This is a genomic window from Aromatoleum tolulyticum, from assembly GCF_900156155.1.
GTDB lineage: Bacteria > Pseudomonadota > Gammaproteobacteria > Burkholderiales > Rhodocyclaceae > Aromatoleum > Aromatoleum tolulyticum.
This window is the reverse complement of the sequence record NZ_FTMD01000001.1, coordinates 394,851-509,585: the sequence shown is the minus strand read 5'-3', so window position 1 is coordinate 509,585 and position 114,735 is coordinate 394,851. Positions and strand designations below refer to the sequence as shown.

General features: G+C 65.9%; 105 protein-coding genes and 1 pseudogene (2 of these 106 running past the window's edge). 87 read left to right on the top strand and 19 right to left on the bottom strand.

Going from position 1 to position 114,735, the window contains the following annotated elements; genetic code table 11:
- The 7 genes from BW991_RS02335 to gpmI form a co-directional block, all read right to left on the bottom strand.
- On the bottom strand, positions 1–348 hold the 5' end (the start) of the coding sequence (locus BW991_RS02335; RefSeq protein ID WP_076600471.1) for an ABC transporter permease. The gene continues 2,016 nt to the left of window position 1, outside the view; 348 of the gene's 2,364 nt are visible here — the first part of the coding sequence; it begins with the start codon at positions 346–348; the stop codon falls past the left edge of the window.
- Positions 349–350: 2 nt separating this feature from the next.
- A complete protein-coding gene (locus tag BW991_RS02330; RefSeq protein ID WP_076600470.1) occupies positions 351–1,097 on the bottom strand; it encodes an ABC transporter ATP-binding protein in 747 nt (248 codons plus the stop codon).
- A 237-nt stretch (positions 1,098–1,334) separates the two neighbouring features.
- A complete protein-coding gene (locus tag BW991_RS02325) occupies positions 1,335–2,006 on the bottom strand; it encodes a transglutaminase-like domain-containing protein (RefSeq protein WP_076600469.1) in 672 nt (223 codons plus the stop codon).
- Between the two features lie 78 nt (positions 2,007–2,084).
- Positions 2,085–2,684 (bottom strand): lipocalin family protein, encoded by a 600-nt coding sequence (locus tag BW991_RS02320; protein WP_084204921.1) that lies wholly within the window; start codon positions 2,682–2,684, stop codon positions 2,085–2,087.
- Between the two features lie 284 nt (positions 2,685–2,968).
- Positions 2,969–4,597, bottom strand: coding sequence for a methyl-accepting chemotaxis protein (locus tag BW991_RS02315; protein ID WP_076600468.1), 1,629 nt, complete (start codon positions 4,595–4,597; stop codon positions 2,969–2,971).
- A gap of 194 nt (positions 4,598–4,791) precedes the next feature.
- On the bottom strand, positions 4,792–5,190 hold the full coding sequence (gene arfB / locus BW991_RS02310) for an alternative ribosome rescue aminoacyl-tRNA hydrolase ArfB (protein WP_076600467.1): 399 nt from the start codon (positions 5,188–5,190) through the stop codon (positions 4,792–4,794).
- A complete protein-coding gene (gpmI, locus tag BW991_RS02305) occupies positions 5,191–6,834 on the bottom strand; it encodes a 2,3-bisphosphoglycerate-independent phosphoglycerate mutase (RefSeq protein WP_076600536.1) in 1,644 nt (547 codons plus the stop codon).
- A gap of 149 nt (positions 6,835–6,983) precedes the next feature.
- On the opposite strand from gpmI, the gene BW991_RS02300 reads away from it, so the two are divergent.
- The 4 genes from BW991_RS02300 to BW991_RS02285 all read left to right on the top strand — a co-directional run bounded on the left by BW991_RS02300 (position 6,984) and on the right by BW991_RS02285 (position 13,296).
- A complete protein-coding gene (locus tag BW991_RS02300) occupies positions 6,984–7,883 on the top strand; it encodes a LysR substrate-binding domain-containing protein (RefSeq protein WP_076600466.1) in 900 nt (299 codons plus the stop codon).
- Between the two features lie 123 nt (positions 7,884–8,006).
- Positions 8,007–9,806 (top strand): NAD(P)H-dependent oxidoreductase subunit E, encoded by a 1,800-nt coding sequence (locus BW991_RS02295; protein ID WP_076600465.1) that lies wholly within the window; start codon positions 8,007–8,009, stop codon positions 9,804–9,806.
- Positions 9,803–12,643 (top strand): formate dehydrogenase subunit alpha, encoded by a 2,841-nt coding sequence (fdhF, locus tag BW991_RS02290; protein ID WP_076600464.1) that lies wholly within the window; start codon positions 9,803–9,805, stop codon positions 12,641–12,643. The genes BW991_RS02295 and fdhF overlap by 4 nt, the downstream gene beginning before the upstream one ends.
- Positions 12,644–12,816: 173 nt before the next feature.
- Positions 12,817–13,296 (top strand): ProQ/FINO family protein, encoded by a 480-nt coding sequence (locus tag BW991_RS02285; protein ID WP_076600463.1) that lies wholly within the window; start codon positions 12,817–12,819, stop codon positions 13,294–13,296.
- A gap of 44 nt (positions 13,297–13,340) precedes the next feature.
- Here BW991_RS02285 and BW991_RS02280 read toward each other — a convergent pair whose 3' ends face one another.
- The 5 genes from BW991_RS02280 to BW991_RS02260 form a co-directional block, all read right to left on the bottom strand.
- Positions 13,341–15,095 (bottom strand): O-linked N-acetylglucosamine transferase, SPINDLY family protein, encoded by a 1,755-nt coding sequence (locus BW991_RS02280; protein ID WP_076600462.1) that lies wholly within the window; start codon positions 15,093–15,095, stop codon positions 13,341–13,343.
- Between the two features lie 215 nt (positions 15,096–15,310).
- Positions 15,311–16,042 carry a hypothetical protein gene (locus BW991_RS02275; protein WP_076600461.1) on the bottom strand — a complete coding sequence of 244 codons (732 nt, stop codon included), beginning with the start codon at positions 16,040–16,042 and terminating at the stop codon, positions 15,311–15,313.
- A 101-nt stretch (positions 16,043–16,143) separates the two neighbouring features.
- Positions 16,144–16,965: an FTR1 family iron permease gene (locus BW991_RS02270; RefSeq protein WP_076600460.1), complete on the bottom strand. Its 822-nt coding sequence runs from the start codon at positions 16,963–16,965 to the stop codon at positions 16,144–16,146.
- A 4-nt stretch (positions 16,966–16,969) separates the two neighbouring features.
- Positions 16,970–17,290 (bottom strand): cupredoxin domain-containing protein, encoded by a 321-nt coding sequence (locus BW991_RS02265; protein WP_076600459.1) that lies wholly within the window; start codon positions 17,288–17,290, stop codon positions 16,970–16,972.
- A gap of 135 nt (positions 17,291–17,425) precedes the next feature.
- On the bottom strand, positions 17,426–19,066 hold the full coding sequence (locus tag BW991_RS02260) for an ATP-binding domain-containing protein (protein ID WP_076600458.1): 1,641 nt from the start codon (positions 19,064–19,066) through the stop codon (positions 17,426–17,428).
- A gap of 267 nt (positions 19,067–19,333) precedes the next feature.
- Here BW991_RS02260 and BW991_RS02255 point away from each other — a divergent pair, with 267 nt between their 5' ends.
- The 6 genes from BW991_RS02255 to BW991_RS02230 all read left to right on the top strand — a co-directional run bounded on the left by BW991_RS02255 (position 19,334) and on the right by BW991_RS02230 (position 25,075).
- On the top strand, positions 19,334–20,941 hold the full coding sequence (locus BW991_RS02255; protein WP_076600457.1) for a methyl-accepting chemotaxis protein: 1,608 nt from the start codon (positions 19,334–19,336) through the stop codon (positions 20,939–20,941).
- Positions 20,942–21,227: 286 nt separating this feature from the next.
- Entirely contained in the window at positions 21,228–21,596 is a 369-nt protein-coding gene (locus tag BW991_RS02250) for a hypothetical protein (protein WP_244551575.1), read from the top strand.
- Between the two features lie 231 nt (positions 21,597–21,827).
- Positions 21,828–22,583, top strand: coding sequence for a molybdate ABC transporter substrate-binding protein (modA, locus tag BW991_RS02245; protein ID WP_076600455.1), 756 nt, complete (start codon positions 21,828–21,830; stop codon positions 22,581–22,583).
- Positions 22,584–22,596: 13 nt separating this feature from the next.
- Positions 22,597–23,268, top strand: a complete 672-nt coding sequence (gene modB / locus BW991_RS02240) for a molybdate ABC transporter permease subunit (protein ID WP_076600454.1) — start codon at positions 22,597–22,599, stop codon at positions 23,266–23,268.
- A complete protein-coding gene (gene modC, locus BW991_RS02235; RefSeq protein ID WP_076600453.1) occupies positions 23,265–24,374 on the top strand; it encodes a molybdenum ABC transporter ATP-binding protein in 1,110 nt (369 codons plus the stop codon). Before modB ends, modC begins: the two co-directional genes overlap by 4 nt.
- A 59-nt stretch (positions 24,375–24,433) precedes the next feature.
- On the top strand, positions 24,434–25,075 hold the full coding sequence (locus BW991_RS02230) for an MBL fold metallo-hydrolase (protein WP_076600452.1): 642 nt from the start codon (positions 24,434–24,436) through the stop codon (positions 25,073–25,075).
- A gap of 296 nt (positions 25,076–25,371) precedes the next feature.
- On the opposite strand, the gene mscL is transcribed toward BW991_RS02230, so the two are convergent.
- Together mscL and BW991_RS02220 are read right to left on the bottom strand one after the other, a co-directional pair.
- The gene (mscL, locus tag BW991_RS02225) at positions 25,372–25,800 is read right to left on the bottom strand and encodes a large conductance mechanosensitive channel protein MscL (RefSeq protein ID WP_076600451.1); all 429 of its coding nucleotides are present in this window, start codon (positions 25,798–25,800) and stop codon (positions 25,372–25,374) included.
- Positions 25,801–25,963: 163 nt separating this feature from the next.
- Positions 25,964–26,584 carry a trimeric intracellular cation channel family protein gene (locus BW991_RS02220; RefSeq protein WP_076600450.1) on the bottom strand — a complete coding sequence of 207 codons (621 nt, stop codon included), beginning with the start codon at positions 26,582–26,584 and terminating at the stop codon, positions 25,964–25,966.
- A 164-nt stretch (positions 26,585–26,748) separates the two neighbouring features.
- On the opposite strand from BW991_RS02220, the gene BW991_RS02215 reads away from it, so the two are divergent.
- The 6 genes from BW991_RS02215 to BW991_RS02190 all read left to right on the top strand — a co-directional run bounded on the left by BW991_RS02215 (position 26,749) and on the right by BW991_RS02190 (position 34,728).
- On the top strand, positions 26,749–27,630 hold the full coding sequence (locus tag BW991_RS02215; protein ID WP_076600449.1) for a branched-chain amino acid ABC transporter permease: 882 nt from the start codon (positions 26,749–26,751) through the stop codon (positions 27,628–27,630).
- A 17-nt stretch (positions 27,631–27,647) separates the two neighbouring features.
- A complete protein-coding gene (locus BW991_RS02210) occupies positions 27,648–28,607 on the top strand; it encodes a branched-chain amino acid ABC transporter permease (RefSeq protein ID WP_076600448.1) in 960 nt (319 codons plus the stop codon).
- A gap of 296 nt (positions 28,608–28,903) precedes the next feature.
- Complete coding sequence (locus tag BW991_RS02205) at positions 28,904–32,236, top strand: bifunctional diguanylate cyclase/phosphodiesterase (protein ID WP_076600447.1); 3,333 nt, start codon at positions 28,904–28,906, stop codon at positions 32,234–32,236.
- Between the two features lie 40 nt (positions 32,237–32,276).
- Positions 32,277–33,437 (top strand): ABC transporter substrate-binding protein, encoded by a 1,161-nt coding sequence (locus BW991_RS02200; protein WP_076600446.1) that lies wholly within the window; start codon positions 32,277–32,279, stop codon positions 33,435–33,437.
- 26 nt (positions 33,438–33,463) lie between these two features.
- Positions 33,464–34,096 carry a flavin prenyltransferase UbiX gene (locus tag BW991_RS02195; RefSeq protein ID WP_076600445.1) on the top strand — a complete coding sequence of 211 codons (633 nt, stop codon included), beginning with the start codon at positions 33,464–33,466 and terminating at the stop codon, positions 34,094–34,096.
- Complete coding sequence (locus BW991_RS02190; RefSeq protein ID WP_076600444.1) at positions 34,096–34,728, top strand: LON peptidase substrate-binding domain-containing protein; 633 nt, start codon at positions 34,096–34,098, stop codon at positions 34,726–34,728. The genes BW991_RS02195 and BW991_RS02190 overlap by 1 nt, the downstream gene beginning before the upstream one ends.
- Before the next feature lie 117 nt (positions 34,729–34,845).
- On the opposite strand, the gene mutY is transcribed toward BW991_RS02190, so the two are convergent.
- Positions 34,846–35,940, bottom strand: coding sequence for an A/G-specific adenine glycosylase (gene mutY / locus BW991_RS02185; protein ID WP_076600443.1), 1,095 nt, complete (start codon positions 35,938–35,940; stop codon positions 34,846–34,848).
- Between the two features lie 144 nt (positions 35,941–36,084).
- Between mutY and BW991_RS02180 the strand changes: the two genes are divergently transcribed.
- The 13 genes from BW991_RS02180 to BW991_RS02120 all read left to right on the top strand — a co-directional run bounded on the left by BW991_RS02180 (position 36,085) and on the right by BW991_RS02120 (position 47,816).
- Positions 36,085–36,585, top strand: coding sequence for a flavin reductase family protein (locus tag BW991_RS02180; RefSeq protein WP_076600442.1), 501 nt, complete (start codon positions 36,085–36,087; stop codon positions 36,583–36,585).
- Between the two features lie 144 nt (positions 36,586–36,729).
- Positions 36,730–37,254 carry a hypothetical protein gene (locus tag BW991_RS02175; protein WP_076600441.1) on the top strand — a complete coding sequence of 175 codons (525 nt, stop codon included), beginning with the start codon at positions 36,730–36,732 and terminating at the stop codon, positions 37,252–37,254.
- Entirely contained in the window at positions 37,251–38,624 is a 1,374-nt protein-coding gene (locus BW991_RS02170; RefSeq protein WP_076600440.1) for a GAF domain-containing protein, read from the top strand. The genes BW991_RS02175 and BW991_RS02170 overlap by 4 nt, the downstream gene beginning before the upstream one ends.
- Positions 38,625–38,763: 139 nt before the next feature.
- Positions 38,764–39,729 carry a thiamine pyrophosphate-dependent dehydrogenase E1 component subunit alpha gene (locus tag BW991_RS02165; RefSeq protein WP_076600439.1) on the top strand — a complete coding sequence of 322 codons (966 nt, stop codon included), beginning with the start codon at positions 38,764–38,766 and terminating at the stop codon, positions 39,727–39,729.
- 10 nt (positions 39,730–39,739) lie between these two features.
- A complete protein-coding gene (locus tag BW991_RS02160) occupies positions 39,740–40,711 on the top strand; it encodes an alpha-ketoacid dehydrogenase subunit beta (RefSeq protein ID WP_076600438.1) in 972 nt (323 codons plus the stop codon).
- A gap of 167 nt (positions 40,712–40,878) precedes the next feature.
- Positions 40,879–41,409, top strand: coding sequence for a superoxide dismutase family protein (locus BW991_RS02155; protein ID WP_076600437.1), 531 nt, complete (start codon positions 40,879–40,881; stop codon positions 41,407–41,409).
- Positions 41,410–42,144: 735 nt separating this feature from the next.
- A complete protein-coding gene (locus BW991_RS02150; RefSeq protein WP_076600436.1) occupies positions 42,145–42,876 on the top strand; it encodes a hypothetical protein in 732 nt (243 codons plus the stop codon).
- A gap of 121 nt (positions 42,877–42,997) precedes the next feature.
- The gene (locus tag BW991_RS02145; RefSeq protein WP_061959016.1) at positions 42,998–43,213 is read left to right on the top strand and encodes an AlpA family transcriptional regulator; all 216 of its coding nucleotides are present in this window, start codon (positions 42,998–43,000) and stop codon (positions 43,211–43,213) included.
- A 41-nt stretch (positions 43,214–43,254) separates the two neighbouring features.
- Entirely contained in the window at positions 43,255–44,133 is an 879-nt protein-coding gene (locus tag BW991_RS02140; protein WP_076600435.1) for a ParA family protein, read from the top strand.
- Positions 44,117–44,374 carry a hypothetical protein gene (locus tag BW991_RS02135; RefSeq protein ID WP_076600434.1) on the top strand — a complete coding sequence of 86 codons (258 nt, stop codon included), beginning with the start codon at positions 44,117–44,119 and terminating at the stop codon, positions 44,372–44,374. Before BW991_RS02140 ends, BW991_RS02135 begins: the two co-directional genes overlap by 17 nt.
- The gene (locus tag BW991_RS02130) at positions 44,367–46,055 is read left to right on the top strand and encodes a ParB family protein (protein ID WP_076600433.1); all 1,689 of its coding nucleotides are present in this window, start codon (positions 44,367–44,369) and stop codon (positions 46,053–46,055) included. The genes BW991_RS02135 and BW991_RS02130 overlap by 8 nt, the downstream gene beginning before the upstream one ends.
- Positions 46,056–46,070: 15 nt before the next feature.
- Positions 46,071–46,631: a DUF2857 domain-containing protein gene (locus BW991_RS02125; protein WP_076600432.1), complete on the top strand. Its 561-nt coding sequence runs from the start codon at positions 46,071–46,073 to the stop codon at positions 46,629–46,631.
- A 3-nt stretch (positions 46,632–46,634) separates the two neighbouring features.
- Entirely contained in the window at positions 46,635–47,816 is a 1,182-nt protein-coding gene (locus BW991_RS02120; RefSeq protein ID WP_076600431.1) for an STY4528 family pathogenicity island replication protein, read from the top strand.
- A 66-nt stretch (positions 47,817–47,882) separates the two neighbouring features.
- Here the strand turns inward: BW991_RS02120 and BW991_RS02115 are convergent, their stop codons facing one another.
- On the bottom strand, positions 47,883–48,152 hold the full coding sequence (locus BW991_RS02115) for a helix-turn-helix domain-containing protein (RefSeq protein WP_076600535.1): 270 nt from the start codon (positions 48,150–48,152) through the stop codon (positions 47,883–47,885).
- 55 nt (positions 48,153–48,207) lie between these two features.
- On the opposite strand from BW991_RS02115, the gene BW991_RS02110 reads away from it, so the two are divergent.
- The 50 genes from BW991_RS02110 to BW991_RS01865 all read left to right on the top strand — a co-directional run bounded on the left by BW991_RS02110 (position 48,208) and on the right by BW991_RS01865 (position 104,034).
- A complete protein-coding gene (locus tag BW991_RS02110) occupies positions 48,208–49,095 on the top strand; it encodes a sensor histidine kinase (RefSeq protein WP_076600430.1) in 888 nt (295 codons plus the stop codon).
- Complete coding sequence (locus BW991_RS02105; protein ID WP_076600429.1) at positions 49,079–49,372, top strand: hypothetical protein; 294 nt, start codon at positions 49,079–49,081, stop codon at positions 49,370–49,372. Before BW991_RS02110 ends, BW991_RS02105 begins: the two co-directional genes overlap by 17 nt.
- A 121-nt stretch (positions 49,373–49,493) precedes the next feature.
- Positions 49,494–50,258, top strand: coding sequence for a PFL_4669 family integrating conjugative element protein (locus BW991_RS02100; protein ID WP_076600428.1), 765 nt, complete (start codon positions 49,494–49,496; stop codon positions 50,256–50,258).
- Positions 50,255–50,803 carry a DUF3158 family protein gene (locus tag BW991_RS02095; RefSeq protein WP_076600427.1) on the top strand — a complete coding sequence of 183 codons (549 nt, stop codon included), beginning with the start codon at positions 50,255–50,257 and terminating at the stop codon, positions 50,801–50,803. Before BW991_RS02100 ends, BW991_RS02095 begins: the two co-directional genes overlap by 4 nt.
- Positions 50,800–51,183: a single-stranded DNA-binding protein gene (locus BW991_RS02090; protein WP_076600426.1), complete on the top strand. Its 384-nt coding sequence runs from the start codon at positions 50,800–50,802 to the stop codon at positions 51,181–51,183. Before BW991_RS02095 ends, BW991_RS02090 begins: the two co-directional genes overlap by 4 nt.
- Before the next feature lie 263 nt (positions 51,184–51,446).
- Complete coding sequence (locus tag BW991_RS02085) at positions 51,447–53,462, top strand: DNA topoisomerase III (protein ID WP_076600425.1); 2,016 nt, start codon at positions 51,447–51,449, stop codon at positions 53,460–53,462.
- Positions 53,463–54,249: 787 nt separating this feature from the next.
- Entirely contained in the window at positions 54,250–54,501 is a 252-nt protein-coding gene (locus BW991_RS02080) for a hypothetical protein (RefSeq protein WP_076600424.1), read from the top strand.
- Between the two features lie 24 nt (positions 54,502–54,525).
- Positions 54,526–54,918 (top strand): hypothetical protein, encoded by a 393-nt coding sequence (locus BW991_RS02075; protein WP_076600423.1) that lies wholly within the window; start codon positions 54,526–54,528, stop codon positions 54,916–54,918.
- Positions 54,919–55,084: 166 nt separating this feature from the next.
- Positions 55,085–55,801 carry a DUF5983 family protein gene (locus BW991_RS02070; protein WP_076600422.1) on the top strand — a complete coding sequence of 239 codons (717 nt, stop codon included), beginning with the start codon at positions 55,085–55,087 and terminating at the stop codon, positions 55,799–55,801.
- 282 nt (positions 55,802–56,083) lie between these two features.
- A complete protein-coding gene (locus BW991_RS02065; protein WP_076600421.1) occupies positions 56,084–56,881 on the top strand; it encodes a GTPase in 798 nt (265 codons plus the stop codon).
- Between the two features lie 65 nt (positions 56,882–56,946).
- A complete protein-coding gene (locus tag BW991_RS02060; RefSeq protein ID WP_076600420.1) occupies positions 56,947–57,312 on the top strand; it encodes a DUF3085 domain-containing protein in 366 nt (121 codons plus the stop codon).
- A 448-nt stretch (positions 57,313–57,760) separates the two neighbouring features.
- Positions 57,761–58,315 carry an STY4534 family ICE replication protein gene (locus BW991_RS02055; protein WP_076600419.1) on the top strand — a complete coding sequence of 185 codons (555 nt, stop codon included), beginning with the start codon at positions 57,761–57,763 and terminating at the stop codon, positions 58,313–58,315.
- A gap of 56 nt (positions 58,316–58,371) precedes the next feature.
- The gene (locus BW991_RS02050) at positions 58,372–58,980 is read left to right on the top strand and encodes a DUF3275 family protein (RefSeq protein WP_076600418.1); all 609 of its coding nucleotides are present in this window, start codon (positions 58,372–58,374) and stop codon (positions 58,978–58,980) included.
- A gap of 90 nt (positions 58,981–59,070) precedes the next feature.
- Positions 59,071–59,898 (top strand): DUF932 domain-containing protein, encoded by an 828-nt coding sequence (locus BW991_RS02045; RefSeq protein ID WP_076600417.1) that lies wholly within the window; start codon positions 59,071–59,073, stop codon positions 59,896–59,898.
- Positions 59,899–60,218: 320 nt separating this feature from the next.
- Complete coding sequence (locus tag BW991_RS02040; protein ID WP_076600416.1) at positions 60,219–60,875, top strand: hypothetical protein; 657 nt, start codon at positions 60,219–60,221, stop codon at positions 60,873–60,875.
- A 66-nt stretch (positions 60,876–60,941) separates the two neighbouring features.
- The gene (locus tag BW991_RS02035; protein WP_076600415.1) at positions 60,942–62,051 is read left to right on the top strand and encodes a DUF6094 domain-containing protein; all 1,110 of its coding nucleotides are present in this window, start codon (positions 60,942–60,944) and stop codon (positions 62,049–62,051) included.
- Positions 62,052–62,152: 101 nt separating this feature from the next.
- A complete protein-coding gene (locus BW991_RS02030; protein ID WP_076600414.1) occupies positions 62,153–62,458 on the top strand; it encodes a hypothetical protein in 306 nt (101 codons plus the stop codon).
- Positions 62,459–62,557: 99 nt separating this feature from the next.
- Complete coding sequence (locus tag BW991_RS02025; RefSeq protein WP_076600413.1) at positions 62,558–64,828, top strand: helicase-related protein; 2,271 nt, start codon at positions 62,558–62,560, stop codon at positions 64,826–64,828.
- A 258-nt stretch (positions 64,829–65,086) separates the two neighbouring features.
- The gene (pilL2, locus tag BW991_RS02020) at positions 65,087–65,620 is read left to right on the top strand and encodes a PFGI-1 class ICE element type IV pilus protein PilL2 (protein ID WP_244551574.1); all 534 of its coding nucleotides are present in this window, start codon (positions 65,087–65,089) and stop codon (positions 65,618–65,620) included.
- Positions 65,617–66,261, top strand: coding sequence for a hypothetical protein (locus tag BW991_RS02015; protein WP_076600411.1), 645 nt, complete (start codon positions 65,617–65,619; stop codon positions 66,259–66,261). Before pilL2 ends, BW991_RS02015 begins: the two co-directional genes overlap by 4 nt.
- 47 nt (positions 66,262–66,308) lie before the next feature.
- Positions 66,309–67,004, top strand: coding sequence for a TIGR03759 family integrating conjugative element protein (locus tag BW991_RS02010; RefSeq protein ID WP_076600410.1), 696 nt, complete (start codon positions 66,309–66,311; stop codon positions 67,002–67,004).
- On the top strand, positions 66,989–67,597 hold the full coding sequence (locus BW991_RS02005; RefSeq protein ID WP_076600409.1) for a lysozyme family protein: 609 nt from the start codon (positions 66,989–66,991) through the stop codon (positions 67,595–67,597). The genes BW991_RS02010 and BW991_RS02005 overlap by 16 nt, the downstream gene beginning before the upstream one ends.
- Entirely contained in the window at positions 67,594–68,130 is a 537-nt protein-coding gene (locus BW991_RS02000; RefSeq protein WP_076600408.1) for an integrating conjugative element protein, read from the top strand. Before BW991_RS02005 ends, BW991_RS02000 begins: the two co-directional genes overlap by 4 nt.
- A 20-nt stretch (positions 68,131–68,150) precedes the next feature.
- The gene (traD, locus tag BW991_RS01995; RefSeq protein ID WP_076600407.1) at positions 68,151–70,322 is read left to right on the top strand and encodes a type IV conjugative transfer system coupling protein TraD; all 2,172 of its coding nucleotides are present in this window, start codon (positions 68,151–68,153) and stop codon (positions 70,320–70,322) included.
- Complete coding sequence (locus tag BW991_RS01990) at positions 70,319–71,068, top strand: TIGR03747 family integrating conjugative element membrane protein (RefSeq protein WP_076600406.1); 750 nt, start codon at positions 70,319–70,321, stop codon at positions 71,066–71,068. The genes traD and BW991_RS01990 overlap by 4 nt, the downstream gene beginning before the upstream one ends.
- An 82-nt stretch (positions 71,069–71,150) precedes the next feature.
- Positions 71,151–71,369, top strand: a complete 219-nt coding sequence (locus tag BW991_RS01985) for a hypothetical protein (protein ID WP_076600405.1) — start codon at positions 71,151–71,153, stop codon at positions 71,367–71,369.
- On the top strand, positions 71,366–72,271 hold the full coding sequence (locus BW991_RS01980) for a DUF4007 family protein (RefSeq protein WP_076600404.1): 906 nt from the start codon (positions 71,366–71,368) through the stop codon (positions 72,269–72,271). Before BW991_RS01985 ends, BW991_RS01980 begins: the two co-directional genes overlap by 4 nt.
- Complete coding sequence (locus BW991_RS01975) at positions 72,264–75,722, top strand: hypothetical protein (RefSeq protein ID WP_076600403.1); 3,459 nt, start codon at positions 72,264–72,266, stop codon at positions 75,720–75,722. Before BW991_RS01980 ends, BW991_RS01975 begins: the two co-directional genes overlap by 8 nt.
- Positions 75,700–76,527: a phosphoadenosine phosphosulfate reductase domain-containing protein gene (locus BW991_RS01970; protein ID WP_076600402.1), complete on the top strand. Its 828-nt coding sequence runs from the start codon at positions 75,700–75,702 to the stop codon at positions 76,525–76,527. The genes BW991_RS01975 and BW991_RS01970 overlap by 23 nt, the downstream gene beginning before the upstream one ends.
- Before the next feature lie 148 nt (positions 76,528–76,675).
- Positions 76,676–79,012, top strand: a complete 2,337-nt coding sequence (locus BW991_RS01965; protein WP_139335880.1) for an ATP-binding protein — start codon at positions 76,676–76,678, stop codon at positions 79,010–79,012.
- Positions 78,948–80,966 (top strand): hypothetical protein, encoded by a 2,019-nt coding sequence (locus tag BW991_RS01960; RefSeq protein WP_139335879.1) that lies wholly within the window; start codon positions 78,948–78,950, stop codon positions 80,964–80,966. The genes BW991_RS01965 and BW991_RS01960 overlap by 65 nt, the downstream gene beginning before the upstream one ends.
- A gap of 31 nt (positions 80,967–80,997) precedes the next feature.
- Complete coding sequence (locus BW991_RS01955; protein ID WP_076600399.1) at positions 80,998–82,845, top strand: hypothetical protein; 1,848 nt, start codon at positions 80,998–81,000, stop codon at positions 82,843–82,845.
- Positions 82,838–84,364: a hypothetical protein gene (locus BW991_RS01950; RefSeq protein ID WP_076600398.1), complete on the top strand. Its 1,527-nt coding sequence runs from the start codon at positions 82,838–82,840 to the stop codon at positions 84,362–84,364. Before BW991_RS01955 ends, BW991_RS01950 begins: the two co-directional genes overlap by 8 nt.
- The gene (locus tag BW991_RS01945; RefSeq protein WP_076600397.1) at positions 84,361–89,634 is read left to right on the top strand and encodes an FtsK/SpoIIIE domain-containing protein; all 5,274 of its coding nucleotides are present in this window, start codon (positions 84,361–84,363) and stop codon (positions 89,632–89,634) included. The genes BW991_RS01950 and BW991_RS01945 overlap by 4 nt, the downstream gene beginning before the upstream one ends.
- 314 nt (positions 89,635–89,948) lie before the next feature.
- Positions 89,949–90,248 (top strand): integrative conjugative element protein, RAQPRD family, encoded by a 300-nt coding sequence (locus tag BW991_RS01940; RefSeq protein ID WP_425290199.1) that lies wholly within the window; start codon positions 89,949–89,951, stop codon positions 90,246–90,248.
- Positions 90,245–90,484: a TIGR03758 family integrating conjugative element protein gene (locus tag BW991_RS01935; RefSeq protein ID WP_076600395.1), complete on the top strand. Its 240-nt coding sequence runs from the start codon at positions 90,245–90,247 to the stop codon at positions 90,482–90,484. The genes BW991_RS01940 and BW991_RS01935 overlap by 4 nt, the downstream gene beginning before the upstream one ends.
- 23 nt (positions 90,485–90,507) lie before the next feature.
- On the top strand, positions 90,508–90,873 hold the full coding sequence (locus BW991_RS01930; protein WP_076600394.1) for a TIGR03745 family integrating conjugative element membrane protein: 366 nt from the start codon (positions 90,508–90,510) through the stop codon (positions 90,871–90,873).
- A gap of 12 nt (positions 90,874–90,885) precedes the next feature.
- Positions 90,886–91,359, top strand: a complete 474-nt coding sequence (locus tag BW991_RS01925) for a TIGR03750 family conjugal transfer protein (protein ID WP_076600393.1) — start codon at positions 90,886–90,888, stop codon at positions 91,357–91,359.
- Positions 91,356–92,045: a PFL_4703 family integrating conjugative element protein gene (locus BW991_RS01920; protein WP_076600392.1), complete on the top strand. Its 690-nt coding sequence runs from the start codon at positions 91,356–91,358 to the stop codon at positions 92,043–92,045. The genes BW991_RS01925 and BW991_RS01920 overlap by 4 nt, the downstream gene beginning before the upstream one ends.
- Positions 92,042–92,962, top strand: coding sequence for a TIGR03749 family integrating conjugative element protein (locus BW991_RS01915; RefSeq protein WP_076600391.1), 921 nt, complete (start codon positions 92,042–92,044; stop codon positions 92,960–92,962). The genes BW991_RS01920 and BW991_RS01915 overlap by 4 nt, the downstream gene beginning before the upstream one ends.
- Positions 92,952–94,415, top strand: coding sequence for a TIGR03752 family integrating conjugative element protein (locus BW991_RS01910; protein WP_076600390.1), 1,464 nt, complete (start codon positions 92,952–92,954; stop codon positions 94,413–94,415). The genes BW991_RS01915 and BW991_RS01910 overlap by 11 nt, the downstream gene beginning before the upstream one ends.
- A complete protein-coding gene (locus tag BW991_RS01905; protein ID WP_076600389.1) occupies positions 94,396–94,830 on the top strand; it encodes a TIGR03751 family conjugal transfer lipoprotein in 435 nt (144 codons plus the stop codon). Before BW991_RS01910 ends, BW991_RS01905 begins: the two co-directional genes overlap by 20 nt.
- The gene (locus tag BW991_RS01900) at positions 94,830–97,718 is read left to right on the top strand and encodes a conjugative transfer ATPase (protein WP_076600388.1); all 2,889 of its coding nucleotides are present in this window, start codon (positions 94,830–94,832) and stop codon (positions 97,716–97,718) included. Before BW991_RS01905 ends, BW991_RS01900 begins: the two co-directional genes overlap by 1 nt.
- A 13-nt stretch (positions 97,719–97,731) precedes the next feature.
- Entirely contained in the window at positions 97,732–98,484 is a 753-nt protein-coding gene (locus BW991_RS01895; RefSeq protein WP_076600387.1) for a DsbA family protein, read from the top strand.
- A 194-nt stretch (positions 98,485–98,678) separates the two neighbouring features.
- Positions 98,679–99,173: a RadC family protein gene (gene radC, locus BW991_RS01890; protein ID WP_076600386.1), complete on the top strand. Its 495-nt coding sequence runs from the start codon at positions 98,679–98,681 to the stop codon at positions 99,171–99,173.
- Between the two features lie 167 nt (positions 99,174–99,340).
- Complete coding sequence (locus BW991_RS01885; RefSeq protein ID WP_076600385.1) at positions 99,341–99,793, top strand: TIGR03757 family integrating conjugative element protein; 453 nt, start codon at positions 99,341–99,343, stop codon at positions 99,791–99,793.
- Complete coding sequence (locus tag BW991_RS01880; RefSeq protein WP_076600384.1) at positions 99,790–100,740, top strand: TIGR03756 family integrating conjugative element protein; 951 nt, start codon at positions 99,790–99,792, stop codon at positions 100,738–100,740. The genes BW991_RS01885 and BW991_RS01880 overlap by 4 nt, the downstream gene beginning before the upstream one ends.
- A gap of 85 nt (positions 100,741–100,825) precedes the next feature.
- A complete protein-coding gene (locus tag BW991_RS01875; RefSeq protein WP_235943303.1) occupies positions 100,826–102,151 on the top strand; it encodes an integrating conjugative element protein in 1,326 nt (441 codons plus the stop codon).
- Positions 102,148–102,501 carry a hypothetical protein gene (locus BW991_RS01870; RefSeq protein ID WP_076600383.1) on the top strand — a complete coding sequence of 118 codons (354 nt, stop codon included), beginning with the start codon at positions 102,148–102,150 and terminating at the stop codon, positions 102,499–102,501. Before BW991_RS01875 ends, BW991_RS01870 begins: the two co-directional genes overlap by 4 nt.
- Before the next feature lie 15 nt (positions 102,502–102,516).
- Complete coding sequence (locus BW991_RS01865; protein ID WP_076600382.1) at positions 102,517–104,034, top strand: conjugal transfer protein TraG N-terminal domain-containing protein; 1,518 nt, start codon at positions 102,517–102,519, stop codon at positions 104,032–104,034.
- Positions 104,035–104,038: 4 nt separating this feature from the next.
- On the opposite strand, the gene BW991_RS01860 is transcribed toward BW991_RS01865, so the two are convergent.
- From BW991_RS01860 to BW991_RS01850, 3 genes are all read right to left on the bottom strand, one after another.
- Complete coding sequence (locus tag BW991_RS01860; RefSeq protein WP_076600381.1) at positions 104,039–104,410, bottom strand: DUF3742 family protein; 372 nt, start codon at positions 104,408–104,410, stop codon at positions 104,039–104,041.
- A gap of 116 nt (positions 104,411–104,526) precedes the next feature.
- Entirely contained in the window at positions 104,527–104,988 is a 462-nt protein-coding gene (locus BW991_RS01855) for a type II toxin-antitoxin system YhaV family toxin (protein WP_076600380.1), read from the bottom strand.
- Positions 104,988–105,305 (bottom strand): type II toxin-antitoxin system PrlF family antitoxin, encoded by a 318-nt coding sequence (locus BW991_RS01850; protein WP_076600379.1) that lies wholly within the window; start codon positions 105,303–105,305, stop codon positions 104,988–104,990. The genes BW991_RS01855 and BW991_RS01850 overlap by 1 nt, the downstream gene beginning before the upstream one ends.
- A gap of 314 nt (positions 105,306–105,619) precedes the next feature.
- Here BW991_RS01850 and mobH point away from each other — a divergent pair, with 314 nt between their 5' ends.
- The 8 genes and pseudogenes from mobH to BW991_RS01805 all read left to right on the top strand — a co-directional run.
- The gene (gene mobH, locus BW991_RS01845) at positions 105,620–107,431 is read left to right on the top strand and encodes a MobH family relaxase (protein ID WP_076600378.1); all 1,812 of its coding nucleotides are present in this window, start codon (positions 105,620–105,622) and stop codon (positions 107,429–107,431) included.
- A gap of 402 nt (positions 107,432–107,833) precedes the next feature.
- Positions 107,834–108,070, top strand: a pseudogene (locus tag BW991_RS01840) (transposase); the annotation flags it as partial.
- An 89-nt stretch (positions 108,071–108,159) separates the two neighbouring features.
- Positions 108,160–108,786, top strand: coding sequence for a TetR/AcrR family transcriptional regulator (locus BW991_RS01835; protein WP_076600377.1), 627 nt, complete (start codon positions 108,160–108,162; stop codon positions 108,784–108,786).
- Between the two features lie 88 nt (positions 108,787–108,874).
- Entirely contained in the window at positions 108,875–109,741 is an 867-nt protein-coding gene (locus BW991_RS01825; RefSeq protein ID WP_084204919.1) for a DUF2934 domain-containing protein, read from the top strand.
- Entirely contained in the window at positions 109,741–111,411 is a 1,671-nt protein-coding gene (locus tag BW991_RS01820; protein WP_076600376.1) for an ABC1 kinase family protein, read from the top strand. Before BW991_RS01825 ends, BW991_RS01820 begins: the two co-directional genes overlap by 1 nt.
- A 2-nt stretch (positions 111,412–111,413) precedes the next feature.
- Complete coding sequence (locus BW991_RS01815; protein ID WP_076600375.1) at positions 111,414–112,361, top strand: patatin-like phospholipase family protein; 948 nt, start codon at positions 111,414–111,416, stop codon at positions 112,359–112,361.
- Positions 112,354–113,133, top strand: coding sequence for a polyprenyl synthetase family protein (locus tag BW991_RS01810; RefSeq protein ID WP_076600374.1), 780 nt, complete (start codon positions 112,354–112,356; stop codon positions 113,131–113,133). The genes BW991_RS01815 and BW991_RS01810 overlap by 8 nt, the downstream gene beginning before the upstream one ends.
- A gap of 62 nt (positions 113,134–113,195) precedes the next feature.
- A protein-coding gene (locus BW991_RS01805; RefSeq protein ID WP_084204924.1) for an MGDG synthase family glycosyltransferase crosses the window boundary here: on the top strand, positions 113,196–114,735 show its 5' portion. Its footprint extends 929 nt past the window's final position; the window shows 1,540 of its 2,469 coding nt (coding positions 1–1,540); the start codon lies at positions 113,196–113,198; its stop codon lies beyond the right edge, outside the window.

Here is a 114,735-nt window from a genome sequence, read left to right as displayed (position 1 = left end):
GCCGTGCGGCGCGTCGTCGGCGAGCGACACCATCAGCGCGGTGACGGGCTCGACGAAGTCCGGCATGTCGAGCCGCACCTGCTCGACCACGCGCGTCTCCGCGCGCTCCACGCCGGGAAGTGCCGCCAGGCGCGCGCGCAGCGACTCCGGCGCGCGCTTCAAGGTCGCGAACACCTCGGCGAAGCGGTACTCGCGGTAGTAGGCGTCCTGGGTCACGCGCAGCGCCCCGAGCGTGGACAGGAACATCACGTAGGTGCCCACGCCGCACATCACCACCAGCGCGATCGCGATTGCCTGCCCGCGCATGTGCCACAGGTCGCGCCACAGCTTGCGGTCGAGCGCGCGCATCGCTACCAGCTCAACTCGGACGCGGCTTTGCGGCTCGCGTTGCGCTCGATGCGCACGACGTGGCCGTCGCCGAAATGCACGACGCGGTCCGCCATCGCCGCGATCACCGCGTTGTGGGTGATCACCACCGTCGTCGTCCCCAGCTCGCGATTCACGCGTGCGATCACCTCCAGCACCATCACCCCGGTCTGCGCATCCAGCGCGCCGGTCGGCTCGTCGCACAACAGCACCTGCGGCCGCTTCGCCACCGCGCGCGCAATCGCCACGCGCTGCTGCTCGCCGCCCGACATCTGGCTCGGGAAGTGGTCCATGCGCTGCGCGAGCCCCACCAGCGCCAGTGCCTCTTCGGGCGTCATCGGGTGCTGCGAGATCTCCGTCACCAGCGCGACGTTCTCGCGCGCGGTCAGGCTGGGGATCAGGTTGTAGAACTGGAACACGAAACCGACATGCTCGCGCCGGTATTGCGTCATCGCCGCGTCGTCATCGACGGTCAGGTCGTGGTCCGCATAGCGCACGGTGCCGCTCGTCGGCGTGTCCAGCCCGCCGAGGATGTTGAGCAGCGTCGATTTGCCGCTCCCCGACGGCCCCAGCAGCACGACGAGCTCGCCCGCGACGAGGTCGAGATCGACCCCGCGCAGGGCTTCCACGCGCACCTCGCCCATCTGGTAGATCTTGGTGAGGCCGCGCGCCTCGAAGATCGGGCGCGGAGAGGACGCAACGAGCGGGGGAGGGGCGGACTGCTCCGGCATGCGTTGCTCCGGCTGTGGCTACGCCGGAAGCATAGCGCGGAGCCCGGCGCTTGTGACCTCGACCGCGTCACGCGGAGGGTTACGCCTGCACGCGGGCTATTGACCCGGCAAGCAAACACCGTTCGGGCTGAGCTTGTCGAAGCCCTGCCAGTGCCCTTCGACAGGCTCACGGCGAACGGTTGTATTCCGCCTTAACAACCGTTCGATTGCCGGATCACCCGCTGCGCGGCCGCGCGCCTACGCGGGCTGGTTTTCCCGTTCCACGTCCGCGAGGAAATCCGCCGCCCGCAGCTGCTCGGCCTGCTCCAGCCACAGCGGGTAATGCGTGTGGAAATCCGCGGCCATCTGCGACAGCGGCACGTCGGGGAAGTGGCCGCGCTGATGCACGTACTCCATGTGCTTGTTGCCGCTGCGGTCGAACGCGTGATAGATCGAGTCGCTGCGGCCGTCGAATTCCAGCGGCAGCAAGCCGAAACGCTCGCACAGCGCGAGGTTGAACGCCGGCGTGGCCTTGTACCACGCGTCGTCGATGAGGATCTCGGTGTAGCCGTGCCAGCGGTACAGATCCGACCCGATGGTCTGGCGCATGCGTTCGGTGCTGAGGTGGTTGCGCACGTCCGCGTAACCCAGGCGCGCGGGAATGCCCGCCGCGCGGCATACGGCGGCCAGCAGCGTGGCCTTCGGCACGCACCAGCCGGAGCCCGTGGCGATGACGCTGCTCGCCTTCATCCCGGTTTCGGACAGGTCGATGCGATAGGGGTCGTAGCGGAAGCCGTCGCGTACGGCGTAGTACAAGGACACCGCGCGCTCGCGCACGTCGTTGCCGCGGCAGTGTTCGCGCGCGAAGGCGAGGACTTCGGCGTGGTCGCTGTCGATCAGTGCGGTGGGTGAAAGGTATGTATTGGTCATTGAACTGTCCAATGATTGACTATGCAACTATATACCTTCCGACAGAGCCTGTCGAAGCCCCGGCGCCGGGTCCCGCCATCAGTCCTGCTGACGCGTCATCTCCAGCCGCGACAGGTCGAAGCCCCGGGCTGCGAGGCGCGCGCGCAGCGCCTCCAGGGCCTGAGGTTGGACGGTCGGCGTGCGCGACAGGATCCACAGATACTCGCGTTGCGGTTCGCTCACCGCCGCGAGGCGGTAGTCCGCGTCGAGGTCGATCACCCAGTAGTCGCCCCAGACCCAGGGCAGGAAGGACAGCCACGCGGGGGCGAAGCGCACTTCGAGACGCGGCGAATCGGCCGCGCCGATCTGGCGCGCGGTGCCGATCGCCTCGTCGACGCGCCCCTCGGCCGTGCGGCAGCGGTTGGCCACCTGCACCCGTCCGTCCTCCTGCAGGCGGTACTCGGCCAGGGTGAAGCCGACGCAGTGGCGCTGGAAGCGGTTCGGATACTTGGCGATCTCGTACCACGTGCCCATGTAGCGCGGTACGTCCAGCGCGGCGATGGTTGCGAGGGCGGCCGGCGGCGCTTCCGCATGCACCGCCGAAGCCTGCGTGCCCAGCAAGGTCACTGCGAGCAGGGCTCTCAGGATGGCGCGGCAGGTGGAGGTGCGGCTGGCGGTCGAATGTTGTGCGGGCTTCATGATTGCGGCCGGCGAAATGGAACATGTTAGCTCAGGCGTACCTTGCGGCGTGCCACGGCGGCGCTGCGACCAGGGCGATCGCACGAAACCGCGTAGGGCGGGAGGAGCGCAGCGCATCCCGCCAATCCATGCGCAAGAATCTGCCTGAACACCGCGCGCCGGAATACGCTACGCCGGTCCCGCGCTACGATCCTGACCTATTGCCCGACGCAGGCACAGGTCAAATGGCAAGACCGGGCCCGCGCGAGTGAATTCACGGCAACCTGCCTCCTCGCTCCTGTCGATCAGATCCGGAACTTCTCGACCGTCGTGTTGAGCTGGCCGGACACCTTGCGCAGCTCTTCCGCGGCCTCCGCGGTCTGCCCGGCCGCGGCGGTGTTCTCTTCGGCCATCTGGGCGATGCACTCGATGTTCTTGGCGATGTCGGTCGTAACCGCGGTCTGCTCGGACATCGCACTGCTGATCTCGGCGAGTCCGGTGCGCGTTTCGAGCGCCGAAGCCTCCGCGTGGTTAAGCACCGCCGCAACCTTGCTCATCAGAGTCCTTGCGGCGTCCAGTCGTTCGCGGCTCGCGCTCATGGCGCTCTCGACGGCTTCGCCCTGCGTGGCGATGCGCTGCGTGTGTACATTGATCTCGTTGGCCGTATGGCCCGACTTCTCGGCGAGCTTTCGGACTTCATCGGCGACCACCGCAAAACCGCGGCCCTGTTCTCCCGCCCGCGCCGCCTCGATCGCGGCATTGAGCGCGAGCAGGTTGGTCTGGTCGGCAATCTCACGCACTTGCTGGGTGAGGTTGGCGATGAACTGGGTCGCGTCGACGAACTCGTCGAGGGTGCCGTTCGCATCCTCGACGGCACTTTGCACCTTTTCGAGCTCGACGCTCAGGTGATCCGTGTGCACTGCGCCGTCGTGCTCTTCCGCAACGCTGCGCTCGCCAAGCTCCCGCACGCCATGCGTGCTGTCGGCCACGTGCGCGATGCTGACGGTCATCTGTTCGACCGCGGCGCTCATCGACGACGCCGACTCGCTCTGGTGCTCGGTGCTCGAGCGCACCTGCTGCGCCGCAATCGCCAGACGTTCGGACGTTGCCGCGACGGCCTGCGCGTCGCGCTGGATCGCGCCGAGGCTCTCGCGCAACGCCGTCAGCAAGCGTTGAAAGGCCGACGACATGCCGCCGATCTCGTCCTTCGACGCGTAGCTGTAGTTCACCGTCAGGTCGCCGTCGCGGGCGACTTTCTCCATGACAGCGTCGAGCCGGCGGATCGGTCCCGTGACGTAGCGCCGCAGGATCACGGTCGCGAGCAGGAGCGCGAGCGCGAAGATGCCGGCCAGAAGCCCGGCATGCCTGACGAGCCCGCGACGAAACGCCGTCTCGATGTCGTCCGTATAGACGCCCGTGCCGACGATCCAGTCCCAGCGGGCGGCTTGCTTCACGTACGAGATCTTGGGTTGCGGCTCGGTGTAGCCGGGTTTGGGCCACATGTAGTGGAGCTCGCCACCCTGCCGGCCGATCTCGGAAAAACGCACGAAGATGTGCTGGCCGCCGGCGTCCTTGAAGCCGCTCAGGTCCTTGCCGTTCAACTCCGGCTTGATTGGATGCGCAAGCATCCGGGCCTTGCTGTCCTGGATCCAGAAGTAGTCGCCATCGCCGTAACGCATCTTGCCGATGGTCGTTGCGGCGATCTGGCGCGCCTCCTCCTCGGTGAGCGTGCCGGCGTCGGTTAGCACCGCCTGCTCGTTGATGACGGTGACGGCCTGTTCCACCAGCGCCTGAATGGCAGTGAGGCGGTCGCGATACATCCGCTCGCGCTCGCCGTAGATCATGAATGCGACGCCGACGGCAACCAGCAGCATCGTGAGGCCGAGCACCAACCCGATCTTTCGTGCGACGGGAACGTCCTTGAATTGAATCACAATCGACTCTCCTGTTTCAGCGTCCCGCTGTTCGGCCCGAACAACGGGTGTGGAAACATATTGTTACTCAATTCCTAAACCGCATTCCGTCTTTGCGCAAGTCTTATGACGTTGATCAATGTCGTTTCAATGCTCTACATATGCCTCGATGATTGTTTCCGGGAATCCCGGCTGTCTCGGCTTGCGCATCTACTTTAAACACCACGCCGTCCGGCCTTGATCAGCGCGCGGTGCGCCTTTCCTTCGAGGCGTTTCTTGACCGACGCGCGCGTCGGCCGCGTCGGGCGGCGCTCCTTGGGCACCTCGGCCGCCCGATTGACGAGCTCTTCGAGCCGGCGCATGGCTTCGGCGCGGTTCTTCTCCAGGCTGCGGAATTTCTGCGCCTTGATGATCACCACGCCGTCCTGGCTGATGCGCCGGTCGCCCAGCGCCGCGAGCCGTGCGCGCACCGCCTCGGGCAGCGACGAGGCCCCGATGTCGAAGCGCAGGTGCACCGCGTTCGACACCTTGTTGACGTTCTGGCCGCCCGCGCCCTGGGCGCGGATGGCGGTCAGCTCGACCTCGTCGGGTGCGATGACAATGCGCGGTGACACTCAGCGCACGTCCAGCAGGCTGGCGTCCCAGGCGGCGTGCTTGTCGAAGCCGATGAGGTTCGCGACGGTGGCCGCGATGTTCGACAGCCCCGCGCCTTCGACCGCCTTCAGCGCCAGCTTGCCGCCGCTGACGTTGTCGTAGAGGATCAGCGGCACCGGGTTGAGCGTGTGCGCAGTCTTGGCCTTGAACGAGCCGTCGGGGTTCTGCGCCGGCTGCTTGGTCTTCTTGTCGAGCTCGAACATCTCGTCGGCGTTGCCGTGGTCGGCGGTGATCAGCGCGATGCCGCCGGCCGCGTCGATCGCGGGCAGCAGGCGTGACAGCGCGAGGTCGACGGCCTCGACCGCCATCGTCGCGGCGCGGAAGTGGCCGGAGTGGCCAACCATGTCGCCGTTGGCGTAGTTGCAGCGCAGGACCTTGTACTTGCCCGACTGGACCGCGGCGATCATCGCGTCGGTGATCTCGGCGGCCTTCATCCACGGACGCTGCTCGAAGGGCACGACGTCGCTGGGGACTTCCTGCCAGGTCTCGCCGTCGAACTTGTTCGAGCGGTTGCCGTTCCAGAAGTAGGTCACGTGGCCGAACTTCTGCGTCTCGGAGCACGCGAACTGCGCGACGCCGCTCTTGGCGAACCATTCGCTCATGGTGTCGCGGATCGCCGGCGGATCGACAAGGAAGCGCTTGGGCAGCTTCAGGTCGCCGTCGTACTGCAGCATTCCCGCATAGGTCACCTTGGGGGCGCGCACGCGATCGAACTTGTCGAACTCCGCGCCTTCCTCGAAGGCGCGCGTGATCTCGATCGCGCGGTCGCCGCGGAAGTTGTAGAACACCACCGCGTCGCCATCCTCGATCGTGCCGACCGGCTGGCCGTCCTTGCCGATGACGAAGGCAGGCAGGTCCTGGTCGATCGTGCCCGGATGCTTCTCGCGCAGCGCGCGAACGGCCTGCGAGGCGCTGGCGAACTGTTCGCCGCGGCCCAGCACGTGGGTGTGCCAGCCCTGTTCGACCATCTTCCAGTTGGCGTCGTAGCGGTCCATGGTGATCGTCATGCGCCCGCCGCCCGAGGCGATCTGCGCGTCGAAGCCGCCCGCCTGCAGTTCGGCGAGGAAGGCTTCGAAAGGCTCGAGGTATTCGAGCGCGCTGGTCTCGGGCACGTCGCGGCCGTCGAGCAGCGCGTGGATGCGCACTGCCTTGACCCCTTCGTCGCGCGCGCGCAGCACCATCGCCTTGAGGTGGTCGATGTGGCTATGCACGTTGCCGTCGGAGAACAGGCCGATGAAGTGCACCACGCCGCGGCCTGCCTTCGCGCCGGCGACGACCTGCTGCCACGCCTCTCCCTGCCAGATCGCGCCGGAGGCAATCGCATCGGCGACCAGCGCGGCCCCCTGCGCGTAAACCTGGCCCGCGCCGATCGCGTTGTGGCCGACTTCCGAGTTGCCCATGTCCTCGTCCGAGGGCATGCCGACCGCGGAGCCGTGCGCGCGCAGCAGCACGTGCGGGTAGCGGGCGAACAGCGAGTCGAGCGTCGGCTTCTTCGCGGCGGCGATCGCGCTGCCGACGTCGCTCTTGGGAACGCCGTAGCCGTCCATGACGATGACGACGACCGGGCCGGCGATGCCGGGGAAGGACGGGAGCTTTTGCAGCATGCTGGGGATTCCTTCGTTGCGGGGGCGGAAATCCGACATTTTACTGAAGGTGCCGGCGGTGTTTCGTATGAGATCGTTGCGGCGGTCGGATTCGTGCGATTGCCCCGGACGTCTGGCGAGGCGCCGACGGAGCCCGTATCCTGATTCCCGTGATCGCCCGCAAATACCTCTACCTCCTCGCCCTCGCGCGCGAGCGGCATTTCGGCAAGGCCGCCGAGAGCTGCCACGTGTCGCCGTCGACGCTGTCCGCGGCGATCCGCGACCTGGAGGACGAGCTGGGCGTCGCGCTGGTCGTGCGCGGGCAGCGCTTCGCGGGGCTCACCCCCGAGGGCGAATGCGTCGTCGCGCACGCGAAGCGCGTCGCGGCCGGGGCGGAAGACCTGCGCCACGAGCTCGGGATGCTGCGCGACGGGCTGCGCGGGCCGCTGCGCATCGGTGTGATCCCGACCGCGCTGCCGGTTGTCGCGTCGCTCACCGGGGCCTTCGCCGACGCGCACCCCGCGGTCGCGATCGAAGTACGCTCGGCGAGCACGCAGGCGATCCTCAACGCGCTGCGCAACTTCGAACTGGAAGGCGGCGTCGTGTATGCGCATTCCGCCGACGCGGCGGACCTGCAATATTGTGCGCTGTGGCGCGAACAGCTCGTGTTCGTCACGGCCGCGTCCGCGCCGCCGGCCGACGAGGCGATCGCGTGGGAGGTGGCCGCGCGCCAGCCGCTGTGCCTGCTGTCGCGCGACATGCAGAACCGCCAGACCATAGACCGCGTGTTCGAGAGCCTCGAGTGCACGCCGCACGTGGGGCTGGAGACGAACTCGATCCTCAGTCTCCTCGCGCACGTTCGCACCGGACGCTGGTCTACGATCCTGCCGCGCAGCGTGTTGGGCCTCGTCGGCGCGCAATCGGAACTGCGCGCGCTGCCGCTGGTGAAGCCCGCAGTCGCGTGGGAGACGGGCCTCGTGACGCTCCGGCGCGAACCCGCTTCGCCGCTCGTCGATGCCCTGCTTGCGGCCGCCCGCACGCTCGCCAGACCGTTCGGAAAAAGCGAATAGGCCTTCGGCAGAAACCGCTTTCCTCGCCGGCGAAGCTGCACTAATGTTCCGCCGACTTGGCCGGGGCAGGGCTCGGCCCGAACGGCATCAGGTGTCCGTTCAACAACAGAGACGGCGAACAGCATGGCGAACATCGCGGAACAGCAAGGCAGAGCCGGCGGACTGGCAGGGCAGGGCGGTGATCCCGACGCCGTGCGTGAGGTTTCAGGAGGAGGTCGTGGTGGAAAAGTCGGAAAGGGTGGCGGGGAGCGCGGGCGCAAGCGCGAACCGCTGCCCGAATCCGCGCACGCCGCCGCCGCCGCGGCGCTCGTGCCCGACCGTGACGCCGGCATCGTCCCGCGCGCCGACCGCCTGATCGAGTACCTGCACCGGCTGCAGGATACCCACGGCGCGCTTTTCGCCGACCACCTCGCCGCGCTCGCCGAAGCGCTGAAGCTCGCGCGCGCCGAGGTGTATGAGGTCGCCACCTTCTACCATCACTTCGATTTCGTCCCGGCCGGCGGCGAAGCGCCGCCGGCGCTCACGGTGCGCGTGTGCGATTCGCTCGGCTGTGCGATGGCGGGCGGCGCGGAACTCGCCGCGACGCTCGCGAGCAGGCTCGGTGCCGAGGTGCGCGTGCAGCGCGTGCCCTGTGTCGGCCGCTGCGACAGCGCCCCGGTCGCGGTCGTCGGCCAGCGGCCGGTGCTGCAGGCGGATGCCGACAAGGTCGCCGCGACCGTCGCGAGCGGCGAGCGCGACGAGGCTGCACCGGATGCAATCCGCTTCGACGCCTATCGCGCGGCCGGCGGCTACCAGCTGTGGGAGGCGGTGCGCAGCGGTGCACGGGATCCCGAGTCGATCATCATCGCGCTCGACGGCGCCGGCCTGCGCGGCCTCGGCGGCGCCGGCTTCCCCGCCGCGCGCAAGTGGCGCAGTGTCGCGGCCCAGCCCGCGCCGCGCAACATGGCGGTGAACATCGACGAAGGCGAACCCGGCACCTTCAAGGACCGCCACTACCTCGCCACCGACCCGCACCGCTTCATCGAAGGCATGCTGATCGCCGCGCGCGTCGTCGGCATCGCCGGCATCTGGATCTACATCCGCGACGAGTACCCGGCGCTGCGGCGCCTGCTCGCCGAGGAACTCGACCGCGTGCGCGCCGAGTGGCCGGACCTGCCGCCGATCGAACTGCGCCGCGGCGCCGGCGCCTACGTGTGCGGCGAGGAATCGGCGATGATCGAATCGATCGAAGGCAAGCGCGGCATGCCGCGGCTGCGCCCGCCCTATGTCGCGGAGGTCGGCCTGTTCGGTCGGCCGACGCTCGAGCACAACCTCGAGACGCTGTGGTGGGTGCGCGACATTGTCGAGAAGGGCGGCGACTGGTTCGCGGGCTTCGGGCGCAACGGCCGCAAGGGCCTGCGCAGCTTTTCGGTCAGCGGCCGCGTCGCGAAGCCCGGCGTCGTCGTCACCGATGCCGGCATCACGCTGCGCGAGCTCATAGCCGAGCACTGCGGCGGCATGCTCCCCGGTCACGAACTCTACGGCTATTTTCCCGGCGGCGCCTCGGGCGGCATCCTGCCCGCGCGCCTCGCCGACGTGCCGCTCGACTTCGACACGCTGGCGCCCTATGGCTGCTTTATCGGTTCGGCGGCGATCGTCGTGTTCTCGCAGTACGACAAGGCGCGGCTGCTGGCGGAGAACGCGATGGAGTTCTTCGCCCACGAATCCTGCGGCCAATGCACGCCCTGTCGCGTCGGCAGCGCGAAGGCCGCCGAACTGATGAAGGCCCCCGAATGGGACGCAGGGCTGCTCACCGAACTCGGCAGGACGATGATGGACGCCTCGATCTGCGGCCTCGGCCAGGCCGCGCCGAACCCGATGCAATCGGTGCTGCGCTTCTTCCCGCAGGAAGTGGGCGGCAAGAAGGAGGAGGGCGCAGCATGAACGCCACCGACATGATCCGCTTCGAACTCGACGGCCGCGAAATCGATGCCGTCCCCGGCGAATCGATCCTGCAGGCCGCGCGCCGCGCCGGCACCGACATCCCGCACCTGTGCTACACGGACGGCCTGCGTGCCGACGGCAACTGCCGCGCCTGCGTCGTCGAGATCGACGGCGAGCGGGTGCTCGCGCCCTCGTGCTGCCGCGCGCCCAAGCCCGGCATGAAGGTGAAGGCCGAGAGCGAACGCGCCCGCGCGTCGCAGCGCATGGTGCTGGAACTGCTGCGTGCCGACGTGCCGGCCGACGCCGAAAAAGCCGATTCCGAACTCGCGCACTGGTGCGAGGAACTGGGTGTAAAGGAATCCCGCTTCGCCCCACGCGAAAATCCCACGCCCGATCGCAGCCACCCCGGCATCGCCGTGAACCTCGCAGCCTGCATCCAATGCACGCGCTGCCTGCGCGCCTGCCGCGAGGAACAGGTCAACGACGTCATCGGTCTCGCGCGCCGCGGTGCCGACACGGCGATCGTGTTCGACTTCAACGACCCGATGGGCACCTCCTCGTGTGTCGGCTGCGGCGAATGCGTGCAGGCCTGCCCGACCGGCGCGCTGCTGCCGGCCGCGCTCGTCGATGCCCCCGGAGCACCGGTAGCGATGCCGGCGCTCGTCCGCGGCGCCTTTGCGGAAGAAGAAGCCGAAGTGCCTCTCGTAGCCGCCACGCCGATCGCCGCCCCCGAAACCCGCGCGATCGACTCGCTGTGTCCTTACTGCGGCGTCGGCTGTCAGACGACCTACCACGTCGCCGGCGACGGCCCTGAGACGAAGATCGTCCACGTCGTCGGCCGCGACGGCCCGGCGAACGCCGGCCGCCTGTGCGTGAAGGGCCGCTACGGCTTCGGCTACCCGCGCCACGCCCACCGCCTGACCAAACCCCTGATCCGCAAGCCCGGCATCGCGAAATCCGTCGACCTCGACCCCGCCAACCCGCTCGCCGCCTTCCGCGAAGCGAACTGGGAAGAAGCGCTCGACGCCGCCGCGGCCGGCCTCGCCCGCATCAAGGCGCAGCATGGCCCGCACGCGCTCGCCGGCTTCGGCTCCGCGAAAGGCAGCAACGAGGAGGCCTACCTCTTCCAGAAACTCGTCCGCACCGGCTTCGGCACGCACAACGTCGACCACTGCACGCGCCTGTGCCACGCGTCCTCGGTCGCGGCATTGTTGGAGGGCATCGGCTCGGGTGCGGTGTCGAACCCGGTGCGCGACGTCGAATTCGCCGATGTGATCGTCGTGATCGGCGCGAACCCGGCCGCGAACCACCCGGTCGCCGCGTCCTTCATCAAGAACGCCGTCGAGCGTGGCGCGAAGCTGATCCTGATGGATCCGCGCGAAACTCCGCTCGCGCGCCACGCCCACCGCTACCTGCAGTTCCGCCCCGACGCCGACGTCACGCTGCTCTTGTCGCTCGCCTGCGTGATCATCGAGGAAGGGCTCACCGACGACGCCTTCATCGCCGCGCGCACCGAAGGCTTCGACGCCTTCCGCGCCGCCGCGCTCGCTTTCCCGCCCGAACGCGTCGAGGCGATCACCGGCATCCCCGCGGAAACCGCGCGCGAAGTCGCGCGCCTGTATGCGCAAGGCCCCAACAGCATGATCTTCTGGGGCATGGGCATCTCGCAGCACATCCACGGCACCGACAACTCGCGCTGCCTGATCGCGCTCGCGCTGATGACCGGCCAGATCGGCCGCCGCGGCACCGGCCTGCACCCGCTGCGCGGCCAGAACAACGTGCAGGGGGCGTCGGATGCGGGCCTCATCCCGATGATGTTCCCCGACTACCAGCGCGTCAGCGATCCGGCCGTGCGCGCGAAGTTCGAAACGCTGTGGAACACGCCGCTCACCGACAAGCCCGGCCTCACCGTCGTCGAAATCATGGACGCCGCGCTCGCCGGCGAGATCCGCGGCATGTACATCGAAGGCGAAAACCCGGCGATGTCCGACCCCGACCTCGCGCACGCGCGCGCCGCGCTCGGCGGCCTCGAGCACCTCGTCGTGCAGGACCTCTTCCTCACCGAGACCGCGATGCTCGCCGACGTGATCCTGCCCGCCTCCAGCCTGATGGAGAAGACCGGCAGCTTCACCAACACCGACCGCCTCGTGCAGCTCTCGCAACCCGTGCTGCCGTTGCCCGGCGACGCGCGCCCCGACTGGTGGATCATCCAGCAGATCGCGCAGCGCCTCGGCCTCGCGTGGAACTACGCCGGCCCGGCCGAGGTCTTCGAGGAACTTCGCCAGGCGCTCCCTGCTTACGCCGGCATCACCTGGGCGCAGCTCGAAGCGGAAACTGCTGTCGTCGCGCCTAAATTCACCGAGGACGGTCCCTCCTACCCCGTGCTGTTCGAGCAGGACTTCCCCACCGCAACGGGGCGCGCCCGCTTCGTCGCCGTCGCGCCGCTCCCCGCCGCCGAACTCCCCGACGAGGCCTATCCCTTCGTCCTCACGACCGGCCGCGTGCTGGAGCACTGGCACACCGGCTCGATGACCCGCCGCGCCAACGTCCTCGACGCGCTCGAACCGCAGCCGTGGTGCACCGTGCATCCGGACGACCTCGCCGCGCTCGGCATTGAATCCGGCGCGACGATTACCCTCGCAACCCGCCGCGGCGCAATCACGCTCGCCGCGCGCGCCGACCGCGGCATGCAGAAAGGCTCGATCTTCATGCCCTTCTGCTACGTCGAGGCTGCCGCGAATCTGCTCACCCAGCCCGCACTGGATCCGTTCGGCAAGATTCCCGAGTTCAAGTACTGCGCAGCGAGAATCCGAACAGAAGAAACCGTCGAGACCTGACCAGGCTCACCCGTCAGGGCGGGCGCACGTGGCGCGCCGGACGAATGCGCCGGCACAAGCGCCGCGTGCGCCCGCCCTGACGCCCCGAACGCACGGCGCCACCATTACGGCCCCCCAAGCCGTTTTCATGCGATCATGCCGTTTTTCGTCCGCAGTCCCAGCTCCCTCCCGCAATGACTACCGAAACGACTCCCGAAGCCGTGGCCGAACAGCCCGCCGCTCCGGCCGCCGAAGCCAAGACCGCCGGCATCGATGCCCGCGGCCTGCTGCAGAAGCTTCAGGAAATCTCCCCGACCTTCAGCGAAGTGAAGCCGCTCGCGCTACGCATCGACAAGGCCATCGCCGAGCGCTTCCCCGAGATCGACCGCAAGGTCGTCCGCAGCGCGATGCGCATGCACACCGCGACGACGCGCTACCTCAAGGCTGTCGAGAAGGCCACCGCGCGCTTCGACCTCGACGGCAAGGAAAGCGGCGAAGTCACGGAAGAGCAGCGCCAGCACGCCGCGCAGACGCTCAAGGAGCGCTTCGCCGAAGTCGCCAAGCGCAAGAAGGTCGCGGCCGAAGCCGAGCGCGAGCGCCTGCGCGCCGAAGAAACCGAGCGCCGCAAGACCGAGAAGCTTGCCCAGCTCGTGGGCAAGTTCTCCCGGCGCTGAAACTCCGGGCGCCACGAGGCGCCCGACCTGCGCGCTCCGTGCCCTTACGGCGCGGGTTGCAGCGCGGCCTGATGCATCGCCGCGAAAGCCGCTTCCAGCGCGCGGGCGAGTCCGGCGCCGTCCGCCAGGCTCGACCGGCCCAGCCGCTCGCGCAGCGACGCGCGCAGTTCCCCCAGCCCGATCAGGTCGCCGGCGAGTGCCACCGCCCTGGCGACGAACTCGTCCGGCGTGGCGGCGACGAAGTCTGTCAGGCCGAGTTCGCCCATGATCGTCGCCCCCATCCGCGACGCGCGCCGATCGCCCGCGAGCGTCAGGACCGGGACGCCCATCCACAGGCTGTCGAGCGTCGTCATGTGGCCGTTCCACGGGAAGGTGTCGAGGCAGACGTCGGTGCGATTGAACAGCTCCAGATGTTCCGGCAGCGACGTGAAGCCCGCCATCTCGATGCGTTCGGGCGCGACGCCCCGCTCGCGGAACGCTTCGGCTACGCGCAGGCGCGAACCGGGATCGGATAAAGCCCGCGCCTGCATCAGCAGGCGCGCATCGGGCAGGGCGCGCATCGCCGCCGCCCACAAGTCGATCACCGCCGGGCTGATCTTGGCCAGCGCATTGAACGAGCCGAAAGTCAGGGTGCCCGACGTCGCGGCGGCGAGCGCTCCCACCGCGGGAAATTCCTCGTCCGGCCGGAAGGCGAAGCACGGCCGCGGCAACCACCACAGCTTTTCCGCATAGAAGGCCTGGTCGGAATCCGACGGATCCAGCGCGCGGTCGGTGATCACGTAGTCGACGCTCTTCAGCCCCGTCGTCGCCGGATAACCGAGGTAACTCACCTGCACCGGCGCGAGCCGGCGTCCGAGCATGGCGAGCCGGTTGCCGGCCCCGTGGCCCGCCAGTTCCACGAGCACGTCGAGACGCTCGGTCGCGAGGACCGACGCGAGATCGTCGTTGCCCAGGGCGCCGACGTCGCGCCAGCTGTCGACGTGGGTGCGCAGGCGGGCGGTCATCTCATCCGGGCTGCGGTTGTCCGAATAGACGCAGATCTCGAACGCCTCGCGGTCGTGCGCGGCCAGCACCGGTTCCATCAGGTAGCCCACCGGATGCCGGCCCAGGTCCGGCGAGAGGTAGCCGATCCGCAGACGCCCCGTGCGCGATTGCGCCGGGCGTGGCTGGGCCGGCGGGAAGCGGCTGGCCCATTCGTCGTGCGCCCGGCGGATGTCCGCGGGCGAGGATGCCGTCGAATAGTTGAGGGCCATCAGCAGGTTGGAGCGGGCGACGGCGTTGCCCGGCGACAGCTCGGCGGCGCGGCGGAAATGCGGAATGGCCTCGTCGATGCGGCCCTGATCCTTCAGCGCGTTCGCCAGCATCACGTGCGCGGCGACCTGCTCGGGGCGCGCGGCGACGACCTTCTGCGCCAGGCCGATCGCCTCCTCCAGCGCCCCTTTCCGCACCAGCAGGTTGCCGAGGTTCGTCTGCGCCTCGGGCATGTCCGGGGCCACGCGCAGCGCCTTGCGGAAAACCTGTTCGGCGGCCGCGTCTTCCCCGCACAGGAGGTGGACGTTGCCGAGGTTGTTGAGGATGTAGGGCGAGTCGGGCGCGAGCCGCGCGGCGATCTCGAGATGCTGGCGCGCCTGCGGGTAAAGCCCCTGTTCGGCCAGTAGCGTGCCGAGGAAATAGCGCGCATCGAGGTGGCGCGGCTCCTTCTCGAGGATCTTCTCGTAGCAGCGTTGTGCCTGGGCGCGGTGTCCGGCGCTCGCAGCGGCCTGCGCCTGCTGGATCAACTTCTCGGCTTTCTTCGACATGGCGTCTCTTCGGGTGCGTGGCGGGCCTCGGAACGGCGCGAATTCTATCAGCTCGCGTCCGCGGCGCCCGCCGCCCGCCAAGGACAAGTGCATCGGCGGGGCGCCCTGTCCCGTCCGTGCGGAGCAGCGTCCCCGGCGGCCACTGCCGAGTCAGAAACAAGAAGGCCCTGCCGGACTGACCGGCAGGGCCTCTTGCCTGATGCGCGACGCGGGGATCAGAACTCGTATTCGAGCTTCATGCGCAGCGTGTGCTCGGGGGTGTCCTTCGTCATGCCGAAGAGGAAGCCCACGTCGTACTTGAGCGCCTGGTGGCCGCCCATCGGCAGCTTGCCGAAGATCGCCGGACCGGCCATGTGCTCCTGCTCGTCCGACTTCGCCCAGTCGTTCCACTTGCCCACTTCACCCATGCCCTGCAGGCCGTATTCGAAGGTCGGCATCAGGCGGTACTTCAGCTGCCACTGGTAGCCCAGCTCGGTCTCGCTCTTTTCCTCGGCATCGTAGTGACGCTCGGCGAGCACATTGAAGTTCGCCTGCACCTTGCCGAAATCCTTCTGCGTCAGCAGGCCCAGCTTCAGCTCCCAGCCCTCGGCGTGCTCGCGCGGACGCTCGATCTCGACCAGCACGCCGAGGTCGATCGGGTACTTGCCCGTCTCGAGGAGCTGGAACTTGTTCTCCCATTCGAAGGCCTCGTACTTGAAGCGCTCGCCGCGCTCGCGCTCGTACTCCACGTTCAGTTCGGTGAACCACCACGGCGTCACGCCCATGCCGTAGCCGATCATCATTGCGGTTTCGTCTTCCTTGCTGTGATCGCGATGCGAGCCGGCCTTGAACTCGATCTCGTGTTCGCCGTACTCGACAGTCGGCGTGTAGATGTAGGCGGCCGGGCCGGCGTGGGCGATACCCGCGCCGAAACCGGCGAGCGCGAGGGCGATGAGCTGCTTCTTCATGATGGTCCTTTCGATGTCGTGCGTAGAAAACCGGATGCGAGGCATGCGCGAGCCCGGCCGACACCTTGCGGGCCGGGCTCGCGCGACGGAAAAGGGGAAGGTCAGGCCGGTGCGCTGCGGCGGGACGGCGCGCGCGCGAGGTACATGCCCAGCGCAATCGCGAGGATGGTGCCGAGGTAGAACAGCGCCTGCATTGCGCTCGGGCGCGGGTCGTAGCCTGCGAGCACGTGCAGCAGCGTGCCGGCGGGCGAATTCGCCGACAGCCACGCCGAGGTGTCCCACAGCGGGTTGGCGAGCGGCGGCAGGATGTCGCCCTGGATCAGGAAGCGCGCCATCTGGCCGGCCATGCCGGCGGCCAGCAGCAGCACCAGCGCCGCGGTCACGCTGAAGAACCAGCGCACCGGGATGCGCAACAGCCCGGCGAACATGCCGTAGCCGACTGCGGCACCTCCGGCCAGCCCGAGCGCGCCGCCGATGAGCACCTGGCCGGTGGATTCGCCTTCGGACGCGAGGCTGAACAGGAACAGCACGGTCTCCGAGCCTTCGCGCAGCACGGCCATCGCAACCAGCACCATGACTGCCGACAGTTCGCGCCGCCCGTCCGCCACGTCGCGCACGAGCGCGCGCGCGCCGTCGACCATCTCGCGTGCGTGGCGCGCCATCCAGATGTTGTGCCACGCGAGCATCGTCACCGCGAGGCCGAGGATCGCGGCGTTGAGCATCTCCTGCCCCATGCCGTCGGCCATCTCGGCGATCTTCCCGGCCAGCGCCGCGACCATCAGCGCGCCCGCGACGCCGGCGCCGACGCCGCTCCACAGCCAGCGGTTGCGATCGGGCAGGGTGCGCGCGGCCGCGGCGATGATGCCGATCAGCAGCGCCGCCTCCAGGGATTCGCGGAAGACGATGATCGCGGAGCCGAACATGGGCTTACTCTGCGATGACCACGCCGCGCGCGGTGGCCTCGTTGAATTCGCCGAAGAACGGATACTTGCCGGGTTGCAGCGGCCCGATGAAGACCGCCGATTTCGCGCCGCCGGGGATCACCTTCTCGCGATTCAGCTCGTGGCTCTCGAATTCCTCCGGCGTGCTGTCCTGATTGTGGATTACCAGCTTCACCTTCTGGCCTGCGGGCACATGGACCTCGGCCGGTTCGAAACGGTGGTTCTTGATCGCAAGCGGAATTTCCGCGGGATCGGCCGCGAGGGCGGCGAACGGCAGGCACAACAGGGTGAAGGTCAGGCGTTTCATGGGAGGCTCCAATGATCTGCCTGAGATGATAATGATTCTTATTAGTGAGACGGTGGACGGAAGATTAAACGTTCTTAACCAGGACGCGCCGTGCGGGGTCTGCCCGCCGGCCGACCCTTCGGAAGTGCCCCGGCTTCAGTCCTCCAGGCCGGTGACGAGGCGGGCCGCCGCGTGCTCCGACAGCACCATGATCAGCTTCATGCCCGCGCGCGTCGCGCCGACGAAGAGCTTGCGCACCGTCAGCGGGTCGAGCTCCTCGAAGTCGATCTCGGTGAAGATCACGCACGGCGCGGCCTGGCCCTTGAAGCGGTACACGGAGTCGATGAGGAAGTCGCCGTCCGAATACACGGGATTGCCGAGCAGGTCGTAGCTGCCGGTGAAGGCCTTCAGGCGGTGCGCGCCGAGGCGGTCGAAGGGCGTGAACACCGAATGCTCGCGCCCGCGGAAGGTGATCGTCGCGATCATGTCGCGGCGGAAGCCCAGCCCGATGGCGCGCGTCATCGCGCGCTTGGTCGCGTCGATGAGCCCGGCGGAGTCGCTCCAGGTGAGGAACTCGACGTCGGAGCCGGTGAGCGGGCTGCCCGCCTCGAGCGCCTGCGGCAGCGGCAACATGCGGTTCAGCGCCGACAGGATGTCGCCCGGGCTGCGGTAATTGCGTTCGCTGGTGATGCGTACCCAGCCCGGCAGCTCGACCGGGGGACGGTCGTACAGGTTCTGCAGCGGATCCTCCAGCCACCACGCACGTCCGCCCGGCCGCAACAGGCGCAGCAGCGTGTCGAGCCATTCCGCGCGGAAATCCTGCCCCTCGTCGACGATCAGTTCGTCGAAGCGCCACGCCTCGCCCGGATCGAGCTCGCGGAAGCGCGTTTCCAGCTGCGCGAACGCGTCCGGCCGGCGGAAGTCCGGCACCTCGCCGTGGGCGCGCAGCACGCGGTCGCACAGCTGGTGGTAGGTCGCGATCTCGCCGCCGGGCGGCGCGATCAGCGCGATGTGGTCGGCGAGCGGGCGGTTGTAGCACACGTACAGCGGCCGCCGTCCGGCGGCGAGCGCGTCGCGGAACACCGCCATCGCCAGCTGCGTCTTGCCGCTGCCGGCGGTGCCCGTCACGCGCAGGCGGAAGGGCTCCATCTCGATGCGCCGCGCCCATTCCGCAAGCCCCCCGGCGAGCCGGGTGTACAGCGCCTCGGCCTGGCCGACGATCGCGTTCACCTCCGGCACCAGCTCCAGCTCGTCGGTGAGGAAGCGGTGGATGTTGTCGAGCACGACGCGGTCGCGCACGTCGTCGCGCAGCAGGCTCTCCACGATCGCGACGAGGTGCTGGCGGCGGCTGGCGTCGACGATGCGCGCCGGATCGATGCCGGCGCTGCCGGGCTGGCGCACCGCGTAGTCGGGGCAGTAGAGCAGCGCGTCGATGCGCGCCTTGTGGCCCTTCAGGAACACCCCGAGGCGCTCGCGCAGGTGGTCCGCGCTGCGCGCCATCTGCACGCTGACGTTCTTCCTCGCCTTCGCGTAGGTCTTGACCAACCCGTCCTGGGTTTCGTCGAGGAAGCCGGATTTCTGCTCGATCAGCAGCACACGCCCGGTCGGGCCGACGACGACGAAGTCGATCTCGCCGAACAGCGCATGGTCGCGATTCACCCGCGTCCAGTGGATGCCGTGATACACCGCGTGGTCGTCGGGCAGTCCTTCCGCGAGCGTCGCGAGCGTCTCCAGTTCGCGCGCCAGCGCCCCGCTTGCGGGGATGCGTTGCCAGCCTTCGGGGTGGATGCGTGCCATCGTCGAGGTCTCTGCTGGTCGAGGGGAAGCCGTGGTGGAGTGCCAATTATTGCATTGCCGGTGTACTGCGAGTGCGTGTTTGAATGACGAAGGAATAAATGATTCGCGTCGACCCGCCGGCGGGTCGGGCAGGACCAGGGCAAGCGCCGGAAGACAATGAATTTGAAGAAAAATAACCTTAATAAAGTTGTGGTTGCGACGTTAAGATCTGAACCCGGGCTGGTAGTCGACCCTCCCGGAATCGCATAAGAGTCAGGGAGCCGCATCATGAGTGTCAAACACCGCCTGTTGGTCATGGTCGCCATCGCCCTCATCATGCTTGCCACGGTGATGGGGATCGCGCTCTACCGCATGAGTCACCTCGCAAGTTTCCAGGACGACGGCTTTGCGCGCACGCAGACGCAGGCGCGCGCCGCGGAGGCCTCGTGGCTGGGAGCCCAGTTCTACCAGATCTTCGCCGACACGATCATCAACCGCGACATCGACGCGGCGAAGAAGGATTTCGCCGCCCTGCACGCCGAGGCGAACAGCGACCTGCAGCGGCTCGCCGAGGCCGCGGACTCGTCCGAGGAGAAGGCGGCGGTGGCGCAGGCACGCAAGGACGTCGAGGCGATCGTCGCGCTGTTCGAGAAGCGTCTGCTGCCGGCCTTGAACGCCGACAACGAGGTGGATCCTGCGATCCATGCGATCGACGACGAGGCCGACGCGACGGTGAGCCGCATCCGCGAGCAGTTGGCCAAGGTTGCGGAGTCGATGGGGCGCGAGGCGCTCGACGCCGATCGCCACTTTGATGAGGAGCGCAGCCGGACGCTGATCGAGATCGCCATCATCGCCGTGGTGGCGGCGATCGGGTTGGCCGTGTATGCGGGTTTCGTGCTGCGCTCCATTCTCAAGCCGCTGCAGATCGTGCAGGAAGCCGCCGAGCGCATCGCCGGGGGTGACCTGACGCACGCCTTCGAGGTGGACGGCCATGACGAGCTGGGCAAGGTGCTCGCGGCCTGTCGCACGATGCAGGGCAACCTGCGCGAGATCGCCGCGAACCTGCAGGAGCACGCCGAAGGGCTCGCGTCGATGAGCGAGCAGCTCGCGGCGACGACGACGCAGCTGTCGGGTTCGACCGAGCAGCAGTCGCAGGCAGCGTCGTCGATGGCGGCTTCGGTCGAGGAAATGTCGGTCAGCATCGCCCAGGTTTCCGACCATGCCAAGGACGTGCGCGCGGCGGCCACCGAGTCGGGGCGCAAGTCCTCCGAAGGGTACGAGATCGTCACGCGCATGGTCGAAAGCGGCCGCGTCACGGCCACCGCGGTCACCCATACGGCCGGGCAGATCCGCATGCTGGGCGGCTTCTCCGACCAGATCTCGTCGATCGTCGCGGTGATCCGCGACATCGCCGACCAGACCAACCTGCTGGCGCTCAATGCGGCGATCGAGGCGGCGCGCGCGGGCGAGCAGGGCCGCGGCTTCGCGGTCGTCGCCGACGAGGTGCGCAAGCTCGCCGAGCGCACCGGCAAGTCGACGCAGGAGATCACCGAGATGATCTCGCAGGTGCAGAACGTCACCCGCGACGCCGTCGCCAGCATGGAAAAGGTCGTGGCCCACATGGACGACGTCGATTCCCTGTCGCGCGAGGCGGGCGACGCGATCAGCGCGCTCACGGACCAGGCACGCCAGGTCGTCGCGGCCGTGGAGGACATCACGAGCGCGCTGCACGAGCAGTCGACCGCGAGCAACGAGATCGCACGGCGCGTCGAGCAGACCGCCCAGATGAGCGAGGAGAACAGCGCCGCGGTGAAGGAGACCGCGACCGCTGCGCACCAGCTCGAAGGCGTCGCGGCGCGGCTGCAGACCACCGCCGGCCGCTTCCGCCTCGCCTGAGTCCGGTGCCGCACGCGCTTCCCGCGTGCCGCACCCACCCCGCTCCCTGCTCACTTTCCGCCCCCGCGCCGCGGCCATCACGGTCCGCGCCGGGGGCGCCTCTTCGTCAGCCCCGCGACGACAGGCCTGCCCGCAGCGCGGCCGAAGGGGCCGGGGCGAACGGAAGTCTTCGCACGGCGGGTTAGTAAATGCAAACGCCATTCACCCGGCGTCGTCGCGGTATACAATGGCGGGCTGCAGCATCGCCCTCATGTCCGCATGCGGACCCACCAGCAGGAGTCTGTTCGTGAAGAAAGTTCTCGCCCTCGTCATCGCCGGAATGATCGGTTCCGTCGCCCCCGCAGCCTTCGCCGCGGATGCCGCCGTCAAGACCGTCGCCGCCGTGCATCAGGAAAAGGCCGAGCTGTCGGGCAAGGCGATCCAGGTCAGCGGCAAGGTCGTCAAGGTGAACAACGGCATCATGGGGCGCAACTTCGTCCATGTGCGCGACGGTTCGGGCGATCAGGCCACCAACAACCTCATCGTTACGAGCAAGGATACGGCCGTGGTCGGCGACGAGGTCGTCGTGACCGGCAACGTCAAGCTCGACCGCGATTTCGGGTCCGGTTACATGTACCCGCTGCTGGTCGAGGACGCGAGCATCGCGAAGAAGTAAGCGTCCGTTCCCAAGGGCCGGCGACGCAATGCGGCCGGCCTTGCCGTGCCGGCGTCCGTGCGTCGCACGGCACTTTTCCTCCGCTTCGCCGCACGATTGTCGCGAGCGCGACAACAACGCGCCAAACCGTCCGATCCCGAAAGCCGCGCCCCGCGGGGCTTGCGCTCGTGGCATGCTATTCGCTCTCATCCGTCAGGGAGCGCACCCAGCGCACATCGGGAGCCCGTTTCGATGATTTCGGCAATCCGCAGAGTCTTGGCTGCAACAGTCCTCGCGCTGGGCGTTACGCACGCGCTCGCCGCGGAGGTGCAGGTCGCGGTCGCCGCCAACTTCACCGCGCCGATGCACAAGATCGCCGCCGAGTTCGAGCGCGACACCGGCCACAAGGCCCGGCTCGCTTTCGGTGCCACCGGCAAGTTCTACGCGCAGATCCGCAACGGCGCGCCCTTCGAGGTCTTCCTCGCGGCCGACGACACGACGCCGCTGAAGCTCGAACAGGAGGGCGCGACAGTGGCCGGCAGCCGCTTCACCTACGCGATCGGCAAGCTGGTGTTGTGGTCGGCGCAGCCAGGCGTCGTCGACGACAAGGGCGAGGTGCTCAGGCGCGGCGCCTTCGCCCATCTCGCGGTGGCCAGCCCGAAGACCGCACCCTACGGGGTGGCGGCGATGGAGGTGCTGCGCAGGCTGGGCGTCGCCGAGGCGCTCGCCGCGAAGCTCGTCACCGGCGAGAACATCGCGCAGACGCACCAGTTCGTCGCCAGCGGCAACGCCGAGCTCGGTTTCGTCGCGCTGTCGCAGGTGTGGGCCGACGGCCGCCTCGCGGGCGGGTCGGCCTGGCTGGTGCCGGCCGAGCTGCACGCGCCGCTGCGCCAGGACGCGGTGATCCTCGCCGCAGGGCGTGACAAGCCCGCCGCGCGTGCACTCGCGGAATATTTGCGCGGTGCGAAGGCGGCCGCGATCATCAAGTCCTACGGTTACGGACAGTGAGGCGGGCGGGACGATGATGGATGCGGCGGACCTCGCGGCGATCCGGCTGACGCTGGAGCTCGCGGCCGTCACGACGGCGATCCTGCTCGTGATCGGCACGCCCGTCGCGTGGTGGCTCGCACGCACGCGCTCGGTGCTCAAGGGTGCGGTCGGCGCGGTGGTTGCGCTGCCGCTGGTGCTGCCGCCGACGGTGATCGGTTTCTACCTGCTGCTGCTGATGGGGCCGCACGGTCCGGTCGGGCAGCTCACGCAGGCGCTGGGGCTGGGCCTGCTGCCCTTCAGCTTTGCGGGCCTGGTCGTCGGCTCGGTGTTCTATTCGCTGCCCTTCGTCGTGCAACCGCTGCAGCAGGCCTTCGAGGCGATCGGCGAACGGCCGCTGGAGGTCGCCGCGACGCTGCGCGCGGGCGCGCTCGACACCTTCTTCAGCGTCGTGCTGCCGCTCGCGCGGCCGGGTTTTGTCACCGCCGCGGTGCTGGGTTTCGCCCACACGGTCGGCGAGTTCGGCGTGGTGCTGATGATAGGCGGCAACATCCCGGAGAAGACGCGCGTCGTGTCGGTGCAGATCTACGACCACGTCGAGGCGCTCGAATATGCGCAGGCGCACTGGCTCTCGGCGGGGATGGTGGCGTTCAGCTTCCTCGTGCTGTTCCTGCTCTACAGCCGCAAGCGCGGGGGCATGCGATGAGGCCCGCCGCTGCCGCGGTCGAGGGTTCCGGCGCCGGCATCGAGGCGCGCTTCCGGCTGGCGTGGTCCGGTTTTGCGCTGGATGCGGCGCTGCAGCTGCCCGGGCGCGGCGTCAGCGCGCTGTTCGGTCACTCCGGTTCGGGCAAGACGACGCTGTTGCGCTGCCTCGCGGGCCTGGAGCGGGCGACGGACGGCTACCTCGCGGTGCGCGGCGAGGTGTGGCAGGACGATGCGTGCGGCGTGTATGTGCCGACGCACCGCCGCCCGCTCGGCTACGTGTTCCAGGAGGCGAGCCTGTTTCCGCACCTGTCGGTGCGGCGCAACCTCGAATTCGGCCTGAAGCGGGTCGCCGCGGCCGAGCGCCGCGTGTCGCTCGATCACGCGATCGCGCTGCTCGGCATCGAGCCGCTGCTCGAGCGCATGCCGGAGCGGCTCTCGGGCGGCGAGCGCCAGCGCGTCGCGATCGCGCGCGCGCTGGCGACCAGTCCGCGCCTGCTGCTGATGGACGAGCCGCTGGCCGCGCTCGACGCGCGGCGCAAGGCGGAGATCCTGCCCTATCTGGAGCGCCTGCATGGCGAACTGGACATGCCGGTCGTGTACGTGAGCCATGCGCCGGAGGAGGTCGCGCGGCTGGCGGATCACGTCGTGCTGCTGCGCGACGGGCGGGTGCTCGCGTCCGGTGCGATCGACGAGGTGATGCCGCGCCTGGATCTGCCCTTCGCGCACGACGAGGAGGCCTTCGTCGTCGTCGATGCGCTGGTTGCGGGGCGCGACGAGCGTTTCGCGCTGACGCGGCTCGAATTCGCCGGCCTGCCGCTGTGGATCACCGGCCTCGATGCGCCGCTCGGGGCGCAGGTGCGCGCCCGCGTGCTGGCGCGCGACGTGAGCCTGGCGCTCGCGGAGCGCCACGATTCGAGCATCCTCAACGTGCTGCCGGCGCGCGTGGTGTCGCTCGACGACGCGAGCCCCGGGCGCACGCTGGTGCGCCTGGACGTCGCCGGCCGTGCCCTGCTCGCGCGCATCACGACGCGCTCCGCGGTGCAGATGGGCATCGCGCCGGGCATGAGCCTGTTCGCGCAGGTGAAGGGCGTGGCGCTGCTGCGTTAGGGTGCGGCACGCCGGCCGCGCTAAACTGTCGGGCCGTTCAACCCGACTTCCTGCCTGCCATGATCCAGCTGCGTATCGTACCGGTGACCCCTTTCGAGCAGAACTGCAGCATCGTGTGGTGCGACAAGACGATGAGGGGGGCGGTGGTCGATCCGGGCGGCGACCTGGAGCGCATCCGCGCCGCGGCCGACAAGCTCGGCGTGAAGATCGAGAAGCTGCTGATCACGCACGGCCACATCGATCACGCTGGCGGCACGGCGAAGCTCGCGCGCGAGCTGGGCGTGCCCATCGAGGGGCCGCAGGAGGAAGACCGCTTCTGGATCGCCGGGATGCCGCAGCAGAGCAAGATGTTCGGCTTTCCCGACGTCGAGGTTTTCGAACCGGACCGCTGGCTGCACGACGGCGACACCGTGACGGTGGGCGAGGAGAGCTTTCGCGTGATCCATGCCCCCGGCCACACGCCCGGGCATGTCGTGTTCTTCCACGCCGATGCGCGCCTCGCGATCGTCGGCGACGTGCTGTTCGCGGGCTCGATCGGCCGCACGGACTTCCCCAAGGGCGACCACGCGACGCTGATCCATTCGATCCGCGAGAAGCTCTTCCCGCTCGGCGACGACATCACCTTCGTGCCGGGTCACGGCCCGACCTCGACGTTCGGCGACGAGCGCCAGAACAACCCCTACGTCGGCGACTACGCGTAAGGGCCCGGACGACCGGGGCGACTCCGGGCGCCGGCGGTCCTCCGGGGGCGGGGCGAAAGGTGACTGGTGTAGTAGCGGTTCGTTCTTGGAGGGCTCATCTTGCGTTCAGCAGTTTGAGTCTCGGCCGAGTCCTTTCTTCGTGCATCGCTGGTGCAAATTAGCAGGTACCTTCCCCTTCAAGGGGAAGGACAGGATGGGGATGGGTTTCTTACGGGCGCGTCGGAGTCCACCCATCCCCACCCCAGCCCTCCCCTTGAAGGGGAGGGAGCTTCATCCCGACCAACAGGATCACGATTTCACGAGCCGCGCTTCAGCGCGTCACGGATCTCGCGCAGCAGCTTGATGTCTTCCGGTTCGGGCGCGGGCTCGGGCGGCGGTGCCGGCGGCTCGGCGCGCTTGAGGCGGTTGATCGCCTTGATCGCGACGAAGATCGCGAACGCGACGATGATGAAGTCGATCGTGGTGTTGATGAAGGCGCCGTACTTCACCAGCGGCGCGCCGGCCTTCTCGGCGGCTTCCAGCGTTTCGAAGGTCTTGTCGCCAAGGTTGACGTACAGGTGGCGGAAATCGACGCCGCCCATCAGACGGCCGACGACGGGCATGATCACGTCCTTGACCAGCGAATCGACGATCTTGCCGAAGGCGCCGCCGATGATCACGCCGACCGCCAGGTCGACGACGTTGCCGCGCATGGCGAACTCTTTGAACTCGCGCAGGAAACTCATTCTCGATAACCTCCCGGGGTGGTTGATTGGTCACGGCACGGCGCGCTGGCCGTGCCGACGCGGCTAGTGTGCCATCTTTTGCGCCTTTCGCACGTCATCGCGCGCCGGCGGCGGCTTCCCTACGGGATAGTCGTCCGTGCTGCGCGGCGCTATCCGGGAGGCCTTACATCCGCGCGCGGAACACGGGCAGGCGCCAGCCGAAGCGCATCGCCGAGAGGCGGATCGCGAGCACCACTGAGCCGGCGAGCAGGGCCGCCCAGGTGTGCGCGACCTCGAACTCCGACAGCGCGACCAGCAGCAGCGCGCCGACCCACGACGCGGTGGCGTACAGCGCGCCGCTGAAGACGAGCGGCACCTCGTTGCACAGCACGTCGCGCACGATGCCGCCGAAGGCGCCGGTGATGACGCCCATCAGGCTCGCGACCAGCCAGGGTGCGTCGAGGGCGAGCGCCGCCTGGGTGCCGCTGACCGTGAACAGCGCGAGGCCGATCGCGTCGGGCAGCAGGAACAGGCGCGCGGGCAGGCGCATCACGCGCGCCAGCGCGAAGGCCGCGAGGGCGGCGAGGAGCGCGGTGACGAGGTAGCTCTGGTCGGCAATCCAGAAGACCTGGCGGTCGAGCAGCATGTCGCGCAGCGAGCCGCCGCCGAGCGAGGCGGCGAGGGCGACGACGACCATGCCGAAGAGGTCGAAGCGCTTGTTGCCGGCTTCGAGGACGCCCGCGGCGGCCTGCGCGGCGACGCCGGCGAGGCCGATGCCATAGACGAGGGTATCGATCGGACGCATCGGGCGAGCATAGCATCGCGAGACGGCCCTCCGCAGCGGCAACAAGCAGCGTCGGGCTCACCACGGGCTTGGCATAATCGCGCTTTGCCCCTGCCGTTCCAGCCCCCCACCTTCGGAAGACGCATGCCCTTTTCACGACCAGGCACGACTTTGTCGCCGCATCCATGTCCGCGCAGACCCTGATCCAGGTGTTCGCGAGCGGCGTCGCGACCGGCTGCGTGTACGGGCTGGTCGCGCTGTCCTTCGTGCTGATCTACAAGGCGACCGGGGCGGTGAGTTTCATGCAGGGCGAGCTGCTCATGCTCGGGGCCTTCGCGGTGCTGGCGCTGCACGAGGCGGCCGGCCTGCCGCTCGCGGCCGCAGTCGTGCTCGGCGTCGCCGCGCTGGCGGCCTTCGGCGCGATGCTCGAGCGCACGGTGCTGCGCCGCACGCTCGGACCGGGGCACCTGACGGCGCTGCTGCTGACCTTCGGGCTGGGGATGGTGATACGCGGCGCCGTCGGGGCGGTGCCGGCGGCCAGCCACGCGATGCACCGCCTGCCGCTGCCCTTCGCCGGCGCGAGCGTGCAGTTGGGCGGCGCGACACTGGCGGCAGAGCACCTCGCGGTGATCGCGGCGACCGCGCTGCTCGCCGGTGCGCTGACGCTGTTCTTCCGCCGTACGCGCGCGGGGCTGGCCTTGCGCGCGTGCTCGGAGAACGCCGCGGTCGCGGCGCTGATGGGCGTGTCGGTTCCGCGCATGCATACGCTGGCGTGGGCGCTCGGCGCCGGGCTCGCCGCGGTCGCGGGGGTGCTGCTGGCGCCGGTGACCTTCGTCCATCCGAACATGGGGCTGGTGGCGCTGAAGGCGTTTCCGGCTGCGGTGCTGGGCGGCATGACGAGTCTGCCGGGGGCGCTCGCGGGCGGGGTGTTCCTCGGTGTCGTCGAGGCGCTCGCGGGGCTGGCGCTGCCGGAAGGGGCGAAGGACGTCGTGCCCTACCTGCTGATGCTGGCCGTGCTGCTGCTGTTTCCGGGCGGCTTCGCGGCCGGCCTGCGGGGGCGCCCGTGAGTCCGGCCGATGGCGGCATGGACGGCGCGCGCGACACCCGCAGCCCGCGCCCGTTCGCCGCGGCGGCCGCTCTGGCGGTCCTTGCCGCGCTCGCGGTGTGGGCGCTGGGCGCGGACTACGCGCTCGCGCAGGCTGCTTTCGTGGCGACGTGGGCGATCGCCGGGCTGGGCGTGATCCTTGTGGTGGGCCAGTGCGGCCAGGTTTCGCTGGGGCAGGGCGCCCTGCTCGGGCTGGGGGCCTACGCGCAGGCGCTGCTCGCGCTGCGCGGGGTGCCGGCGCCGCTGTCGCTGGCGGCGGCCGTCGCGCTGGGTGCGGCCGGCGGGTGGCTGGCGAGCCTGCCGGCGCGGCGGCTGGGCGGGCTGTATTTCGCGATGAGCACGCTGGCCTTCGCGCTGGTGGTCGAGGAGGCGCTGGTGCGCTGGGAGTCGCTGACCCGTGGCGCGGCGGGTCTTGCGGTGCCGCCGCTGGCGCTCGCTGGATGGGTCGCGGACACGTCGTTCGCGCAGGCGCTGGTCGGTGGCGTCGCGCTGGCGCTGGCGTGGTTCGCCTGTCGGCGCTGGGTGGCGTCGCGGCTGGGGCGGGCGTGGCGCGCGGTGCGCGAGGACGAGGTCGCCGCGGCGGCCGCCGGCATCGACGTCGCGCGCGCGAAAACGCTCGCGTTCGTGCTGGGCGGCGGGCTTTCCGGGCTGGCCGGCGCGCTGTATGCTCACTGGATCGGTTTCGTGAGCCCGGAACAGTTCGGCCTGATGCTGTCCTTCGAGCTGCTGATGCTGGCCTTCATCGGTGGCGCGCGCCACCTCGCCGGAGCGCTGTGGGGCGCGCTGGTGGTGGTGGCCCTGCCGCAGGGGGTGTCGCTCGCGGTCGAGCGCCTGCCGCCTGGGCTGGCGGGGGCCGCGGGCATCGAGACGGCCCTGTTCGGCGCCGTGCTGGTGATCCTCGTGTTGCTGCGCCCCGGCGGCCTGGCCGGATCGCGCTGAGCGTTTCCAGCGTCGCTATCACCCCGGGAACCAGATACCGTTCGGGCTGAGCCTGTCGAAGCCCTGCGATTGCCCTTCGACAAGCTCAGGGCGAACGGAGGGATTCAATCGTCGTTTGGATAGCGTGCAGCCGTTCACTGGCCGAGGGAGCACGTTGGCGTTAGCATTTGCTTACATTCCTGTCGCTGCGCGAGGGTTGCAAGCATGATCGGTGTTCCGGACACGCGTCGCCCCGCAATCGCTGGCTCCGTCTCCCGGTCGGCCGGCAGGCGGGGAAGGGCGGGATCGAGGCGGCGATGATCAGCTTGTCGGCATACGTCCGCCGGCAGCGGCCGCTGCTGGTCGGCCTGCTTGTCTTCCTGGCGACTGCGCTCGTCTCGGGCCTGCTGATTTCCGGTTTCGAGCGTCAGCGCATCGAGATCCGTCGCGTCGAGGTGACGAACACGCTGTTCGACGAGGCGCAGGATCTGCGCAGCAACATCGAGCACGCGCTGGCGGTGACCTATGCGTTGGCGGCGCTGGTGCGCCAGGGCGAGGGCCGCATCCCGAATTTCGAGGCGCTGGCGGAGCAGATGCTGCCGTTCTACCAAGGAGCTTCGTCGCTGGCGCTGGCGCCGGCGGGCGTGGTGCGGCAGATCGTGCCGCTGGCAGAGAATTCCGCTGTGATCGGGCACGACCTGCTGGCCGATCCGGCACGCAACCGCGAGGCCTTTCTCGCGCGCGACACCGGCAAGCTGACGCTGGCCGGTCCCTTCCCGCTGAAGCAGGGCGGCATGGGGGCGGTGGGGCGCCTGCCGGTGTACCTGCCGGACGAGACCGGGGAGCCGGCGTTCTGGGGCTTCGTCGCCGTCGTGATCCGCTTTCCCGACGTGCTGACGACGGCGCTGCTGCCTTCGGTCGAAAAGTACCGCTTCGATTACGAGCTGTGGCGCACCCATCCGGATACGGGGGCCAGGCAGGTCATCGCCGCTTCTTCCGCCCGGCCGCTGGTCGAGCCGGTCGAGCACGAGATCGAGGTTCCCAACGGGGTGTGGACGCTGGGCGTGGCGCCCGTCGCGGGGTGGAAGGACGGTTCCGGGCAGTTGTTCGAGCTCGCCGTGGCGGCGGTGCTGTGCTTCGCGCTGGGCTGGCTGGCGACGAGCCTGATGCAGCTGCGCGAGCATCGCAGCGCGCTGCAGCGAATTGTCTCCGAGCGGACGGCGGAGCTGGCGGCGCGCGAGGCGCGGCTGGCGGCGCTGATCGCTTCGCTGCCCGACAAGATGCTGCTGATCGACGAGGACAGGCGCGTCGTGGAGTGCCATGCGCCGGAACCGCGGCTTCTCGCCGCCCCGGTCGATGATCTGATCGGGCGCCTCTATGCGCAGACCGTGCCGCCCGAGGTCGCGGCGAAGTTCGATGCGGCGATCGACGCGATCGTCGCCGACGGGGGGCCGCGGCAGATCGAATATGCGCTCGATCTGGCCGACGGCGTGCATTACTTCAGTGCCTCGATCAGCCGGCTGACCGGTGCCGGCGGCCCCGCGGGCTACATTGCGCTGGCGCGCGACATCACCGAGCGGGTGCGCATGGAGCGCGCGCTTTCCGAGAGCGAGATGCGCTATCGGGCGCTGTTCGCCAACAGCCGCGTCGTGATGCTGGTGATCGATCCGGCGGACGGCGCCATCGTCGATGCGAACGAAAAGGCGTGTGCGTATTACGGCTACGATCATGCAACGCTGACGCGCATGCAGATTTCGGACATCAATGCGCTGTCGCGCGAGAAGGTGCTGCAGGAGATGGCCCGGGCGCGGGCGCGCGCGGCGGACTACTTCCAGTTCCGCCACCGTCTCGCGAGCGGCGAGGTGCGCGACGTCGAGGTCGCGAGCGGCCCGATCGAACTGGGCGGGCGCAGCCTGCTGTATTCGATCGTGCAGGACGTGACCGAACGGCGCCGCTACGAGGAGCGCATGCGCGAGGCGATGGTCGTGTACAACGCGTCGAGCCAGGCGATCATGACCACCGACGCGCAGGGGGTGATCACCTCGGTGAATCCGGCCTTCTGCGCGATCACCGGCTATTCGGTCGACGAGGTCGTCGGCCACCGCTCGTCGATGTTCAAGTCCGGGCGCCACGACCCGGCCTTCTTCGGCACGATGTGGAGCCGTCTCGCCGCAGGCGGCGCGTGGGAGGGGGAGATCTGGAACCGCCGCAAGAACGGCGAGATCTATCCGCAGTGGCTCACGATCACCGCGGTGCGCAACGACGACGGCACGGTCGCCGAGTATGTCTCGCTGTTCAGCGACATCACCGAGCGCAAGCAGCAGGAGGAGGCGATCTGGCGCCAGGCGAACTTCGATCCGCTCACGGGCCTGGCCAACCGCAGCCTGCTGCAGGACCGGCTGGAGCACGCGCTGGCGCAGGCGCGGCGGCACGACGGCAAGGTCGGCCTGATGTTCCTCGACCTCGACGGCTTCAAGTGGATCAACGATTCGCTCGGGCATGACGTCGGCGACGAGATGCTGGTCGAGGTCGCCCGCCGGCTCAAGGCGAGCGTGCGCGAGCAGGATACGGTGGCGCGTCTGGGCGGGGACGAATTCACCGTGGTCGTGAGCGACCTGCACGACCAGCGCGACATGGAGGACCTGCATGTGGTGGCCGAGAAGCTCGTCGCGGTGCTGCGCGAACCCTTCCTGCTGGGCAACGCCCGGCATCACGTCTCCGGCAGCATCGGCATCACGGTCTTCCCGGACGATGGTGCGGACGTGCAGACGCTGCTGCGCAACGCGGACATCGCGATGTACAAGGCCAAGCAGGCCGGCAAGAACCGCGCGCAGTTCTACGCGCACCACATGCAGGCCGACGCGCTGGCGCGCGTGCAGCTGGAGAACGACCTGCGCATCGCGGTCGAGCAGCAGCAATTCGTGCTGCACTACCAGCCCATCGTGAATACCGCGAGCGGGCGCATCGTCGGCGCCGAGGCGCTGATCCGCTGGCAGCATCCGCGGCGCGGGCTGGTGTCTCCGGCCGACTTCATCGCGGTGGCCGAAGACTGCGGCCTGATCGTGCCGATCGGCGCATGGGCGTTGAGCGAGGCGGTGCGTCAGTCGCGCGCGTGGCGCGAGGCGGGCTACCCGGCGCTGCGCATCGCGGTCAACGTGTCCGGCGTGCAGTTCCGCGAACCCGGCCTGCCCGAACTGGTGCGCTCGCTGCTCGCGGGCGCGGCGGACGGTCGCGAGCACCTGATGCTGGAGATCACCGAATCGGTGCTGATGGACAGCAGCGAGGAGGCCGAGGCGCGCATGCGCGAAATCAACGGCCAGGGCATAGGCTATTCGCTCGACGACTTCGGTACCGGCTTCTCGTCGCTGTCCTACCTCAAGCGCTTCCCCGTCGACGTCGTGAAGATCGACCGCAGCTTCGTGCGCGACTGCCCCGACGACCGCAGCGATGCGAGCCTGGTCGAGGCGATCATCAACATGGCGCACAGCCTGGACCTCAGGGTCACGGCGGAAGGGGTCGAGTCCGAAGCGCAGCGCGACTTCCTGCGTCGCCTGGGCTGCGATTACCTGCAGGGCTACCTGATCGGCCGACCGATGCTGGCGGCGGAACTCGCGCTGCGCATGGCGGCCGACGGCGTGCTTCACGGATAATCGCCCCTTTTTGGGCGTCGCTGGCCGCGCCGGAGGATCCATGAAGCTCATCCGCCGCACCCTTGCCGCGCTCGTCCTGGCCGTCGCGGGCGTTGCCGCGGCGCAGGTTCCGGGCGTCGGCGAGCGCGAGATCGTCGTCGGCAGCATCCAGGACCTGTCGGGCCCGATCGCGCTGCTCGGCGTGCCGGTGCGCGACGGCATGCAGATGCGCTTCGACGACGCCAACGCCGCCGGCGGCGTGCATGGACGCAAGCTGCGCCTCGTCGTCGAGGACGCCGGCTACGACCCGAAGAAGGGCGTGCTCGCCGCGCGCAAGCTCGTCCAGCGCGACCGCGTGTTCGCCTTCCTCGCGAACCTCGGCACGCCGGTCGTGATGGCGACGATGCCGCTGATCGTCGATGCCGGCCGGCCGCACCTGTTCCCGTTCTCGCCGCACGAATCGACCTACGCGCCGCGCCACCCGCTGAAGTTCCAGATGTTCGCGCCCTACCAGGACTACATGGACGCGGCGACGCGCTACATGGTGCAGACGCACGGCTACCGCAAGACCTGCCTGCTGTACCAGGACGACGACTACGGCCTCGAGGTGATGAAGGGCGTCGAGGCGGGCCTGGCGAAGCTCGGCCAGCCGCTCGTCGAGAAGACCAGCTACAAGCGCGGCGCGACCGACTTCTCCAGCCAGATCGCGCGCCTGCGCGGCGCGGGCTGCGACTTCGTCGTGCTCGCGACCGTCGTGCGCGAGACCGTCGCGGCCGTCGCCGAGGCACGCCGCACCGGCTGGAACGTCGACATGCTGGTCACCGCGTCGGGCTATTCGGCGCAGACGCACGAGCTGGGCGGCAAGGCGGTCGAGGGGCTGTACGGCGTCACCGTGCTGCCGCACCCCTACGAGGCGGGCGCGAACGGCCAGCTCGCCGACTGGATCCGCCGCTACCGCGAGCGCTTCGGCGCCGCGCCCAACGTGTGGAGCGTGATGGGCTACGGCGTCGCCGACCTGTTCGTGAAGGCCGCGGACAAGGCCGGGCGCGAGCTCACCGTCGAGCGCTTCACCGCTGCAATGGAGTCGCTGCACACCCCGCGCGACTTCTTCGGCGCCCCGGAGTATCGTTTCAGTCGCGACGACCACCTCGGCAACCGCCACGGCCGCATCGCGCAGATCCGGGATGGCCGCTGGGTGATCCTGAGCGACTACCTGAAGTGAGAACCCGAAGTGAGAACCCCTCCCCGATGAGCCCCGTCGTTCCGCAGACCGTCGCCGTTGCCTTCACCGGCGCCTCGGGCATGCCCTACGGGATGCGTCTCGTCGAATGCCTGCTGGATGCCGGCTGCACGGTGTGGCTGTTGTACTCGCAGGTCGCGCAGATCGTCGCGCGCCAGGAGATGAACCTCGAGCTGCCCTCGCGCCCGGCCGAGGTCGAGGCGCTGCTCGCCGCGCGCTTCAGGGCCGCGGACGGCCAGCTGCGCGTGTTCGGCCGCGAGGAATGGTTCGCGCCGCTCGCCTCCGGCTCCAACCCCGCCGATGCGATGGTCGTGTGCCCGTGCACGATGGGCACGCTCGCCGCGATCGCCGCCGGCCTCAGCCAGAACCTCATCGAGCGCGCCGCCGACGTCGCGATCAAGGAAGGGCGCAAGCTCGTGCTGGTGCCGCGCGAGACGCCGTTCTCGGCCATCCATCTCGAGAACATGCTCAAGCTCGCGCGCCTCGGCGTGGTGATCCTGCCGCCCAGCCCCGGCTTCTACAATCACCCGCAGACGGTCGGGGAGATGGTCGATTTCGTCGTCGCGCGCGTGCTCGACCAGATCCGCGTGCCGCACCGCCTGATGCAGCGCTGGGGCGAGACGGGCGGGGAGAACCCGTGATGGCGGATGCCGCGCAGTTGCCACCGCTGTTGCCTCTCTTTCCGTTGCAGACGGTGCTCTTCCCCGGTGCGCTGTTGCCGCTGCACGTGTTCGAGGCGCGCTACATGGACCTTGCGACGCGCTGCCTGAGGGACGGCTCGGTGTTCGGCGTGAACCTGATCGCGGAAGGCCGCGAGGTCGGGGCGCCGGCGCGGCCCTACGAGGTCGGCGTGAGCGCGCGCATCGTCGAATGGGACATGGCCAAACCCGGCACGCTCGACCTCGTCGTGCGCGGCGAACGCCGCTACCGTGTCCTGCGCTCCGAGCTCGGCGCCAACAGCCTGTTGCTCGGCGAGGTCGAATGGCTCGCCGAGGCGCCGCACCGGGCCATTCCCGACAACTGCCTGTCGCTGGTCGCGCTGCTGCGCGCAATCGTCGAGGATGCGGGCGTCGAACGGTTGCCCGAACCGCACGATTTCGACGACGCCGGCTGGGTCGGGCTGCGCTTCGCCGAGGTGCTGCCGATCCCGGCGCAGGCCAAGCAGGCGCTGCTCGAACTGGACGATCCGACGGATCGGCTGGAGATCGTCCGCCAGTTCCTCGACCAGCGCGGCCTGCTCGCGGAGCGCATGAAGCAGCCTAAAGGCAGCTGAGGCACGGCGGCGGCGCTGAGTCGTAGGGCGGAAAAGCGAAGCGCCTTCCGCCACATGCATACCGTCGATACTGCGCATTCGTCGGATAACGCCTTCGGCTCATCCGCCCTACGGCGCTCACAAGGGCAGCTCGCGCTGCGGCGTCTCCTTCGGCCCGTCGACGACATCGCCGAGGATGCGCCGCACCGGCGTCGGCAGGCCCGCGTCCGCGAGCGCATCGAGCGCCAGCCAGCGGTGGTCGTCGTCCGCGGCGACGCGTCCGCGGCCCGCGACCTCGACCAGCACGGGCGTCATCTCCAGGCGGAAATGGGTGAAGGCATGGTTCAGCACCGCCAGCGGGCGCGTTGCATGTGCGCTGAGGCCGTAGCGCATCTCCACCCAGCGCGCCGCATCCGGCTCCTGTTCCGGAATCTCCGGCAGCGCGAGCAGCCCGCCCCAGATCCCGGTCGGCGGCCGGCGTTCGAGCAGCACCTCCCCGTCGGCAACGATCGCGGCGACGCGCGCATGGCGTTGCGGCACGGCCTTCTTCGGGCGCGCCGCGGGCAGTTCGCCGACGCGCTCCTCGCGCAGCGCGACGCACATCTCCGCCATCGGGCAGCGTCCGCAGGCGGGGCGGGCGCGCGTGCACAGGGTCGCGCCGAGGTCCATCTGCGCCTGGATGTAGGTGCCGATCCCCGTCTGCGGCAGCAGGTCCTCCGCGAGCGCCCACAGGCGCTGCTCGACCGCGCGCTCGCCGGGAAAGCCGCCGATGCCGAACACGCGGCACAGCACGCGCTTGACGTTGCCGTCGAGGATCGCCGCGCGCTCGCCGAAGGCGAAGGCGGCGATCGCCGCCGCGGTCGAGCGGCCGATGCCGGGCAGCTCCGCAATCTCCGCGGCGCGGCGCGGGAATTCGCCGTCGTGCCGCGTCACGACCGCCTGTGCGGCTCGGTGCAGGTTGCGCGCCCGCGCGTAGTAGCCCAGTCCGCTCCACAGCGCGAGCACGTCGTCGACCGGCGCGGCGGCGAGGCGCGCGAGGTCCGGGAAGCGGGCGAGGAAGCGCGCGTAGTACGGGATCACCGTATCCACCTGGGTCTGCTGCAGCATGATCTCCGACAGCCAGATGCGGTACGGATCGCGCGTGTTCTGCCACGGCAGGTCGTGCCGCCCGTGCCCGCGGTGCCATGCGATCAGCCGCAGCGCGAAGTCGCTGTCCCTCGTCGTCCCGTCCATCCCTTCCCCAGTCCTTTTCCTTTTCGCGGTTGCGTTTCCGCCCCTGCCGCGTTGCCCTGCGCGGTGCGCGCAGCGATAATCGCCGGTCCCCTCCAATTCCCCGCCTGCCCCGAGAAGGGCCGGCGCTGATCACAAGAACCGCTCATGTCCCAGCCGCCCGTCACCCATCAGGATTTCACCCGCGCCTTCCGCGATGCCCTCGGCATGTTCGCCACCGGCATCGCCGTCGTCACGACGCGCGCGCCCAGCGGCGAGGGGATCGGCCTGACGGTCAACTCCTTCAACTCCGTGTCGCTCGATCCGCCGCTCATCGTGTGGAGCCTGTCGCGCAATCTGGCCAGCCTGCCGGTGTTCGAAGCCTGCGAATACTACGCGGTGAACGTGCTCGCGGAGGACCAGCAGCACCTGTCGCAGCTTTTCGCGACGCGCTCGGACGACAAGTTCGCCGGTCTCGACATCGACGACGGCCTGTACGGCGTGCCGCTGCTGAAGAACTGCTGCGCGCGCTTCGAATGCCGCAACACGGCGCGCCACGACGGCGGCGACCACCTCGTCTTCATCTCCGAAGTCGTGCGCTTCGACCGCGAGGACCGCGCCCCGCTCATCTACCATGCTGGCGCCTATCGCCGCCTCAGCGCGGGCTGAGGTCCCGATTCGCTGACGTTTTCTCCGGGCGGCGCCCGCGGCTGGGCGAACTATACTGTCCAGTAAGCCGGCGCACGACCGGTAAAGCCGTGCCCGCCGTGGAAGGGTACCGACCCCAAAACGCCTGCGATCGCCTGCGACCGGATGCCCGACCAGCCGCCCTCCGTTCCCTCCGCCGCTCCCGAATCCCCGATCGACGCCGAGCACGCGGCCTTCATCGCGACGGCGGGCGCGTCGATCAGCGTCGGCTCGTCCAGCGCCGACCTGCTGCCCAGCATCACGCGCGGCATCGGCTGCCGCATCGCCCCCGACCGGTCGCGCATCAGCGTCTTCGTCGCCGCCGACCAGGCGCGCGAACTGCTCGACGACGTGCGCGCCACGCGGCGCATCGCCGTCGTGTTCAGCGAGCCGCACAGCCACCGCACGCTGCAGATCAAGGGCCGCGACGCCGTCGTCGAGTCGCTCGAGCCCGGCGACCGCGAACGCATCGAGCGCTACCGCACGGCCTTCACCGCGGAACTCGGGGCGATCGGCTTCGGCCCGCTATTCACGCACGCGCTGATCGACAGCGGCGGCGGCGACGTCGTCGCGCTCGCCTTCACGCCCTGCGCCGCCTTCGACCAGACGCCCGGCCCGCGCGCCGGCGAACCGCTCGCGAACGCGAAATGACGCAGCGCCTCGATGCCATCCGCGAATGCCTCGAAGGCGCGGTGCCGGGGATCATGGCGACCTGCGCGGCCGACGGCACGCCCAACGTCGCCTACCTGTCGCAGACCGAGTACGTCGACGGGCGGCACATCGCGCTGTCCTACCAGTTCTTCAACACCACGCGCCGCAACATCCTCGAAAACCCCGAGGCGCGCTTGATCGTCACGCACCCGCACACCGGCGAGCGCTTCCGCCTGCGCCTGCGCTACCTGCGCACCGAAACCGCCGGCCCGCTGTTCGAGCGCATGAAGGCCAAGCTCGCCGGCATCGCGTCGCATACCGGCATGAGCGGCGTGTTCCGCCTGCTCGGCTCGGACATCTACCGCGTCTCCGAGATCGAACGCATCCCCGGCGCCGCGCTCGCGCCGCCGCCCCCGCGGGCAAGCCTGCTCGCCGCGCTGCGCGCGGTGTCGGCGCGCATCGCGTGCTGCCGCGAGCTCGACCTGCTGTTCGCCGAGACGCTCGCCGGGCTGGAAGCGCAGTTCGACATCCGCCACGCGATGGTGCTGCTGCTCGACGGCTCGGGCTCGCGCCTGTACACGATCGCGAGCCGCGGCTACGAGGCGTCCGGCGTCGGCTCGGAGATTCCGTTGGGGCAGGGCGTGATCGGCGTCGCCGCGCGCGAGGGCACGCCGATCCGCATCGGCTACGCGACGCTCGAGTACGCCTACGGCCGTGCGATCCGCGCCGCAACCGAGGCAAGCGGGCTCGCCGATGCGCTCGAGACCGAGATCCCGCTCCCCGGCCTCGCCGACTCGGCGAGCCAGCTTGCGGTGCCGATCCGCGCCGCGGGGCGCCTGCTCGGCGTGCTGTACGTCGAAAGCCCGCACAACCTGCGCTTCGGCTACGACGACGAGGACGCGCTGGTTGCGCTCGCCGGCCAGCTCGGCGCGGCGACGCTGGCGCTGCAGCAGGCGAGCGAGTTGCAGGAGGAAGTGCTCGTCCCCGAACCGCCGCCCCAGTCCTCCGCAGGCCGCCCGGTCGTCGTGCGCCACTACGCCGGGGACGACAGCGTCTTCCTCGACGACGACTACCTGATCAAGGGCGTGGCCGGCTCGATCTTCTGGGCGCTGGTGCGCGACCATGTCGACACCGGCCGCAGCACCTTCAGCAACCGCGAGCTGCGCCTCGACCCGCGCATCCGCCTGCCGGATCTTTCCGACAACCTCGAGGCGCGCCTGATCCTGCTGCGCCGCCGCCTCAACGAGCGCGAGGCCTGTGTGCGCCTCGAGAAGGCCGGCCGCGGCCGCCTGCTGCTCACCGCGTCGCGTCCGCTCACCCTCGTCGAGGCCGGGCAGGGCGGTGCGCGCGCCGACGGCGCGGGCTGCTGAGCCGGCTTCCTAAATCTTCCCTCAGCGAATCCTAAGAGTCTCTTAAGCCCCGTCCACGGGGCGCTGCGCACGCCTAGAGTGTCCTCACGCGGTGCCCCGGCCCTTTCGGGGCAGGCCGCCCGACATCAGGAGGCGACACATGCAACACAGCGAACAAGCCCCGTCCCCGCTCGCGCTGCTGGAGACGATGATGCTGATCCGCGCCTACGAGGAGGCCCTCGTCGGCATCGCGGCCGGCGGCAATGCCCCCGGCACCTGCACCTCGGTCGGCCAGGAGGCCGCCGCCGCGGGCGTCGTGCGCGCGCTCACCCCGCGCGACCGCATCCTCACCAACCACCGCAGCGCGGGGCACCTGCTCGCGCGCGGCGCCGATCCCGGGCGCATGATCGCCGAGGTGCTCGGCAAGCGCACCGGCTACTGCAAGGGCAAGAGCGGCTCGCTGCACATCTCCGCGGCCGAGCTGGGCGCCGTGCTCACCTCGACCATCGTCGGCGGCGAACTCTCGCTCGCGCCGGGGGTGGCGCTCGCACGCACGATGACGCCCGGCGACGACGGCATCGTCGCGACCTTCTTCGGCGACGGCGCGGCCTGCGAGGGCGTGTTCCACGAATCGCTGAACCTCGCCGTGGTGTGGAAGCTGCCCATCCTCTACGTGTGCGAGAACAACGAATGGCAGGCCTTCGTGCATCGGCGCGAGACCATGCCGATGGTGCACGTGCGCGACTGGGCCGCGGCGCACGGGCTGGTCGCCGAGACCGTGGACGGCAACGACGCCGAGGCCGTGCATGCGGCGGCCGCGCGCCTCGCCGCCCGCATCCGCGCGACCGGCGAGCCCGCCTTCCTCGAGACGCTGACCTACCGCACGCGCGGCCACTACGAGCCCGACGACCAGTTCTACGTCGACCCCGCCGAGCTCGCCGCGTGGCAGGCGCGCGACCCGATCGAGCTGCTCGCCAACCGTCTGCGCGCCGACGGCCGTCTCGACGACGCGCGCCTCGCGCAGATCCGCGCGCGCGTCGCCGCGGTCATCGACGAGGCCGTCGCCTTCGCGAACGCCTCGCCCTATCCCGAAACCGCCGAACTCTTCACCGACGTCTATGCGTAAGGAGACCGCCATGCCCGTGATCACCGTCAATGATGCGATCTCCCAGGCGATCGCCGAGGAAATGCGCCGCGACCCGTCCGTGCTGATGTTCGGCGAAGGCGTCGCCACCAAGCGCCGCGAGCTCGTCGCCGAATTCGGCGCGGCGCGCGTGCGCAACACCCCGCTCGCCGAAGGCATCATCGCCGGCACCGCGGTCGGGGCCGCCGCGAGCGGCCTGCGCCCGATCGTCGACCTGCTGTTCGCGCCCTTCCTGTGCTTCGCGATGGACGAGATCGTCAACAGCGCCGGCAAGCTGCGCTACATGTCGGGCGGCCAGTTCAAGTTCCCGATGGTCGTGCTGGCGATGAGTGGCGCCGGCTGGACGGTCGGCGCGCAGCACAACCACAACGTCGAGGCCTGGTTCGTGCACAGCCCCGGCCTCAAGGTCGTGATGCCGTCCTCCGCGGCCGACTTCAAGGGCCTGCTGAAGGCCGCGATCCGCGACGACAACCCGGTGCTGTTCTTCATGGATCTCGCGCTCGGCTACCAGTCCGGCGAGGTGCCGGCCGGCGAGCACCTCGTCCCGCTCGGGCGCGCCGCGACGCTGCGCGAAGGGCGCGACGTGACCCTCGTGAGCTACGCCAAGACCGTGCATTACTGCGTCGCCGCAGCCGAAACGCTGGCCGGGCAGGGCATCTCCGCCGAGGTCATCGACCTGCGTTCGCTCAAGCCCCTCGACGAGGCCGCGATTCTCGCCTCGGCGCGCCGCACCGGGCGCGTCGTCGTCGTGCATGAGGCGAGCCGCCTGTGCGGCGTCGGCGCCGAAGTCGCCGCCCTCGTCGCCGAACACGCCTTCGACGCGCTGCAGGCGCCGGTGCGCCGCCTCACCGGCCCGGACACCCCCGCACCCTCGTCGTGGCCGCTCGAACAGGCCTTCGTGCCGCAGGCCGACGCGATCGTCGCCGCGGCGCGCGAACTCGTCGGTGCGCGCGCATATGCCTGAGGCCGCCGGCGGGAGAAAGCCGCCCGCTACCCGCAGAACCCCGGTGCGACGGTCGCGCCGGGCGGCGTGAACCTATTCCTTTCGCTGTATCGATGGTCCATGATGAACTAAGGCCGGCCGCAATGCCGGCCGCACGACGTCCTCCATTCGAGAAAGGATAGAAGAACATGAAATCCCGCTCCCTCATCCCGACACTGCCAGCAACCCTCCTCATCGCCGCGTGCAGCAACCTCGGCCTCGGCGGGCCGATCACCGCCGAGGCGCCCCTTGCCCCGACCACGGGCAATACGGCGTCGGGCATGGTGAAATTCACCGAGATCGACGGCGGCGTGGTCATCGACGCCAGCGTGACGGGCCTCGCGCCCGGCAAGCACGGCTTCCACATCCACGACAAGGGCGACTGCTCCGCCCCCGACGCCACCAGCGCCGGCGGCCATTTCAACCCGACCGGCAAGCCGCACGGCGACCCGGCAAAAGGCGATCACCACCTCGGCGACATGCCGATGCTGGTCGCCGATGCGAACGGCAACGCGAGGTTCGGCGCGACCCTCGAGGGCCTGACGATCAGCGGCAAGGGCAACGGCAACATCGTCGGCCGCGGCGTGATCGTGCACGCCGCCCCGGACGATTTCACCACCCAGCCGACCGGCAACTCCGGCGCGCGCGTCGCGTGCGGCGTGATCGCGCGCCTGAAGTAAGCGAAGCGCGGGCCGGAAATGACGAAGGGCCCGGCAATTACCGGGCCCTTCTTGGGGAATCTGGAGCGGGCGAAGGGAATCGAATCCGACCCCCAAGTTGTTGAGTCTTAATCGATTCTTCCAAACCTAAACCAGTCACTGGACTGGCTCATGGACTAGTTTACCCTGCCAGTCGGAAAGCAGGCAACGCCTTCGCTCCAAGGCGAGCCATCCTCAGCCATGGACAGCCAGCGCACGGGGTGGCCTTCCTGGCCCACGTTGAACGCTCGTACCCTTCTGCGGCGCGATTCCTTTTTAGCCTATCAGCATACCGACCAGGTCTGACCCAGGGCGCTTTTGCCTGAAATTGGGTGGTGTGAGGCATCGCATTGCCGGATATCTCAAAGTCATAGATCGCCGCGAGATCAGTCCATTCCCAGCCGGTCTTGCCGGCGCTTCGCGCGATCATGATCCTCGCATGCGCGGCAACAGAGGCGCAGCCCCCATCTTGCTGACGCCGGAGCGACCTGCGTGCGATCACCGGCCATTCGTCAAGGCCCTGAGTGGGCTACCCCGGGGTAGCTCGCGTGTAACGCCGACATTGAGCCTGAATGGGAGGCGACTCGCGATGAGGCTCGATCCCTCCGCGCAGGGCTGCGCAGCGCCATCGTACCGCTTACGGGTTTTCAAAGCACTGGCCTCGACCGGGACAGGCAGGAGTCCTTGATGGGGTAGCAGTTACAGGGAGGCAACTACATGCAAGGGAGTTCGCTTTCGGAGGTGTATTACCGACCCATCGATGCGGCCATCCGATGGGCCGGGTTGTTCCGGTTCAGGGATGACATTCTCGCGGCCGTCAAGTCAAGAAGCCTGCCGGTAACGCTGGATTGCCCGCGCTGCAACGAGCTTCGTCTTTATACCGATCGCATCTACGATGCCATCTTCCACGGTGAACTGCCCTACGGACTGAACGGCATTACGATCAATGACGAGTCCCTGTGGGACTCACCCGATCTGACCGTTCGCCACGTCGACCTCAAGCGCTGGATGCTTCGGACCTATCCAGAGCAACGGCCGACCTTCCTTTTCTCCCGCCACGAGAGGATCACCCATCCGGTAATCACGCTGGAGACCGGTCATGCGCTCTTGGTGGAACGGGAAGCGCTGAAGTCCCAGCTGGAGCAGTGTCGCCATCAGTTGCATCAGCTCCAAGAGCAGCAGAAGAAGCAAGGGGCCCCGAATCTCAACTGCACCCCGTGCCCCCTCAGTGATCGTGCCGAGATCACCTATCTGAACATCATCGGCACGATGTTGGCCTTGATGCTCGGACGAACACCTTCCGGGGCTCCATACTCCAGTTTCAACAGCCAGGACGCGATCATCAGCGCCCTGATCGCCCATCACGGCAACCTCATGGGCGTCACCGAGCGTACGCTGCAGGCCAAGTTCGCCCAGGCCCGCCGCAGGTTGCAGGCAGCGAACCATTGAAGAGCGTCAAGCCCCAATCTGCGGTCGCGGAAACCGCATTTGCGGTGTTCTTTCCCACGGGGTTCCTGTCAATTACGGGTCACGCCAAACAAGCGCCAGTAAGCGCTAAGGAGTGCCCCTCATGTCGGACAAGCCACTTCCGCAGCCTGCGGGCGAACACCGCATCCTGCGCCGCGAGGAAGTCGAAGCCAAGACCGGTTTCAAGCGCGCCCACATCTACAGCCTGATGAAGGCGGGCAAGTTTCCGAAAGCCATGCGTTTGGGAATACGTGCGGTCGGCTGGGACTCGCTCGAAATCGAGCAATGGATCGCCGAGCGCCGCAGTGAGCGCATCTGATCCTCGTTCAGCTCTCCAACAATGAAACGAGGAGTCTGACGATGCTGGTCATCTCGATCATCTCCACCAAGGGCGGTGTGGGCAAGACGACAACGGCGGCCAACCTGGGTGGCCTTGCCGCCGACGCAGGGCTGCGCGTGCTGCTGCTCGATCTGGATGTGCAGCCCACGCTGTCGAGCTACTTCGCGCTGGACGCACGTGCGCCCGCTGGCATCTATGAGTTGCTGGCGTTCAACGAGCGTCGCATCGATCAACTGGTGTCGCGCACCGCCATCGCCGGGCTGGACCTGGTGCTGTCGAACGACGACCGCGGAGAACTGAACACACTGCTGCTGCATGCGCCGGACGGACGCCTGCGGCTCCGACACCTGCTGCCGGTGCTGGCACCGTTCTATGACCTGCTGCTGATCGACACCCAGGGCGCTCGCAGCGTGCTGCTAGAAATGGCGGTGCTGGCCTCGAACCTGGCGCTGTCGCCGGTGACGCCGGAGATCCTGGCCGCACGCGAGCTGCGGCGCGGCACGCTGCAACTGATCGAGGACATCGGGCCGTATCGGCACCTCGGCATCGAGCCTCCGCCGCTGCACCTGCTCATCAATCGGGTGCACCCGGTGTCGTCGAATGCCCGGCTGATTCAGCAGACGCTGCGGCAGATGTTCCAAGGAACGACGGGCGTGCAGGTGCTGGACACCGACGTGCCAGCCATCGAGGCCTATCCGCGCGCGGCGACGCGCGGCCTCCCGGTGCACCAGGTGGAGTGCCGACAGCCCGCCGGTCGTGTCGCGCCTTCGGCGCTGATGACGATGCGCGCCCTGGCCGGCGAGCTGTTTCCGCAGTGGCGGGAACGCTTTGCGCGGGTGTCCGGCCGATGCGTTGCGAAAGGCCCGGCAGGGAGCGAGGGCAATGACGAACGCGCATGACCTGGCCCGCGGCCACAAGCGGCTGCGGGCGCTGATCGACTTCGCCCTGGGTGAAGGTTGGCACGTGGTGCGCACACCGGGCGGTCACCTGAAGTTCACCAAGCCGGGCTGCGCGTCGGTCTACACCAGCTCGACGGCGAGCGACCACCGCGCCGGGCTCAATGCCCGTGCGCAGCTTCGCCGTTCCGACCGGCAGGCGCCCATCGGCGGGATACCGCCCCAGGACAACGGCCGTGGTTGAGCTGACCCCGCAGGACATGGCCGCCAAGCTGATGGCCTCCGGCTTCGAGCGCGGCGGTCCGACGGCCAAGGCCTTGAGCGACCCAATCGCCGACACACCGATGGTGGTGACGCTGGATCAATTGCGCCCTTACGACCATGACCCGCGCGTGACCCGCAACCCGGCCTACGAGGAGATCAAGGCGTCGATCCGTGAGCGCGGGCTGGATGCCCCACCCGCGATCACACGCCGGCCCGGAGGGGCCCACTACATCATCCGCAACGGCGGCAACACGCGCCTGGCGATCCTGCGTGATCTGTGGAGCGAGACCAAGGAAGAGCGGTTTTTCCGCATTGCCTGCCTGTTCCGGCCATGGCCGCAGCGCGGCGAGATCGTGGCGCTCACCGGCCACTTGGCCGAGAACGAACTGCGTGGCGGGCTCACCTTCATCGAGCGGGCACTGGGCATCGAGAAGGCACGCGGCCTTTACGAGCAGGAGAACGGCGGGCAGGCGCTGTCGCAGTCCGAACTGGCTCGGCGCCTAACGGCCGACGGCTACCCGGTGCAGCAGTCGCACATCAGCCGCATGCAGGACGCAGTGCGCTACCTGCTGCCGGCGATTCCGACGGTGCTGTACCGCGGGCTGGGCCGGCATCAGGTCGAACGGCTCGCGGTGCTGCGCAAGGCTTGCGAGCGCGCTTGGGAACGGCGTGCGCTGGGCCATCAACCCGCCGTGGACTTCGCCTCGCTGTTCCAAGATGTGCTGTCGCAGTTCGACACGCAGCCGGATGGCTTCTCGCTCCAGCGGGTGCAGGACGAGCTGGTGGGCCAGATGGTCGAGCTGCTGGAAGCGGACTACGACACGCTGAGCCTGGAGATCGACGACAGCGAAATTCGGCAGCGGGCGTTGACCAGCGAGCCCCAGCCGATGAGCCCGGCGGCACCCATCATGCCTGCGGCGCCGCGGCCTGCATCACCACCTCCGGCGGGGATGCAGGTCGGCGCATCGGCTGCACCCGCTGCCGAGCTTCCCCCCACACAGAACGCTGTAGCACCCGTGGCTGGCAGTGGGCAAGGTGAGGGGGAAGACACCGCTCCAGTACTGGCAAGCCGCGATGCGGAGCGCCTGCAAGGGCACATCGTGTCTCCAGCACCAACCACCGAACGCCTGCAATCCATTCAGCGCCTGGTAGCCGACCAGTTGGGCGACAAGCTGCCCGACTTTGAGACCAATGCCTTGCGCGCGATTCCCGTGCAGGTCGGCGGGCTCTACCCCATCTCGGATGTCTGGTACATCGAGCCCGGATTGGACGCGCCTGACCGGCTCCGCGTGCATATCGCGCAGTTCGCTCGTGAGATCGCCGAGGAAGCGGCGGTAGCGGGGCAAATCGAGCCCAGTGAGAGCGGCATCGGTTTCATTTGTGTAACTTCGACCATTGCCCAGGTGAAAGCGCTACCGGCCTTTGCCCGTGCGATGCTGACTCTGCTGGATGCGCTGAGCGCGGCGCCGGCACCCGCGACGGGGCTGGATCGTGCGCGACTGACCGACGACCTGGCGCCGCTGCTGCACGGCAGTGGCGGAACATCCATGCGCATGAGCGACGCCGGCCTGGTGAAGCTGTTCCGGCTGCTGCGCCTGGCGCGCCGGCTGCTGGACTTGGAAAGCGGTGCGGCTTCAGCCGACCCGGGCCGCGATTCCTGAGCGCTGGAGGCAACCATGTCGTCACCCCATCCGCTCAACCAGGCCGTCATCGCACAAGCCCTGCACGATCTGCGCAACGGCCAGTTGCGCCGCTGCAAGGCGATGGGTTTCGGCGAAGAGGAGCTGGACGCGCTCAAGCATCCGGCGCTGGTCAGCGTCCTGGTCAACGCCACGGTGTCGTGGTGTTCGGTCTCGGTCAACCGCGAGGTACTGAAGCGACTGCTGACGCAGGTGCATGACGTGGAGCAGGAAATCGCCACGGTGGACCGCATGCTGCGCCTGGGCGCGAGCACGGAGATGGTGAGCCGGTTCTACGGCCTCACCCATCAGGAGGTCGCCCTGCGGCGCGACATCCTCGGGCTGCCCAAGCGCAAGGGCCGGCACCCGGTGCTGGACGAGGCGCAGGAAACCACCCTGTGGGAGCACTGGAAAGCCGGAGTCACCGAGCGCCATATCGCGCTGGACGACGAGTTGGCCATGTTGGGCCTGACCATGGACCTGGCCGAGACCCTGACGCTTCCGATGTCGGTGGTCTGGGCGGCGATACGGAACTGGATCGACCAGGGGCTGGTGTAGGCCATGGCGACGGGCGGCGCACCACGGCGCGATGGTCCCATGGCGCTGTCGGCGCTGTTCGACGACGCGCTGCAGAACCTGGCGATGGCGCAAGGCACGGCGCCGGCCGGCGACGGGTTCCTGTACAGCGGCAATCGCCATGAAAGCGTGCCGCGTGCACTGTTCCTCGACCGGCGCCTGACGCCGCTGGAGCGCAACGCCTGGCAGGTCTTCCGCCTCCAGCTCAACGACGACGGCGTGACGGCCTTTCCGACCTATGAACAGCTTCGGCCTTACCTGGCCTCGATGCCGTGCGGGGCGCGGGCCTCGCACGAGACCGTCGCGCGCGCCCTGACGCTGCTGCGCCTGACGCGCTGGCTCAGCCTAGTGCGCCGCCGCCGCGACCCCAAGACCGGCCGCATCCTGGGCAACCTCTATGTCCTGCACGACGAACCGCTGACGCCCTTCGAGGCGATGCAGCTCGACCCCGACTATCTGGGTCTGGTGAGCCAGGCACTTACCCATGCAGCCAAGGCGGTGCAAATCGTCGGCATGCACACGCTGAAGGAGATTGCCGAGGACCCGCTGCTCAGCGGCCGCACGCTGCCGACGCGCTTGCAGGTGCTGTCCCAGCACATGGCCCGGCATGGGTGGACGACGACGAGTTATCCACAGGAGGGTGTCGACCACGAATCCGAAGAAGGCAAAGATAGCTTGCTTCGGAATGCAGAACGCCCGTCTTCGGAATCCGAAGCGGGGCCGAAGCCCGCGCCGGATGGCTCTCTTCGGAATCCGAAGGAGGACCGTACCGTACGTAAGGATCGTATTGATGAAGTACGTACAGTACCGCGCGCGAGGACGGTGCAGAACCTGCGACTGCCCGAGCGATTCCTGCGCTTGAAGGAAGAGCAGCAGGCAGGGGCGATGATCGCTTTGCAGCAGGTGGAAGAGACCCAGCGGCAGGCGGTGCTCGACGAGTGGGCAGCGCGGTGCCGCAGCAGCGCGGTGCGCAACCCGGCCGGCTATCTGTTCGGCATCATCCAGAAGGCGATCCGTGGAGAGTTCAAGGCGTGGGCAGGTCAGTCCGGCCGAGAGCATGGTCCACCGACGCCCCTATCCCCTGGGGATAGCGCTTCCGCGCCTGCCACCCGCGAAGTTGCCCTGCGGCACATCGCCGACCTGCGGGAAAAGCTGCGATTGCGGTGACTGCGGGGGCGCGGTCCGGCCGGAATCAGAATGTGCTACAGGCAAGATGGGGATCGGGGCGGGCGCTCAGCGCAAGCATTGCCGAAGATCACGGGCCTTGACGCTGTCCTGGTAGATGGACACGAAGGTCGCGACATCGATACCCAGAATGCCGGCGATGTCGACGAACTCAGTGAAGTCGAGACGCCGCTCCCCTCGTTCGTACTTGGAGATGAAGCTCTGGGGCCGGCCGAGGGCCTTGGCAACCTGTACCTGGGTAAGCCCGGCGACTTCCCGCGCCTCGATCATCATCGTTCGGAAGAGCTCGTATTGGGGGCGGTGCAGCGAATTGACCATCCCCATACCTTAATAACCCATTGTGGGATATCCCGAATCGGGATCTCCTGATGACATGCATCCGGATCGCGTATCGACGCTGGAGGAACGGACTTCCGACGAGGGGGACTCTCGCCCCTGCCCAGTAGCGGGCGGCGAGGTGCCGCCCGGCGTGGCCGGCGACCGGGGCGGTCGGCTGGCGGCGATCGAGGCCGAGTTTCGGGCCGCGAAGGAGCGCGCGCTGGCTGAAGCAGAGCACCTGCGCCAGCTCAAGGCAGAATTCGTGAACAACATGCATCACGAATTGCGCACGCCCCTGTACGGCATCCTCGGCATGGCCACCGTCGGGATGCGTGCCAATGATGTTGAGAAATCCCGGCACGCCTGTCGGCGCATTCTGGAAGCAGGCCGCCGCTTGGCCGAGCTGGTGGAGAACGTCCTCGACTTTGCCCAGTTCGAGGCAGGCCACGGCCTTGTCAGGCCGGTGCCAACGGCACTCCGGAAGCCCCTGGAAGCGGTTGCGCGGCGTGCACTGGCGAGCGCGACGGCCAAGGGGCTGGGCTTCGAGCATCGGCATGAAGGCCCCCAGCCGGCCTACTGCGTGATCGACGGCCATCGACTGGAGGGTATCCTGGACCACCTCCTGGACAATGCCGTGAAATTCACCGATGAAGGGAGGGTCACCCTGGTTTCGGGGCGGGACGGCGACCAGCTGGTCTTCGTGGTGGCCGATACCGGCATCGGGATGGGTATCGACCACGTCCGACAGCTCTTCCGCCCCTTCGAACAGGCGAACGGGAGTGCCTCGCGCCGCTTCGGCGGAATGGGACTCGGATTGGCCTTGACGGAGCGGGTGGGGCGGCTGATGGGCGGAACGATTCGGGTGGAGTCGACGCCAGGGCAGGGAAGCCGCTTCGAGGTACGGTTGCCGTATGTCGAAGCGGCGGATGCTGATCTTGAGTGAATGCCTGCTGCGCTTCTGGCGCGGCCTTGAGATCTTCAACACCCCGACTGCCCCTTCCGCCCGGGATGCCAACGACCAAACGAAGGTCGCCACGCTGCGGCGCGTTGCGGCCGCGCGGAATCGGCGTACCGGGCAGGATGCAGCGTTTGCGTTCGCGGACGATCAGGAGTCGATCCTGCAGGCATTGCGGATCGCAGCCGTCGGCGGGCAACGCCGGGCCATCTTCTGCATTGTCCATCTCGATCTCGGCCAACGCCTGCCTATCCCCAGGGGATAGCCGGCACACACAGCCTTCCGCGTCGGGCAAACCGGGCGGACGTTGGATGCGGTTTGTTGACTGACAGCCTTCCGGCTGGTGCCGATGCTGGCGACTCGTTCATTCATCGCGAGTCGTCTCCATGGCCAACGAACCCCTGCAACTGAATCTCGGATCGCTGCGCAGCGCGATGTCGCTGACGCTGCACACCCATCACGCATCGCGCATCTGGCATGGCCGCGCGCCGGCCGAGGGTCGTCCTGGCATCATCGGCCTCAACGGCTACATCAGCGTGATGAACAAGATGAAGCGCGGTGCCGAGCAGGATGACCCCTACTCGGACTGGTGGATGCTGCGCATCGAAGACAAGCTCACGCAGACCAAGACCAGCCTACAGGCGTTGCGCGAACAGGTGGACCAAGCACTGGCTGATGTGCCGCCCGCGCTGTCCCTGGGCGAGAACATGAACGTGCAGCCAGTGAAGCTGCCGCTGTTCGTCAATGCGCAGCTTGGCTTCATGGCGGTGTACCTGCTGGCCGACTACGACGACCTCGCACGCAAGCTGATCCTGGCCCATCACACGGCACTGATCGACCGCAGCACGCTGGAGCGCTGGCTCAACGACGGTGCGCATGCACTGCGCAGCCTGTTCTCCCTGGCGCAGCAGTACCGCTACTCAGGTGCGACGCGCGACGACTTTGCGGCGAAGAACGCCGTGGCGCGGGCGGCGCTGGAGAAGTTCGGCGAGCTGCCGCAGGACATTTTCGAAGGCACGCGCCGTTCGCGCTTTGCGCCACCCATCGCACGGAGGGGAAGCCGGCCCGAGTCACCGGTCGCTGATGCTTTGGAGTCAGGCATTGGCGCAGGCGACTCCGCGAGACAAGACGATGAGGGCGTCAACGCATGACGGCACCTTCTTCTTCCGGCCACCCAGCGCGCTTCATTCCGCTGGGACAGACGGACTTCCAGCGGCTGGAACATGCAGGCTACCTAAAAGGCCTTTTACAGCCCTTTAAGGGTAAGGGGAGTCTGGAGACCTGGGCCAGCCAGTGCATGGCGCTGCGCGACGGGTTGATCGCCCTGGCACAACGGCAGGTGTTGCCCCAGGCGCGGGCCTACCCCTTCAACCTGCTCGATGTGCAACTGGCCCAGCAGACGACTGGCGCAGGGACGACCTTTCTGCGCTGGCGCAACCTCGACCGCTCGGCCATGGGCGTGGCCTTGTGGGAGTCGCTGCTCGATCGCCCCGCGACACCGGCCTCGCTGATCGACGACCTGTATGCGATGGAACTGCAGCGCATCGCGCTGAACATGCAGATCAGTCTGACCCACAGCATCACCCGCCTCGCCCTGGAATGCGCCAGCAGGGTGGACCGGGCCGAGGCAACCTATCTGCGGCGTGTCCACGGGCATGTCGCGTCCGTTCCCACCACTCCCAAGGAGTCACCATGAGCACGCACTTCGTCGGCGAGGGCAACATCGGTTCCGCGCCGGAGTACCGCGAATTCCCCAACGGCAACGACGAGCCGAGGCGGCTGCTGCGGCTGAACGTCTATTTCGACAATCCCATCCCGAAGAAGGATGGCGAGTACGAGGACCGCGGCGGCTTCTGGGCGCCCGTGGAGCTGTGGCATCGCGATGCCGAGCACTGGCAGTCGCTGTACCAGAAGGGCATGCGCGTACTGGTCGAAGGTCGCACCGTGCGCGATGAATGGGAGGACGCGGACGAGAACGAGCGCGTCACTTTCAAGATCGAGGCCCGGCGCGTCGGCATCCTGCCTTATCGCATCGAGGCGGTGACGCTCGGCGCCAAGCCTGCCGGGGGCCAGTGACCAAGCATCGCGGGCGGCTGTAGCAACCGTCAGACGCCCGCCTTGCACCAGTGGGCTATCCCCTGGGGATAGTTCCACTGCGGCCCACCGAGCTCCAGCCGCCCTCCCGACGCGAATTTCCCGCCCCTCATACCGCTGCGGCAACCATTCCCCAACCGAGGACAATTCGGTGTTCATGCCGTCCGGCTTCCTTGCTGCCGGTCTCTCCTGGCCCAGCCATGCTGTTGTCCATCTGATGAACCGCACATTCCCGAGGAGGCTTCATGCGCGTGTTCCTGTGCGAGAAGCCTTCGCAAGGCAAGGACATCGCCCGCGTGCTGGGTGCCGGCCAGCGTGGTTCCGGCTGCTACAGCGGCGCGGGTATCGTCGTGACCTGGTGCATCGGTCATCTGGTCGAAGCAGTTCCGCCCGAGGGTTATGACGAGCGCTACAAGCGCTGGGCCATCGAGCAACTGCCCATCATTCCCGAACGCTGGCGCGTCGAGCCCAAGGCTGCGACCGCCGCGCAGTTCAAGATCGTCAAGCAGCTCGTCGGCCAGGCCAACGAGCTGGTGATCGCCACCGATGCCGACCGCGAAGGCGAGATGATCGCCCGCGAGATCATCGAGCTGTGCGGCTATCGCGGACCGATCCAGCGGTTATGGCTGTCGGCGCTCAACGATGCGTCGATCCGCAAGGCACTGGGCGCGCTGAAGCCGTCGGCCGAGACGCTGCCGCTCTACTACTCGGCCCTGGCCCGCTCGCGTGCCGACTGGCTGATCGGCATGAACCTGAGCCGGCTGTTCACCCTGCTTGGACGCCAGGCCGGCTACACCGGTGTGCTGTCTGTGGGCCGGGTGCAGACCCCGACGCTCAAGCTGGTGGTGGATCGCGACCGCGAGATCGCCCGCTTCGTCTCGGTGCCGTTCTGGGCAATCGAGGTCACGCTGTCCCATGTGGGGCAGTCCTTCACGGCGAGCTGGACGCCGCCGCAAGGCTGTACCGACGACGCCGGCCGCTGCCTGCAGCAGCCCGTGGCACAGCAGGCCGCCGACCGCATGCGCGCCGCCAGCAGAGCCCAGGTGGTGTCGGTCGAGACGGAGCGCGTGCGCGAAGGTCCGCCGCTACCGTTCGACCTGGGCACGCTGCAGGAGGTGTGTTCCAAGCAGTTGGGCCTGGATGTGCAGGAGACGCTGGACATCGCCCAGGCGCTGTACGAGACCCACAAGGCGACGACCTACCCGCGCTCCGACTCGGGCTACTTGCCCGAGAGCATGCTGGCCGAGGTGCCGACCGTTCTCGAGAGCCTGGTCAAGACCGATCCCGGCCTGCGCCCGTTGATCGACCGCCTGGACCCGACCCAGCGCTCGCGCGCCTGGAACGACGGCAAGGTCACGGCACACCACGGCATCATCCCGACACTGGAACCGGCCAAGCTCTCGGCCATGAACGACAAGGAGCTGGCCGTCTACCGGTTGATCCGCGCGCATTACTTGGCACAGTTCCTGCTCCACCACGAGTTCGACCGAACGGTGGCGCAGCTCGCGTGCGGCGGGCAGTCGCTACTGGCCGTGGGCAAGCAGATCGCCGTGGCCGGCTGGCGCCAGGTGCTGGCGGCGCCGGAGGAAAGCGATGCGGATGGCGACGACGCCCAGCGCAGCCAGGTGCTACCGGCACTGCAAGCAGGATTGTCCTGCCAGGTCGGCCATGTCGATCTGAAGGCGCTGAAGACCTTGCCGCCCAAGCCCTACACGCAGGGCGAACTGGTCAAGGCCATGAAGGGCGTCGCGAAGCTCGTCACCGACCCGCGCCTCAAGCAGAAGCTCAAGGACACGACAGGCATCGGCACCGAAGCCACGCGCGCCAACATCATCGGCGGCCTGCTCGGTCGCGGCTATCTGCTGAAGAAGGGCCGCGCCATCCGTGCTTCGGATGCCGCCTTCACCTTGATCGACACCGTGCCGGCGGCCATTGCCGATCCGGGCACGACAGCAGTCTGGGAGCAGGCACTGGACATGATCGAGGCCGGCCAGATGACACTGGACACTTTCATCGCCAGGCAATCCGCCTGGGTGGCTCAACTCGTGCAGGAGTACCGCGGTGCGACGCTCGCCATCAAGCTGCCGCCTTCGCCCTCCTGCCCCCAGTGCGGCGGGCAGATGCGGCAGCGCACCGGCAAGAGCGGCGCTTTCTGGTCATGCAGTCGCTATCCGGACTGCAAGGGAACGCTGCCGATCGACAGCTCGGCAGGCAAGCACGGTGCGCCACGCAAGCAGAGGGCTTCCCGCAAGGCGTCCTGACACCGACGAATCCCTTCGCCACGCCAGCCGTTTCTAGCGGCGGGTCCAACCTCCCGTGCAATGCGGGATTCCCCAGCGCACGCCCCCTTCTGCAACGGTGTGCACGTCTGGCTGCCCAACGACGGGCTCGCAAGACGAGAAGGCCGTTTCTCCGCGAATCGCGTCTGTCGCGACTCCATTGATCGAGATGCTCCCGTCGATGACGAGGGGTCTCCTGACGCCTGGCGGACCTGTGTCGAAGCGAGCCGTCAGGAGACCCCTCGGGTCGACGGTATTCGGTGCCGGTGCCCGCCGGCGGAACAACGGGCTCCCTTTGTGCGCGGATGTGTGCCGAAGGATGTCGACCCCAGCCACGACACGGGTCGGGTGCGATTGCTGACGCAGCGAGCGGCTTTGACGACGGCCGGGACTGCCACAGCCCACAGGTGGTTTCTCTCTTCTCCGGCTGAAGGCTCAAGGGCCTTCGGCCCGTTGGTCATTGTTTGATCTTGGTCGGTGTCGCACAGCCTCAAAGCGGCCCTTGCGCGATGCACATTCCTAGAAGACGCCAGTGAGGCGTCGCGTCCATCCTGCAGTCATGTGCTGCTGACGGTCGTCAGCACCATGCCCTGGCAGCCCCGGTCTTCAAGGCTGCAACGCGGTTTGCCGCGTGGATCGAACCAGTCCGCTTCGCATCACCACCGCGGACGTGCGTCTTCACGACGCCGATGCTTCTTCCTTCAACCCTTCGGGAGATATCCGCTCCCGTCCGGGTGTGGGCTCCCGGTCCTTCAACCAGGAGAGCCCCATGTCCCTTGCATTCGCATCGGCACCGCTGAGCGCCGCCCAAGCCCGCACCGAAGCCATTGGCTATCTGGCCCTGGCCTGCACCGGTAAGCGCCTGTCCCTGCAGGTGCGCCACAGCGCCGCCGGCCACTTCATCGGCACCGCCGATGAAGACGGCCCGGTGTCCCGAGAGTCCGTCGAGTACTTCCGCTCGCAGCACGCCGCCGAGCACGCCCTGGCAACAGGCCGCTGGCAGCAACGCATCCACCCCTGACTTCCACTCACAAGGAGCCATCTCATGAACCAGTCTTTGCCCCAAGACGTACTTGATCAGATCGCCGCGGAAGAGCGGCATTTCGCCGAAGCCCCGCAGGCCTTCTTCGAAGGGTGGAAGCGCGGTGTGGAAATCGCCGGCGCCGAATGGTTCGGCGACGGCACGCCCGAAGGCCTGCAGCGCGCCACCAGCAAGTGGGATCTGCGCCCCAAGGTGCTGTTGCTCAACGACGCCCTGGATGTCCTCAGCGGCGGCCAGCGCATGTTCCTGTCCGCGATGGTGAGCTTCTACAACGCCCGCGAAGGCGGCGCGATGCTCAAGCGCTGCGGATTCGAGGGGCTTTCCGATCTGGGAGGTCTCGATCTGGATCGCCGCAAGGTCATCGCCGATCTGGTGCTGAACTACAGCGGCTGGTGATCCCGATTCGCTTGTTCGCCATCCGTTCCTTTTTTCCACCCACGAGGGACATGCGCCTCCTTTCGAGGCGGTGTCCCTCCCTGTTCTCAACATCTCTTCAACCACCCGCTGGGGGCTTGCTCCCCAGCCGGGGAATGGGCTCCACTTCCTCTGATGGAGAAACCCCATGTCCCCCGATTCCAACCCTTTCCTCCGCGGCTACCAGAACCTGCGCATTGATCGCTCCCTGTGCATCACCTACGAGGACGACTGCCCGCCGGTCTGGCACCCGCTGCATCCCAGCCAGGCGCATCTGCCAGACGACCAGATCGCGCTCTTCCCCTGCGTCTTCAACAACGACTTCGCTCTGATCACCGAAGGCCAGGACATTCCAGAAGACCTGGAGGCCCAATGCCAGACCGAGGGCGTGGTGCGCACCGTGGTCTACGCCGTCAGCGGCGACGACTTCGGCCAGCCCGTGCACGTCGGCGACACCTATTCGGAGGAAGCTGCGCGGGAAGTCGTGTGGCGACTGAGCTTCGAGACGGGCTTCTACAGCCGGTGCTGGGAGATCAGCAGCGCCCATCTCACCCCCGAGGCAGGCCGCTTCCTCGCCGGGTTGGCGGACATCGCCACACCGAGCGGCTTTCTGTTCGTCGCCTTCCGCATCCCGTACAGCCCCGCGATCGGCGTGAAGCTGATCGCCACCCCCTGGACGGATGCGAACCTGCAGCTTGTCGAGGGCATTACCGCCGAAGAGCTGCGGCAGGAGCACCGGGCCAAGGGCATGCCGGAGTCCCTCGTGGAGGTATTGCACCTGGCCGCACTCGCCAACGTCCGCATGCTGATCTTCGATGCCGATGCGCCGGTGCTGGACGGATTGCCCTTGTACGAAGACGAGTAGCACCTTCGAGCCCCCACCCGGGGCTCTTCCTTTTCGTGGAACGAGGTGGCGACAGGTTGCCGATTCCCGGACGACGGGCACCTGCGCCTGCCGCACGCTTCCCGCATGTTCGCTGGCGTTGCCGGCAGCATGCCCAGGCAGTCGAGACCTTCGAGACTGCGGTGCGGTTCGCCGCGCTGGTCGCTTCTTTCGCCGGACGCATGCCGCGTCCATCCACCTCACCCTCAAGGGACATACCTCCCTTGCGGGCGGGAGTCCCTTGGTTGCCACAAGGAGTCTCTCATGGATACCCAAGCCATCCGCGCACAGATGCCGACGCTCGTCCACGGCCATGTGCCTTCCAACGTCCGCAGCTTCAAGTTCAACATCTTCGACGGCCAGCCAAAGGTTTCGACGCTGGGCTTCCACATCGATCCCAAGCCCTTCGAGGGCAAGGTCATCGCCACCACCGAAGAGGCCATCGTCATCAAGACGGGACGCGCCGAATTCGCGGTGCTCGACCGGGCGCTCGTGACCGAGGTGCCCGGCGAGGGCGCCAAGGTGCAGGTCGAACCCTACGCCCGACGCCGTTTCGATGGTCTGCGCGCCGACACGCCCGAGGAAGAAACCGCATTCACTGCCGACGGCAAGCCGTACACGGTGCAGCGGTTCGTGCTCGGTTCCGCACCGGCGAAGCTGCCAATTCCAGAGGTACGCAGCCCTGAGCTGCAGGAGCTGATCCAGCAGATGGAACAGTTGCCCGCACCCGACGGCTACCGGCGCATCACCCATATGCTGGTGGATGCCGGCGCACGGGACTTCACCTGGGTCGATCCGCTGCCCAAGGACATCATCGCGACGCCACCGGCCATTGGCTTCACGGTGGCCACGGCGAAGTTCCAGGGACGCGTCACCGTGCTGTACGAGCGCGGGCTCGACGTGTACGCAGTGGAACTGCACCGCGACGGCGAGCTGGTCGAACGGGTCGATGAGGTGTTCTTCGACTCTCTCGGCGAGACGCTGGAGCGGCGGATCGACGACGGGAACTGGCGGCGCATTCGCGTGCAATGCCTGTCCGGTCGCAAGCCTGTCCGGCACTGACCTCCACGCAGCCTCCCGTCCTCTCGGCGGGAGGCCCTTCATTCGTTTTCCTGGAGATCACATCCATGTCTGTTCGATTCAAAGGTACCGACCTGCGGCCCGTGCTCGCCGAAGCGGTGGTCAATCAATGTCGTGTCGTCCTGGTCAAGGACCAGGGCGTGTACTTCCTGGCCGAGCGCGGTGAGCGCAGGCCCGATGGGCGCCAGAAGCTCATCGCCTACGCCGTGCACTGCAATCCGGATGTCGATGCGTTCGATGATTGGTGGGAGCTGGCGCGCGCCGAGTTCGGTGGCGACGACTTCGGCGAGTTCTTCGATCCGCACGATGGTGTCTTCGCGCTCATCCTGAGCGGCGAGGGCGACCTCGAGGTGTCCGCGACCGCGACGCACTTGTCATTGCATGCCGTGGCCCCTGCGCACAACGGCAATTGACAACCCCTTCCCCATGCCCCCTTTTCGGGGGCTTCTTTTTGCTGGCCTACAGTCGTTGTGATGCACTTCTTTGCCTACCAGAACGACCTGTTGGACTCGGCCAAAGAGTCGATGGCCCGGTTCTGCGACGCCTGAGTCAGACCCTCGCCAATGCGGGAACCAGATGGTGCCAATTCCGACTGGCGCGGGCATTGACCTCGGGCCACGCTTCCCACCATGTTCCGCTGACTTCCGTCAGCAGCATGCCCAGGTAGCCACGATCCTCAAGGCTACGACGCAGTTCCGACCGCGTTGATCCCACCAGTTCGCACCGGCGTCCATGCGCGAACGGCCATCGGTTCTCGATGGCGATGCCACCAAGCTGTTCCATCAACCCACGCGGGGGTTCCACACCTTCCCCGCCTGGGTCGGGTGTGTCTCCGCCTCTTTGTTCTTCAGGAGATTCACCATGACTACTTCCACCGAAAAGTCCTACTTCGATCTGCACATCACCGGCCTCGGGTACCTCAATCGCATCCGCGAAGTGAAGCCCAAGAAAGGCGATGCGTTCCTGGCCTGCGACATCGCGGCCCTGAACGGTCCCAGCGATGACGTCTCGTACGTGCGTTTCGACACGCGCGTATCGGGTTCGGAAGCGCAGCACCTGGTTCGTCGCTGCATCGACGCCGTCGAGGCAGAGAAGAAAGTGATGATCGGCTTCCGCCTGGGCGACCTGTGGACCGACACCTTCACCTATTCCAAGGGGAAGCGTGCCGGCGAGCAGGGTGTGAGCCTCAAGGCACGCCTGCTGTTCGTCAGTTGGATCAAGGTCGACGGCAAGCTCGTCTACAAGGCCGAATCCAAGCCGATCGAGACCGACGCGCGCGAGCCGGAAGTCCCCGAGGCTTCCGAGGTGCCCGCCGCGCAGCAAGCCTCGACACCGGAGCCCTCCAGGCCCGCTGCCGAAGCTGCCGACGATGCTGACGCCGATGCCCCCGCTTTGGCCGCTGCCGAGCCGTTCTGATCCGCAAGGCCCCGTTCCCTGGGGCCTTGTCTTCTCTTCGTCAGCAGGAGACCTTCATGATCACCATCCCCGGCCAACTGGCCATCAAGACCATCCACGGCCGCAACGGCGATTTCAACGTCGGCCGCCTCGCGACCTCCATCGGCGAGTTCGTCGTGAAGAACGCTGAGCTCGACCAGTACGCCGAAGGCAAGTACGAGGGCGATTTCGCCATTGCCGAGATTCGTCCCTCCACCTACAACGCCAACGGCCGCATGGTCATCGAGATCCGCGCCCTTCTGGGCGGGATGACGCTGTCCAACATCGACGCTCTGAGCCGCGACGAAGCCCGCCGGCTGAGTCCGCAGGAAGTCGATCCGATCGACGAGGAAGCGCAGGCACCCGCGCCGGCCGTACCCCAGGCCAAGCCGAAGGCGAAGCCACGCAACCCGCGCGATCCCCTGGTCGACACCACGCCGTTCGGCAGCGAGCCGACCGCATCCCCCGAGGCCTCGGCCAACGCGGATGACGCGGCGCTGTTCGGTGCGCTCTGGCCGCTGGGCGAGATCGTCAAGCTCGATGCCACCGTCGATCGCCGCGTCCTGCGTCAGCAGCGCGACCGTCTCGGTGTGTTGGGCTACGAGTTCGCTCCGCTGTCCCAGGACTGGCATCTCGCCAAGGCCTGATTCCCAACGCCGCGCCAGCGACGTTCCACCACCCGCCGGGGTTCCTCCCCGGTGGGGCGGGGCTCCGGTCTCTCATCCAAGGAGATCGTCATGCAACTCGCATCCCGCTTCACTTATCGCTCCCCGGTGCTGCGGTCGAATCATCCGCTGTCCGATGACCAGATTCGCACCGTAGCGCCGTCCATCTTCGCGGACACCCCGCACGAGAGCCGCTCCGAGCGGTACAGCTACATCCCCACGGCGGCAGTGCTGACCGAACTGCGCAAGGAAGGCTTCCAGCCGTTCATGGTGTGCCAGACCCGCGTGCGCCAGGAGGACCGCCGCGACTACACCAAGCACATGCTGCGCCTTCGCCATGCGAGCCAGATCAACGGCGCCGAGGCCAACGAGATCATCCTGCTCAATTCGCACGATGGCACCAGCAGCTACCAGATGCTGGCGGGCATGTTCCGCTTCGTCTGCCAGAACGGTCTGGTGTGCGGCGACACCTTCGCCGACGTGCGCGTGCCTCACAAGGGCAACGTCACCGATCACGTGATCGAGGGTGCCTACGAGGTGCTGCATGGCTTCGAGCAGGTGCAGGACTCGCGCGACGCCATGCGTGCCATCACGCTCGACGACGGCGAGGCCGAGGTCTTCGCCAGATCGGCCCTGGTCCTCAAGTACGACGAACCCGGCAAGACCGTGCCGATCACGGAAGGCCAGATCCTGCGCCCCCGTCGTTTCGACGACAACCACGCGGATTTGTGGTCCACGTTCAACCGCATCCAGGAGAACCTCGTCAAAGGCGGTCTGACCGGCCGCACTGCCAACGGGCGCCAGCAGCGCACACGGCCTGTCCAGGGCATCGACCAGAACGTCCGGCTCAACCGGGCACTCTGGCTGCTCGCGGAAGGCCTGCGTAAGCTGAAAGCCTGACCTCCAAGCGGATCGTGCCCATCGCGGCATGATCCGCTTCTTCTTTGTCGAGGTGCCCGAATGCGCGAGGGCCGATCAACGTGAGCAGTGCGCGCAGCGGTTTGTCGCTCACGTCCCGCTCGGCAATGAGGCAGGCTATGCCCATGTCCGTCGGCGAAGCCGACAGCATGCCCAGGTAGCCAAAACCTTCAAGGCTACGGCGCGTTGCGACGCGTAGGTCGTCCTTCTTTGCCAAGCCGCTTGCGGCGCTTTTTCCACCCCTTGGGGCAGTGAGTGCCCCGGCGGGCCGTGCTGCCTCCGATTCCTTCGAGGACAACACCATGCCTGTCACACATCCCTCCAAGACGCTGTATCGCATCGATGAATGCCCCGACCTCATGGCCGACGGCTGCATCGGTAACGAGAACGGCAACCTGGTCTTTCTCTCCATCTGGGCGCGCGACACCGCGGTTCAGGAATTCCTCGCTCGCCTGACCCTGGGACGGGATGAACAGGGACTGGACCAGTTCCATCTCATCACCGAGCAAGGCGGCAGCGTCCCGGTTTTCGTCGGCAACGTCGAGAATCTGGAAAAGCGCAGCGCGCGCGCCTACCGGCGCACGCTGTTCGGCTCGCTTTCCAACGTGTGGCTGTTCGACCGCCGTTGCGTGCGTCCCGATAAGGCCAACGCCAGCGCGCTGGCGCTTCTGCCACGCGACTCCACACACCGGCTCGACCGGCTGTGGTTGCTGGTGCGCGACACCTGCCCGCTGCCGCTGCTCGATCACTGGCGCGACCTCGTGCTGGAGCTGCTGCAGGCGAAGTCGATGCTGACCCGCCTGCCGTTCGCCCTCGGCCCACTGGAAGGCCACCGACTCGCCATCGACGTGCCGGTGCTGACCCAGACCCTGGGCGGCTTGATCCGCAGTGGGGTGCTCGCCGCTGAGACGCCTCGGCCCGAGCCTGTCTCAGCGCTGCCGCTCGAAACGGTGGCTTGAGACGCTTCCCCATCGGGCATGCCCCGCATGTCCGCTTTCCTTCATTCCCGCCTTCAGGAGAATCCCATGGCACTCATGTTTCCGCGGCTCGCCCGCAATTTCGTTAAGAACGGGTATTTCCCCACGGACGAGCCCACGCTCGAAAGAGCGCTCACTGCGCTGGCCCCTTCTGACGGGCCGATGTGCATTCTCGATCCCTGCGCCGGCGAAGGCGTGGCGATTGCCGAAGTCGCTCACGCCCTCGGGCGCGAGCAGGTCAAGGCTTTCGCCGTCGAGTACGACGACGAACGCGCCGCACACGCACGCGGACTCGTCGATCGCTGCATCCATGGCGACCTGATGGACACGCTGATCTCGCGCCAGACCTTTGGCCTGCTGTGGCTCAACCCGCCCTATGGCGACCTGAGCAAGGACGCCAACGGGAACATCGGCTACCAGGGCCAGGGTCGGGCCAGGCTGGAGAAGCTGTTCTATCAGCGTGCGCTGCCGCTGCTGCAGTACGGCGGCGTGCTGGTCTTCATCGTGCCGTCCTACGTGCTCGATGCCGAACTGGTCGGATGGCTGACGCGCCACTTCGCCGATCTGCGCATCTACCGTGCGGTGGAGACGCAGTTCAAGCAGGTGGTGGTCTTCGGTCGCAGGGTTCGCCAGCGCGACCAGGCATCGGATTCGGTCAAGGCCACGCGCGGTCTGCTGCTACAGATCGGGCAAGGCGACGCCGAAGCCGAGGAACTGCCGCTGGAATGGCCGTTCCTGCCGTACTCGGTCCCCATCAGCCCGGCCGAACCGGAGCACTTCTATCGCGTGACGATGGAACCCGAGCAGTTCGCCGACGAGGTCGGCCGGCTGCAAGGGCTCTGGCCGGCACTCGATACGCACCTCGGTGCCGCGCAGCAGGCGCTGCGCCCTCCGGCACGGGCCTTGTCGCATTGGCATCTCGCCCTGGCCCTGGCCGCGGGCGCGATCTCTGGCGTGGTGAGGTCCAGGACCGGGCGCGTGCTCGTCGTCAAAGGTGATACCCACAAGGAGAAGACTCTCCAGACGGAATACACCGAACGCGACGACGGCTCCGTGGCCGAGACGCGCATCCTCACCGACAAGTTCGTGCCGGTCATCCGCGCCTGGGACATGACGCCAGGTTCCCCGACACGGGGAGATGTGCTGACCATCCGCTGATCGCTGTTCCCTGACGGTTCGCCGTCGCTTTCATCCACCCACCGGGGTCATGTCGCCCCGATGGGGTGCCGTGGCCCCTTCTTCCAGAAGGAGAGCCCACCATGGCACTCGCAGTCCTCAACCTCGCGTCACAAGCACGTTTCTCGCCCGGTCAGGTAGTCATGACCATCGGCATCGATGCATTGGTCCAGCAGGGCCGGCTCAATCCGTCTCCGTACCTGCGTCGCCATCTCAGCGGCGATTGGGGCGATCTCGACGAAGGTGACAGGCAGCAGAACGACGCCGCACTGAAATCCGGCGAAGATCGTTTGTTCTCGTCCTACCAGGTCGCGCCCGATCTGAAGCTCTGGATCATCACCGAATGGGATCGCAGCGTCACGACGCTGCTGTTGCCCAGCGAGTACTGATCCTTCTCGACGGCCCCGCGCCGTTCCATTCTCCCCACCCCGGGGCATGCCATCGCCCTGCAGGGGGAGGTGCATGCCCCATTACTTTGGAGCATCACCATGTCCCTCGATCTCGAAACCACTCCCGAAACCGCTGTGCAGGGCGATCTGCTCGAATCGTCCGCTTCTCCTCTCACTCTCAGTCTGCAGGATTTCGTGTCCGAATTCGGCGACGAGCTGCTGGACTCGCTCAACCGAGCCAATCCCCCGGTCTACGCCGGACAGGCACGGTCGCATCGGCAGATCGTCCTCGCCAGTCTCAAGCGCAAGCTGTTCCAGGCGCAAGCCGATGTAGTCCATGCCGTCACCGAGCTGTTGGTTGACCGCGGCGAACGCGCCGCGATCGTCAATGGCGAGATGGGATGCGGCAAGACGACCGTCGGCATCGCGACGGCCGCCGTGCTCAACGCCGAAGGCTACCGCCGCACCTTGGTGCTCTCGCCACCTCACCTGGTCTACAAGTGGCGGCGCGAAATCCAGGAGACGGTGGCCGGCGCCAAGGTCTGGGTGCTCAACGGCCCGGACACCTTGCTCAAGCTGCTGAAGCTCCGCGAGCAGTTGGGCGTGCCGGCGAGCGGCCAGGAGTTCTTCGTCCTGGGCCGCGTGCGGATGCGGATGGGGTTCCACTGGAAACCTGTCTTCACCCTCCACCGCACACGCCACGGCGACGTGGGGGCGTGCCCGGACTGCGGCCATGTCATTGCCGACCTCGACGGCGAGCCGGCCAACCCGGTCGAGCTGGAAGCCGAGGAGTACCGCCGCAAGTGCAGCCAGTGCGCCGCACCGCTGTGGACGCTGATCCGCCCGAGGAGCCTGTCCGCCAGCGACCAGTCCTCGTCCGTGCTCAAAGCCTTGAAGCGCATCCCGACCATCGGGGAAGTCACCGCGCAGAAGCTGATGCAGAAGTTCGGCGATGCGTTCCTTGCGTCGATGCTCGGCGACAACATCCACGAGTTCATCAACCTGATGGACGACCGGGGTGAGTTGGTCTTCTCGGATCGCCAGGCGCACCGCATGGAGCGCGCGATGGCGAACATGGAGTTTGGTTTTGGCGAGGGCGGCTACCAGCCGTCCGAGTACATCAAGCGCTATCTGCCCCAGGGCACGTTCGACCTGCTCATCGCCGACGAGGCACACGAGTACAAGAACGGCGGTTCCGCTCAGGGCCAGGCCATGGGCGTGCTCGCAGCGAAGTCGCGCAAGACCTTGCTGCTCACCGGCACGCTGATGGGCGGCTACGGCGACGACCTGTTCCATCTGCTGTTCCGAGCCCTGCCCGGGCGGATGATCGAAGACGGCTACCGCCCGACCAAGAGCGGCAGCATGACCTCGGCCGCGATGGCGTTCATGCGCGATCACGGCGTGCTCAAGGACATCTATTCGGAGAGCACGGGCACGGCGCACAAGACGGCCAAGGGCACCAAGGTGTCGGTGCGCACGGTCAAGGCGCCGGGTTTCGGTCCCAAGGGCGTGCTGCGTTGCGTCCTGCCGTTCACCGTCTTCCTCAAGCTCAAGGACATCGGTGGCAACGTGTTGCCGCCCTACGACGAGGAGTTCCGCGAAGTCGCGATGGATACGGCGCAGGCCGCAGCCTACCGCGATCTGGCGGGTCGACTGACCCAGGAGCTGAAGCAGGCCCTGGCCAAACGCGACACGACACTGCTCGGCGTGGTCCTCAACGTGCTGCTGGCCTGGCCGGATTGCTGCTTCCGGTCGGAAACCGTGGTGCATCCGCGCACGCGCAACACCCTGGAATTCGTCCCGGCTCAGTTCAACGAGCTGGAGGTGATGCCCAAGGAGCGCGAGCTGATCGAGATATGCAAGCAGGAGAAAGCGGAAGGTCGCAAGACTCTGGTCTATTCGGTCTACACCGGCACGCGCGACACCACGTCGCGCCTGAAGGTGCTGCTGGAGCAGGAGGGCTTCAAGGTGGCGGTGCTGCGCGCAAGCGTGGATGCCTCCCGCCGCGAGGACTGGATCGCCGAGCAGTTGGACCGCGGCATCAACGTGCTCATCACCAATCCCGAGCTGGTCAAAACCGGGCTGGACCTGCTGGAATTCCCGACCATCGTTTTCATGCAATCGGGCTACAACGTGTATTCGCTGCAGCAGGCGGCGCGGCGCTCATGGCGCATCGGCCAGAAGCAACCGGTGCGCGTGATCTATCTCGGCTACGCCAGTTCCTCGCAGATGACTTGCCTGGGGCTGATGGCCAGGAAGATCATGGTCTCGCAATCCACCTCGGGCGACGTACCTGAATCGGGGCTCGATGTCCTGAACCAGGATGGCGATTCGGTGGAGGTGGCGCTGGCACGGCAGTTGGTGCATTGAGAGTTGCTGGACTTGGCGGCCCCTTCGGGGGCCGCTTCTTTTCAGCGAAGCTGGCGCTGTTTCCGTTCCTTGTCCCGAAGTTCTCGATCCGGCGGATGTCGCACGCCTGGGGCGCATGGCACCTCCTCGGAATTGGGGAACGGTCAATGCCCGATTCCCGGCTGCCTGCACGGCACCTTTCTGCAATGGTGATGGCATCTCGTCGCCAAGGGTTGCCACATGCCATCATCTTCTGCCCGACTACTTTGTGCGCTTTTCGTGCTCGGCGGATTGCTGTCCGGCTGCACGACGATTCCGGCCCCCTCTGAACCCGGAAGCCTTTCGCCGGTCGAGGCTGTGCCTGAGCAGACGCCGGAACTCGTTCCCGTCGTCCGCCAGGGGCGCTACACCCTGGTCGAGCTGGTGCCGGAACCGGCTCAGCGTGACCTGATGGAGCAGGTCGTCGAGGTCGCGATTCCACCCACCTTCGACGCGAGCGTGGGCGACGCCATGCGTCACGTCCTCCGCCGAACGGGCTATCGCCTTTGTGACGCTGCGGATGCCACGGCCCTGTATGCGCTTCCGTTGCCCGCAGCGCATCTGCGTCTCGGGCCGCTGGCTCTGCGCGACGCGCTGCTGGTGCTCGCCGGCCCGGCATGGGTTTTGTCGGTCGACGATGCCTCCCGCCACGTGTGCTTCCTGCGCCAGGCGGCACCCGCTTCCGCCAGTTCGATCGCAGTCCCGACTGGCGTCGTTCCGGGCGCAGATCAAGATCGGGTCGAGGCCGCAGAGCCTCGGGAGGTCCGGCCATGAACATCCCTCAGATCCCTCCCGCCAGCAACGACCGCACGCGCTGGCTCAGGATCGCCGCAGGCGTCTGGCTGCTGCTCGTCAGCGCTCTGACCATCGTCAACAGTGTCGGACTGTCGCGCCTGACCGAGCAAAGCCACACCAGCGCCCAGGACGCCCATGTCCAGGCACTCGCCACGCGCGTCGGCGACCTCGAACAGCAGGCCGAAGCGGTCAAGCACCAGCCCAAGCCTATCACCCAGACGGACTTCGACGCCGCCCGCCAGGCCCTCGAGGAGCGGCTGTCGCACGTCGAACAGGTACAGGCGGCGGATGCCCGCGGCGAAGACCTTCAGGCACTGCAGGTTCGCGTGGGCGCGATCGAAGCGCGCCTGAAGAAGGCGCCGCCACCAGCGACGGTATCCCGCCGCACCGCCGAGGCAGCGAAACCCAAGGTGCTCGAACCGCCGTTCAGCGTGGTCGGCCTTGAGCTGCGCGGCGGCGAACGCTTCCTGTCGGTTGCGGCGCCAGGAGCGACTTCGCTACCCGAAGTGCGGCTGCTGCGTGAGGGCAATTCCGTCGGTGCATGGCACCTGCAGGCCATCGAGGTGCATGTCGCCGTGTTCCGCGTGGATGGCCAGACGCTCCGCATCACGTTGCCGTAGGAGCGTGTGCCATGAAACCGGGATTTGCGTCTGCGATCAGCCTTGCCATGGCCCTCACCATCGCTGCGGCCGATACAGTCGCGCAATCAGCACCGGTGACCACTTCCCGAGCGGCTCCGAGCCAGGTGCAGAACAGCATGGACGCCGCACTCGACGAACGCCAGGCGCGGGACTGGGGGCTGCGCCCCGAGGAATGGGCGCGCTACCGGCAACTGATGCAGGGGCCGCTCGGCATCTATTCGCCCAACCTCGATCCACTCACTGCCCTGGGCATCGAGGCCCGCAGCTACGAGGAACGCAACCGCTATGCGGAACTGCAGGTGCAGGCGGAATCCAGGCGCGTGAATAAGACACTTGCCTACCAACGCGCCTACGATGCTGCGTGGAAGCGCCTCTTCCCGGGCCAGCAGCGCGTGAACCTGCCCGGCGCGCATGCGCCCGGTTCCGGCAACAAGGGGTCCGGCCGGCTGGCCGTTTTCGTGAAAGCCGATTGCCCGCCGTGCGAGCAGCGCGTGCGCCAATTGCAGGCGGCCGGCACATCCTTCGATCTCTACATGGTCGGAAGCCGTCAGGACGATGCGCGCATCCGCCAGTGGGCGGCCCAGGCCGGCATCGATCCCGGACGCGTCCAGGCACGCACGATCACGCTCAATCACGACGCCGGGCGCTGGCTGTCCCTTGGCTTGCCCGGCGAACTGCCAGCCGTGGTGCACGAGGTGAACGGCCAATGGCAGCGCCAATAGCCACCGGGCGCCTAGTGCAGTGGAGTGCAATGGCCGCCCATGCCGCACTGGTTCTCGGCACCTGCACTTGTGCGTCCCCCGCTCCTGCCCGGGAACTGCCGCCCCCAGCCTACCAGCTCGCTGCGCAACAGGTGGGTGTGCCGTCGCCGGTGCTGTACGCAGTGGCCCTGCAGGAGAGCGGCACCCGGCTGCGCGGCCGCCTGATTCCCTGGCCGTGGACGCTCAATGTCGCCGGCAGGGCCGAGCGCTACCCCACGCGGGCCAACGCCTGCACCGGACTTCGCAAGGCTCTCTCTCACACGCCGGCCAGCCGCATCGATGCCGGCCTCGGGCAGGTCAACCTCGGCCACCATGCGCACCGCTACGTCCACCCCTGCGAACTGCTCGATCCATACCGCAATCTCGCGATCGCTGCGGAGATCCTGCAGGAGCAACACACGGCCGGTGAGGATTGGCTGGTCGCCATCGGTCGCTACCACCGACCTGCAGGTGGCGCACCGGCCGCCCGTTACCGCCGCAGCGTCCACCAGCACCTCGCCCGGGTGCTGGGTCCGGATGCGTCCCTTTCCTCCATCCGGACCACCACACCATGAACCGCATCCTCTTCACCGCCACTCTGGGACTGCTCTTGGCCGCGAGTACCGCCGTCCAAGCCACCTCCGAACCGCTGATCGTCGTCGAGGACCGCAGTGGCACCTCGGCGCTGCCGTACTACCAGGCATTGGGTCCCCAAGACTCGGATCGCGCCACACCCCCGGTGCCGGAACCGGTTCCCCGCGTGGGTAGCGCGGCCGATGCCGAGGCGGCCATGCTGCCGGTGCGCTCGGCGCGGCTGTCACCGGGCGACGAGCCACGCCGTGTGATTCGCGCATCGGGCCTCACGCCGCTATTCCTGCTCGGCGACGACGACCGGTCCCGCACCTGGCTCAAGCAGAGGCGGGCGGCGCTGCAGGAGCTGCACGCGGTGGGGCTGGTGGTCAACGTGGCTTCGCCCGAAGCTCTGGCCGAGCTGCGCCGCCTCGCACCGGGGCTGACGCTCTCGCCGGCCTCGGGCGACGACCTGGCCCAGCGGCTGGGCATCCGCCACTACCCGGTGCTGATCACCGCCACCGGCATCGAGCCCTGAAGTGACGTGAAGCGCCGGCCATGGCCCAGTCCCAAGCCGTCGAGGTGTTGCTGCGGCCAGCGGTGGAGCTGTACACCGTCGCGGTCTGTGCCGGCGCCGCGCTACTGTGCCTGGTGGCGCCGTGGTCGCTCGCGCTGAGCCCCTTGCTGGGGCTGGGCAGCGCGCTGGCATTTCTGACCTTCGGCACCATCCGCCTGCGGGACGCTTGGGCCATCCTGCGCTACCGGCGCAACATCCGCAGATTGCCGCGCTACGTGATGACGAGCCGCGACGTACCGGTGAGCCAGCAGCGGCTGTTCATCGGCCGGGGCTTCCGCTGGGACCAGCGCCACACGCACCGGCTCATGCAGACCTACCGGCCGGAGTTCCGCCGCTACGTGGAGCCGACGGCGATCTATCGGGCGGCGCGGCGGATCGAGGAACGGCTGGAGTTCGCCCCGTTCCCGGTCTCGAAGTTGGCGAAGGCCCTGGCCTGGGACAGCCCGCTCAATCCGGCGCGCCCGCTGCAGCCAGTCGGCGGACTGCCTCGCCTGCACGGCATCGAGCCGAACGAGGTCGACGTCACCTTGCCGCTGGGGGAGCGGGTCGGCCATTCGCTGGTCCTGGGCACCACGCGCGTGGGCAAGACACGCCTGGGCGAACTCTTCATCACCCAGGACATTCGCCGCAAGGTCAATGGCCAGCACGAGGTGGTGATCGTCTTCGACCCCAAGGGCGATGCCGATCTGCTGAAACGCATGTACGTGGAGGCCGGGCGCGCCGGGCGCGAAGGCGAGTTCTACGTCTTCCACCTGGGCTGGCCGGACATCTCGGCGCGCTACAACGCCGTGGGCCGTTTCGGTCGCATCTCGGAAGTCGCCACCCGCATCGCGGGCCAGCTCTCGGGCGAGGGCAACAGCGCCGCCTTCCGCGAGTTCGCCTGGCGCTTCGTCAACATCATCGCCCGGGCCCTGGTGGAACTGGGGCAGCGGCCCGACTACCTGCTGATCCAGCGCCACGTCGTCAACATCGATGCGCTGTTCATCGAGTACGCCCAGCACTTCTTCGCGAAGAACGAGCCGAAGGCCTGGGAGATCATCGTCCAGCTCGAAGCCAGGCTGAACGACAAGAACATCCCGCGCAACATGATCGGCCGCGAGAAGCGCGTCGTAGCGCTGGAGCAGTACCTCTCGCAGGTGCGCATCTACGACCCGGTGCTTGACGGCCTGCGCAGCGCGGTGCGCTATGACCGCACCTACTTCGACAAGATCGTGGCGAGTCTCCTGCCGCTCCTGGAGAAGCTGACCACCGGCAAGATCGCCCAACTGCTCGCACCGAACTACTCGGACCTCGACGACCCGCGGCCGATCTTCGACTGGATGCAGATCATCCGCAAGCGTGCGGTGGTCTACGTCGGTCTGGATGCGCTGTCGGATGCGGAGGTCGCCGCCGCCGTGGGCAATTCGATGTTCAGCGACCTGGTGTCGGTTGCCGGGCACATCTACAAGTTCGGCATCGACGATGGCCTGCCGGGCGCCTCCGCCGGCGTAAAGGTGCCGATCAACGTCCATGCCGACGAGTTCAACGAGCTGATGGGCGACGAGTTCATCCCGATGATCAACAAGGGCGGTGGCGCCGGAGTCCAGGTCACGGCCTACACGCAGACGCTCTCGGACATCGAAGCGCGCATCGGCAACCGCGCCAAGGCCGGCCAGGTCGTCGGCAACTTCAACAACCTGTTCATGCTGCGCGTGCGCGAGACCGCCACGGCCGAGCTGCTGACGCGGCAACTTCCCAAGGTCGAGGTCTATGCAACCACGGTGATGAGCGGCGCGACCGACAGCTCCGACCCGACCGGCAACACCGCATTCACCTCCAACACCCAGGACCGAATCAGCAGCAACAGCGTGCCGCTGATCGAGCCGGCACACGTGGTCGGACTACCCAAAGGACAATGCTTCGCGCTCATCGAAGGCGGGCAACTGTGGAAGATCCGCATGCCGCTGCCGGCACCCGACCCCGACGAGGCTATGCCCAAGGACTTGCAGGAGCTGGCCGGCTACATGCGGCAGCATTACGTCGAGGCCGGCGAGTGGTGGGAGAGCGAGGGCGTCCCTGGCTTCCAGGATCAGGCGCTGCCGGACGATCTGCTGGCGAACTTCCAGCAGATGGCTGCGGCCGATGAGGCTGGCGAGGAAGGCGCCTGCACGTGAGCGATCCGGCCGTCGCGGCGCAGCGCCAGCAGGTCCGCCAGCAGGGGCTGATCGCGGGCCTCATCACCTTGCCGTTCCGGTTCTTCGGCGTGCTGTGCGGTTCGCTTCTCCTGTGCATCGTGATCGAGTGCGTCGGGATGCACTTCTTCTGGCCCGAGGAAAGCTGGCGCCACGCCCAGGGCATGCTCAACCACGAGCTGGCCCTGGTGTCTGAGAGCTTCACGCGCAGCGTACTGGTGCAGGAACCAGGACGCGCCACCCTGCATCTCGTTGAGCTGGCCTACGACTGGTTGTTCGTGAAAAGCGGGTTGCTCGACTGGATACGCGATGCCGCCACGCAGGCCAGCGCCGGCGCCCGCAGCAAGACCCATGACTTCCGGTACTACTTGGGCATGGTCTATGTGCATATGGAGAGCTACCTGATCGCCTCGGCCTACACCGTGCTCGTATTTCTCGTGAGGCTGCTGGTGCTGACGCTGACCTTGCCGCTGTTCCTGATGGCCGCCTTCGTCGGCCTGGTGGATGGGCTGGTGCGGCGCGACGTGCGCAGCTTCGGAGCTGGGCGCGAATCAGGGTTCGTCTACCACCGTGCGAAAGCCAGCCTGATGCCGCTGGCTATCCTGCCGTGGGTGACTTACTTGGCACTGCCGGTGAGCGTCCATCCGCTGCTGATCCTGCTGCCTAGTGCAGTATTGCTGGGGGCTGCGGTGGACATCGCGGCGGGAACGTTCAAGAAATATTTATAGCGCATGCCTTGTATCTGATGAGGGCTGTATTGGGTTAATATTCCCTACTTTACTGACCAGTTTTCGCCCTGATGGGTACTTCATGAAGATTCATTTCGGTACAAAAAAAGTACAGAAAATGGGACGAATTGCCCTCACTGAAGCGTTGCTACGCAATGCCGGCATCCAGGAGGGTGATTCAGTGGATCTGTATTTCGACGCTACCACAAAGGCCATCATCGTCGAACGCTCTCCATCGGCAGAGGCCGCTGAGGCTTCTATCGGCGCGAAACGCACCAAGAACAAGACCAAGGCACCATGACAGTCACCGATCGCTTTTCCGGACACGAGTCCTTCGTCTGCCGATATGGCTGGTTACCAAAGGCCTACCAGGCGGTCTCTGTCGAGCCCGGCCTTTTGAAGGATGAAGAGCGGGCAATGCACGCTCTGGGTATCGGTCGCAACATGCTGAAGTCGCTGCAATTCTGGTGCGAGGCCACGGGCATTCTTGTGTCCGTGACGGGTCATGGGCACCAACCTGGTCCCGTCGGACGCAAGCTGCTCGACCCCAAGCACGGGTGGGACCAGCATCTGGAGTCTCTTGAGTCGCTGTGGTTGTTGCATTGGCGTCTATGTACTCGTGCGGCGCTGGCAGCCTGGTCAGAAGTGTTTGGTGAGGGGCGACTGGTGCGCTTCGACCGTCAGCGGCTGGTCGCGGCACTGGCCCAACGCGCCGAAGGTTCAGCCAGGCCGCTCGCCGCCAGCACGCTGGAGCAGCATGCAGCCATCTTTCTCCAAAGTTACTACCAAGCCGAGCGTAGTGGCGACGACACCTCTTGGTGCCCGCTGCAGGATCTTGCATTGCTGCGCGCCGCCAAGGAAGAAGATGGACGTATCGTCTTTAACACCGATCTTCGCGCGCCAATCGGTTTGAGCCTGCGCGTGTTTGCTATTGCGTTAGTGGAGTTTGTAGCTTCGTCCGAACAAGGCTCGTCATCTGTGGATTTCCATCGTCTGCTCAAGGGGGTGAACAGCCCCGGGGTCGTCTTCCGCTTAGATGAACACCAGTTGCGCGCTTTCGTGGAGAACGTGGCACAAGGCCCCTTGCGCGATGCCGTGCGTTTCGTCGACACCTCCGACACGCAAAGCGTTGTACTTCACCGCGACCGCGTCGATCCGTACTACCTACTGGATGCACACGAGGAGGCTCCCATCCATGCTTAAACGAATCATCGATGGACTGGAGCTGAACGCGCACCACACCCGCTCAATCTCGCTGAGCCGCGACCTTCACGACGATACGACCATCGCCAGCTACCTGCCTACGCCCAATGCCGTCCAGGCGCTCAAGCAGATCGGTACGGCGCTTGCGGAGTGTCGGTCTCAGCGTGCCTGGAAAGTGGTTGGTCCGTACGGAAGCGGCAAGTCGGCGCTGGGGATTGTGCTTGCCCAATTGCTCGCTGGTCGTGACACTCATCCTGCGGCCTCGGAAATGCTGCGGGAAGCCTCCGCGTCTGTCGCCGACCTATTCGCAAGTTCCAAGCGTTTCGCGCTCGCGATCGTGGGAGCGCGGCTGTCCATCGGATTAGCGCTGGAAGCGGAAGTCCATCGCGCTCTGGAAGGCTGGCACCAAGGCAAAGGGGCAAACGCCCTGAAGCGCCATCTGAGCGAGCCGGGCCTCTACAAGGGGCGCCCCATCAACGCGGTTGCCGGGGAACTGATGCGCGATTTCGCGTCTGTCGCTCGAGCACAGGGTTTCTCTGGCACGTTGCTCCTGGTTGATGAAGTGGGCAAGTTCGTCGAGCACGCCGCGATGCACCCAGAAGCAGGGGACCTGATCGCACTTCAACAACTGGCTGAGGAAGCATGCCGGCAAGGGGACGATTCTCTCGCGATGGTTGTGCTTCAGCACCAGCACTTCGCGAGCTACGCGGCAGGCATTGGCCGCGCTCTGGGGGACGAATGGCACAAGGTCGCGTCGCGCTTCGAGGAGATACCCTTCGACGAGCCCGTCGAGCGCTACGTCCACTTCGCGACCCATGCGCTAGGCACTAAGCCGGCGCTGCACCGCGATTCCAAACTCGTGGGTGCCGCACGGTCTCTATTCGCAACGGCGCTGGAGCAATCCATCCTTCGGGCGCCAACCCCCGCTGACCGTCGTCTGTTCCAGCATCCCGAGAAACTTTACCCCCTCCATCCGCTGACGCTGGCTTCGCTGGCCGTCGTCTCCAAACGCTATGGTCAGAGCGAGCGCTCATTCCATGCCTTCCTCAACAGCAACGAGCCGGCGGGGCTTCGGGACTTTGCGCAAGTCACCTCCGTAGAGGGATACCCCTGGTATCGCCTGGCTCAGGTGTTCGACTATCTGGCTTCGGGGAATGGGCTACGCTTTCGCGATCTCGCTGCAGAGCGTCGTTGGGCATTTGCACTCGTCAGCATTGAGAGGCAGGCGAAAGACGCGGACGCTCTGGTGGCACTCAAGACCATCGCCGTGTTGGAGTTGGTGCAGGCACCCCTCGCGCTACGCATTACTCCGGAGTTGGTCGCATTCGCGCTCGGCAACCTCTCAGTCTCTGAGACACGGACGCTACTTGACCGCCTGGTGGACCAAGGCTTGCTGATCTGCCGCCACAGCCGTTCCGAATACGGATTCGCTGTATCAGATGCCATTAACATCGAAGCGCTCTACGAGCAAGCGGCGCAGGCGGGCGACGACGAGCTTACTGTGCGTGGTGCTTCGCACGCGCTTGGGAATCGGTTGGTTGTGGCCAACAAGCACTATGACCGCCGGGGAACGATCCGCACACTAGCCATTGATGTCGGAACAGTCACCGCGTGGCCCCATGCAGGCGCCAACAGAAGTGATTCAGACGGGCAACCTGACGGCTGGCTCCGCTTAATCCTGGTGACGGCAGACTCACGGGAAGAGCGACAAGTCCTGGACCGCGTACGCGACGCGGACGATCCGCTCAGCGTGCACTGCTGCCTGTCGCTGTCCGCTCGGGGGCGGGCGGCGCTCGCAGAGTTGGCGATCTGGCTGGCGGTGCAGCGCGAGGTAGCGGCCAAGCGGCTCGATCCCTGGACCAGCCAGTACGTCGAGAGCCGCCTCCATCAGGCCAAAGAGGATGTCGATGCACTCGTGTTGTCCGCATTGGCGTCTAATCCGGGGCGCATTGGCCCAGTGTATTGGCACCAGGGTAAGGCTGTGCCGGACAGCGAGTCGATGAACGTCGGCCAGGTGGCATCTTGGATGTTCGAGAAGGTCTTCCACCGTGCTCCGCGCATCATCAACGAGCTGATCAACAAGGATCGCCCCGCTTCCGCTATCGTCCTTGCGCGTCAGCGGTTGCTTGACGCTCTGCTGGCTGGTTCCGGTGGAGCCACACTCTTTCGCGACAACGAGTACCCGCCCGAGCGGCTAATCCACGCCACGCTGTTGCGCGACACGGGCATATGGCAGGCCGACGGCAACGACTGCGAGCTCGTTGAACCCAAGCTTGGGGCTCGCGTCGACATCTGCGCACTCTGGACTGAGATTTCGCTCGTCCTGACGAGAGACGAGGCACCCACGTTCGAGCAAGTGCTTCAGGAGCTTGCAGCTCCGCCGTTTGGTGTACGCAATGGTCCAGCCAGCGTATGGGTCACGCTTTACCTGATGATCCATCGCAGTCGCTGCGCAGTCTTCGAGCGGGGCACACTGGTGCTGGAACTCACGAGCGAGCACCTTCAGCGCATGCATCGGAATCCGCACACGTTCACGTTGCGCGAACTCCCGCAGGCGCAGGGCGGCCACAATTTGTTGCGTGACTACGGCGCTGTGCTTGCCTCGCTTGGGGCCGTGCCCAGCGGCGAAGCGACATATCTGGAGCTAGCTCGGGCCCTGTACCGCTGGTTCGGACGGCTGTCGGATTTCACTCAACAGACAGGACGAGTCAGCAAGGATGCCGCACTGGTTCGCTCGGCTTTGCGCAAAGCGCAGGATCCGATCCAGTTGCTGACCTCGACGCTGCCTAAAGTGTATGCCCAGAGCAAGGGGAAACGCCCCTTTCAAGAATGGCTGTCTGCGGCGCTGGTTGATCTGGGCATGAGCCAACGCAAGCTGCAGGATGTTGTGGTCACAGAGCTGGGGCAAGCGTTTGAGATGATCGGCCCGCTTGGCAAGATCCGCAGCCAGTTGCAGTCCGAATGCTCTGGTACCGCTACCGGATTGGCAGACGCCCGACTCAAGAGCTTTATCCTGCGTTGCACGGACTTAACGCTGACGGACGAGAAGTGGCTCGATTCCGTGGCCAGCCTACTCGTCCAGCTCCCTTTGGACGCCTGGACGGACGAGACTGTCGTCAGTTTTGCTCAGGCTGTGACAGACATCTCCGGCCACTACCGACGCTGGCTGCGTCTGGTGATGCAGCGCAAGGGCGCACCGCGCGCTGCCGAACGCTTCATGAGCCTGACGCTCACCAGCGCTAGCGGGCAGGAGTCCGCGTTGCTGGTCGCCACGACCGAGCATTCCACCCGGCTTGCGCACAACCTGTTGGACCTGCTCGCGCAGGAGGCCGGTGCTGACCCACAGACCGCCGCTGCTGCACTGGCGCAGGCACTGCAGAACTTGCAGGTAACGCGTGCACCGACGAATTCCACCGAGGAGAAGCACCATGACAAGCGAGAAGCGGGTTAGACATATTCTCAGCTTGTCTGGCGGGAAGGACAGCGCGGCACTGGCCATTTACCTGCGTGACCGCGTGCCGGAGATGGAATACATCTTCAGCGACACGCGCAAGGAGCTTCCCGAGACCTACGAGTATCTGCAACGCATCTCGAACTACCTCGGCAAGGAAGTGACGCATCTCAATGCAGACGTCGGGTTCGACCACTGGTACGAGATGTACGGCGGCATGATTCCATCCAATCACCGGCGCTGGTGCACGCGGGCCTTGAAGCTCAAGCCTTTCGAGCAATATTGCGGCAACGACGAGGTCGTGAACTACGTTGGATTGCGCGCTGACGAGGACCGCAGCGGCTACATCAGCCACAAGCCGAACATCAAGGCTGTCTATCCGTTCCGCGAAGACGGACTGGTGCTGCGCGACATCGAAGAAATCCTGAGGAATTCCGGCGTCGGCATGCCTCCATACACACGCTGGGGCCGTACCCGCTCGGGATGTTACTTCTGCTTCTACCAGCAGAAGATTGAGTGGGTCCGCCTCAAGGAAACGTATCCGGACTTGTACGACAAGGCCAAGGCGTACGAAAAGCCATACGAGAAGACCGGTAACTTCTTCACGTGGAGCCAGGGGGAAAGCCTGGCAGAGCTGGAGCGGCCGGAACGCATGGAGGAAATCAAGCGCGAGCACGTGATCCGTATCGAGCGCAAGGCCCAGCGCCGCGAAAACGTGACGCTGATGGAGGTCTTCTCCCAAGCGGATTCCGCCGAGGTGCCGGAGGACGATGATGATCAAGGGTGCCTCGTATGTCAGTTGTAGCTGCTGTTGAGCACAGAGCCATCTTGTCGGGAAACTTCCGAGCGTCGAGCGCCCCCCTGTTGATTGGGCGCTCAGCTCTTGCACCGGTAGGTAATTGTCTGTGGGTATAACAGTCAAGGCTCGCGTCCTGCTTGAACTCGGTGCTGAGTTGATCAGCTCCGACCAGATCGCTATCTACGAGTTGGTGAAGAACTCTTTAGATGCGCGGGCCACGCGCATTGCAGTACATGTTCGCGTCACATTACCGCGCAGTGAATACCTCGGCATTCGCCAGAGCCTTGAGCGATCTTTCCAGAAGAAGGAAAGTCTCTCTCGGGATACGGTTCGGCAAATGCTCGAGGCCGGCATGGAGCCCACGGCAGCGCAGGCGGACCGTGATGCATTTCTAGAGAAGGCGCTGTCGCCGTCAAATGGTGATTACATCCAGGCACTAGATGCCGCCTACACACGCTGCAATTGGGTCGAGATTACTGACGACGGTGGCGGCATGTCGTTCGAGGACCTTGGTGGCGTCTATCTCACCATTGGCACCACCCACCGCCTGGACGATCGAATGCGCAACAGCACCCACACGGTGCTTGGTGAAAAGGGCATCGGCCGCCTCTCCGCCGTGCGCCTTGGCGATCAGCTTCACGTCTTGACGTCTAAGACGGGCGATAAGACGCTGCATGAACTCAAGATCGACTGGTCCACGATCAAACGCAATCCACACCTCAACCTAGACGAGTTCCCTGCAGCTCCCAACGTCGGGCCGAAGAAGAACAAGGCGTCTGATCACGGCACAATCATCCGCATGTCGAACCTGACGAGCGAGTGGTCGATCGAAAAGATGGAGTCTCTTGCGAAGACAGATTTCGCCAAGTTGGTGGATCCGTTCCTGACTTCGTTCAGCCGCCCGAATGTGCGACTGTACTTTAATGGGCAGTCAGTCGACATCCCTTCGTTTCAGACGCGTCAGCTCGCATACGCGCATGCACGATGCTCGGCGAGTTTCGCGCTCGATGCCGACGGGCAACCTGTCCTATCGGGTGAGGTAACTTACAAGGCCTACGGACAGAGCAAGACCTTCAGCCTGGAGGGGATGCATCTTCTCAGCGCACTGACTTTGAAGGGCAAGCGTCCAAAGACGGGCGAGGCATTCCGTCCAGCGGGTACGCTGATGCAGGGTCTAGCGAGCCTAGGCCCTTTTGAGATGGAGGCGCATTGGTTTAACCGGCAGAAGCTTCGCCTCGATAAGCCTGATGGCTATGAAGCGGCCCTGCAGTGGTTGACTCACTGGGGCGGAGGGTTACTGCTTTATCGCGATCACTATCGCGTATATCCGTACGCAGAGGCGCGTGACGACTGGCTCGACCTGGACGGCATTGCGTTGGCCACGCAGGGCTACAAAATGAATCGGAAACAGCTGGTCGGTGCGGTCCGCATCTCCAGTCGTGGCAACCCACATCTGCAGGATCAGACCAATCGGGAAGGCTTGCGCGACACGGAAGAGAAAGCAGCACTGATCGCACTATTGCGCCACATCTTGGTGGTCGAGTTCAAGAGCTACCTCAACGCTGTTGAGGGGGCACAGGACGAGTCGGCGGCTAAGGAGTTTCCGAAGCTGGAGAAGCGCCTGGAGGAAGCCCAGAAACAGGCGCTGAAACAGGTCCAACACCTGAGGACCAAAGTCAAGGCTCCGGAGGACGTCGCGGCGATCAACACCCTGCTTGCTCGCATGACGGACATGTCCGAAGCCTGGGAGCGTTCGAAGATGACCGTGCGCGCCTATGAGGAGGACATTGACAAATACGTCCATCTCGCGGGCGTCGGCCTAATGACGGAGTTCATCTTCCATGAATTGGCGCGCCTTTCCGCAAACGCCTTGAAGCTGCTGCAGACCTACAAGCCGAGCAACGCTACCGAAAACCGCCAGCTTCGGAATCTGCGAGATCAACTGAGCACTCTCGAGAGGCGGATCCGAATCCTAGATCCATTGTCGACGCCGGGGCGTCAAAGGAAGGAATCGTTTGACCTAGTTCAGATGCTGCGGGATGTCGTGGAAATGCACGAACCTCAATGTGGGCGTCATGGAATCCGAGTCGACCTGACCGGTCTAGGCAAGACGCCCGTGCTGATCAAGGCCGTCCGCGGGCAGCTTCTGCAGATCGTAGAAAACTTCATCTCCAACTCGGTTTATTGGCTCAAATTGCTTGCGACGACGACGAGGTTCGAGCCCATCATCAGCTTCAGCATCGACAGGGCTGCCAACACACTCACCGTTTTGGACAACGGTCCTGGGATTTCAGAAGACCGCGGCGATGAAGTATTCAATGCGTTCTTCACGACCAAGCCTTCTGGCGAAGGGCGCGGGATGGGTTTGTATATCGCGAAGAAGCTTGCGGAAGGTAATGCGATGGAAATCGCACTTGCGGAAGCCGATGAAGACCGGATCCATCATGGATTCGTTGTCAGCTATAGAGGGGCAAGGAATGGAGGCTCTTGAAGAAGCGCTCGTCAAGCCGTTAAAGAAGGTTGTCGTAATCGACGATGCCTATGCATCGGCTGATCCCGTCGATATTGATGGAGAAGCGGTATCTCGATTTCGCGACACCCTACTCGATGTACCGAAGCGGTTGACGCAGGTGAAGAGGGAGTTTCATCGCCCAGAGCTTGATCCCTCAGTTCCGCAGCACCTTGATGAGCTTCTTCAAGACACGGCCACTGTGGCCCGGCTTTGGGCTTTGCGAGAGAAGCAAGCTTGGTCCTGGCTAGTTGAAACCGTCTTCCGAAAATATGCAGAGGACGTAGAAGAAAAGCTAGGCGCTCTCGAAGGGCTTGAGGGCTTCTTGAATGAGCAGAAATGGCGCGTCAACCGAGTTTCGAAGTTTGACCCCGCGATGCTCGATGTTACCGGATACCAGGTCATCTTTCTGGACTTCTACCTCAAAGACGAGAGAGATCCAGAGCGGTCATTAGCGCGCGCCGCGCAGCTTGCTCAACTGATCATTGATGCGAGGCACAAAGGTACTCTCAAGCAGTACCCGTTGGTTGTTCTGATGTCGTCGAGGCCTGGGGCTGCAGAACAGCAGGGAGCTTTCAAGGAACGAACGGGGCTTCGGGCGGATTTCTTCTGCTTCGTCGAGAAGAACCAGATCCCCCAACAGCTCATGCCGAAGCTCAGACGCATGCTTGAGGGCTACCATGGCAAACAGTCTTGGGCGCACATGCTCGACGAGTTCTGGCTAGGTGCCATTCGTGCAGCGATGACGTTGCGGCAGAATCTGTCGAAGATCGAGCCTTCGGAAATCGCGCTGCTTCATGAAGCTGAGCTTGCTGTCGAAGAGGCTAGGCTGCCTGATTACCTGTCATGGTTAGTCTCGGAGTCGCTCGCGAGCGGTCTGCTGGAGGACGCGGGAGTGCGCGCCTTGGGGGCGCAACTGCCAGACTTGATTGGGCACAGCGCGTTTCCCGGGACGGTACCGCCCGGCAGTCGACTGGCCGAGATGCACGTGCGCTCGGTGATGCGGCTGGATATCACTGACGACCTCCCAGAGACCAAGAGTTCGCCGGTCCAACTGGGTGACCTCTTCGCGAGATTGAACGGGGACGGCACACCGAAAGAGTTCCTTCTCGTGGTTGATCAGAGCTGTGACCTCGCAAGACCCCATTCCAGTCAGAAGACCGTGGTCTTGTGCCTGCGCTGTGTTCCGCAAGAGATCAGCGACGTGGCACTCGCGTTCTATCGGACGGCGTACGGATCGGTCGACTTGGTCAGCATGACTTTCGGCGAGGGGCAAAAGTACTACCTGGCGAGTTGGGATCCGGTGAACCCCACGACCCCGGAATTGGCGGAACTGTCCCAACGCAGGGGTGGCATCAAACGGCTGGCTCGATTGAAGCCAGTTGCTGCGCTTGCACGTCAAGAAGACTTAACTCAGCGCGTCGGGCGGATCGGTCAGCCTGTTGCGCCGCCGTCGGTGACAGCGTATCGCGCAAAGCTTGTCCTGATAGGCAAAGATGGGTTCCAGAAGGAATTTGATGCCACTAAAGAGCCTTGGGCTTCTGTGATCATCGTGCAAGGACGCCATATGCCCAAGCCAGACCCTGTCGACGGCGGCGCAACATCGAAGAAGAAGCCTCCGACAACGACGACCTTGAGTCTGACATCGGACTTCGGCGAATGGCTCTCGGGCAAGCTGGACCGCGCACACTTGGCAGACGCTCAAGCTTCCAGCCAAGCCAACCTGCTGAAGCAGCACTTGGCAGCTGGGACGGTACAGCGCGTGAGCTTTGAGAGCGGTGACCAGATTAAGGCGAGCCTTGGACGGGCATGGAGAAAGGCAAGCCTTAAGAAGCCACCGACTGCCATCCATTGCGTCTTCGACAAGACCATACCGAAGGATCTGACGGACGCCATGATCGTGCTGCTCTTAACGCCTTATGAGCAGCAGCTCTGATACTTAGTTTAACGCTGTTGGAAAAGGGATAATGACGATCGACGCCGAAAAATGGATCAGCTTCGTCAGGCAATATGGTCCTCTCGCGCGCAACGCGAACATGTACGACGAGGAGATTCGACGCTGGTCGAAGAAGCTCAGCGTCACACCCATTGCCTTCGAGCATCCGCTCAGCCGCGACGTACTCGCCTCCTTCACCGACCGCAAAGAAGGCCACGGCGGCGTGGTCATACTCACCGGCACAGCCGGTGACGGCAAGAGCTACCTCTGCTACCAAGTATGGGAGGCGTTGGGAGGCTCACCAGACGCCTGGGCCAGCAATATGTCCTATTACAAGCTGCCTGTGACCATCAATGGCCACGCCTACACACTCCATCTCATTCGCGACCTGACGCCGTTCTGCAAGAACGATCCAGACGGCTCAAAGGCCCAGCTTCTGCAGGAACTGAGCTCCGCGCTATTCGAGCCCTCGTCCAATCTGTTCCTGGTCGCCGCCAATGACGGGCCGCTCGTCGAAAACTGGCGAAAGCTAGGCAACCATGCTGCCTCACAGCGCGCCTTGGCGTTGTTCGAAGCCCGGCTCATGAATGACGAAGATCCAGAGCCGACCGACCGCCTGCATTTCTTCAATCTCAGCGCAGTGCCCAGTGCGACGGTACTGGCACTCTGTCTCGACGCACTCCTTGGCCACGAGGGCTGGGAGAGTTGCTATGCCGCCGCGCAACCGAACGGATTCTTCGGTCCCGGATGTCCGATCCGGCACAATTTTGAGCTTTTGCGCGACCCGCTCGTGCGTACCCGGCTCGTGGCGTTATTCCAACTCTTGGACTTCAACGAGCTCCACACCCCGGTCCGGCGCGTCCTTCTACTGCTTGCCAACGCTATCCTGGGCCATCCCGCAGCCAAGGACGGTCTCATGTCTGCATCTGACGTGGCCAAGATCCTCGCCGCTGGAGAAACCCACAAGGCGAGTCTCTTCGCCAATCTCTTCGGTGCCAATCTGAAGAGCGCGAAACGCGATGCACAGGAAATCTTCGACTATCTCAGTCGATTTGGCATCGGTTTTGAGACCACGAACCGGATCGACAACATCCTGATTTTCGGTTCGGAAGACGAGAACGTCAGCCAATATTTTCATGACCTGGTCGAGGCCGACGGCTTCTATGGTGCAACCGAACGATATCGCGGCGAGCAACGCAGCTATATCGAGATGCCAGAGGCGCAAAACGGCGAACGGCACCCCTTCCTAGACATGCTCATTGACCAGAGGCGCGGCTTGTTTTTCAAGATTCCAGATGCCCACGCCGACGAACTGAAACTTTGGTGTTTAACCGTATTCAATAGTGCTGGCGAATATCTGCGCGATGTCGCACAACCATTAAACGACGGCAGGCGTGTGTCGCGTCAAACAGTCAGCAAGCTCGTAAATGGGCTCAACCGCATCTTCACTGGACTCCTTACCACGACGAAGAGCGAGCTGCTGCTAGCGACCAGTCTGTCGCACTCCGGCGCCAAGATTAGCCAACTGCTCGAAGACAAAGTCGCCATCAACTCCCACGGGCGTGTGGAGCGAGTCGAAATATCCCTGTGCCGCGACTTTCCGCATCTGATCGTGACGCTGCCCAACGGACAAACGAGATCGCTGGCCCTCAACCTCACGCGCTACGAATTCCTCATGCGCGTGAGCGAAGGCGCACTACCTGGCAATTTCTCCCGCGAATGCTATGAGGATCTGCTGGCATTCAAGAGCGCTCTTCTCTCGGCTGCGGGGATCGACCGTCATGTGCTGGACGATGATGATGGCCTGATATTCCGGCTCCTTGCCCTGGATACCACCGGCAATGCCATCGACCAAGTTGTAGAGCTCTCAAATGACTGACATTGTCCAGCTTCCTCCGCCACCGGCGAGCTATCATGATGACAATGACCTGTGGCTCGACGAACAAATCTGGGGCCATCGACTGTGGGAGCAGGACCCATGGCTCCTATTCCTCGAATTTCTCTCGGTCGCAGAAGCTTCTCATGCAACCGGACAGCTATTCGCAGCTGACGCGACGCAATTTCCATTCAGTTTCCGGCCGGCGCAACGGCCCTATCTGCGTAATCTCTTGTTCAACAACGACAAGCTGCTGGAGCTCGCCGATCTCTATCCCGATAACGAAACCGGATGGGCTAAATGGCTCGAGTGGATGCAGAGCAACGCCAAGATGGTCGCCCACCGCGACTTTTCTTACCTCAAGAACAGATTTCAGAACTTCGAACAGCTCGTCAAAGTCATCGAAATGCTGCGCTCTGCGACGATCGAAAGCAGCATGAATAAGAGATGGAGTTCGCGCTTCGTATTTCCGTTCGGGCGCCATGCGATTTATGAAGACCTCAACACTGAGGGTAACCGCGAATACATCAATTTCACGCGCAACGGCGATCTGCTTTATCAGATGCTCGCGCGATCAAGCGCCGCACCCGAGCTCGCGCGGCATTTTGCACATCTGTTCGAGCGGCGTGATCCCTGCGATCGCCTAACCGAACTCCTCCAACCGGAAATCGCCGAGGAGCGGCATACGCGAAGCGGCAGCTACCTGCCTTACGCCAAGCATCCCGCCTTTGAGGTGCTGGCCCAGGATTGGCTGGCCGTTCTCGAGCTCCAGCTCCCGAGATTCGACGCCTATCCGTACCTGACGATCCTTGGAGCACTTCATATCACCCTTTATCAGCTACAGGTCGCCGCCCACGTCTGTGACAAGCCCAAACCCCACTTCATTTGCGAAGTTGTCGCGCCCAAGAAGACGCTGGTTCGCGAGCTTTCGGCAGGCAATTACATCGCGAACAACCAACTGTCGCTTTCGGCTGTCGATACCTATGTGCGAAACATCGGCAATTCGTCGGAGTGGATCGCAGCGGCGGCAGAGCAGTCGGGATTTGTGGCATGCCGTGAAATCATGCGAGAAAAAGTGCGTTGGCCCGATGAGGACTACACCGGCCCAGTCGACCCTGACGCTCTCCTCGAAAATCTGCGTCACACAGCGCAGCGGCGCCATCGTCAGCATACGGCCAACATCCACAACAGCCTCGGACGAGGCGCAGGGCTGGTCTCGCGTCGCGGCACCAATCGGCTGCGCTACGCACCAACCGATGAACTTCTCAAGGCCCTAATCCTCGCCAACGTTCCGGTGCGCATGGACTACGGCCAATTCCTTGGCCGCCTCTACGACCGCTACGGCCTCGTCTTTGGGGAGCAGGAGGGCCAGCTCGCCATCACCACGGAAGATTTCGACAAGCGCGCGTTTCAAGCCAATGCCTCGCGGCTCGAAAATCGCCTCAAGACTATCGGCATGCTACGGCGGCTCTCTGACGCCTGCGCCTATGTCGAAAATCCCTTGCGGAGATCCGCAGCATGAACGTAGCCTCGCTCGTCGGCGCAGTCGCCGCCGCCTATCTCCGCGAAGAACTCCAGGCCGATACGGGCGCAGTGCAGTCGACTGCGCGGTATGTGCTCAATCTCAGCGCCGAACAGGTCGCAGCCGTCGCACGCGCCGTGCTCGCGGATCCGTTTCTCAAAGAGCGCATCGACATCAAGCTACCGACCTCGCTTGTGAGCGGCCAAGGCCTACCCGATGAGACTCTGACGACCGAAAGCGCCACCTTCTATCGAAACGCTGATTGTCCGAAGGCCGCCTATCTACTTGCCGAACACGAACATGGTGAAGACGCCTCGATTCGTGAAATTGCGAAACTTGGCCCCCCTGAGCTACTGGAGCGCATCGACCTTTGGGTTCGCGAGGCCTCAAAAGGCCTGCCTATCGCCCAGGAACAGCAAAAATGGTGGGAAAAAGCCCTGACTGGGCTCCGTGATCTTCGAATCGTCTCGATCGACCGCTTTGCCGTCTACATCTTGCGCACCCGCCGAGAAAACGAGGAAGCGGGTCGCCCCATCATCGATGCGCTGGGCGCCGCAATGCCGGCACTACGTCTTCCTAACGACCCTGCGTGCTTCGGAAGCCTCAAAGAGCGCCAGCGCGGACATGCATCTGCATGGAAGCAGCAATTCAACAACGCTCACAAGAGGCGATCCGGGCTGCTCCTCAAGCAGACCTCAAGCCAGCTCCTGCTCAGCGAAGAAGACCTGCGCAACGCGTTCGAAAAGGTTGCGCACCAGATCCCGAATGCCTGTCATCCCGCGATCGAAGCCTTTATCGGGGCGCCCAGCGGCTGGAACGCCCAGGCCGAAGCTTTAGCAGAACAAGATTGGGAGCAAATAAAGCCGATCTTCGATGGCCTGCAGCGTGAGAAATTCAACCTTGGCAAAAACACACTTGAATACTTCAGTGAGCTAGAAGAAGACAAGCTTGAGGATGAGGAGCGGGAATATCTCAAGCTCTTGTCCAAGCGGTCGGAAAAAATCGATGAAGACACGGATTTTTATGAAGCCCACCGTAGCGAAATCAAAGACGACAAGAAGCTGAAGTCTGCTTGGGATCGCTTCGTATATGGCCGCCCCATCGAAACAACCGACTTCATCGCCGGCATTTGCGCGGTTATGGAGCCACTTTACAACCGGATGCCGCCAGGCGATCAGCGCAAGCTGAAAATCAAATGCGAATCCGCGACTAAGAGAGACCTGCGATCTCTCAACTATGAAGCAGGTCTCTATTTCGCGCACCGCTACGCCGGCCTGCGTCGTCTGTTCGGCGGGATGATCGATTGGGATGTCGGCGATCTCTTCGAATTCGACAAGCTTGTCTCCGACTGGAAAAAGGGCGACAAGGCCAAGAACAAGCTCAACACGTCCACCGCCAAACCGGCGCTTCAGCTCAAATTCGTCGTCGAATTGGAGACAACGACCGACGGGGACAGCATTCAAAAGCATTCGACGCAGCTGATCTGGCGCTACGACCCCTCATGCGTCGCGAGCCAATTGGTCGACGACTGGGGGCGGTTGACCCAAAATCCCTTCACGGCCTGCCGCACACAGCGCGAATTCACCGCTGACAAATCGATCGATTTGGCCAACGTAAAGACGTTCATGCCGGCGTTCGACCGTGATCGCGGCTCATTCGTGCCAGCGGCCAAACCTGACCGGAATCTCGACGCGCTTTGGCGCAACAATGTCAAAGAGTGCGTCGATCAAGCTTATCTCTCCGCCCAGGATGCCAAGACATTGGGTGAGGCCTTTACAGCCTTTGAAAGTGCCTACAAGCTCGCAATCGTCGACTTCTCGACGAAAGGAGGCGGCGCCGACTCCGTACTCAATCAGACGACAGCGTACGCTGCGCTGCTCGAAACCGTCCTAACACTCGCCAAGGGCGATCGCAATCGCGACAAGCTGCTCAAGCCACTGCTCATGATTGGTGTCGCGCCGATCGACGGCGGCAGGCCGGCGGCCGTCGTCGCGCCCTGGCATCCGATGCGTCTGGTCGCCATATGGCGAAAGTCTAAGCTTGCCGTCGATCTCGTCAGTCAGGTTCTCGGCAGCATCGAGGCAGAGGGCGATCCAAAGCTGTTCTTCCGGGATATCGCTCATGATTTCGAGCACGCGCTATACCCTGAGATTGTGTCGATCTGGACGAATGACGGCCCACAATTCCTTACGGTAAGCGACGTGGTCGCCGACTACAGTCTGCATGAACCTCCCGTCGCCGACCCCAAAGGCGAGAACGACACCAATGAAAGCCCAGCTGAGGGCGGCTCCTGCGTCCATGACCTCGTCAAGCGCTATCTCGCCCTGCAACCGCACGAACGCTCCAACCTGTCGGTCGTACTGTTTAATTGCGATTCCGCGCGGCTGCCTCAGGCGGTCGTGGCGAAGATCGGCGGCATGCAGGATGACGAGGACGACGTTCGATGCCAAGTTCTGCTGCGCCACATCGAAAGCCAGAAGCTTCGTAACATCTATTGCTCGATCTTGAGCTCCGAAGCTACGGCAGACGCCTATAGCGCGAGTGAAGCTTCTCAAGACTTCATGGCCCGCCTGCGGATCTCGGTGATTGCTGACCAGGCGCCGCCGCCCAACCCCAAAGACGGCCATCCATACGACATCGTCTTTTCGCAAGATGTCATATCGCGTCACGCGCAACTTGAATGGTATCTCGAACAAGGCGAACCAGCCGACATTCGCAAGCTGTTGCCGTCACGCTGGTCGCGCCGCCGGCCGGCCGCCAGAGACGACCTTAAGTCAGCGGTCTTCCTATGCTGCCCGGTACAAAGCGCCGAGGGCTGGGCCTATATCTCCGCCGTCGCGAGCATTTTCAAAGGCGACCGCGATGAATCGACATCCAAACGGTTTTTGCCCGTTCGCCAGCTCGACTTTGCCGACGGCCGGACCAAGCGCATCTTCGAAGAGACCCACGACCTAGGCAATTGGGTCGTCAATTTCGACGAGCTTCTCGACCGGCGTCAGCTAATGAACCACCAGGTCCGGGTCATACGCTACAAGCAGATCTCGACCCAGGGGCGCAACCTGATCATCTCTTCGCGGGCGCCAATGACGCTTTTGCGCTCGATGATTATGAGCCGCCTCAAGGCGCTGCAGCTGCCGCTGACCGACGCCGAGGTGCGGACACTGGCCGATCGCCTGATCGACGACGCTAATGATGTGTCGGGTGACATCGTGCTGCGTGCGGCCACATGCGGCCAGAGCGCCAGCGAACTCATGGGCATCGTGCTGAGCCGCCGCATGTTGCGTGACGACTTGGGTGCCGATCAGCTGATCGGCTGGTACTTTCTTGATGACTATGCGTCCTGGCTTGGCCAGCGCGAACAACAGATCGCCGATCTGCTCGCAATCTGCCCCCAAGTCGCCGAAGAAGGCACACTGCGAATCACGCTCGCTGTCAGCGAAGCGAAATACGTCGAGATCGAGAGCCTGGCCGCCAAGCGCAAAGAATCGCAAAAACAGCTGCGCGATACGCTTGAGCGCCTAGAAGACGCCATATTCGGTGATCCGGAGCGGCTCGACCGCCAATCCTGGCTAGCTCGGCTGGCTGACCTCATGCTTGACGGCATCCGCATCCCGGCCGCCCGCGGCATTGATCTCGGCGAATGGCGCCGCGCTATGCGCGAGGGCCGCTGCGAGGTCCACCTCAAAGGCCTATCTCATGTCTTCGTTCCGACCTCGTCCGACGCCGACGATCTCACGATCGCAACCGAGGTCGCCGACACTCGCTACGCCTATCAGGAAATCATCGGCCGCAAGGCGCTCAAGCAGCTCTTGATGGCCTACTGGCACAACCAGAGCACCGCCGACGTCCGGCGCAGCATGGGTTTCTACCATATGGACTTTGAGCCAACCTGGCGTGCTCCGGGCTCCGGCGTTGCCTTTCTCCGCAGTGCATATCGCGCGCCTGTCCGCAGACCGGCGCCCCTGCCTGCACTCCCTGTTCCTGAAGCGCCGGACACACCCGCTGAAGCGCCAACGGAACCGAGCATCGAAAATCTGTTCCACACGCCGCTCCCTGGCGATAGCGTGCCGTTACCCGTCGATTCTTCGCCGACACGGGCGCAAGCTCATTGGGCCTATTCGGAGATCGCCGATTTGCTCGCGTCGGCGCTCCACGTGGCCACTATCGCACCTGAAGAAGGGGAATGGCTCAAGCAAACAGCCTTTTCGACGCGCAGCGCCCTGCAGCAGTTACAGCTTCAGGCCAAATTGATCGAGTCCGCTCTTACGCCCAATTCTGCGCTATTGCGGTTCGCCGGCAACGCCAACCTCACTGTCGAGCAGGTCTTGAAGAAGCGGTCCGAGCTTTTGACGACCTATGGACTGAACGTCATCTCGGTCCGCCCAGAACCCGGTGCCGTCATCGTCGCGGTGGAGCGACCCAAACGCCAGATCATTGATATCCGCTCCCTTTGGTCCGATTGGTCACCGGCCTCGAACGGTTGGGGTAATCAAGAGCTCATGATCGCAGTGCAAGAAAACTCGGGCGCTCCCCTGTTCCTCTCACCTGGTAAAGACCATGCGCCACACACGCTGATCGCGGGCAGCACCGGCAGTGGCAAGTCCGTGCTGATGCAGAACATTATCATGGGGATCGCCGCGACCAACACACCGGAACAAGCGAAGATCGTCCTGATTGACCCCAAACAAGGCGTTGACTATTTCGCTTTCGACAGGCTGCCGCATATCGACGGCGGTGTCATCGATGATCAGATCTTGGCAACTCAGCGGCTCGAAGAACTCGTGGCCGAAATGGACCTCCGCTACGCTCGCTTCAAGGAAACGCGCGTATCCAATCTGGCCGCCTTCAATGCCAAGGTCGCAGCAAACGAACGCCTGCCTGTCATCTGGCTCATTCACGACGAGTTCGCCGAATGGATGCTGACGGAAGATTACAAGGACGCCGTGTCGGCAATCGTTCAGCGGCTCGGTGTGAAGGCTCGAGCCGCGGGCATCTATCTAATTTTCGCCGCCCAGCGGCCGGATGCCAATGTTATGCCGATGCAACTGCGCTCAAATTTGGGCAATCGCCTGATTCTGCGTGTCGACTCGGAAGGAACATCCGAAATCGCTCTTGGCGAAAAAGGCGCGGAACGTCTGCTGGGCAAAGGTCATCTGTTAGCGAAACTCGAAGGTGAGAGGGAGGTGATCTACGCCCAAGTTCCATTTGTCGACATTGAATTCGTCGAGACGCTCATCAAGAAAATGCTCAAAGAGCACACGGCCGCCTAGATTAGTCCGTTCCATCAGCTTCGAGCACGCGACCTCGGAGTCGCCCTGACGCAGCCGCATCAGGGCCCGGCGGTACTCAACATCTCGGTGCTCCTGCGGGCCGCCGCCTTCCTCCTGCCGAACACGCATTGGCTCCCATATGCCAGTCGGTGACAACATGGTCATGCGGTGTTCCACATTGATTGCGGCGCGAAGCGAAAACGTGCCACAGCATTTAGCCATTCGCTTCAAGAGGGAATGGCACGATGGGACAGACCTGCCGGCGCACATTAGCATGGCCTCGCTTGATGGCAGGCTTGCCACTAGCATTAGCTGTGTCGTTCTTAGTTCTGCGTCCTGCCCATGCCACCGACGACGCGCCAGAGCGCGAGCAACTTGCCACACTCGTACGCCAGCTTGACCTGATCGACCGTCTGGCCGAGCATGCGGCCAGCACTGCTCCGCGGGAACGTGCCCACTACCACTTCAACTACGCCCGGCTGCGCGCCGACCTCAAGCGCATCCGCGCCGGCCTGCAGGACTACCTCGTCCCGCAGCGTGCCCAACCACGCGATCCCGCTCCGCTGGCTGGCGACTACGTACGCAGCGATGAACGGCAGGAGCCGTTGCCATGACACCTTCCGCCGATCAAGTCGCCGCCTTCCAGGCCAACGGCGGTTTCACGCCCGTGACCGTCTCCACCGTTGTCCTCGGCTTCGTCTTCGCCATCCTGTTGCTGTGGGGCGTGTGGGCGATGCGTACCGCCTATGTCGGTTGGGCCGAGAACCGGCTGACCCAGCGCCAGTTCCTCGGCGTGGTCGTGCGCTTCGTCGCGATGTACCTGGTGCTGAGTTTCTTCCTCCTGTCCTGACCACCACGAAAGGTTGAATCGCCATGAACCCTTCTTCGACTTCTCATCGCGCCGCGCGCATTGCCGCCGTACTCGCTCCGCTGGGCATCGCGGCCACGCCGCTGGCTTCGTTCGCTGCCGGCTTGCCGACCATGGAAGACCCGTCGCGCGGCGCGGGCAGCGGCATCATGCAGACGCTGCAGAACTACGGCTACGACATCGTGCTGCTGATCGCGCTGCTCGTGGTCGCCTCGATGTTCGTCGGGGTCTGCTACCACGCCTATACGCGCTATGCCGAAATCCACACCGGCCGCACCACGTGGGGCCAGTTCGGCCTGACGGTGGCGGTAGGCGCGATCCTGCTGGTCGTCGGCATCTGGCTGCTGACCAAGGCCACCGGCGTGCTCTGAGGGCCGGCACCGATGGCCGGCTCCCCGGAGAGTCCGCGCGACGGGCTCGTGACCTTCCTGCCGCATCGCCTGAACCGCCACCCGGTGGTCGTGCGCGGACTGACCGCCGACGAGCTGTGGGTCTGCGCTGGTCTGTCGGCCGTAGCTGGATTTCTGGCCGGCATACCGCTGGCCTGGCTCACGCACAGCATCGCCATGGTGCCGACGCTGATCGTCGTCGGCATCGGGCTCGGCGTGTTTGCGGGTAGCGGCTTCCTGCGCCGGCAAAAGCGCGGCCGGCCCGACATCTGGCTGTACCGCCAGCTCCAGTGGCGGCTCGCACTGCGCTATCCTGCCCTGGCGGCCCACGTGGGGGGACGGCAGCTCATCACCCGCTCGGGCTGGTGGACCACGCGGCGCCAGCGGCCTTCCACGTCCATCCGTCGAGGTGCTGCCCATCCTCCCTCGGGAAGGGCGTCACGCAGTGACAGGGGGGCTGTCCAGTGAGTCGGTTCAAGAACGAAGTCATGCACCTGCGGGCGCACGTCAAGACCTTGCGCCTCGGCGCCGCCGCGCTCTTCGTCGTGGCACTGCTGCTTGGGTTCGGCTGGTGGAGCGCGCCGAAGAGCCTGACCATCCACGTACCCCCGGACTTGCGCTCCGGCAGCACCCGCAAGTGGTGGGACGTGCCTCCAGAAAGCGTCTACGCCTTCACCTTCTACATCTGGCAGCAGGCCCAGCGCTGGCCAACCAACGGCGAGGAAGACTACCCGCGCAACCTCAAGGCGCTGTCTGCCTACCTCACGCCGAGTTGCCGCTCGTTCCTGCAGCAGGACTACGAATTCCGGCGCAGCAACGGCGAGTTGCGTCAGCGCGTGCGCGGTATCTACGAGATTCCCGGCCGGGGTTACGGCGACGATCCCACGTCGCGCGTCCAGGTCGTGTCGGCAAAGAACTGGATCGTCACCCTCGACGTGAGCGCCGACGAGTACCTGGGCTCCGAGCAGGTCAAGCGCGCACTGGTGCGCTACGCCTTGAAGGTCGAACGCATGGACGTCGATCCGGAGCGCAACCCCTTCGGCCTGGCCCTGGATTGCTACGCGAGCGCGCCGCAGCGCATTGAACCGGCGCCGGCACCTGCGCCGGCCGCCCAGCCCGCCGCAGCCAACCACCTGCAAGGAGGAGCCTCATGAAGCGCCTTGTCCTGCCGGCCCTGGCCGGCTTCCTGCTCAGCATGGGGCTCGTCTCCACCAGCCAGGCCGTGGAGATCCTGCGCTGGGAGCGTCTGCCCCTGGCCGTACCGCTCGTGGTCGGCCAGGAGCGCGTGATCTTCATCGACCGCAACGTGCGCATCGGCGTGCCGGAGAGCATCGGATCGCACCTGCGGGTGCAGAGCGCGGGCGGTGCGATCTACCTGCGCGCGAGCGAGCCGATTCCGCCGTCGCGACTGGAACTGCAGGATGCCGAATCCGGGGCGCTGATCCTGATCGACATTGCCGCCGAGCCGGCCAAGGCGGGCCAGCCGGCGCTGGAGCCCGTGCGCATCGTGGAAGCGGAGGCCCCCGCGAAGCGCTACGGCGGCAGTGCAGCAAGCGGCGCGGACCAGCAGGCAGAAGCGCCCGCAGACAAATCCGTTCCCCGGCGCGAAACGCCGGTATCGGTCGTGCTGACGCGCCATGCCGCGCAAAACTTGTACGCGCCGCTGCGCACCGTCGAGCCGGTCGCCGGCATCGGGCGCGTGAACCTGCGCCGCGGCCTCGCGCTGAGCACCTTGCTGCCCACGCTGCCGGTGCGCGCACAGGCGCTGGCCGCATGGCGGCTCGAAGACCAGTGGGTGACGGCCGTGAGGCTCACCAACACCTCCGCGCGCTGGCTGAACCTCGATCCGCGCGCCCTGCAGGGCGATTTCGTCGCGGCGACCTTTCAGCATGCGAGCCTGGGGCCCGCCGGCCAATCGGCCGACACCACCGTGGTCTACCTCGTCACCCGTGGCCATGGCCTGGCCGAGTCGCTGCTGCCGAAGGTCGCGCCGATCGACGCGGCGGTGAGTCTGCCGCCGGCAGCCGCAGCCGGCCAGGCCGAAGGAGGAGGCGCTCGCGATGAAGAGTAACCCTCTCCTCAAGTGGCTGCTGATCCCGATGGCGCTGCTGGTGATCTTCGTCGGCATCAAGCTGTTCTCGGGCGACCGCGGCGCCAAACCCGCGCAACCCGGCGCCGCCAATCCGCTCACGCCCGAGGAGATGAAGGCCCTGGGCATCGAGGGCGACACACCGCGCGACACCGTTGCCACGCTGGTCGCCCAGGTCAAGCAGTTGCGCAACGAGCTGCAGACCGCGCTCACCGACAACAAGAACCAGAAGGCCGAGAACGAACGCATGCGCGCCCGCGAGAGCGCGGTCGACCAGCGCATCCAGACTGCCCTGGACGGCGAGCGCGGCCGCCTGCAGCAGGACCGTGAGCAGGTCGCCAGCGACCGCCAGCAGACGCAGAGCCTGCTGCAGGACCTGCAGCGGCGCCTTGATGGCCTCACCGGCAAGGGCGGCCAGGCCGATCTGCCTGTCGGGCTGGGCCTGGAGGAAGGCGACGGCAAGAACTTCGGCGGCAGCTTGGGCAGCGGCGCTCGCGGCAGTAGCACGCGCTGGGTGGAGCCGGACGACGCCAAGCCACCGAAGAACGGCGCCGCGAGCAGCGGCCCAACATTTCCCACCAGCTTCGGACCCGCGCAGAAAGCCCTGACCAATACGGCCGACAGCGTTGCGAGCACCGTCGCCGATGCGGGCAGCCGCGCCATGGGTGCCTCCGCCAAGCCGGTCTACACGGTGCCGTCGAACTCGACGCTGATGGGGTCGATTGCCATGACGGCGCTGATCGGACGCGTGCCGATCGACGGCACGGTCAATGACCCGTACCCCTTTAAGGTGCTGATCGGGCCGGACAACCTGACCGCCAACGGCATCGACATCCCCGACGTGGCCGGCGCCGTGGTCAGCGGCACCGCCTCGGGCGACTGGACGCTCTCGTGCGTGCGCGGACAGATCCGTAGCGTGACCTTCGTGTTCCAGGACGGGACCATCCGCACCGTGCCGGAGAACAGTTCGCGCAGCCAGGGTGGCAACGGCGGCCAAACCGGCGGCAGTGCCACTCAGGGCGGCCTGGGCTGGATCAGCGATCCCTACGGCATCCCCTGCGTCTCCGGCGAGCGGCGCAGCAACGCCCAGCAGTACCTCGGCTCGCAGGCCCTGATCACCGCGGCCGGTGCCGGTGCGGCCTCGCTGATCAAGTCCGACAACGGCAGTATGGCGGTGGTCGCCAACAGCAACGGCTCGCTCGGCACGGTCGGCATCTCGGGCAACGAGGCCATGGGCCGCATCCTGGCCGGTGGCGTGCGCGACATGGCCGATTGGGTCAACAAGCTCTACGGCCAGGCTTTCGCCGCCATCTACGTGCAGCCCGGCGCGAAGGTCGCCGTCCACCTGGAGCAGCCCCTCAACATCGACTACGACGCCAAGGGGCGCCGGGTCAATCACCGCATCGGAGGCGCCCATGCGTCGGAACTGGACTGATACGGTCGTGGCAATGCTCGTGGCCACGGCGCTGGGCGGCTGTGCCACCAGCAAGGACAAGGTGCTGCCGCATGGCGATCACACCATGCTAGATGTCTGGAACCAGGAGACCGGCGGCAGCGCTGGCGGGGGCCAGTCGGCCCGGCAACTGCTCGATGCGCGCCAGGGCCTGCGCCGGCCGCTGATCGAGGCCGACGTGCAGGCCGCGCCCGCGAACAATGCGGCCTACACCCGCACGGCGGCCAACGAAATCTACCGCCAGTTCCACCGGCTGCCGAACCCGGACCTGGTGATGTACGTCTTGCCGCACCTGGCCGGCACCGACCCCGTGCCGGTGCCCGGTTACACCACGGTGTTTCCGCTCTACCAGCGGGTTCAGTACGCCATGCCGGGCGAGCGTCTGGAGGACTACTGATGACCTGGTCCGTTCCCTTCCTGCAGGCGCGCCCGGCCGAAACCCCAGCCGGCGCAGAGGCAGATGCCGACGACGCATGGACGCGGCACGTGTCGATGCTGGCTACGCATGGCATCAGCGAGCCCGGCAGTGCGCTGGCCGTCCGCCGCCGCAAGCCGGCCACCGAGGCGGACGCCCAGGCGCTCTACGGCGTGGCCCCGTCCTTCGCCGATCTGTTGCCCTGGGTGGAATACCTGAACGAGTCGAAGTGCATGCTGCTGGAAGACGGCCAGTCGGTCGCCGCGTTCTTTGAATTGGCGCCGGTCGGCACCGAGGGTCGCGAACTGGCCTGGCTGTGGCAGGCGCGCGATGCGCTGGAGAACGCGCTGCAAGACTCCTTCGACGAACTCGACGAGAACCCCTGGGTGGTCCAGCTCTACGCCCAGGACGAGGCGAACTGGGACGGCTATCTGCGCGGGCTGGCCAGCTACGTGCGGCCACGCGCCCGGGGCAGCGCCTTCAGCGAATTCTACCTGCGCTTCTTCGCCCACCACCTGCGCGCGATCGCCAAGCCCGGCGGCCTGTTCGAGGACACCACGGTGACACGCCTGCCATGGCGCGGCCAAGTCCGGCGCGTGCGCATGGTGGTCTACCGGCGTACCCCGACCACCGCGTCGTCGCGGCGCGGCCAGTCCCCCGGGCAGGCCCTGGCCACGATCTGCGACCGGCTCGCCGGCGGGCTCGCGAACGCGGGCGTGAAGGCGCGGCGCATGAACGCCGCCGACATCCACGACTGGCTGTTGCGCTGGTTCAATCCCCACCCGACGCTGCTGGGGCCGAGCGCCGAGGATCGGGAGCGCTTCTATGCGCTGACCCGCTATCCCGAGGAGACGGAAGAGGGTGAGATCGAGCTGGCCAGCGGCGACTTCGCGCAACGCCTGTTCTTCGGCCAGCCGGGCTCGGACGTGGGCAACGGCACTTGGCTCTTCGACGGCATGCCACACCGGGTGATCGTGATGGACCGCCTGCGCATGCCGCCGCCAACGGGCCACATCACCGGCGAGACCCGCAAGGGCGGTGATGCGGTCAATGCGCTGTTCGACCAGATGCCGGAAGACACGGTGATGTGCCTCACGCTGGTCGCCACGCCCCAGGACGTGCTGGAAGCGTACCTGAACCACCTGAGCAGGAAGTCGGTCGGCGAGACGCTCGCTTCGGAGCAGACCCGCCAGGACGTGCAGCACGCGCGCAGCCTGATCGGCAGCGCGCACAAGCTCTATCGCGGGGCGCTGGCGTTCTTCCTGCGCGGGCGCGATCTGGCGCAGCTCGACGCCCGCGGCCTGCAACTGGTCAATGTCATGCTCAATGCTGGTCTACAGCCGGTGCGCGAGGAAGACGAGGTGGCGCCGCTCAACAGCTACCTGCGCTGGCTGCCCTGCATCTTCGACCCGGCCCTCGACAGGCGCCAGTGGTACACCCAGCTCATGTTCGTGCAGCACGCCGCGAACCTCGCGCCGGTCTGGGGCCGCAGCCAGGGGACGGGGCATCCGGGCATCACCTTCTTCAACCGCGGCGGCGGACCGATCACCTTCGATCCCTTGAATCGCCTCGACCGGCAGATGAACGCGCACCTGTTCCTGTTCGGCCCCACCGGCTCGGGCAAGAGCGCCACGCTCAACAACATCCTGAACCAGGTGACGGCGATCTACCGGCCGCGCCTCTTCATCGTCGAGGCGGGCAACAGCTTCGGCCTCTTCGGCGACTTCGCGGCGCGGCTGGGCCTCACGGTGCATCGCGTAAAGCTCGCACCCGGCGCAGGGGTCAGCCTCGCCCCGTTCGCCGACGCACACCGCCTGGTGGAAACGCCCAGCCAGGTGCAGACGCTGGATGCTGATGACCTGGACGAAGACCGCGACGAGGTAGCGCAGGTCGCCGATGCCGACGAGCAGCGCGACGTGCTGGGCGAACTGGAGATTACCGCGCGGCTGATGATCACCGGTGGCGAGGACAAGGAAGAGGCTCGCATGACGCGCGCCGACCGCAGCCTGATCCGCCAGTGCATCCTCGATGCGTCTCAGCGCTGCGTGGCGGAGAAGCGCACCGTGCTCACGCGCGACGTGCGCGACGCGCTGCGCGAACGCGCCCGCGATGCGACGCTGCCGGAGGCACGGCGCACCCGGCTGCTGGAGATGGCCGACGCCATGGACATGTTCTGCCAGGGTGTCGACGGCGAGATGTTCGACCGTCCCGGCACACCCTGGCCCGAGGCCGATATCACGATCGTGGACCTGGCGACCTTCGCCCGCGAGGGCTACAACGCCCAGCTCTCGATTGCCTACATCAGCCTCATCAACTCGGTGAACAACATCGCCGAACGCGATCAGTTCCTCGGACGACCGATCATCAATGTCACCGACGAGGGCCACATCATCACCAAGAACCCGCTGCTCGCGCCCTACGTGGTCAAGATCACCAAGATGTGGCGCAAGCTCGGCGCCTGGTACTGGCTGGCGACCCAGAACATCGACGACCTGCCCAAGGCGGCCGAACCGATGCTCAACATGATCGAGTGGTGGATCTGCCTCTCCATGCCCCCGGACGAGGTGGAGAAGATCGCGCGCTTCCGCGAGCTGAACCCGGCGCAGAAGGCGCTGATGCTCTCCGCCCGCAAGGAGGCCGGCAAATTTAGCGAAGGCGTGATCCTCTCGAAGTCGATGGAGGTGCTGTTCCGCGCGGTGCCGCCCAGTCTGTACCTAGCGCTGGCCCAAACCGAGCCGGAGGAGAAGGCCGAGCGCTACCAATTGATGCAGCAGTACGGCATCGGCGAGCTGGATGCCGCCTTCAAAGTGGCCGAGAAAATCGACCATGCCCGCGGCATCGAGTCGCTGGCGCTCGATACGCTGGCGTGACGGGGAGGCGGCAATGCACCTGCCCGGATTCGTACGATCCCGCCGTTTCATTCTGCTCGCGTTGCTGACAGCCGCCTTGCTTCTGCTCGCCGCCTTGTCCTTCCTGCGCCCGCGTGCCACGGCACAAGTTGAAACCCGCCCTCTAAGCTCCACAGAGACGGTGCCGTCTGTACCTTCACCACCATCCAGGCCACCCTGGCGCTATGGCCGGCCCGATGCGCGTTTCACGGTGGTTGAGTATGCCGATCTGGAGTGTCCGTTCTGTCGAACCTATTTCCCGGTACTCAAGCACTGGATCGATGGACATCCAGAAATGAGCTGGCAATGGCATCACCTGCCGCTGGCCATGCATGAACCGGCGGCCTCCGCCGAGGCACGCCTGGTCGAGTGCATCGGTGAGGCCGGCGGCCCCGCCGCGTTCTGGCAGGCCGTAGACTGGGTCTACGCGAACACGCGTGGCGACGGGCAGGGGCTGCCCGAAGGGCTGCGCTATCCCGACCTCACGCCTGCCGCGCAGCAGTGTCTCGCCAGTGATCGGCCCGACGCGGTGATCCACGCCCAGGTTGAGGAGGCGGTAAAGAACGGCGTTTCCGCTACGCCGGCGCTGCAACTACGTGACCGGGAGACCGGCAAGGCTCTCTTGTTGCACGGCTCCGTCGAGGGCGATGCTCTGCTGTCTGCTCTCGATCTGCTCACTGCGAGCGGCACCACCGGCTTGCCATCGAAGGAAATGCCAGCCGACTCTGTCGGCGACATGCCCAGGTAGCCATCGATCTTCAAGGCTACGGTGCGGCTCGACCGCACTGATCGAACCCGTTCGCTTCGCATCCTCGCCTGCGAACAGCCGCCGCGTTTGTGGCGGTGGATGCCTCTTCTTCCTCTGTTCCATCCCCGTCGTCCTTTGGAGGGTTTGCCCTCCTGGGGCATACGCCCTCCAATCTCATCCATTGGAGGTTCGCCATGTCTTGTGTCGTCGCCGATTCCCGCCCGGAGTCGCTTACCCTGATCGCCGCCCAGCACGAAGGCTGGATCATCCAGCAGGCCATTAACTTGCTGGAGAAACGCATCTTCAAAGCCGGGGCGTTGCTGGACAGTCCTGCCGCCGTGCGTGACTACCTGCGCCTGAAACTGGTCGTGGAGCCCAACGAAGTCTTCGCTGTCGTGTTCCTCGACAGCCAGCACCAGGTGCTCGCCTACGAGCCGTTGTTCAAGGGTTCAGTCGACCAAACCTCGGTATACCCGCGGGTGGTCGTCCAGCGCGCCTTGGCCCTCAACGCGTCGGCGCTGATCCTGGCGCACCAGCATCCCTCTGGGGTGACCGAGCCTTCGACCGCTGATCGCTCGCTCACGGATCGACTCAAAGCCGCTCTGGCCATTGTCGATGTCCGGGTGGTGGACCACTTCATCGTCGGCAAGGGCAAGCCGTACTCCTTCGCTGAGGCCGGTCTGCTGTAGCTCCCCGCTGTCCCGGCATCCGCCGTTCATCCCAATGGGAGCCCTCGGGCTCCCATACTTTTGCAGCACTCCTGAAAAATGGGGACTCCCCGGCAACGGATTCTTTGTCGCTCCGCACACGCTCTTGGTTTCGACTACAGCCTGTATCGACCCCCCGGAGGCGCGACATGCTGTTTTCATCTCACGGCTTTCTTCCTGGCTCACCGTCGTGGCAATCCATGGCTGCCGTAGTGGTGACGGGGTTGTGCATGGTCTTGTTGAGCGGGGTAGCACTGGCCGACGTGCTGGTCGTAACCGACAGCCGTCACCCGATCCAGCGCATGGGTGGTGAACGTGTCATAGAACTGGACCTCCCAGCCCGGATCGAAGCCGAACTGTCGACGGGGCTACCGGCCGATCCGGGGCGGGCCGAGGCAATCATGCAGCAGCGATTGCGTGAGGGCAACGAGACGTTGCAACGCCACATTGGGCTTGCCTACCAGGATGTTGCCGAAGCTTGGGGCTTGGGTATCGTCAAGATTCCCGCAGTGGTGGTCGATCGACGCTACGTGATCTACGGCGAGCCCAACGTGGCGCGTGCCGCCGCCCGTATCGATGCCTATCGGAGCGCGCGGCCATGACCCGTCTGTCAACAGCGCCGTCCCAACGCTTGCGGACAGTCATGGCTTCGCTGTTGCTATGCGGAGCCACGTCGAGCTTCGCGCTGAACACGGCGACCATCACTTCATCGTCCTTGTCGCCTGATTGCCTGGAATACCGCGTTGTCGGTGTCTGCTACTGGTTGTTCTGCACCATGTTCGGTTGCTCGGTACGCACCTCGGTCAAGGTTCGCCACTACGTTCCCGATGCGGTGGTATCCAGCTATTCGAACACCGGCGCGAACCCGTGGGGGGAAGTGCGGGCGATGAGCACGCCCAATTCCATGGCGCAGGCCGGCGGCGATGGCACCACGAACCACGACAACGAGAACAACCTCGCCAAGTTCAAGAACGCCGATGTGATCGGGCATCCCGGTGGCTCGGTGTTCAGCCAGTTCGCCAGCGCTTCCGGCTACACCTGTCAGGGAGCCGGCGCAGCCTTCATGCCCTACCTGCTGAGCACGCTCGACACGCTGGCCTGGCGCTACTACATCCCCGAGATGGTGTTCCCGGAAGCGCTCATTCCCGGTATGCGTGAGATCGGAAGCTACGCCAGCGCCAACCTGTGGGGCAGCGTCTACCCACGCGGCGGCTTCCTGCATCAAACCGACGACTACAAGAGCGGCGCGGTGGTGGTGCAGCGCGCGGGTGACATCGTGACCCGGCGTGGTCAGATCCACGTTTATCAGCCGCTGCTTGCGAATGCGCGCGATGGCTACTGGCCGGCTGGGGCGTTGATGGAGGGCGACGCTTCCACCGGCAAGTGGCAGGAACTGACGCCCACACTTTCCAGCACTTGTGCCGTCTTCCCTCACAGCAACACGCGCGTACAAGCGCAGCAAGGCGACTACGCCTGGGCGCTGTGGCGGCCCTATGCCTGCTGCCAGCGCCGTGGGCAGGTTTTCCTCGGTAGCGTTGATTTCCAGTGAGGTGCCCGCGATGAAGGTGTCCTTTTCCCACATCACTCAGCGAGCCAGGCTCTACACCCTGGCCGTTGCGCTCGCCTGTGCCGTCATGGCAGCGGGCGTCGCTTGGGCGCAGACCCGCATCAATCCCAGGGGCGTCAGTGTGAATGGCAGCGTCATCGGCGACGACGTGCTCTACAGCATCGGTGGCGGCCGGGCCGTTTCCATGGGTGGTGCGGGAAACATGCAGAGCATCGGCGTCGGTGTCGGTTGGAACAGCAACCTGATCTGCGGAAACATGAGCATCACGACCACGCTGCAGAACCAGCTCAATGGCATCACCAACGGCTTCCAGGCGATCATGAGCACGGTGATCCAGAACGCCACCAGTGCCGTGGCGTCGCTGCCGGCGCTGATCATCCAGCGTGCCGATCCGGGCCTCTACAACCTACTCACCAACGGCGTCCTGCAGGCTCGCCTGGACTTCGACCGCTCGAAGATGACCTGCCGGGCCATCGCCAACCGCCTCGCGGACATGGCGGGCGGCCAGGCAGGCTGGGACCAACTCGCTGAGGGCATGGCGCTGCGCGATGCGGTGAGCAGCACCGATGCCGTGTCGGCCGTCGAGCAGGCCGAGTCGAACAGGGGCAACAACGGCGTGCCCTGGGTCGGCGGCGGCAACGCGGGCGGCTCGGGCCAGGGGTCGATCAAGGTGGTGGGCGACGTGACGCGCGCAGGCTACAACCTGCTCAACGGGCGCAGTGTGACGGACACCTCGTCGATCTCTCGCGCCACCTGCGGCAACCGGCTGACCTGCCAGACCTGGTCCTCGCCTGGTGCGGCTGCAGCCTGGGCGACGCGCGTGCTGGGCGAGCGTGAGCAGCGCACCTGCGAAAGCTGCACCAAGACCCAAACCACGCCCGGTGTCGGGCTCACACCGGTGATCCAGGAGGAGTACGAGACCAAGCTGCAGGCGTTGCAGGAACTGGTGACCGGCGCCAAGCCGACGACGGTGGCGAACCTGGAAGCGGCCGGCAGCAACTCGCTGCCGATCACCCGCGGCGTGATCGAGGCCCTGCGTGACGAGCCCGACCAGGATCTGCTGGGCAAGCGCCTGGCCTCGGAGGCGGCGCTGTCCAGCGTGCTGGAGAAGGCACTGCTGTTGCAGCGGACGCTGCTGACCGGCAAGAAGGAGCCCAACGTCGCGGCCAACGAGCTGGCCGTGAAGGCGGTCGATCAGGAGAACGGCGCGCTGGAGCAGGAGATCAGCAATCTCAAGACTGAACTCGAATTGCGGCGCACGCTGGCGGGCAACTCCGCGATGGCCATCGTCCAGCGCCACGGCACGCGCGCCGGCGGCTCGCGCGGCATCTTCGAGGGCGACACCACGCGCGACCGCCTCAAGGAAGTCCAGAAACCCCGGAGCACACCATGACCGGCCGCACGTGGCTGCGGCCTACGTGGCTGTTCAACCGCCGGGTGGGCGTCGCACTGCTGTGGGCGCTGCTGGTGGCCGGAATCGCGGTGGCAGTGAACGTCGCCGGCATTCATGTCGTCGGCGGTATTGATGGCTGGGAGCGCTGGCTGCACGCGCATTCCGCCCACTTCCTCGTCTGGCGGCTTTTTCTCTACGCGGCGACGGCCTATGGCTGGTGGTGGATGCGGAAGCGCCTGCGGCAACGCGAGCCGTCAGCCGAAACGCATCACCGCCTGCTGCGCGTCGAGATCGCGGCCGTGACGACCATCGTACTGCTCGAAGGCAGCCAACTGCTGCGCCATGGCTGAGGCGGGGAGGATGTCATGACCCTCTACACGACCGACTACCTCGAGTATTACCTGACCCTGGTGGGCTGGCTGGTCAACAACGGCATTTGGAACATCCTCGTCGCCAGCGGCGTGTTCGCGCTCCCGTTCGTCGCCATCGTGATCCAGGAGTGGCTGCGGGCGCGCGCGGAAGGCGCGGACGAGGGCAACAAAGGTGTGCTGTCCTCGATGCGCATCGAGAACCGCGTCTGGGTGGCGATCGTGGTCATCATGTTCGCCGGCATCCCCTTCATTCCGGTGGACCTGAGCACGATCCGCTTCGATACGAGCCGCTCCGCGCAGTGCCAGGTCAGCGTTCCGCAGCCGGCGGACACGGGCTGGTCCAACGCCTACACCACGCTCAACAACCAGAGCGCGCTGGTGCCGGTGTGGTGGTTCTTCATGCACGCCATCTCCAAGGCCGTCACCGGGGCTGCGGTGGCGGCGATCCCCTGCGGGACCGATCTGCGGCAGATGCGCATGGACGTCGATTCCACCCGCATCGACGACCCGGTACTGGCCCAGGAGGTCGGGGATTTCGTGCACGACTGCTATGGGCCTTCGCGCGCCAAACTGTTCATGAACCGGCCGACGCTCTCCGACGAGCAGATGAACGACGTGACTTGGATCGGTTCGAGCTACTTCCTCGACGCGCCCGGCTTCTACGACACCTACCATTCGAGCACGCCGCGCACGGCTTGGCCCTACGATGCCACCCGCGACGCGGGGCTGGCCCAGGTGGACAGCGGCGGCGGCTATCCGAGCTGCCGGCAGTGGTGGTCCGACGGCAACAGCGGGCTACGCGCCCGCCTGCTGGCCCAGGTCGATCCCGATCTGCTCTCCCGTATCGGCCGCTGGGCGGGGTTCCTGTCGCAGAACGAGGTCAACGACTCGGTGATCCGCGCCGTCGTCTCACCCAGGCAGCAGAAGATGAACCAGGGCGCCGTCTACACCGACTACGGCGGCCAGATCGAGAAGACGCTGCCCAACATCGTGACCCGCGGTGCCGGCGACCTCGGGATGGCCGTCGGCTCGCTGGGCTTCTTTCCGGCCATGGATGTGGTCCGCCAGGCGTTGCCGATGGTGCTGTCGCTGCTCAAGATGGCGCTCGTCATCTGCATCCCGCTGGTGCTGCTCTTCGGCACCTACGAGCTGAAGGCCCTGGTCGCGGTGAGCTGCGTAGAGTTTGCGCTGTTCTTCGTGGACTTCTGGTTCCAGCTCGCGCGCTGGCTCGACAGCACGATCCTCGATGCGCTCTATGGCTGGGGCTTCGGCGCGAGCCGGCCGCATTCGAACTTCGATCCCCTGATCGGCCTGAACAACGCCTTCGGGGACATGCTGCTGAACTTCGTCATGGCGACGATGTTCATCGTGCTTCCGGGCTTTTGGGTGACGGCCCTGGGATGGGTGGGCATCCGCGCCGGCAATGCGCTTCAGGGGCTGTCGGAAGGCACGAAATCAGCAGGCCAAGCCGGATCAAGGGGCACGGGCACCGTGGTTCGGGCAGCCAAGTAACTACCTACCGCTCATCATCAAAGCGGGGGTCTGGATCGTCGTCGTAGTTGATTGGATCGTAGAAAACACTGCGCTTGTGATCCGCTTGATCGCCGATCGCCCATTCCTCCGCTTCGCCGGGAGCGGCGTTCCGTGCCGTCCAACCCGCAAACACGGCGATCATGATCAACATCGCAAGCCAGAGCGCGACGTAAATCAGCACGCCGAATGCAACGAGCTTGAGGATCAGCAACACCCCTCGGGCGGCAACAGGCGCCAATCCTTGCGCCACCAGCCAGTCGTGCGCTTGGCGGTCCAGACGCACACAAGCCCGCCACATCCGGCCCAGTGTCCGGCCAGCGCGTTCCGCGAAAGTGGTCTGTGCAGCGAGCTTCATGGTGGCTACCTCATGGCCGTCCTATGGGTTCTCACTCGGCACCCGCTCCAAGGGATCGTCGATTGGATCCATCGTGGATTTTTCAAAGATCGTTTGAAACTCCATGCGACATCCAATCAACGTTCCTTCGATGCCCATTCCGCCTGGCTCGTTGCTACAAGCGCCGCCCAGTCGTCGGGCGGATTGCCACGTCCGAGCATCTTCTCGAACACCGCATAGGGATCGGATTCGCTGCCAGCCGATCGCAAGGTCTGTTCGTCGTTGACCCAGGCAAACACGATCGCCTTCGCCTTGGAGTCGTAGCGGAAGAACAGGCGGAATCGCCGCCCGATCTTTGCGCGCCGCCAGTGACGGTACGCCGGTCCCAGGGTGTTGCCCTGGCGGTACTCGTCCCGTGAGGGATCGCTCGGCACGACCTCCATGATCAACTGGCTCAGCGCCCGAAACAGCTTGACGTTGGCGTTGCCCTCGAACCCTTGCGGGTCGTTCTGTTCGGCCCGTTCTGCGGCCGCCTGCAGCTTGCGCAACTGCTCGATCACGCCCTCGTGGAACAAGAGCGTCCAACCGTGCCGCTGCATCAGAGCGCCACTTCGCCGTCGATGTCTTCATCGAGATTGACCGCGTGGCCGGCACTCGCCAACATGACCCGGGCCAGATCATCCGGGAGGGACTGGACATGCCGGCCGGCCCGAATGTCGGCCTCCAGCAGGCCCAGGAAGGCCTCGATGGCCGGGTCTTCGTGCTCGGCGTCCGCGCGGGTCACGATGACTTCGCCTCCGCGCAGGTCGAAGGCCACTTTTCCGCCGGCGTCCACGCCCAGTGCCTGCCGGATGGGCTTGGGCAGTGTGATCTGGCCCTTGGAGGTCAGCGTGGCGACTTCATGGATCTCAGGCATGGATGTTCTCCTGATGACAACACTTGCATGGTAAGGAATTTTCCTTACATCGTCAATCTGCCTGAGCATGGGGCCTCCATCCAGTTGAAAGAGAAGGCCCCATCGTAGCCCCGGCACAGGCGCCTTCCCGCCAGAATCCGATTTGGGCCAGTCCCGCATTGGCTGTGGCTCGGCTACCTTCGCTGCTCTATACCAAAGACTTTCCGACAAAGGACAAAGGGCTGGGAAGGGGCAAGGGAACGGGGTCAAGGGGAAAGGCCCTACCCGAAAGGGCCAAGAGGCTCCCCCGAACAGCCCGCCATCCAGGATTCGCCATGCTCTCGCTGTTCCAACGCAAACGGATGCCACCTGCCACCGCAGTGACGCCCACTCCCTCCGCCGAGCCCCCCAAAGGGCTGACGCGGACGGAATCGGCCGCATCACTGCTGGCGACACCGCGCCGGCAGAAGCTGCTGGAACACATCTGGCAGCGCACGTCCGTCTCCCGTGACCAGTTCGCCACGCTGTATCGGGCGCCACTGGAGCGCTACGCCGAGCTGGTCCAGAATTTTCCAGCCTCGGAAAGCCACCACCACGCCTACCTGGGCGGCATGCTGGACCACGGCCTGGAAATCGTGGCCTACGCGCTGAAGCTGCGACAGTCCCATCTCCTGCCGGCCGGCGCCACGCCGGAAGCCCAGGCCGCCCAGGCCGAGGCCTGGACTGCGGGCATCGCCTACGCGGCACTGCTGCACGACGTCGGCAAGGTCGCCGTCGACCTGCATGTCGAGTATGCCGACGGCACGATCTGGCATCCCTGGCATGGTCCGCTCCGGAAGCCGTACCGCTTCCGCTACCACAAGGCACGCGAATACCGGCTGCACAGCGCAGCTACCGGGCTGCTCTACGCCCGACTGCTCGACGCCGGTATCTTCGACTGGCTCAGCGTGTATCCGGACCTGTGGTCGGCACTCCTGTACGTGCTGGCCGGCCAGTACGAGCATGCCGGCATGCTCGGGGAATTGGTCGTGCAGGCCGACCAAGCCTCGGTCGCCCAGGCGCTGGGTGGTGATCCGGCCAAGGCGCTGGCGGCACCCCGCCATGCGCTCCAACGCAAGCTCCTCGACGGATTGCGCTACCTGCTCAAGGAAGAGTTCAAACTGAACCAGCCCCAGGCCTCGGACGGATGGCTGACCCAGGATGCACTGTGGCTGGTCAGCAAGACGGTCTCGGACAAGCTGCGCGCCCATCTGCTGGCCCAGGGCATCGATGGCATCCCGTCCAGCAACACCGCCGTCTTCAACGTGCTGCAGGACCATGGCATTGCGCAACCGACGCCAGAGGGCAAGGCCATCTGGAAGGCGACCATCACCAGCGACGCGGGCTGGTCTCACACCTTCACGCTCCTGCGCCTCGCACCGTCGCTGATCTGGGAAGGCAATGAGCGGCCCACACCGTTCGCCGGCACAGTGATGGTGGTGCAGGACGAGGGGGAAGCAACTGTTTCCGCATCGTTGCCCGCCGTACCGGACTCGGTCGCCCCCGAGCCTCTGTCGGCGCAGCCAGCCGGCGAAGGCGTCGAGGCGCTTCTGGATCTGCTCGACATTCCAGATATGGCGTCGGCTGTTCTCTCGTCGACCACCGAAATGTTTTCTCCAACCCTGGAAGAGCCGCCTCTTGAGTCAGGTGAGTCAAGGTTACCGCTCGACTCGGCGACGCCTGCGTCGATTCCAGGATTGGAGGAAACGCCGTCAGGCGAGCATTTCGTCGCCTGGCTGCGCCGGCATATCGAAGAGCGCAAGCTCATCATCAATGACACCAAGGCACTGGTGCATACGGTCGCCGATACCGTCTATCTGGTCAGCCCCGGCGTGTTCCAGCGTTACGCTCAGGAACATCCAAGAACCGCCTTCCTTGCCAGGCAAGACCAACTGGCCGATTGGCAATGGGTGCAAAAACGCTTCGAGAAGCTGCAATTGCACCGCAAGCAGCAGAATGGTCTGAACATCTGGATATGCGCAGTCACAGGGCCGCGGAAATCGCGGAGACTCCACGGCTACCTGCTGGAAGACCCGCGAGTCCTGTTCAGCGATATGCCACCGAACAACCCTTACCTGTCGGTATCTGCTGCCGCCGATCCTGTGTAGGAAGGCACCTATCGGCAACCCACCCATGAATCACGGAGCGAGTCCAACGTACGAGATCGTCCAAAGGAAGGTCACCACGATGATGCAGCCGCCAGTGACGCATGGTCTCCCGCATCGCTTTCGCCGCTCTGTCACTCACGGCAGGAGAGAAACTGACGAAGAGCCCGCCCCTGCAAGCCGACTTCGAGGGGCCTCCCCTCATCTTTGGTAAAGCATCGCTTCTACCTCGCCATTGGCGGTTGCGTTCGTAGCACACGATGCCCTGGTACTTGGCAATGAGCACCTGTTCGCCGGGCTCGGCGCGGGATGCCAACGTCCATAGTGTCACCATCGAAATTGGTGGGCACGATCTTCAGCGGATGACCGCGCCATGGGACAGGTGAGTTTTCCGGGCGCTTACGCTATGTCGGCCAGCCATTCGCTCATGCCGTTGAGGAATGGCTTGGCGCTGAAGTCCAAATCGCCAAGCACAGCGAGTTGCATTCCTTTGCCGTCATGCCTCAGCGATGGGTCGTCGAGCGGTCATTCGCCTGGATCGAGAAATGCCGCCGCCACTGGAAAAACTGCGAGCGGAAACTCAACACCAGCTTGCAGTTCGTCCACTTGGCCTTCATCGCACTACTGCTCAAAGGATTGTGAACAGGTTCTCAGTAGGCTGGATGGTGCAAACCACATCTGACAGAGATATACTGATCGTTCGTTAAGTTTATCGGAAGGGCCACCAATCTATGATCCGCCAGCCGATTAGGATCATTCGCAAGCGAAAAACGCGGGAAGAGATTCTTGAACTATCGGCGCCTCTGTTTGCGCGGAACGGTTACGACGGCGTCTCGATGCGCGATGTCGCTGCTGCCGTCGGCCTCACCCAGGCGGCGCTTTACTACCACTTCGCCGACAAGGACCAGCTCTATCTCGATGCGGTGGCCTACGAATTCCGGGAAAGAGAGGCCGCGCTGAAAGACATGCTGGCCGGCGACGGTACTCCACGGGAGAGGCTTGAACGCTTTGTGGCCGGGCTCGCCCGGATGATGGCCACGGATAAGGACTTTCTGCGGCTGGTGCAGTGGGTACTTCTGGACAGCGACGAGGCGCGTCAGAGCACCTTGGCCAAACATGTATTCAGGGACATGTTCGTCGCCGTCCATGATCTCGCCAGCGAACTGGACCCGCATCAGGATGCCCACCTGCTTGCGATGTCGATCTTTGGCCTGGTGATCTTCCATTTCCAGACCGGTGCAACCCGTCAGTTCATGCCGGGACACCGGCCCCACCAGGACAACCCCGAAGTGCTGGCACGCCACGTATGCGAACTGCTGCGAAGGAGCCTAGCCGCAGCCGAGGGGGAGGCACGCTGAGGATGGGGCTCCTGGACAGCTCATACCGATACCCGGCCCCGTACACGCCGGATTTTCCACACTCTCACTTTGAAAAGGAGCAGCGACCATGACCAAGGCAAAATCCACCTCCGCTTCGAATGCGGCACCGGAATCCGTTGCGGAGAAGAATCCGCCCGTCACCGCCGAGGAGCGCTATCGAATGATCGCGGAGGCCGCCTATTTTCGCGCGGAGAAGCGCGCCTTTCTGGGCGGGAACGTGGCAGAGGACTGGCTGCAGGCCGAGGCCGAGATCGACCGGATGCTCAAAGAGCAGGGACGTCTTCCCTCGATGACGCCGGAGGAAATCGAGCAACGCGTACAAGGCGCCCTCGCCACCGACCCGGCCGCGATCGCCGCCCAGGTGCGCGCGATCACGCTCGATGCGCTCACGCGCGGCAGCCTCGACACCGAGGCGCTCAAACGCGTGACGGCGGCCGTGGTCAAAGGCGCCCGCGAAGGCGCCGCGCCGCTCGGGGAACACGGCGGACAGGCGCTGAAAGAGGCGATGCGCGGTCTGGACGAGGCCCTGGCCGGGGCAGCGGAGGCCGCCCAGTTGGCCATTCAGGAGGCCGCGGGTCGCACCAGCGAGTTCTCCCGGCAGGGGCTGAAGCGGGCGGCGGACGAGCTGGCTACGCTGCAGACGCTGTTCATCGAAACGCTGCAGGAGGCCGCGCAGAGCGCCAAGGGCGTCGTCCAGGCCACCTTCACCGAGCTTGCCGAACATGCCCGCACCAGTGGCTCGGCCGTCGGCCAACGTACCCGGATCGCGCTCGAGCAACTGGCCCAGGCCATTACGGCAGGCGCTCGCGATCAGGCCAAGAAAGGGACGGAAGTCGTGCGCCATGAAGCCGCGCTGCTTGCCGGTCTGGCCGCCGGCCTGCTCCAGGGCATCGCTGCCCGCCTGGAATCGAAAGATACCGGCAAGGACGTTTGATGCTATGGCAAGCGATCGGCGCCGTCCGCGACCTGGGCCGCCTGCATGACATCGCCTCCGTCCTGATCCGTTATGGCTTCGGCGATCTGGTGCGGCGGATCGGCATGGCGGGCGCCCTGGAACGTGCCGGCCGCACCCTGCACTGGCACGAACCGGAGGAACTGGCGCGGCTGGAGCCGCCGGCCCGCGTGCGCCGGGCGCTGGAGGAGCTGGGGCCGAGCTTCGTCAAGCTGGGGCAGATCCTCGCCACCCGCGTCGATCTGTTCCCGGCGGAATGGATCGCCGAGTTCAGCAAGCTGCAGGATGCCGCACCCGCCATCCCTTTCGCCGAGCTGCTGCCGCAGCTGACCGAGGACTTGGGCGAGTCGCCCGAGGCCATCTTCCCACGCCTGGAACCGCAGGCGCTGGCGGCGGCCTCGCTGGCCCAGGTGCATCGCGCCTGGCTGGCGGACGGCACGGCGGTCATCCTCAAGGTGCGGCGCCCCGGCATCCGGCCGATCGTGGAGGCCGACCTGCGCCTGCTGGCCCGTCTCGCCGAGATCGTCGAGGCGGAAGCGCCCGAGTTGCGCCGCTACCGGCCGCGGGAGGTGGTGCGCCATTTCACCCTGTCGCTGCGCCGCGAACTGGATTTTTCCGCCGAGGGCCGCAGCGCCGAGCGCATCGCCGCCAACTTCGCCGCCCACCCCGAGATCGTCGTTCCCCGCATCCACTGGCCGTGGACCGGCGGGCGGCTCAATGTGCAGAACTATGTCGAGGGCATTGCCGGCCGCGACCTGGCCGCCGTGGACGCGGCCGGCCTCGACCGCAGGCTGCTGGCCCGTCGCGGTGCCCGGGCCGTGCTCAAGATGATGCTCGAAGATGGCTTCTTCCACGCCGACCCGCATCCCGGTAACGTTTTCTACCTGCCGGACAACCGCATCGCCTTCATTGACTTCGGCATGGTCGGGCGCCTTTCCGAGGAGCGCCGCTATCAGCTGGCCGTGCTGTTGCACGGTCTCGTCAGCCACGATGCGGAGAAGGTGGCCGAAGTGCTGCTGGACTGGAGCGGCGGCGCCGAGATCGACAGCGAGACCTTGCAGCCCGAGATCGACGCCTTCGTCGACCAGTATCACGGCGTGCCGCTCAAGAACCTCGATCTGGGCGCCATGCTCTCCGACCTGGTCGCCATCCTGCGCGAGCACGGCCTCACCCTGCCGCCCGACCTGGCGCTGCTGATCAAGGCCTTCATCGCCCTGGAGGGACTGGGGCGCCAGCTCGACCCCGACTTCGACATGGCGGGCGAGGCTACGCCGTTTCTCGAACGGGTGCTGCTCGCCCACGCCGCGCCCGGCGCCCTGGTCTGGCGCGGCTGGCGCGCCTTGCGCGACACGCTTGCCCTCGTCGCCGGGCTGCCGCAAGACCTGCGCCAGCTCCTGCGCGCCGCGCGGCGCGGCAAGCTCCTGGTGCAAGTCGAGGTCCTGCCCCTCAAGCATTTCGGCGACCGTCTCGACCGCGCCGCCAGCCGCCTGGCGATCAGCGTCGTCACCGCCGCCCTGATCATCGGCTCGGCCATCGTCATGACCGTCGAGCGCGAGCCCGGCCTGCCATCTTTCGGCTTGCTCGGCTTCATCGCCGCCGTCATCGGCGGCATCTGGGTGCTGTTCTCCATCTGGCGTGGCGGCAAGGGCTAGAGATGGCGAAACCAGCACCCGAAACCGTTCCCAATCCGCCCGCGCGCAAGGTCGGCCTGGCGCTGGGCAGCGGTTCAGCGCGCGGGCTGGCGCACATCGGCGTGCTGCGTGCCATCGAGGAGGCCGGGATCAAGGTCGATCTGGTCGCCGGCACCAGCATAGGCGCGGTGGTGGGCGCGGTATATGCCGCCGGCAAGATCGGAGGCTTGGCCGACCGTTTTCGCGCCTTCGATTGGCGGCAGATCGTCGGCATGCTCGACCCCGTTCTCCCCCGTTCCGGGCTGATCGACGGCCAGAAGATCGCGGACTTTGTACGCGCCCATGTGGCGGCCGCAAGCATCGAGGATCTGCCGATCCCCTTCCGCGCCGTGGCCACCTGCATCATGAGCGGCGAGGAGGTGGTGTGCGCCTGGGGCGACCTGATCGATGCGGTGCGCGCCAGCATCTCGGTGCCCGGCATCTTCACGCCGGTGCGCAGCAACGGCCGCATTCTCGTCGACGGCGGTCTGGTCAACCCGGTGCCGGTGAGTGTGGTGCGTGCCATGGGCGCAGGCCTGGTCATCGCCGTCGACCTCAACCACGACATCGTGGCGAGCCGGGTATCCCGCCCAGATTCGAACTCACAGGGAACATTCCATACCCAGGCCATGGCGCGCCTGCTGGCAAGCCTCCGAACAAACCCCGGCTTGGTCCAGTTCGAAGCCTGGCTGCACAAGGAGCCGGAACCGCTGCCGGGCATCTTCGATGTGCTGCTGAGCTCCATCTACATCATGCAGGCGCGCATGACCCAGGCCAGCCTGCGGCAGGACAAGCCGGACATCCTCATCCGCCCGCCGCTGGGTGCGGTGCGTTTCATGGAGTTCGACCGCGCCGAGGAAATCATCGAGATCGGCTACCGCAGCGCGGCGCAGCAATTGGCCCGCTGGGCAGGAGCGCCCACTGATGACTGACAGGCATCCCATGAACTTCCCCGAGGCTGTGATGACGGGCGTCCGCGCCGCCATTGCAGGCGCCCTGACCTGCGAGGCACCCCCCGTCCAGCTTGCCTTGCGCCTGTTGCTGTCAGGCCAGCAGATTCCGATCCGGGCGCTGGTGACCAGCAGCTTTCATTCCGGGCAGGCGGGCATCGATGCCGGCACGGCCTTGGACCTGATCCATCTCAGCCTGCAGCAATTGCATGCCCACGTCGATGCGGCGAGCGGCCCATCCGCGCATCTCGGCAACGCCGCCACCGTGCTGGCGGGCGACTACTTGACCACCGGGGCCTTCCGCCTGCTGGTGCGCTGCGCTGACCTGCAAGTCCTCGCCCTGATTTCTCATGCGGTCAACCGTGCCGCGGAATTGGAGGCCGCGAATCTGAGCCTGGCGCGAGATGGCGTCGATGACCCGACGCAGTGGGTGCGAACCCGTCAACGGTTGGCGGCGCCGCTGGGCGGGGCGGCCGGTGCCACAGGGGCTGCGCTCGCGGGCTACCCGGAACCGCTCGCCGGCGTCGCTCGGCGCTACGGCGAAACCCTCGTGGCGAGCCACGTGTTGCTGCAAGAAGCCAATGCCATGGAGCGCTGCGAGGCACGCACCGCCCTCCTGTGCGCAGCGCGCGACCTGTGCCGTCAGGCGACGCAGGAGGCGCGCACCCTTGCGACGGCCACAGGGAACGGCCGTCCACTCGAACTGGCTGAACGGATCGCTGCCAGCATCGAGGCTGGAGGCAGTGAAAAGTAATCATGAATTTAATGAGCCCCAACCCTCAGCCGGCCCGCGTGACAAGCCAGCAGGGAATGAAAATGGACGCGTCCTTGCCACCGAAGAAGATCGTCATTTTCTATTCGTCGATCGGCTACGGGCACATCAGTGCTGCCCAAGCCATAAGGGCGGAGATACATCGGCAATCCCGGAACACCGAGGTGGTTCTGCAGGACATTCGCGCCTTCATGCACCCGCTCTGGCGGCGCGTCGACGAACGCCTGTACTGGTTCGTCGCCAGCAACTTGCCCGAGTGCTTCGAGAGCCTGTTCGACGCGATGCAAACCAGAGGCAACCGCATTCCCTCGCTGTCGATGATGCCCACGGACTACCCGGAGGGGAAAGTTCACGCCTACCTGACCCAACAGGCGCCGGACGTCATCCTGTCGACCCACTACGGCGCTGCCCAGGTGCTGGGAACGCTGCGCGAAAAGGGGTTCCTGGCCAATCGAAGAATCGGATGGCTGCATACGGACTTTTTCGAGGGCTACTTTCCACGTATCTCCAAGCTGATCGATCGCACCTTTCTGGCGCACCCGGAACTGGAATCGCGCTGGCTGGCGGCAGGCGTGCCACCGGACAAGGTAATCACCAGCGGGATGCCGGTGCAGGTCGAGGCGGTGTCCGCAGTCGCTCGCCAGGACATCCGCGCGTGTATCGGGTTATCGCCGGACATTCCCACCCTGACGCTCGCGGGCGGCAAGGAAGGCCGGGGGGACTATGTCGACTTCATCTACAGCGTGATGCGTCATGTTCCCTGCAGCCTGCAGATCATCGCCGCATGTGGCGCGAACGCGAGCCTGCGTGCCAGGCTCAAGGAACTGCGCGGGAGCCTGCCGTCGCGGCTAACACTGAAGGTCGTGGGACTGGTGCCACGATCCGACATGACTGCGTACATGGGCGCCGCCGACGTCCTGATCACCAAGGCGGGAGGACTGACGCTGGCGGAAGCGTTCACGATCGGCGTGCCGACCATCCTCCTCGATGTCATCAGCGGCCACGAGCGCGAGAACGCCGCCCTGTTCGTGCGCCAAGGGCTGGCCAGTTTTGCTGGCAATGCGGAAGACGCGGGAAGACTGGTCGAGGAAATCCTCTCCGATCCGGTCCGACGGGAAGAAATCCTCACCGCCCAACGGCAGTACAGAGAGCGGACGAACATCGTCAGCATCGCCCGGTTCGCACTGGACGACGCAGAGGATCCCGTATATCCATTGCCGACTTACGGGGTCGAAGATGGCGCGCCGGTGCTCGGCATCGACGCAGCGCTCGCACGACTCGACGCCGAGTCATCGGCCGAGGTCGAGTTGCTGCTTTCCTACGCGACCTCGCAGACGCCGGAGCGGATCGTCCGCGAAAATCCGTTCGGACACCTTGCCATCCGTATCGAGGGCGTCGTTTATAGCGCGAACTACATCGCGGACCCTTCCGTCGATCCAAATTTTCTCCAGCACGTGAGCCTTGCGGACTATTTGTACGGTGTCACTCGTCCGTCCCCATCGCAAGTTCATACCAACACCTATGGCATGGCCTACGGCCGCGAGACGCTCGGTTTGCGCGTCCGGGGCGTTCCCCCCGAAAGCC

Excerpts from the sequence above, each read along its gene's own strand:
- BW991_RS02330 (WP_076600470.1), bottom strand. The coding sequence starts at position 1,097 with ATGCCGGAGCAGTCCGCCCCTCCCCCGCTCGTTGCGTCCTCTCCGCGC.
- BW991_RS02325 (WP_076600469.1), bottom strand. The coding sequence starts at position 2,006 with ATGACCAATACATACCTTTCACCCACCGCACTGATCGACAGCGACCAC.
- BW991_RS02320 (WP_084204921.1), bottom strand. The coding sequence starts at position 2,684 with ATGAAGCCCGCACAACATTCGACCGCCAGCCGCACCTCCACCTGCCGC.
- gpmI (WP_076600536.1), bottom strand. The coding sequence starts at position 6,834 with ATGCTGCAAAAGCTCCCGTCCTTCCCCGGCATCGCCGGCCCGGTCGTC.
- BW991_RS02295 (WP_076600465.1), top strand. The coding sequence starts at position 8,007 with ATGGCGAACATCGCGGAACAGCAAGGCAGAGCCGGCGGACTGGCAGGG.
- fdhF (WP_076600464.1), top strand. The coding sequence starts at position 9,803 with ATGAACGCCACCGACATGATCCGCTTCGAACTCGACGGCCGCGAAATC.
- BW991_RS02285 (WP_076600463.1), top strand. The coding sequence starts at position 12,817 with ATGACTACCGAAACGACTCCCGAAGCCGTGGCCGAACAGCCCGCCGCT.
- BW991_RS02280 (WP_076600462.1), bottom strand. The coding sequence starts at position 15,095 with ATGTCGAAGAAAGCCGAGAAGTTGATCCAGCAGGCGCAGGCCGCTGCG.
- BW991_RS02275 (WP_076600461.1), bottom strand. The coding sequence starts at position 16,042 with ATGAAGAAGCAGCTCATCGCCCTCGCGCTCGCCGGTTTCGGCGCGGGT.
- BW991_RS02270 (WP_076600460.1), bottom strand. The coding sequence starts at position 16,965 with ATGTTCGGCTCCGCGATCATCGTCTTCCGCGAATCCCTGGAGGCGGCG.
- BW991_RS02265 (WP_076600459.1), bottom strand. The coding sequence starts at position 17,290 with ATGAAACGCCTGACCTTCACCCTGTTGTGCCTGCCGTTCGCCGCCCTC.
- BW991_RS02260 (WP_076600458.1), bottom strand. The coding sequence starts at position 19,066 with ATGGCACGCATCCACCCCGAAGGCTGGCAACGCATCCCCGCAAGCGGG.
- BW991_RS02255 (WP_076600457.1), top strand. The coding sequence starts at position 19,334 with ATGAGTGTCAAACACCGCCTGTTGGTCATGGTCGCCATCGCCCTCATC.
- modA (WP_076600455.1), top strand. The coding sequence starts at position 21,828 with ATGATTTCGGCAATCCGCAGAGTCTTGGCTGCAACAGTCCTCGCGCTG.
- modB (WP_076600454.1), top strand. The coding sequence starts at position 22,597 with ATGATGGATGCGGCGGACCTCGCGGCGATCCGGCTGACGCTGGAGCTC.
- modC (WP_076600453.1), top strand. The coding sequence starts at position 23,265 with ATGAGGCCCGCCGCTGCCGCGGTCGAGGGTTCCGGCGCCGGCATCGAG.
- BW991_RS02230 (WP_076600452.1), top strand. The coding sequence starts at position 24,434 with ATGATCCAGCTGCGTATCGTACCGGTGACCCCTTTCGAGCAGAACTGC.
- mscL (WP_076600451.1), bottom strand. The coding sequence starts at position 25,800 with ATGAGTTTCCTGCGCGAGTTCAAAGAGTTCGCCATGCGCGGCAACGTC.
- BW991_RS02220 (WP_076600450.1), bottom strand. The coding sequence starts at position 26,584 with ATGCGTCCGATCGATACCCTCGTCTATGGCATCGGCCTCGCCGGCGTC.
- BW991_RS02215 (WP_076600449.1), top strand. The coding sequence starts at position 26,749 with ATGTCCGCGCAGACCCTGATCCAGGTGTTCGCGAGCGGCGTCGCGACC.
- BW991_RS02210 (WP_076600448.1), top strand. The coding sequence starts at position 27,648 with ATGGACGGCGCGCGCGACACCCGCAGCCCGCGCCCGTTCGCCGCGGCG.
- BW991_RS02205 (WP_076600447.1), top strand. The coding sequence starts at position 28,904 with ATGATCAGCTTGTCGGCATACGTCCGCCGGCAGCGGCCGCTGCTGGTC.
- BW991_RS02200 (WP_076600446.1), top strand. The coding sequence starts at position 32,277 with ATGAAGCTCATCCGCCGCACCCTTGCCGCGCTCGTCCTGGCCGTCGCG.
- BW991_RS02195 (WP_076600445.1), top strand. The coding sequence starts at position 33,464 with ATGAGCCCCGTCGTTCCGCAGACCGTCGCCGTTGCCTTCACCGGCGCC.
- BW991_RS02190 (WP_076600444.1), top strand. The coding sequence starts at position 34,096 with ATGGCGGATGCCGCGCAGTTGCCACCGCTGTTGCCTCTCTTTCCGTTG.
- mutY (WP_076600443.1), bottom strand. The coding sequence starts at position 35,940 with ATGGACGGGACGACGAGGGACAGCGACTTCGCGCTGCGGCTGATCGCA.
- BW991_RS02180 (WP_076600442.1), top strand. The coding sequence starts at position 36,085 with ATGTCCCAGCCGCCCGTCACCCATCAGGATTTCACCCGCGCCTTCCGC.
- BW991_RS02175 (WP_076600441.1), top strand. The coding sequence starts at position 36,730 with ATGCCCGACCAGCCGCCCTCCGTTCCCTCCGCCGCTCCCGAATCCCCG.
- BW991_RS02170 (WP_076600440.1), top strand. The coding sequence starts at position 37,251 with ATGACGCAGCGCCTCGATGCCATCCGCGAATGCCTCGAAGGCGCGGTG.
- BW991_RS02165 (WP_076600439.1), top strand. The coding sequence starts at position 38,764 with ATGCAACACAGCGAACAAGCCCCGTCCCCGCTCGCGCTGCTGGAGACG.
- BW991_RS02160 (WP_076600438.1), top strand. The coding sequence starts at position 39,740 with ATGCCCGTGATCACCGTCAATGATGCGATCTCCCAGGCGATCGCCGAG.
- BW991_RS02155 (WP_076600437.1), top strand. The coding sequence starts at position 40,879 with ATGAAATCCCGCTCCCTCATCCCGACACTGCCAGCAACCCTCCTCATC.
- BW991_RS02150 (WP_076600436.1), top strand. The coding sequence starts at position 42,145 with ATGCAAGGGAGTTCGCTTTCGGAGGTGTATTACCGACCCATCGATGCG.
- BW991_RS02145 (WP_061959016.1), top strand. The coding sequence starts at position 42,998 with ATGTCGGACAAGCCACTTCCGCAGCCTGCGGGCGAACACCGCATCCTG.
- BW991_RS02140 (WP_076600435.1), top strand. The coding sequence starts at position 43,255 with ATGCTGGTCATCTCGATCATCTCCACCAAGGGCGGTGTGGGCAAGACG.
- BW991_RS02135 (WP_076600434.1), top strand. The coding sequence starts at position 44,117 with ATGACGAACGCGCATGACCTGGCCCGCGGCCACAAGCGGCTGCGGGCG.
- BW991_RS02125 (WP_076600432.1), top strand. The coding sequence starts at position 46,071 with ATGTCGTCACCCCATCCGCTCAACCAGGCCGTCATCGCACAAGCCCTG.
- BW991_RS02120 (WP_076600431.1), top strand. The coding sequence starts at position 46,635 with ATGGCGACGGGCGGCGCACCACGGCGCGATGGTCCCATGGCGCTGTCG.
- BW991_RS02115 (WP_076600535.1), bottom strand. The coding sequence starts at position 48,152 with ATGGTCAATTCGCTGCACCGCCCCCAATACGAGCTCTTCCGAACGATG.
- BW991_RS02110 (WP_076600430.1), top strand. The coding sequence starts at position 48,208 with ATGCATCCGGATCGCGTATCGACGCTGGAGGAACGGACTTCCGACGAG.
- BW991_RS02105 (WP_076600429.1), top strand. The coding sequence starts at position 49,079 with ATGCTGATCTTGAGTGAATGCCTGCTGCGCTTCTGGCGCGGCCTTGAG.
- BW991_RS02100 (WP_076600428.1), top strand. The coding sequence starts at position 49,494 with ATGGCCAACGAACCCCTGCAACTGAATCTCGGATCGCTGCGCAGCGCG.
- BW991_RS02095 (WP_076600427.1), top strand. The coding sequence starts at position 50,255 with ATGACGGCACCTTCTTCTTCCGGCCACCCAGCGCGCTTCATTCCGCTG.
- BW991_RS02090 (WP_076600426.1), top strand. The coding sequence starts at position 50,800 with ATGAGCACGCACTTCGTCGGCGAGGGCAACATCGGTTCCGCGCCGGAG.
- BW991_RS02085 (WP_076600425.1), top strand. The coding sequence starts at position 51,447 with ATGCGCGTGTTCCTGTGCGAGAAGCCTTCGCAAGGCAAGGACATCGCC.
- BW991_RS02080 (WP_076600424.1), top strand. The coding sequence starts at position 54,250 with ATGTCCCTTGCATTCGCATCGGCACCGCTGAGCGCCGCCCAAGCCCGC.
- BW991_RS02075 (WP_076600423.1), top strand. The coding sequence starts at position 54,526 with ATGAACCAGTCTTTGCCCCAAGACGTACTTGATCAGATCGCCGCGGAA.
- BW991_RS02070 (WP_076600422.1), top strand. The coding sequence starts at position 55,085 with ATGTCCCCCGATTCCAACCCTTTCCTCCGCGGCTACCAGAACCTGCGC.
- BW991_RS02065 (WP_076600421.1), top strand. The coding sequence starts at position 56,084 with ATGGATACCCAAGCCATCCGCGCACAGATGCCGACGCTCGTCCACGGC.
- BW991_RS02060 (WP_076600420.1), top strand. The coding sequence starts at position 56,947 with ATGTCTGTTCGATTCAAAGGTACCGACCTGCGGCCCGTGCTCGCCGAA.
- BW991_RS02055 (WP_076600419.1), top strand. The coding sequence starts at position 57,761 with ATGACTACTTCCACCGAAAAGTCCTACTTCGATCTGCACATCACCGGC.
- BW991_RS02050 (WP_076600418.1), top strand. The coding sequence starts at position 58,372 with ATGATCACCATCCCCGGCCAACTGGCCATCAAGACCATCCACGGCCGC.
- BW991_RS02045 (WP_076600417.1), top strand. The coding sequence starts at position 59,071 with ATGCAACTCGCATCCCGCTTCACTTATCGCTCCCCGGTGCTGCGGTCG.
- BW991_RS02040 (WP_076600416.1), top strand. The coding sequence starts at position 60,219 with ATGCCTGTCACACATCCCTCCAAGACGCTGTATCGCATCGATGAATGC.
- BW991_RS02035 (WP_076600415.1), top strand. The coding sequence starts at position 60,942 with ATGGCACTCATGTTTCCGCGGCTCGCCCGCAATTTCGTTAAGAACGGG.
- BW991_RS02030 (WP_076600414.1), top strand. The coding sequence starts at position 62,153 with ATGGCACTCGCAGTCCTCAACCTCGCGTCACAAGCACGTTTCTCGCCC.
- BW991_RS02025 (WP_076600413.1), top strand. The coding sequence starts at position 62,558 with ATGTCCCTCGATCTCGAAACCACTCCCGAAACCGCTGTGCAGGGCGAT.
- BW991_RS02015 (WP_076600411.1), top strand. The coding sequence starts at position 65,617 with ATGAACATCCCTCAGATCCCTCCCGCCAGCAACGACCGCACGCGCTGG.
- BW991_RS02010 (WP_076600410.1), top strand. The coding sequence starts at position 66,309 with ATGGCCCTCACCATCGCTGCGGCCGATACAGTCGCGCAATCAGCACCG.
- BW991_RS02005 (WP_076600409.1), top strand. The coding sequence starts at position 66,989 with ATGGCAGCGCCAATAGCCACCGGGCGCCTAGTGCAGTGGAGTGCAATG.
- BW991_RS02000 (WP_076600408.1), top strand. The coding sequence starts at position 67,594 with ATGAACCGCATCCTCTTCACCGCCACTCTGGGACTGCTCTTGGCCGCG.
- traD (WP_076600407.1), top strand. The coding sequence starts at position 68,151 with ATGGCCCAGTCCCAAGCCGTCGAGGTGTTGCTGCGGCCAGCGGTGGAG.
- BW991_RS01985 (WP_076600405.1), top strand. The coding sequence starts at position 71,151 with ATGAAGATTCATTTCGGTACAAAAAAAGTACAGAAAATGGGACGAATT.
- BW991_RS01980 (WP_076600404.1), top strand. The coding sequence starts at position 71,366 with ATGACAGTCACCGATCGCTTTTCCGGACACGAGTCCTTCGTCTGCCGA.
- BW991_RS01975 (WP_076600403.1), top strand. The coding sequence starts at position 72,264 with ATGCTTAAACGAATCATCGATGGACTGGAGCTGAACGCGCACCACACC.
- BW991_RS01970 (WP_076600402.1), top strand. The coding sequence starts at position 75,700 with ATGACAAGCGAGAAGCGGGTTAGACATATTCTCAGCTTGTCTGGCGGG.
- BW991_RS01960 (WP_139335879.1), top strand. The coding sequence starts at position 78,948 with ATGAAGACCGGATCCATCATGGATTCGTTGTCAGCTATAGAGGGGCAA.
- BW991_RS01955 (WP_076600399.1), top strand. The coding sequence starts at position 80,998 with ATGACGATCGACGCCGAAAAATGGATCAGCTTCGTCAGGCAATATGGT.
- BW991_RS01950 (WP_076600398.1), top strand. The coding sequence starts at position 82,838 with ATGACTGACATTGTCCAGCTTCCTCCGCCACCGGCGAGCTATCATGAT.
- BW991_RS01945 (WP_076600397.1), top strand. The coding sequence starts at position 84,361 with ATGAACGTAGCCTCGCTCGTCGGCGCAGTCGCCGCCGCCTATCTCCGC.
- BW991_RS01935 (WP_076600395.1), top strand. The coding sequence starts at position 90,245 with ATGACACCTTCCGCCGATCAAGTCGCCGCCTTCCAGGCCAACGGCGGT.
- BW991_RS01930 (WP_076600394.1), top strand. The coding sequence starts at position 90,508 with ATGAACCCTTCTTCGACTTCTCATCGCGCCGCGCGCATTGCCGCCGTA.
- BW991_RS01925 (WP_076600393.1), top strand. The coding sequence starts at position 90,886 with ATGGCCGGCTCCCCGGAGAGTCCGCGCGACGGGCTCGTGACCTTCCTG.
- BW991_RS01915 (WP_076600391.1), top strand. The coding sequence starts at position 92,042 with ATGAAGCGCCTTGTCCTGCCGGCCCTGGCCGGCTTCCTGCTCAGCATG.
- BW991_RS01910 (WP_076600390.1), top strand. The coding sequence starts at position 92,952 with ATGAAGAGTAACCCTCTCCTCAAGTGGCTGCTGATCCCGATGGCGCTG.
- BW991_RS01905 (WP_076600389.1), top strand. The coding sequence starts at position 94,396 with ATGCGTCGGAACTGGACTGATACGGTCGTGGCAATGCTCGTGGCCACG.
- BW991_RS01900 (WP_076600388.1), top strand. The coding sequence starts at position 94,830 with ATGACCTGGTCCGTTCCCTTCCTGCAGGCGCGCCCGGCCGAAACCCCA.
- BW991_RS01895 (WP_076600387.1), top strand. The coding sequence starts at position 97,732 with ATGCACCTGCCCGGATTCGTACGATCCCGCCGTTTCATTCTGCTCGCG.
- radC (WP_076600386.1), top strand. The coding sequence starts at position 98,679 with ATGTCTTGTGTCGTCGCCGATTCCCGCCCGGAGTCGCTTACCCTGATC.
- BW991_RS01885 (WP_076600385.1), top strand. The coding sequence starts at position 99,341 with ATGCTGTTTTCATCTCACGGCTTTCTTCCTGGCTCACCGTCGTGGCAA.
- BW991_RS01880 (WP_076600384.1), top strand. The coding sequence starts at position 99,790 with ATGACCCGTCTGTCAACAGCGCCGTCCCAACGCTTGCGGACAGTCATG.
- BW991_RS01875 (WP_235943303.1), top strand. The coding sequence starts at position 100,826 with ATGGCAGCGGGCGTCGCTTGGGCGCAGACCCGCATCAATCCCAGGGGC.
- BW991_RS01870 (WP_076600383.1), top strand. The coding sequence starts at position 102,148 with ATGACCGGCCGCACGTGGCTGCGGCCTACGTGGCTGTTCAACCGCCGG.
- BW991_RS01865 (WP_076600382.1), top strand. The coding sequence starts at position 102,517 with ATGACCCTCTACACGACCGACTACCTCGAGTATTACCTGACCCTGGTG.
- BW991_RS01860 (WP_076600381.1), bottom strand. The coding sequence starts at position 104,410 with ATGAAGCTCGCTGCACAGACCACTTTCGCGGAACGCGCTGGCCGGACA.
- BW991_RS01855 (WP_076600380.1), bottom strand. The coding sequence starts at position 104,988 with ATGCAGCGGCACGGTTGGACGCTCTTGTTCCACGAGGGCGTGATCGAG.
- BW991_RS01850 (WP_076600379.1), bottom strand. The coding sequence starts at position 105,305 with ATGCCTGAGATCCATGAAGTCGCCACGCTGACCTCCAAGGGCCAGATC.
- mobH (WP_076600378.1), top strand. The coding sequence starts at position 105,620 with ATGCTCTCGCTGTTCCAACGCAAACGGATGCCACCTGCCACCGCAGTG.
- BW991_RS01835 (WP_076600377.1), top strand. The coding sequence starts at position 108,160 with ATGATCCGCCAGCCGATTAGGATCATTCGCAAGCGAAAAACGCGGGAA.
- BW991_RS01825 (WP_084204919.1), top strand. The coding sequence starts at position 108,875 with ATGACCAAGGCAAAATCCACCTCCGCTTCGAATGCGGCACCGGAATCC.
- BW991_RS01820 (WP_076600376.1), top strand. The coding sequence starts at position 109,741 with ATGCTATGGCAAGCGATCGGCGCCGTCCGCGACCTGGGCCGCCTGCAT.
- BW991_RS01815 (WP_076600375.1), top strand. The coding sequence starts at position 111,414 with ATGGCGAAACCAGCACCCGAAACCGTTCCCAATCCGCCCGCGCGCAAG.
- BW991_RS01810 (WP_076600374.1), top strand. The coding sequence starts at position 112,354 with ATGACTGACAGGCATCCCATGAACTTCCCCGAGGCTGTGATGACGGGC.